The organism is Niastella sp. sgz303648 (assembly GCF_059587045.1).
Genome location: NZ_JCAPSW010000007.1, coordinates 403,700 through 519,042, shown reverse-complemented (window position 1 = coordinate 519,042; position 115,343 = coordinate 403,700). Strand labels below are relative to the sequence as shown.

Genomic DNA, 115,343 nt, shown 5'->3' with positions numbered 1-115,343 from the left:
AATGTGTTATTCAATAATACTACCGTAATTGCCTGGATGTACTGGTATAACCGGCCCATTACACATCAGCCCCGCATTGAATCGGGCGACTATGTTGCTTATAAAATGGGTATCGGAAAGTGATGTTGGTTGATTGAAGTAGAAGTTAATAAATTTACAAGTTGACGGGTTAATAGCAAACGGGGACTTTGCCGTTTGCCGTTTTACGTTTCACGTTTTACGATCATGCAATTCAATAAAAAAATATATTTCATTTCTGATTTTCACCTGGGCGCTCCCGATCATGCATCGAGCCTGGTTCGTGAAAAACGCGTTGTTGAATTTTTGGAAGAGATACGAAAAGAGGCCGCTGCTATTTTTATTGTAGGCGATATGTTCGATTTCTGGTACGAATACCGCACCGTAGTGCCGCGCGGATATGTACGCCTGTTGGGAAAATTAGCCGAAATAACCGACTCAGGCATACCGGTCCATTTTTTTGTAGGCAATCATGATATGTGGATGAAGAATTATTTGCAGCAGGAACTCAATATTCCTGTGTATTTTGAACCACGTGCCTTTGAATTTAATAATAAAAAATTCTGGATTGGTCATGGCGACGGGCTGGGACCGGGCGATCATGGTTATAAAATGCTGAAGAAAATTTTTCGAAGCCCTGTTTGCCAGTGGCTGTTTGGCATTTTACCTCCCTACATTGGAATGGGAATAGCCAATTATATGAGCCGCCGCAGCCGCGCCGTAACAGGTACGGCTGATGATAAATTTTATGGCGAAGAAGGAGAGTGGCTGATTACTTATTGCAAAGATGTACTGAAAGATCATCATTATGATTATCTGATATTCGGTCACCGGCATCTGCCTATAGATTTTCCATTAAAACACGGCAGCCGTTATATTAATCTGGGCGATTGGATACGTTATTATACATATGCTGTTTTCGACGGCGAACAGTTAAAATTGTGCACCCGTTATCCTGAACTCGAAAATAAAATCGTTCGCAATTAGTGTATAAACCATTCATCATATTATCGGCCTTGTTATTTTGTAGCGGTATTGCCCGTTCGCAAACAACAGATACCTTTTTTGTATTCAACAAACTGATAAGTGGTGCGGTAATCGATTTTACGGTTGATAATTTGGGCAACCTGTATGTAGTGAACAATACGGGGCAAATTAAAAAAACAAGTCCTGCCGGAGATTCCCTGGCTGTATTTAACAATGTTCGGCAATACGGAAAAATATCTTTGATAGATGTTACCAATCCGCTGAAAGTGTTGTTATACTTCCGCGATTTTGGTACCATTGTTGTCTTAGACCGGTTTTTAAGCACAAGGGCTACCATTGATTTACGAAAACAGCAATTGTTTCAGGTAAGGGCAATTGGTCAGTCGTACGATAATAACATATGGGTCTTTGACGAACTCGAAAGCAAATTAAAAAGGGTTAGTGAAGAAGGAAGGGTGCTTGACCAGAGTAGCGACTTCAGGCAGATACTTGATTCAACGATATCGCCTCAATTTATTGTTGACCAAAACCGGCTGGTTTATTTATACGATTCGCTAAAAGGTGTTTACCTGTTTGATTATTATGGGGCGTTTAAAAACCGTATTCAATTAAAAGGATGGACAGACTTTACCGTAATTGGCAGCGCTATGTATGGCAGAGATGAAAATATGTTATACCGCTACGAACCAGGAACGTTAAATCTGCAACACTATCCCATTCCGGCCGATATGCGCGACGCACAAAAAATAAAAATTACACCCGGTTATCTGTATGTGCTGCGCAATAATCAGCTGGAAATTTTTTCATATAGATAAAGCCATTCATAACGTTCCCTTCTATAACGATTGCAAAGTTTTTAACTTTGAAGAACTTTTAAAGCAACTGAACAGTTTAGCATGGGGTCATTTCTTGATAAAATCATTCTCGATAATTCTATCAGAAGCTATTTAATAGTAGCAGGATCTTTATTACTGATATTTATTTTCAAACGCCTGTTATCGCGCTATCTCGCCGGTTTATTATTCAGGTTGGTAAAGCGCCTTGCCCGCGGGGTAGATAAAACTTCGTTTATAAAGCTGGTTGTATCGCCGCTTGAAATTTTTCTTTTATTACTGCTTAGCGTAATTGTATTGGATAAGCTCACTTTTCCACAGTTGCTTAATGTTATTATTTATAAAGTGAGCGTACGTGAGTTTATCGATGCCGTTTCGGTAATAGTGCTCATCCTTTTATTTATCTGGCTGCTGTTACGGATTATGGATTTTATTGCTATGATCCTGCATCACCGGGCCGATCAAATGGCTGACCCGGCCGATAACCAGCTGATTGTTTTCTTTAAAGACTTTTTCAAAGTAGTGATGGTAATGTTTGGCGGTATACTGATATTAAAATTTGCCTTTCATTACCCCGTTAGTAACCTGCTTACCGGTTTAAGCATTGCCACAGCGGCCATTGCGCTGGCTACACGCGAAAGTTTGGAGAACCTGATTGCTTCCTTTATTATATTTTTCGACAGGCCTTTTACAATGGGCGACCTGGTAAAAGTACATGATATTACAGGCACCGTAGAGCGTATCGGGTTACGCAGCACCCGCATTCGCACCGATGAAAAAACATATGTAACGGTGCCGAACAAACAAATGGTAGATAGTATTATGGATAACCTGTCGCTGCGAACACAACGCCGTGTGCTTATGCCGCTCGAATTGCATGCCGAAACGCCGCGCGATACTGTTAACCAGTTTATTCAAAGGGGAAGAAACATCTTTCTTCAGAAAAAAGATAAAGTTGAAAATTTCAACGTGTTCCTGTTAAGCATCAGCAAGAATGCCTTCATTGTTCAGGTTGAATTTTTTACAGCACCCATTCCGCAGGCAGATTTTAACGACCTGCGGCAGGATGTAAATCTTTCCATTATCGGATTAATGGAAGATATGAACATTAAGTTGGCTGCAAAAGAAGTTGAAGTAGTACGATAATTGATTGCTGATTTTGAGATTTTGGGATTTTGAGATTTCTTTTGGTGTAACATCTTAATAAATCTCAAAATCTCTAAATTCCGAAATCCCGAAATTGCTTCTATAGTCTTTTCAAAGTGAACTTACTTTGCTTGAACCCGGGTTCTTCGGATGGTATTTCAATGATCATCTGATTGGGTTGCAGCGCATGTAGCTTTAATGACATGGTCCTGTATGCTTTTGTTCCGCCGTCGAATGAAGTTAAAACAAGCTCGTTATTACTGGTGGCCAGTGCATAGGTGCCTTTGTATTGCGCGTTGTTATTGCCGTTTCCCGTCCAGGTGAAGGTTTTGTCTTTATTAAGACTAAGCCTGAATCGAATAGCATCGGCGGCAGTAAGTATGCGGGTAACTTCCTGACGAATATGTAAGCTATCGTCTTTTGGAATCGTTTGAACTTTATTCTTTTGTTTGAAATTATCCACCATGAATTTAACGCTGGCGGCTGTGTCCTGAAAATCAAGAAGGCGGTCCTGGGTTTCCCAGCGAACAACCAGCCAGTTACCCGTTAATAAATTTTCAGAAACATTTTGTGAGTAGGTTGTAAGGTGGCATATCAGCAGTATGCCAATGAACAAATACTTCCACATAAGTAGTTAATTGTTGTACGGAATTTACAAACATTTTTTGTTGGTAGACACCAAAAGTTTTGTGACCAAATAACTACGATTACATGATAAATTCTTCTTCTATAACGCGGCTTTTATTTCAAGTAAAAACCCCTTCAACGACTGAAGTGATTGTATCATTTCAAAATGCTCTTTGGCCCTGGAGTTTTTCTTTAGGAAATCTTTGGCTCCTTCGATCGTAAGTTTACGACGGCGAAGCAGATCGTAGATCAATTCAAGGTTTTTGATATCTATTGGACGGAAATGCCTGTCGCCCTTGCGGTTTTTCCTTGGCTGGATAATATCGAATTCGTTTTCCCAGAATCGCAATAATGACTGGTTTACTCCAAACATTTCAGCAACCTCTCCAATAGAATAATATTGACGCTGAAACAGGGTTTCATCATCAGGAATATTCACCAGGTCGGCTTCTGCATCAAGCGCTTTCAATGATTTACGTCCGCGGGTTGATTTTTTTACAGCAGGTGCCTGCAAGGTATCTTCCTCAACCGTGGCGGGAGCTTCATTTTTAGCGGTTTCCGGTTCCGGTTTCAGCGATTTTACCCGTACGCCAATTCCAGTTGGGAGCCCGCTTTCCTGTTCGGACGGCACTTCACTAAATTCAAACGTTATCTGGGAGTAATTGCGGTTGTCCATAATCAATTGATAACTTAACTTAAAATCTAAAAAAGCTATCAAATATCGTGCAGTAAAGATACGGCCGGTTATTTCTGTTATACTGCATAACTTATCAACTATTGTTAAAGAATGTGGAAAATTAGGTTCTTTATTCCTTAAAACACAGGCTGTTGGCGGGTTTCAGCTATTTAAAAAAGTTCATAAAAAGGGCAATGAAATAAGGTCAAAACCCTTTAATTTTTAGTAAATTTGCAGGATTATTTTTTTATTAAACTGCAAGAGCATCTCACACGAAATTATGGCTACAGAAACAAGGGAAATTCCTATTACTGCCAATAATGGTTACGGAGCAGACAGCATTCAGGTTTTGGAGGGTTTGGAAGCAGTGCGCAAGCGACCTGCCATGTACATTGGAGACATTGGGGAAAAAGGTCTGCACCATCTTGTTTATGAGGTGGTAGATAACTCTATCGACGAAGCCCTGGCCGGCTATTGTAAAAACATTGTTGTTACCATTCACGACGACAATTCGGTGTCGGTAGAAGATGATGGCCGTGGTATCCCCACGGGTATGCATTCCAAGGAAAAAAGAAGCGCGCTTGAAGTAGTAATGACCGTATTGCATGCCGGTGGTAAATTCGACAAAAACACCTACAAAGTTTCCGGCGGTTTGCACGGTGTGGGTGTTAGCTGCGTAAATGCACTTAGTTCAAAGCTGCATGTAACAGTGCAAAATGAAGGAAAGATATTTGAACAGGAATATAGAATTGGTATACCTCAATACCCGGTGCGTGAAATTGGCGCGAGCTCTTCGACCGGTACGCTGGTACACTTCTGGCCCGATACCAGCATTTTTACAGCATCAGTTTACAAAACAGAAATTCTTGAAGCCCGTTTACGCGAGTTGGCCTACCTGAACAGAGGCATTCGTATTACATTAACTGACTTGCGCGAAAAAGATGATGATGGCAACCCTTATGCTAAAGGTTTTTACAGCGAAGGCGGTATTGTTGAATTTGTTGAAATGCTGGATAAAAATGCAGGCCGTACTTCATTTTTGCCCAATATTATTTTTGTTGAAGGAAGGGACCCCGATACCAATGTAGCCGTTGAAGTGGCACTTACTTACAACGATAGTTATAACGAACATATTTACTCGTACGTTAATAACATCAATACCATCGAAGGCGGTACACACGTGGCCGGCTTTCGCAGGGCGTTAACCCGGGTATTTAAAAGTTATGGCGACCGTCAGAACCTGTTCGAAAGAGCGAAAGTTGAAATTGAAGGAGATGATTTCAGAGAAGGATTAAGCTCCGTTATATCTGTAAAAGTACCCGAGCCACAGTTTGAAGGTCAAACAAAAACCAAATTAGGCAACAGTGAAGTAAGCGGGGTAGTTGATTCAACTGTTTCGAAAGTGCTGGAAGCCTATCTTGAAGAAAATCCAAAAGAAGCTAAAAATATTATTTCGAAGGTAATTCTGGCTGCACAGGCCAGAGCTGCCGCACGAAAAGCAAGGGAACTGGTACAACGTAAATCGGTATTGAGCGGCGGTGGTTTGCCTGGTAAACTGGCCGACTGCAGTGACCGTGATCCCGAACGTTGCGAGTTGTTCCTGGTTGAGGGTGATTCGGCCGGCGGTACTGCCAAACAGGGCCGTGAGCGTAGTTTTCAGGCTATTTTGCCGCTGAGAGGTAAAATCCTGAACGTTGAAAAGGCCATGGAGCACAAGATTTATGAAAATGAAGAGATCCGCAATATGTATACGGCGCTCGGTGTTACCGTTGGTACACCCGAAGATCCGAAAGCGCTGAACCTGGTGAAACTGCGGTATCATAAACTGATCATCATGACCGATGCCGATGTTGACGGTAGTCACATTGCAACGCTGATACTTACTTTTATTTACCGCTATATGAAAGAAATGGTTGAGCAGGGATATGTATACATTGCCCAGCCGCCATTGTACCTGGTAAAAAAAGGTAAGGAATCGGCATATGCATGGAATGAAGAACAACGCAAGGCATTGATAGAAAAGCTGGGTGGCGGAAAAGAAGAAAGCGTAGGCATACAACGTTACAAAGGTTTGGGTGAAATGAACGCCGAACAGTTGTGGGAAACAACCATGAACCCCGATACGCGCACGCTGAAAAGAGTAACAATAGAAAGTGCTGCCGAAGCCGATATGGTTTTTAGTATGCTGATGGGTGATGAAGTAGCGCCCCGCCGTGAATTTATTGAAAGCCACGCAAAATATGCACGCCTTGACGTGTAATATAATTAGCTAATTAAATAATGTGCTGATGTGCTAATGAAAAGACATCGTTTTTTCATTAGCACATTTTTTTCTGTATTCATTAGCAAATTATCTAATCAGCACATTTGTATTTCCGTTAGTAGCCCGATTTGAAAATTATTTTTTGTGTATAATGCAACCTTTTTTAATAAGATGTTGTATATACATATTTGAAAATGAACACAGAAATGCGTGTTTACAAAAAAGCTGTATATTTAAACACTGTTTAACAGATCTGGCGAAGATTTTGTAAGAAAAGGATGCTGTTTTTTAATTTACTAACCTCGTAAATAAATTATTTTATGTCAGAAATAACACTCACCGCATACAACGTTAAAACAAAAGAAAAGAATGTGCCTATTCAGGATGCAGTAATTACAAAAACTTCAAAAGGAGCCTATATGGCACAGGGGCACGATGGCAAAGGAAATAAATTAACCACCCTGTTGGGCGAAGAAAAAGCATTGGCTGCTATTAAAGCGGGTGTTGCAAAACAAGGGTGGCAATAATTGTCGGAAAGTCAGTAAAGTCGGAAAGTCCGAAAGACATTTACCTTTATGTAATTTTCTTTCGGACTTTCGGTCTTTCCGACTTACGGACTTATTTAAACGAAGTTTAAATATTCGAACTGGCTGCCTAATATTTTTTTATCATCTGCATTCAGCCATTTATTTAATACGGTTGCATATACATTTTTGAAATCTATCTTGTATTTCAAATCGCCTTCCTGTAAATCGGCTAAATCGGGCAGCGCGTTTAATACACCTTTTTGCTGTAAGCCACCGCTTACAAAAAACATATTATTGGCAGTACCATGATCGGTACCGCCGCTGGCGTTTTGTGATACCCGGCGGCCAAATTCCGAAAAGGTCATCAGCATTACATCCTGAAAACGATTATTGGCTTTCAGATCTTTTACAAATGAACTGATGGCATCATTCATTTCGGTAAATAATCTTTTTTGCTGTCCTTCCTGGTTTACATGTGTATCAAAACTTCCAAGCGATAAGTAATACACTTTGGTGTTGATGTCGGAAAATATAAGGCTGGCAATGGTCTTTAGGCTGTTTCCGATATCCGATTTTGGATATTCTGCATTGGTGGGATGCATGCGGCTTTGCTTAAAGATGTAATCGGCGCTGCTTACGGTTTCGGCCATTGTTTTGTACAGATAATCAACCGGTTTTTCCGATGCTTCGGAACTATGATTTGCCGCAATTTCTTTAAAATATTTTTCGTTCGATATATTGAATAACCGGCGCGGATCTTTCATGGCCAGGCCTTTTATATGTTCGCCTTTCATGGCCAGGCTTAATACATCGTCTATCTCAAGCGCCTGTGTTGGTTTATCGCAACCTGCACATTGATTATCGAGATAACGGCCAACCCACCCGGTGTACACATATTCATTACTGTTACTGGCGCTGTGCCATATGTCCATACTGCGAAAATGCGACCTGTCCGGGTTAGGATAACCTACGCTGTTCAATATGCCCAGGCTACCATCGTTATATAAGTCTTTTAAGCCGGTTAAAGCCGGATGCAGGCCTACTTCATCGGTTAATTGTAAAGCCTGTTCTTTTGCAATACCTAACCGCGGACGTGATTTATAATATATATCGTTATGAATGGGTATTACAGTGTTAAGTCCGTCGTTGCCGCCACTTAATTGTAATACAACAAGCACTTTGTTACCGGGCGGTACCAGTAAAGGGCCTTCGAAGGCTTTTAAAAAGCGGGGCAGCATTAAAGAAGCCGTGGCAAGCGATCCGATTTGCAGAAATTCTTTACGTTTTATGAGCATAAAAAATGTTCTAAGTAATAAGTTTTAAGTTCTAAGTGTTGAGTCGTTCAACATTCAACATTTTACCGTTCAATATTCGATATTAACATAACTGATACTCCGGGGTACTCATCAACTGAATAGTAGCCGTTTTTATAAAGCTTTCACGGCCCGATGCATCGATGTACCTGTTTAATATCTGTTCGCTTACCGGTTCAGCACCCTGTATCAATATTTCTGATAAAGTGCTGAGCAATTTTTCGCGTGGTACTTTTTCGAATTTTTTCAGGTAGGTATCCCAGTCTACGTTGGCAGCAATGATCTGTCCGCCTTTTTTGCCCATTCCCTTCATGCCGGGCATATCTTTCATGCCCATCATCTGGTCGTCGTCGTCTTTGGGTTTCAGCGCTACTTCGTCGTTATCGGAAATTAACTGGGGTATACGTAAACGAAACATCAGGGAGGAGCTGTCTATCCAGTTTTTGCCACCGGGCCATCCGGCAACATTAGGTGGGTAAAATAAGATCTGGCCCAGCAGGCGTTGCAGTAGCAATTGCACCTGTTCATTTTCCAATTGCATAGGCAGGGTACGGCGTATGCCCACGATCAGCTCAACCGGCGATTTAATTCTGCAGCCGATATTTTTAGCATCGTAAAACCAGTCGCTGGTGAAAATATCTTTCATTAATTCCTTTATATCATAGCTGCTTTGGTAAAAGCGGTTGGCCAGCCAGGTAATATTATTTTCATCGGGTACATCATTTACAAAATAGCGGTAAATTTTTCGGGTAATGTAAGCGGCTGTTTGTTTATGGTCCAGTAAAATATTCAGTACGTCATCGCCATCGAAATTGCCTGTTTTGCCCAGCACGGTTTTTTGTCCATCATCGTGCTGAAATTTTCTGAAAGCAAATTCGCCGCTTATAGTGGCGCCCCATCCGGTAAAGGCGCGGGCGGCTTCTTTAATATCGTTTTCGGTATAATTGCCGCGGCCCATAGTAAACAGTTCCATCACTTCGCGGGCAAAGTTTTCGTTGGGATGATTTTTTTTGTTTTGATTATTGTTGAGGAAGTTGATCATGGAGGCGCTTTTGCTCACTTCGCGCAGCAGATCACCAAAATTACCCAGGGCGTTTTGACGAATAATATCCAGCAATTGTTGCTGATACAAAATATTAATGTTGCGGCTTGCAAAATGACCGTGCCAGAAAAGCGCCATCTTTTCGCGCAGCTGCTGATCGCTGTTAACCATTTGGTTCAGCCAGGTAATATTCAGGCTTTTTAAATCTTCGCGCGATTGCTGACGGATGCGTTTACGTTGGTTTTCATCGGGCATTCTCTGCTGTTGCCCTACTTCGCGTATACCCATAACCAGGCCTTTCAGCGCACTATCGGCAACATCGATCAATTCGGGACCTTTGGCAGAAGCTTTAAGCAGGGCATTGAAGTAAGATTTGTGAGTAGCGGTAGCCAGTTGTGGAAACTCTTCGGCCATTGGGCCAAAACCGGCACGCCATAGCAGGTGTTGATTTTTCAACTGGGGTGTTACTGGCATTATGGGCGTTTCGCCCTGTGACCGTTGTAGCTATTAAAAGTTTAATGGGTTTATAAAATAAGCTGTTCAGGATAAGAAGGGGTGTTAGGTTGCGGCTTTTTGCGGTATGTATTAAAATGAAAAAAGGCCCCATCCGGAGCCTCCTTTTCATTTTTAAGCGATAAGTTGTTATCCTTTACCATTGATTAAAATTCTGAAACCAAGATAAAATGTGGAACTGTTTTCGAGATTTAATCCTACACCGAATAATTCGGTTTTTGACTCGCCATTTAATATATGCGGATCTCTTTTTATTTTTTGATACTGTAGTGATACAAGGTGGTTAAAACCTGTTTCGAGATGTAATTTGTTATTAACGGCAAACGAAACCCCGGGAGTAAAACTTAGGTTTCCGGTCCAGCCTTTTTCGTCAATTATTGGAGAAGCATAATAAGGGTCATTCTTTGATGTAGCTTTGTAAATGTAGAATCCCGCATCACCTTGTGCGGTTACGTACAACCTGCTGATGATTGGCACATACTTTCTGATAAAAACTCCGCCGCCATAATATTTCTCTTTTTTCTCTCTAATTGTATAGTTTGCGGGATTTTCCTGGGTGTTTTTCTGATAATTAAGGTCAACACCGAAAACAAGGTTCTGTTTAATGGCTACTCCTATAGCCGGGCTTATATTTAATGTAGTAGTCTTAGAATCCTGTGTTGAGTTGTCGTAATCGTTTTTGATTTTATTATAACCAATGTTACCTCCTAACAATACAGCGCCTTTGTTAACCTGTGCATGTGTTTTTACAATCAAACATAAAGCGACAAGTACAGAAAGTAGAATTTTTGATTTCATATAAAATTAAGTTTTTGGTAATGCAAATATGAAAATGAAAAAGGAAGCATACTATAACGTATACTTCCTTTAGCAAACATTTATGTTAAGTAAAATGAAAGATTAAAAAAATATAATATCAGTAGTAACGGTGCAGCGCAAATGAAAATTTACAGAATAAAATTAATACCGATGCTTAAGCCGTCTGTGATAGAAAAGTCAAACTCCTTATCATCCTGGTCAGATGGTGGGGCAGGGGATTCCATTTTCGATTTGCGATTACTGTAGCCTATTCTTCCAAATGTAGTTTCCAATATTATCCTTTTGCCAGGTGTAAAATAAAATCCGGGTTCACAGTAAGCTGCAAGAATCGTGGTTTTTAAATTTCTCCAGTCCGACTGTACACTGGTGCCCCATGTGTAATCGAAATTTGCCTGACCGTAAATGCCGAACTTTTCAACCAACGGATGAAATTTGCGAATAAATGCGCCGGCAGTATATGATTTGGTTTCGAAGTCATTTCCCGACGCTCCGGTTGCTGTTTGCTTTTCATGTCCATAACCTCCTCTAACGCCGATGATCCAGTTGCTTCCAAGGCCTATACCAATCTGAGGACTTAACAAAACCTGTTTTAGCTTATAGTCTGCATCTACCATGGCGGCAGTATAATGGGTTTTGGTATTTGAAAATGAAAGATTGGCTCCCAGCATTACCTGACCTTTTTTTATTTGTGCCTGACCGTTCAATGAAATAAGTGCAATGGTTGTTGTAAATAGTACGGAAAATGTAAGTTTCATAAAGATGGTATTAGGTTAACAAAAAAAACGGAGACGACATAATGTCGCCTCCGGTTTTATATTGATGTAAAAGTATAAAATTTATTGAATCATGGTAGCGCCAAAATAGCTTTTTAACACTTCAGGTAACTGAATGCCATTTTCTTTTTGATGGTTTTCGAGCAAACAGGCTACAATACGAGGTAGTGCCAGCGAACTTCCGTTTAATGAATGCGCCAGCTGATTTTTTCCGTTACTGTCTTTAAATCTGATCTTCATACGATTTGTTTGATACGCTTCGAAGTTTGAAACAGAGCTTACTTCGAGCCATTTTTCCTGGGCTGCACTGTATACTTCAAAATCGTAGGTGAGGGCAGAGGTGAAGCCCATATCGCCACCGCATAATTTCAATATACGATAGGGCAATTCGAGCGATTGAAGCAGCTTTTCAATATGATTTACCATTTCTTCAAGCACTTCATAACTTTTATCAGGATGAACCAGCTGAACAATTTCAACTTTATCAAACTGGTGCAAACGGTTTAGTCCGCGTACATCTTTACCATAACTTCCTGCTTCACGGCGAAAGCACGGTGTATAAGCGGTCATTTTAACCGGCAGCTCACTTTCTTTCAGCAACTCATCGCGATAAATATTGGTTACCGGAACTTCAGCTGTAGGTATCAGGTAAAATTTATCTTCGGTAACTACATACATCTGTCCTTCTTTATCGGGCAACTGACCGGTACCAAAAGCCGAAGCTTCATTTACCATATGCGGCGGCATAAATTCCGTATAGCCGGCACTGGTGTTATAATCTAAAAAATATTGAATCAATGCCCGTTGCAGTTTGGCGCCTTTGCCCACATACACGGGGAACCCGCTTCCTGTAATTTTATTGCCGAGTTCAAAATCAATCAGGTTGTATTTTTTAGCCAGTTCCCAGTGAGGCGTGGCATTGGCCGGTAAAACCGGTTTGTTACCACCTTCGCGAATCGTTATATTGTCTTCGGGTGTTTTGCCGGCCGGTACTTTTTCCGATGGCAGGTTGGGTAATTTTACAATCAGCTCCTGCAACAGCTTCTCGGTTTCGGCCAGTTTAACGGCAATAGGATCAAGCGATGTTTTTAATGTGGCTACTTCCTGCTTGCGACTTTCCGCCACATCTTTCTGGCCCTTTGCCATTAGTTGCCCGATTTCTTTGGAGGTTGCATTTACTTTTGACTGGGTAGTATCAAATTCAAGCTGTAATTTTTTACGGGTTTCGTCAAGAGACACGATTTCGTCAACCAAAGCCATGTCGCCAAAATTCCTAATAGCCAGTCTTTCTTTTACCAGCGCTGTGTTTTGTTTAATAAATGCAATCTGTAACATTTGAAATCAGGTTTGGGCAAAGGTATGTGAATTTGAAAATTTGGTACGACTAAGGTGTTACTTTATTCCCCGTACACCTACTAATTAATTAAATAATACTTTATATGATTGATCAAACCATGGTAACCACCAGCTTCGAGCTACAGGGGTACCGCATCAGCCGTCACCTGGGTATAGTACGCGGTATCACCGTTCGTTCGCGCAGTATATTTGGAAATATTGCCGGCGGACTGCAATCGCTGGTAGGCGGTCGCTTATCTGTTTATGTTGAATTATGCGAAAAAACCCGTGAAGAGGCATTTCGCGAAATGTTACAGCATGCTGCCGACCGGGGAGCCAATGCTATCATCAATATGCGATACGATGCCAATGAAATAACCGATGGCATAACAGAAGTATTGGCCTATGGAACTGCGGTTGTAGTAGAACCAATAAGCTAATGAGCTAATGTGATAATATGCTAATGAAAATACACAATAGGTTTTGCATTAGCACATTGGTTAATTAGCAAATTAACTCATTGGGTTTTGTACACATCAGGATTCACTATTTGCATCCATCTTTCAGGAAAAGTAAGATCGGTAAAGCCAAACTGCCGGTATAAGCCATGTGCATGATGGGTAGCCAGCATAAAACGGCGAAAACCCTGCAGGTTGGGGTGCTGTATTATTACTTCCATCAACCATTTGCTGAGTCCCTGGCCGCGAAATGATTCATCAATAAAAACATCGGCCAGATAGCCGAAGGTTGCATTGTCGGTAATCACCCGGGCAAAACCTATCATTTGTGAATGGTGAAAAACACCGAAACATAAAGATCCCTCAACAGATTTTTGTACCGTGTGCAAAGGAATTCCTGCCGCCCAGTACGATTGGGTGGAAAGATATTGATGAATATATTCAACAGATAATTTTGTTTTATCGGTAGTAATGCTGAATGCTTCTTTTTGCCAAATCATAATTGCAAATTAGCCAATTTATATCATGTGCTCATGAGCCGGCAACACAACGGCGGTTTTTCCTGCATTGTCATATTGGCTAATTCAATGTCGTTTAGTTAATGATTTTTTATTTCTCGCAAAGGCGCTGAGGCGCAAAGTTGATTGCTTCGCGATCTATAAGAACGCTAAGAAAAGGCTTTGCGGCTTCGCGCCTTTTGCGCGCGTCATTCTTAACTAAATGACAATGATTGGTTAATTATTACCTTTGCACCATGCAGGCAAACGACGATTTACAAACCCGCTGGTGGAAGCTTGAAGAAAAGCTGATGGAACGGTTTGGGCGGAAACCGGATATGGAAACGATTTTATTCTTAATCGGAATACAGGAATTTGGCGATATTAAACAAAAGTTTACCAAAGAACAAAAGCAGGACCTGATGCATATTGCTACCTGTTCGTTACTGTCGCAAAGCGGTTATTATGAACTCGACAGGATAGATGAAGAAGGCTGGCCTCATTTTAAACAACTAAAAGCCCTGCCGGTTTTGAACCTGCATGAGCAGGAAAATTTTTTAAAAGATCATATTCTGATGTATTTTGAGCAACAGGAATTCTAAGTAAATGTGCTGATTTGATAATGTGATAATGTGCTAATTTGAAAACCAACCTGATTATCATTAGCATATTAGCACATTAACTAATTGGCTAATTAAAAAAGCCTATGTATAAACTGTCACTGTTCATCGTATCCGTTCTTGTGCTAACTGCGTGTAGCCCTAAACTGTCAAACGGACTTCGCAAAAGCGATCTTACAAAAGATGTGGAACTGGTAACTTCCAAAGGTACCATGGTCATCAGGTTGTCTGATTCAACGCCACTGCATCGCGATAATTTTTTAAAACTGGTAAAGCAACATTATTACGACGGTATTTTATTTCATCGCGTAATAAAGGAATTTATGGTTCAGGCCGGCGATCCTAAAAGTAAAGATGCCAAACCCGGCGAACCGTTAGGCGAAGGTGGCCCCGGATATACCGTGCCTGCTGAATTTCGACCCGGTTTGTTTCACAAAAAAGGCGTTATTGCGGCAGCACGTACCAGCGACCAGGTGAACCCGGCGAGGGCCAGCAGCGGGAGCCAGTTTTATATTGTGCAGGGGAAAGTTTTTACCGATGACGAACTGAACCAGATAGAACAACAACGAATGGGCGGCAATAAATTACCCGAAGCGCACCGGCAGGTATATAAAACAATTGGCGGAACACCTCATCTCGATATGACCTATACGGTTTTTGGCGAAGTAATAAAAGGCCAGTCGGTAATTGATAGTATTGCCGGCGTGCCTGTAAACGAACGCAACAGACCGGTGTCGGATGTACGCATTGTTAAAGCAACGTTGGTTAAGCGATAGTTGATAAGTTAACTGGTAGTTGACAGGTTAACAAGTTAATACGTTGACAAGTTAACTGGTTCACAGGTTTACAAGCTGACGATGAGTTGAAAAGTTGATAAGTTACCAGGTTTAAAAGTAAAGCCTGTATATAGGTGCGTGGCTTTGTACTGTAATTGAGGTGTCTGCGTCCTGTAAACTGATCAACTTATAAACTGGTCAACTGATCAACTTGTCAACTATTCGGGAAATTCCTTAATCTTGCAGCACAAAATTTCAAACCATGAATTTTCCTGATAATCTGCACTACACTAAAGATCACGAATGGATTCGCCTCGAAGGCAATACGGCTACAATTGGTATTACCGATTTTGCACAGCGCGAACTGGGTGATATTGTGTATGTTGAAATTGAAACTGTTGGCAAAACTTTAATGGCTGAAGCTGTATTTGGTACGGTAGAAGCTGTTAAAACCGTATCTGATTTGTACCTGCCTGTTGCCGGAACTATCAACGAGATCAACCCCGCATTGGCCGCTTCGCCCGAGCTGGTAAATACCGATCCTTACGGAGAAGGCTGGATGGTTAAGATGACCGTTAATAACCCGGCCGATGTAAAAGAGCTTATGGATGCCACTGCCTATAATAAACTGGTAGGAGCCTAAAAAATAATAAATCCACACAGGCTGTTATTACGTAAATTGAAAGTGGTTTTGAGCCACTTTTTTTATTAATGGCCACTCGTTGGGTAAACACTTTGGGAATAACACTCACATATACCGAACAGGAGCTGGTATTGCTGTTGAAAAACAGAGACAATAAAGCTTTTGCTTATCTGTATGATAATTATTCAGCAGCATTATACAGTATTATACTGCAAATAGTGACCGATGATGAGTTGGCAAGCGACATTTTGCAGGAGGTTTTTGTGAACATCTGGCGAAAAATTGAGCAATATGATACGGCCAAAGGCCGACTGTTTACCTGGATGATGAATATTGCCCGAAATGCTTCTATAGATACCCTTCGGTCGCGGGGTTATCAGAACAGCCGTAAAAACCAGTCGATTCAGGATAACGTAGATACAATACCAGGCACCGGTACAACCACCCAGCCGGGGATTGATACGATAGGATTGCGTAAGGTGCTTGAAAAATTGAAAGACGATCAACGGGTATTAATAGAATTGGCTTATTTTAAAGGGTATACGCATGAAGAAATTGCCGAGATGGAAAAAATACCCCTTGGCACGGTTAAAACACGAATAAGAAATGCCTTAATTCAGTTACGAGGTTATTTAAAGTGAATATACAGGAATACATATCAAGTGGCATAGTTGAAAGCTATGTATTGGGGCTGGCCGAAGAAGCGGAACAGGTGCAGTTTGAACAAATGTGCACCCTTCATGCCGAAGTACGCGCCGCCCGCGAAGCTTTTGAAATTCAGCTTGAACAAAATGCCATGGCTGCAACCGTTGCCCCACCCGCTAACCTGCGCGCAACCATCCTGGGCGCCATTTCACAGGAGCAGGAACAGTCACAGAACGGCAAAACAGCCAACGATCGGCAACCTAAAGGGCTTGTTTTCTCACTTCCCATGCGAATTGCAACCGCAGCCTGCATTGTATTGCTGGCAGGCAGTGCCGTGTTAAATATTTATTACTTTAATAAATACAGGGAATTCAGCAGCCGTTACGACAAATTGCTGGCGCAGCAAACCGAACTGGCTAAAAACAATACCAGTTTGCAAACCAAACTTACTACGTACGAAAAAACCATTGCCGGATTAACCGACCCCAATATGGCGGTTATTAAAATGGATGCGAACAACGTTCCGGCCCACGGAAGCCCCGATCCGGCCAGTGTAGCAACTGTTGTTTGGGATACCCGGTCGAAAGATGTTTACCTGATGGCCAATTACCTGCCGCAGCCCGAAGCCGGCAAACAATACCAGTTGTGGGCCATTGTAGATAATCAGCCGGTAGATGCCGGTGTGCTCGATGCCACCGCTGAAGGACATATAATGGTTAGAATGAAAAATATTCCCCGCGCCCAGTATTTTGCCATTACCCTCGAACAGCAGGGCGGCAGTACCAAACCACAGGGCAAAATGTATGTCATGGGTAAAGTATGACAACCATTCATAAGGCTTTTTAACCGTTCAACAAAAGCGTGAAAAGTTAACCAGTTTACAAGTTGAAAAGGCACCCAACATATCAACCTCTTTGTCAACGTGTCAACTGATCAACTTTTCAACTAATTTGATATATCTTCCCTTTTATATGATGCGATTCGTAAAAAGACTTTGTACCTGGAAGATAATTCCCATTGCCTGGACGGCCATCACTATCATATTGTTGTGCCTGCCGGGATCGGCCATTCCCAATGAAGGTGTTTTTGCTACCAAAGGCATCGACAAAGTGGTGCATTTTATTCTTTTTGGCGGTATCGTATTGCTCTGGGGCTTTAACCTGTATTTTCGTCGGTCCTCAACAACAAAATGGCGGAATATTATTGTAATGCTGACATTTATAAGTGTGGGGTTAGGAATTGGGCTTGAATTTCTACAACTTTATTATATCCCCAACCGCAGCTTCGACTTATATGATATTGTTGCCGACTCGGCCGGTGCTATTGCAGCCGCCTTTTATCATATGCTGGTGAAAATTAAATAGCGGGAAGAATATTGTAAATCATGCAGTTATATAAAATAAAATAGCCCCTGTGGAAACAGGGGCCGTAACCAAAACTAACTGCTTATGAGAAAATTGACTGCTTTGTGTGAGTCGTTAAAAAAGAACTTTATTATATAACGCAAATCCAATGCCATTAGTATAGAGGAGTCCGTTAAAGGAACATTAAAACCCGAAGTGCTAAGCGGCAAAGAACTAATGCGTATTAATTTCTAATGCAAAGGAACTACCTATTTGCTGAATTTCATGAATATTAAAAGAGTTTTTGTAAAACGTTAACATTCGCGTGATTTTAGGTTTGAAAATCAGTGTCTGTATCACGTAAAAATCCCACCATTACAGCAAACGAACGTTAATTTAAGGTACTTGTACTTATGGGTATAAGTATGTTTTCGGTAAATGCTACCGTTATAACGGAGAATAGCACGTTAAATAATTAATTCGGATTTAATGTTTGAAATTGGTTATTGTAAAAATGACAATTACCAAAGCAGTCGATAGTTTTATTTATGAACGATTATTAGTTTGTGCAAAGCATGCTAAATACTTTTTCAGGGTAAATAGGTATTTTATAAAATGAAAAGCCGCACCACGGTTCCAACCCGTGGCACGGCTTAATTTAATAAGTATGTTGAAGTAATTAATTCTGCTTAGCGAGTTTTTCAGCATTCTCAGCAAACTGCAATGCATCGATAAACTCCTGCACATTACCGTTCAATACATCATCTAAATTAAAAACAGTGAGGCCAATACGATGATCGGTAATACGGCCCTGCGGAAAATTATATGTTCTGATTTTTGCACTACGGTCACCGGTACTTACCAAACTTTTTCTGTGACGTGCAATTTCATCTTCCTGCTTACGTACCTGTTCTTCATATAATTTGGTACGCAACATTTGCATGGCTTTTTCGCGGTTGCCCAACTGGGTACGTTCAGTTTGACACATAACCACCATACCTGTTGGAAGGTGGGTAAGAATAACTTTCGTTTCTACCTTGTTTACGTTTTGTCCGCCGGCGCCGCCGCTTCGCGCGGTTTCCATTTTCACTTCGCTGTCTTTTACTTCCACATCCACTTCTTCGGCTTCAGGCATAACTGCTACGGTTGCAGCAGAGGTATGTACACGGCCCGATCCTTCAGTATCGGGTACACGTTGTACACGATGAACACCGCTTTCGAATTTGAGGGTGCCGTAAACATCTTCACCGGTTACTTCAACCTGTACCTCCTTATAGCCACCCACGGTACCTTCCGTTTCACTTAATACAGCTGTTTTCCAGCCCTTCTTTTCACAATAGCGCAGGTACATGCGTAACAGGTCGCCTGCAAACAGGCTGGCCTCGTCGCCACCGGTACCGGCACGTATTTCGAGAATGGCATTCTTTTCGTCCTGCGGATCTTTCGGAATTAATAACTGACGAATATGAGCTTCGAGCTTTTCTTTCGATTCTTCCAAAGGTGGTAATTCTTCCTTGGCCAGTTCGCGCAGTTCGGCATCTTCGCCATTCAGCGCTTCCCTGTAAACCTCCAGGTCGCCCAATACTTTTTTATATTCTTCATAGGCTTTGACAATCTTTTCAAGGCTACGGTATTCCTTACTCATAGCGCTGAATTTCCTGTTATTACTTACAATTTCAGGATTTGTTAATGACACCCCAATATCTTCAAACTTTGCTTTTATAGCTTCCAGCTTATCTAACATAGTTTTGACTAATTTAGCTTCGGGTCCGAAAGTCCGTAAGTCAGAAAGTCCGAAAGAAAGTTCAAAATTGAGTAAGTTCTTTCGGACTTCCGGGCTTCCCGTCTTTCCGACTTAATTTTAGAACCTGCAAAGTTAATCGTTTCAACGCTTACATGAGTTACAGAAAGTTCAGAGCAGATCATTTATTTACAGGCCATGATTGGTTAAATAATGATTTTGTTTTAGTTACAGGCCCGCAGGGAGAAATAGTTGATATTTTACCGGTGAGCGAGGCCGGAGAAGATATAGCATTTTTTCCCGGCATATTAAGCCCTGGTTTCATAAACTGCCATTGTCACCTCGAATTGAGCCACATGAAGGGAATCATACCCGAAAAATCGGGCATGGTTGATTTTTTAATACGGGTGATACAGCAGCGGAATTTCGATGCGGCCGTTATAAAAGAGGCTATTGCCAATGCCGAAAGCAGCATGCTCCAAAACGGGATCGTGGCTGTGGGGGATATTTGTAATACGGCAGATACCATCGACGTAAAAAAAGGCGGCCGCCTGCAGTACCATAATTTTATTGAAGCGATCGGTTTTTCTGAAGCTACCGCTCCCCAGCGTTTTGAGGCTGCCCTGGCTGTATACGATCAGTTTGCCCGCCTGTACCGGATGCCGGCCGAATCAAACTCCATTGTGCCGCATGCACCTTATTCGGTTTCACCGCGGTTGTTTCAGCTGATCACTCGTTTTGCCGGCAATCACCTGCTTACGATCCATAACCAGGAAAGTGAAGCCGAAAATGAGTTTGTTGAAAAGGGAACGGGCGATTTCGAAAGGTTGTTCAAGGCATTAAACATCGATATTTCGGGTTATAAGCCACATGCGCAAAGAAGCATACAGAGTTATCTTTCGCATTTTCTGCCCACCCAATCGGTTATACTGGTTCACAATGCACATACCAGCCAGGAGGATCTTGAGTATATTGCCCATTGCTCCCGCCAGGGGGCGGGACCTACTGCCTTGTTTTTCTGCCTTTGCCCCAATGCCAATGAATACATAGGCAATCCTTTGCCCGATATTGACCTGCTTCGCAAATACCATGCAGCCATTACCATTGGCACCGATAGCCTGGCTTCGAACCACCAGCTAAGTATACTGGCCGAGTTGAATACCATTCACCGGCATTACCCGCAAATTTCATTTAGCGAATTATTAAGCTGGGCAACCATCAACGGCGCCCGGGCCCTTGAGCTCGATAATTTGCTGGGAAGCTTTGAACCCGGCAAGCAACCGGGGGTTCTGGTGATCGATGAAGAAATGACTTCGGTAAAGAGATTAATATAGTAATATAGGCCTGTTAAGGTAGTAACGAACATAGTAATACCCATAACCAGTTTGTTTATGCCCGTTGATAACCGGTTAAAGGCCTCATACTTCTACTTCATTCTTCTTCGCTGCTGCAAAGTGTTCCCGTATAAGCGCATGATACAATTTATTGCGGGTTACGTTTAGGCGCACCTGTGCTTCTTTTCTGAGTGCATCATCCGATAAAATATACCGCGCCTCGTAATTGGCTTGTTCCATAATTTCCCGGTTGCGTAATTGTTTGCGGGTTGGTTTACGTTTTTTAATAGTGGGGTATTTGCATACCACCGTTTTATCGCCATATTGTTTAATTACAAGCTGCCTGCCTATTTGCCCCGACAGCTTTTTTAATAATATATTTTCACTGATAGCCATAATAATCGTTTTTCAATGATGAAATGATATACTAAAGGTACTGTGAGGAACCTCTTTGATACCTCCTCTTTTTGGATGATTTTAGGTTTATTTCAGGTTCATTATTAGGTTTTTAACCTGAGATAATCCTGAAAATAACCTAAGAAGACCCTATGATGATCCTAAGATACGAGGACCCATAGAGGTGGAATACAGGTTGATTATACTATGATTGAAATATTGATTTCACCTTTTTGAGTGGTTAGGCTCGTGCCTCGTTGCCTTTATGCCTTATTGCCTCGTTGCCTGCTATCACCCCAGCACTTCCTGCAACACCGGCAAGGTTTTCATTATGCCAAAATCCTGTATGTGCAGGGCATAAAAAGTTTGGTAGGCTTGTAGTAATACGCGGCGGGTATCCTGGTTCAGCTTTATTTGGGTTAATTCAGCAGGCTGCATCACTTTTAGCAGTTGTGAAGTAATATAACTGTACGGATAACCTAAAAAATAAGGATGAACCGGGTGCTCGGCAACAAATTCTCCTTCCTGTAAATCAAGATAAGTGGTTTGATCAGAATACCGGTCGCTGAAACGGAACCCGTAAAAGGTGGCCAGATGCAGTGCAAAAAATAATGGATAGTTCCCCACTATCTGCTGATCTGCCTTATCAAGATGCATAAAAGCATCTTCGGCAAAATAAAACAGTTCGGCATTCGATTCGGGTTGCTTCAGTGTTTTGGTGAGCAGCTCAACCATAAACAGGGCTACTGAATTTTTTACCACATCAAAAAAAATGTGTTCATATAAATAGCTCCACTTAAACTCGCGTAACCGTTGCAGGTGATGCAATTCGTTATGATAGGCGATGAGGTCGAGTATGGCAGCGGGTTGAAACAAATTGGCCTTGCCTGATCCTTTTTTTGAAGAAGTTCTTACTCCATTTACCAGGTACGATTGTATGCCGAAGAGTTCAGTAAAAATAGTGACGATAACACTGGTTTCGCCATATTTAACTGTTCGTAGTACAATTCCTTTGGTTTTATGAAGCATCATTTTTGTACAAATACTATTTTGGTTGTTAATTTTTGCTGATGGTTATCATCACTAACCAGCACCAGATAAATACCCGAAGATATTGTACGGCCTTTGTAATCTTTTCCATTCCATATGGCCTGCCCGCCCAAAGCCCTTGTTTCATATACAAGCCTTCCATCCATTTCGGTAATTTTTACAATGGCATTATTGGCAATGCCCCGTATGGCAATGGTGCCGTTATAACCCGGCGGTACAGGATTGGGAAACACCAATACATTATTATTGGTTTCTGTTGTTTCGGTGGCGGTACTGCGAAATGAGCAAATACCTTTGGCAGTTGCAAAAAATACTTCGCCGGTTTTATTATCAATGGCAATTTGTTTTACATCATTGCTCAATAACGGACTATTGCTTTCGGTAAACTGATATATGGTTTTGGCAGCATCAGAACTGATGAGCCAAACTCCGTTTTGTGTACCTACCCATTTGCGATCGGCGCCGTCAACAGCAATGGCCTGCACCTGTTCATCGCTAAACAAATATCCTGCAAAGTTATCCTGCTGAACAACCGGTAAAACAGCCTCGCATCCTGCGGTGGTAAATACATCCTGCGCACATTGAATAACGCCGATCCCTTTCGCAGTACCCACCCAAATAAAATTGTTTTTATCTTTTGCAACACACAGTACATTATTATCGGGCAGGTTGCCATTTCCTTTTCCGCTGCGGTATAATTTCCATTGGTCGTCACCCGGATTGTCGATGGCAGTGCCGTGATTAAAACAAACCAGTCCGTTGCTTTTGGGTAATACGATCCATTTTTGATTGTTGTCGTCTATAATTATTTGCGAAACGGCCTGTTCGGCTATAGCATAGGGTATTATAAAAGATCGCCAGCTGCCATCGGCTTTTTTTACAAGCACCGGTTCGGTAGCGCCATAGTTGGCGATCCATAAATTGTTGTCGGCATCAAATGTTAGTCCGCTCACCCGGTAACTGGTTGTTGCAAAATAAGCCGGTTGTATAGCGGAGTTTTGTTTATAAATGGTAAACGTGTTGTTGTTTTTGATGTTTACCAGTCCGCCGCCAAATGAACCTGCCCATATGCTTTCATTTACAGGATCAATGGCTACTGAAATTAAATCGGGCAACGAATCGAATGCCGGGTTGATAGTACCATTAAAATAACTCCAGGCATTGTTGCTGAATGTAAAAACACCGTTTTTGTTGTTAACGCCTTCCCAGTTTGCATTTACCGCACCGGCTGTAACACAAAGCGTATTGTTCAATACCTGCATACCGCCGGTTGCTGCGGCAGGCGGGGCATCGGGCAATATGCGTGTAAAAGCTGTGCCGCTGTAGGTTGATAAACCGGCTACCGAATCGGCAATCCAGTATTCATTGTCAAAAACGATTGCCTGTTTGGGTGTTGTGGTCAGTTTTATATCCTGAATAGTTGTTTCTGCTATGCCTGCCGGCGTAAGTACAACAACGCGCCCTGAATTATTACGCACTTCACTTACCAGTATTTTGTTGTTCGAAACCGTACAGTTGTTGATGCTCCATCCGCCGGTATAAAAAAAAGTCCAGGCATTGCCCGTTTGCAACAGCAATGAATCATTTTTTACAACCAGTATATTGTTCTGTATCGAAATTACCGATTGCACAGCGCCTGTGGACAATCCGTTGGCGCCTGAAAGCAGTTGCCAGTTACGAAAGTCGGCCAGGTTGGCGCCGCTTGCGGGCGCTTTTTTCAAGCCTTCGGCGGTGGCTGCATAATAGTACGATCCGTCGCGGGCAATGGCATCTACTTTTATGCCGGCGCCGTTTGAGCCGATTATGTAGGTGTCTTTTACTTCTTTTTTTTCGAGATTAATAACCACAATGCCAAAACCGGTAGCCAGCCAGGCCAGTTGCTGATCGATAAAAACCGAATACACAGATTTATCGCCGCTGACCGGTGAGTTTTTTAAAGCGCTAATATTGGTCACATTAGTTTCATTCAACACATCTATGTTGCTGTTTTTGTAAGCAATAATTACGCGATTGCCTGTTGTTTCGGCGCCGAATGCACTGATGCCGGTTTCGGTAAGGCCATTTATTTTGCTGTAGCGTTCAATAGTATTGTCTAAGGGATCAACCGAAAAAATGCTATAGGGAGTGGCTGCCCATATTTTGGAGGAAGTATAGGAAACACCGGTTACCTGTTGCCAGGGTAAGTGATCTCTCCATTGACCAATAGGTTGTAATTGTGCACGGATAATGAACGGAGTGGTCAAAGCCATGCAAAAAAAGGCCAGAAACCGTTGCTGCATAGTATTCAAAGATACTTATGTAATGCATTGAATTGAAATTTTGTCAGGTTGCGGCAAACAATATTAAAAAAGTAAAACGCGTTTAATAACTTTCACGCTAACGAATTGCTAAATCCAAAGAAATTATGGGGATTATGGCGAAGGAACCGGTTGTATAAGGCCTGTTAAGGTTTTACCGGAACCGGGAAATAAACTTCCTTAATCCTGTTAAATTGAGTTTCTTTGCTGCCTGTTAATCATATTCTTTGCTGTAAAATTCTATATTCTACATGTGGGAAAAAATCGCCCGGTTTGTTTTACGACTCCGTTGGATATTATTGGTATTGTTACTCGCAGCTACTGCATTGTTGGGTTATCATGCCTCCCGTGTACAATTAAGTTATGAGTTCGTTAGGGCCATTCCTACCGATAATCCTAAATACCAGGAATATCAGGCTTTTCGCAGCAAGTTTGGTGAAGATGGAAACTTAATGGTGATTGGCGTTCAAACCAACAAGCTGTTTCAGGCGCCTGTATTTAATGATTATGCAGCCCTGGCCAAACAAATAAAAGAGGTGCCTGCGGTAGAAGATGTGTTGAGTGTGCCCGCTGCTTCGAATCTGGTAAAAGATACAACAGGCGAAAAATTAAATGCAGTACCGGTTTTTGCCAACAGACCTTTGTCGCAGCCCGAGCTCGATACCATGGCGGCTGTATTTTTTAATCTGCCTTTTTATCAGGGATTGTTGTACGATCCATCTTCGGGTTCGTACCTGATGGGTATCAGAATAAATAAAGATGTACTTAATTCAAAAGGAAGAAATAAAGTTGTAGGTGATATTGTAAAAACAGCCGATGCATTTGGTACCAAATATGGTATTGAAATGCATTACAGCGGACTGCCGTTGATACGCACCAACCTTGCCACCAAAGTGGCAGCCGAAATGCAATGGTTTTTATTGGGATCTATTATTTTATCGGCAGTTATTTTGCTGGTTTTCTTTCGCAGCTTCAGTGCTACGGCCATATCGCTGGCTGTTGTAATTATCGGGGTAATATGGAGCCTGGGCACCATAGAATGGCTTGGATATAAAATTACCCTGCTGAATGCGATTATTCCCCCATTAATAGTTGTAATTGGTATTCCCAACTGTATATATTTTCTGAATAAATACCATACCACCTACAATGATATAAATGGTGAGGTATTTGCCGAAGAAAGTCGTAAGCGGATTGCATTAACAGCTATGATCAGCCGTATGGGCGTGGTTACATTGTTTTGCAATATAGCTGCTGCCATTGGCTTTGCTGTGTTTGCGCTTACAAAGAGTGCAGTGCTGAAAGAGTTTGGTGTAGTGGCAGGTATCAACATCATGGCCCTGTTCTTCATTTCGGTAATGTTTATACCGCCCGTATTAAGCTTTTTGCCCGATCCCAAAAAGCGGCATATGCGCTATCTCGAAAACAAATGGCTGCTGGCTATTTTAGATAATCTCGAACGCTGGTCGCTTCATCATCAAAAGTTGATTTATGCAGTGACTGCTATTGTGCTGGCCGTAGCCGTAGCCGGTATGTTCCGTTTAAAATCGGTTGGGTTTATTGTAGATGATCTTCCTAAAACAGATAAGATTTATACCGATCTTAAATTTTTTGAAAAGCATTTTAAAGGGGTAATGCCGCTTGAGATTGTAGTAGATACAAAGCAGAAGCAGGGGTTGCGACGTGCGCCCGTTCAAACATTTGCAAAGATCGATTCGTTATCGCAATTCATCGCTGCCCAACCCGAAATGGCCCGGCCGCTTTCGATCGTTGAAGGATTGAAGTTTGCGCGCCAGGCATATTATAACGGCGATAGCAGCAATTACAAAGCGCCTACCGATGTAGATCTGATATTTTTATCGCAATACCTGAGCAACAAGGGTGGGGCAGACAGCGCAGGTAAGCAAAATAATTTTAGCCGGGTTGTTAGCTCGTTTATGGACAGTAACCGGCGCGAAGCGCGCATAAGCGTTAATATGGCCGATGTGGGCAGCAAGCATTTACCCGAATTAATTAATACTATTCAAAACCGCAGCAACCAGTTATTTGATACGGCCCGCTACCATGTTACATTTACAGGCACCAGTATTACGTTTCTTGAGGGTAGTGCGTTTATCATAAACGGATTAAAGGAAAGTATTTTATGGGCTTTTTTGCTCATCGCCCTTTGTATGTTGTATTTGTTCAGGTCGTTTAAGATTTTAATTTGTTCGCTCATTCCCAATATCATTCCGCTTATCATTACAGCCGGGGTTATGGGCTGGGTTGGCGTAGCCATAAAACCTTCGACCGTGCTGGTTTTTTCGGTAGCTCTGGGTATTGCAATAGATATAACCATCCGGTTCCTGGTAAATTATAAACAGGAGCTAACCCTCAATAGCAAAAAAACATCGAATGAAATTGTGATAGACACCATTCATAAAACGGGTATCAGTATAATATATACTTCATTGGTGCTGATAGCCGGATTTGTTATTTTCTGTTTTAGCGGATTCGGGGGAACCCAGGCGCTGGGATGGCTAACTTCGCTTACACTTGTACTTGCCACTTTAACCAATCTGATATTTTTACCTGCATTATTGCTTACGTTGATTAAGAAATAATGAAATTTCATATATGTACCGTGTGCAGCAAAAAACACACATTATATGTCTGTTTTTGGAATATATTTGCGATCTTGAATTGCTGACAAGCTAACTTAACTAAAAACGCGAACACATGAGAAAATTGCTATTACTGCTATTTGCAGTGGGCCTTACTGTTGCCCAACTGCAGGCGCAAACCCGCGTAATAACGGGAAAATTAACAAGCCCCGACGGATCTCCAGTTCCCAACGCTTCAATTACTGTAAAAGGTTCCAATTACGGAACTACCAGCAAAGCAGACGGCTCCTATACTATGTCGATACCCGACAAATCGAAAGTGCTGGTGTTCTCTGCCGTAGGTTTATCTGAAGTTGAAGTAAGTATTGGTAACAAAGGTGTTATTAATATTCAGCTTGAGCCCGCCGATAAAAATCTGGCAGAAGTAGTTGTAGTAGGTTATGGTACACAAAAAAGAAGAGAAATTACTGGTAACTACAGTGCTGTAAAGGGTACTGAAATTGCACAAAAACCAGTACAAAGTTTTGAATCTGCTTTAGCCGGCCGTGCCGCCGGTGTTCAGATCACGGTACCGAATGGTGTTGCTAACAACCCACCGGTTTTCAGGATCAGAGGAACGAACTCAATTTCACTTAGCTCCTATCCGCTGGTGGTAATTGATGGAATCCCTACCTATACAGGCGATCAGGGCGCCACCAGTGCACCGGCCAACCCTTTGGCAAGTGTAAATCCCAATGATATCGAAAGCATTGACATTGCCAAAGACGCCGCCGCTTCATCTATTTATGGTAGCCGTGCTGCCAATGGTGTGGTATTCATTACTACCAAAAAAGGTAAAAATGGCCGCGCTAAAGTAAGTTATGATGGTTGGGTTGGGTTCACAAAGGCCACCCGGTTACCTGAAATTTTAAATGCTCAGCAATATGTTGACTATAAAAATACCGCTCTTGCCAACTTAAAGGTTAATAGCCCCAGTACTACTGGTAATTTTATTATTCCAACCGATGCCAATGGCAAACCCATCAATACAAACTGGTACGATGAAGTATACCGCCAGGGTTTTTCACATAGCCATAGCATAAATGTTTCAGGTGGTAACGAGGGAACTACTTATTATTTATCTGCAGGGTTTACCAATCAGGAGGGAATTCTTAAAAAGAACGATTTTAGTCGTTCCAATATATTGTTAAACGTTGACAGCAGAGTTAATAAAGTAATTAGTATTGGTGGTAAAGTGGCTTATTCAAACGAAAAAAATAAGATTGGCGGAACTTCAGGTTCATTGCCAGGAGAAGCTTTTGCTTCTGCTGGTGCTGCCCGTTTGGCTTTAGCACTTCCTCCTAATATAGCGCCCTATAAAAATGATGGTACATACAATATTGCTTCGGGTACTGCAATTGGAGGTATGGGTAGCTTAGTTAATGGCAGTAACCCATATACATTTAATAATATTACCATGTTGTTGAATCTTAATCGTTCAAACAACGAGGTAAATCACCTGCAATCGAATGCTTATATACAGGTAAAGCCGTTTAGCTGGATAACTTTGAGATCGGTATATGGAATTGATAATTTATTAATTGATAATGACATTTTCTTTAACCCATATCATGGCGATGGTACAGGTACCGGTACTGGTCCTGGTGGTGCAGCAACAGCTTCTTATGCAAAAAATAAAACCTGGCTTTGGACAAACACGTTACAGATAGATTATTCATTCGGCGGTTTTCATAATTTCAGTTTGCTGGCTGGTAACGAGCAGCAAAAACGTACACTGGATGGTTTTGGAATCAATCGCAGAACACTCTCTGATTCGGCCTATACAGTTATACAGGCAGGTTTTACTACGAATAATCCTTCAGGGTTAAACTTGTCGCAGAATTATCTGTTATCTTCATTTGGTCGTTTAAATTACGACTTCGACAAGAAATACTTTATAAGTGCGAACATACGTCAGGATGAATATTCTGCATTAGGTGTTAAAAAAGGTGTTTTCTATGGATTCTCCGGAGGCTGGGAAATTACCAAGGAAGCATTCTGGAAGAACTTCGGAATCGATCGCATATTCAGCAGTTTTAAAATACGGGGTAGTTATGGTAAAGTAGGTAATGTTGCAGGTATTGAGGATTTTGCTACCTATTCTGTTTATACCTCTGGCTTGTATGGAGGAGCTGCTACATTAGGATTTAATTCTGTTGGCAATCCTAAAATAGAATGGGAAACCAGTAAGAAAACAGATGTAGGTATTAGTTTCGGTTTGTTCGACGACCGTTTAAGAAGTGAAATCACTTATTATAAAAACAATATCGATCATTTGTTATTAAGAGTTCCTCAATCACCCTCTGTTGGTATTCCAAGCTCGGTTCTAAACAATACTGTTTTCATGAACGTGGGTACCATGTATAACCAGGGAATTGAGTTTTCTTTAGATGCTGTTGTAATAAACAAAGGCAGCCTGAGAGTGAATTCTTCTTTTAATTTCTCTTATAATAAAAACCAGGTTACTTCTCTGGCAAACGGATTAACAGAAATTCAAACCAGCACCAGTACGCTCGAAACAGTGAATAAAACTGTTGTCGGAAAATCTGCCGGGTACTTATGGGTAATTCGTACTGCCGGCGTTGATCCTGCAACCGGCAAAAGGATTTTTGTAAATGCAAATGGCGATAACGTATTGTATCAATACGGTGCTGTGCCTACCGGTGAGTTTAATTATATGAACCCCAACGGCACCCAATACAAGAAAAATAATCAGGCTGCAAGTATTAACCAGGCCGATGACGGCGTGCTGTATGCCAATACGTTACCCAAATATGTAGGTGGCTGGTCAAACTCAGTTGAATATAAAAACTTTGATTTGAACTTCCTGTTTACCTACCAGCTTGGCTATTATATTTATTATGGAACAAATGCCGGTTTGCATGATCAGCGTTTCTGGAATAATGCAACTGATGTGTTGGGTTACTGGAAAAAAGCCGGTGATGTAACCAACATACCCAAACCAATTTATGGCGACAATGTATCGAATGGTTCGGCTATGCCATTAGACGTTAATGTTTTTAAAGGTGATTTTGTGAAATTAAGATCTGTTCAATTAGGGTATAATTTGCCTAAGAACATCATCGAAAAAGCTCATATCAGCCGTGCAAGATTTTATGTTAGCGGCCAAAACCTTGCAGTAATTACCAAATATCCGGGACCAGATCCTGAAGTGTCTTCTAATGGTAACTCCGGAATATCTTTTGGTGTTGACAGAAATACACTGGCTAACGGTCGTACCGTAACGGTAGGTCTCAATGTTGTTTTTTAATATTTTCAAACAGTTCTAAAATGAAAATAATGAAACTTAAATTCATATATATATTGGTTGCTTTTGTAGTGTCGGGTGTATTTACTGCCTGCAAAAGAGACCTGTTAAATGCAGCTCCCGAAAATTCTATTTCTGATGCCAGTGCATTTTCTACATCAGCCAGAATTTCAAGCCAGGTTTTATCATTGTACTCCGCGTTAAAAAATGGTGCTTTTTATGGTGGCAGATATATTGTATATGGCGACATTCGCGCAGACGATTTTTTACTGGAAGATCCGAACCTTGTTACAAATGCTGATGTATGGTTGCTTAATCCAACAAATACGGCCAATGCAATAGTAGGATTATGGGCCCAGGCTTACCTGGTAATTAATAACTGCAATGTTTTTATAGATGGCATGAATGAAAAGGGAATAGCTGTTGTAGGAAACACCCTTGGCGCTAATTATATAGCCGAAGCAAGACTAATAAGAGCAATATCTTATTACAGTTTATTACAGTATTATGCAAGACCTTACGCTGATGGTAGTGGTTCAAAACCCGGCTTACCTCTGCGTTTAGTGGGCATTAAAGGGCCTGGTTCCTCTGATCTGGCAAGAAGCTCTGTTGCTGAGGTTTATAGTCAGATTATTGCTGACCTCGATTATGCAGAAGCTAATTTGCCGGTATCTAATGCAGCGTCTGCTTCCAGCGCGGCAAATTTAACCCGTGCGCATCGTAATACGGCCATAACATTTAAAACAAGGGTTTACCTGAGTATGCAGAACTACGCCAAAGTAATTGAGGAAGCAAACAAATTAGTTCCTGCCAGTGCTCCATTTACAGCCAAGAGTGGTGTAGCTCACACGCTGCTCACAGATTATACCACAATTTTTAAAACGTATAATAATGCTGAATCTATTTTGTCATTGCCTTTTACCACTGGAACTGGTGATATTCCCGGCACTCAAAATGGCCTGCAGTCATATTATTACGCTGCCTCAACCGGTCTAGGATCAATATTTTCATTAAACCCTGCAGGCATTATTGGTAATACAGGATGGACTGCTACAGATAAAAGAAGAACTTTTATTTTTACTGCTACTACAGGAGCTAATGCCGGAAAAAGCTATTTGACCAAATTTCCAACGGCTGCGCCTGCAGATAATTCTATCGTTATCAGATGGGCTGAAGTATTATTAAGTCTGGCAGAAGCAAAAGTTCGAACTACCAATGCCATAGATGCACAGGCTGTAGATTTGTTAAACGCAGTGCGAAACAGGTCTGATGCAACCACTGTATTTACAGTGGGTAGTTTTGCAACAGCAGCTGATTTGCTAAACGCAATAATGACCGAACGCAGAATTGAGTTTTTGGGAGAAGGATTGCGTAATAATGATATTATGAGATTGTTACAAACAATTCCTGCCAAAGGAACTGTAAATCCGAAAGCGCCTACTGAAGATGGTTACATATGGCCGGTTTCTGCAGCCGAAAAATCATTAAATAAATTATGGGTTGATTAATCTGTAAAAAATATAATATCAAAAAAAAAGGCTGTCACAATGTGATGGCCTTTTTTTATTGTTGCAATATTTGAATGTTGTTGTTGAAATAAAGTTATCCTGATGCAGGAATAAAGTTATATAACAGTGAATTGTAATTTCAAATACCACTCCCACCTGTTAACTTAGCGCCCGCTAATTTTTAATATAATTCAGTAATGAACATGCGAATAATTGCTGTTGAACCCCCATTTCATATTTTAAATAAAGTTAGTATTTGCAAAAAAACGCAAACGCTTGTATGCTGCAACTGGTCAATCTCTTCTGAAGAAACTAAATATAACGCTTAAACATATTCTAACTATTTGTTAAGTATTGTTATTCATGATAAGAAGTTGAAAGATTTTCATAGATCATGATATGCTGATGGTCGATTGTAAGCAGCATTCTATGGAATATAATAGACTTACTCTTTAATTTCCGCAGCTATATTTCACTGTTGTTAACCATCAAATGTTTAAAATGAGAAGAATTTTATTGCTTCTGTTGGGCGTGTTGTTCCTATGGGAACAAACTATGGCCCAGTCCCGTACTATTTCAGGAAAAGTTACCGATGAAAAAGGAAACCCTGTACCCAATGCTACTATTACTGTAAAAGGCACTTCTTTAGGTACAACTTCTAAAGAAGATGGAACCTTCACTATCGCCATTCCGGTGAATGCTAAAACGCTTGTTGTAAGTTCTGTTGGTTTGGAACGCCAGGAAATGAAAATTGGTTCCGGCTCACTGGAAATTACATTACGGGCAACCAATACAGCAATGGAAGAAGTTGTTGTAGTAGGGTATGGTACAAGGGCGGTAAGAGAAAATACCAGCTCTATTTCAAAAATAGGTGGCGACAAAGTTGCCAATATACCATTACCAAGTTTCGACCAGGCATTGGCTGGTAAAACAGCCGGCGTTCAGATCAACGCAACCGGTGGTGTATTAGGTGATGGAGTTGCCATTCGTATACGTGGAGTTAACTCTATTTCATCCACCTCACAACCGCTGATTGTAATCGATGGAGTTCCACAGATGTCCAATACAAATACCAATGGTTTTAACAGCGGTAATGGAACCCGTTTTAACCCGTTGGCGCTGATCAATCCAAATGATATTGAATCAATTGAAGTATTAAAGGATGCCGGTGCCTCTGTAATCTACGGTTCAAGGGCTTCCAGCGGTGTAATATTAATTACCACCAAAAAAGGGAAGAAAGGAACTGCCAGAGTGAATGCCGATGTTAAAATAGGATGGGCTACGCCTTCCAAACTTCCTGATTTATTAAGTGGTGATGATTTTATTACTATTCAAAATGAAAAAGCATCTAACCGCTATGGAGCGACCAGTCCTAATGGAACTATTGCAAAAGAAAGCGATGTGGATGGCGATGGCGTTAACGACAGAACCAACTGGTTAGATTTGCTTTATCGTACCGGAATGTTGCAGGATTATTCTGTTTCAATGTCGGGCGGCGCTGAAAAAGCTTCATACTATGCATCGGCCAGATATATTGAGCAGGAAGGTATTAGCCTGGGTAATAAATTAACTACCGGTCAGGGTCGTGTTAATTTAGATATCACACCTAAAACCTGGTTTAAAAGCGGCCTGGAATTGAGCTACAGCAAAACATTGAATAACGGCATACTTACCGACAGGTATGCTGCCGGTTCCGTTTCCTCAGGATGGCAGGCGGCGCCAACCGTTTCGGCATATAATCCGAAGGGACCAGGAGGATTTAATCTAACACAAGGTTCTGAAACACCTGTTGGGGTGTTAAGTTGGGGAAATAACATCCGTACTATTAATGGTACGCCAATCGCGTCGAACTTTTATAATCCCGTAGCTGTCGTTTCACTGGGAAGAAATAATAATACGGCAGAGGATATCAGGTCGAACATATATGGCGAAGCTACTATTATCAAAGGCCTGAAAGTTACATCAAAATTTGGAGTGCAATATTTCCGCAATTTTGAAGATCAGTATACCTCTCCGTATGTGGCCGGCCTTGGGCAGCCATATGGTGGTATGGTTCAGGAAAATGACCAGCAATGGAAATTATGGAACTGGCAAAACTACCTGTCATTTGACAGAACTTTTGCCTCAAAACATAAAGTTGGTTTTGTAGCAGGTATGGAGTATCAGAAAAATAGTTACTTCTCTATATATACAGCTGCATCCAACTTCTCTGATCCGTTTTTTAAGTATATTATAGATGATGCCTATACCAGTGTGCAGCCAGGAACCACTGCTACTTTAAAATCAACGGGTGGTAACTTAACCTCCAGTGGTATTGAATCGTATTTTGGCCGTTTGAATTATGCTTTCAATGGCAAATACTTTGTTGAAGGTTCATTCAGAGGTGATTCTTACTCTGGTTTTGGCGCCAATAATCGTTGGGGTTATTTCCCGAGTTTTTCTGCAGGATGGGAAGCAACAAAAGAAGATTTTATGGCCAGTCTTTCTTTCCTTCATTACTTAAAAGTTCGCGGCAGCTATGGTAAAGTAGGTAATTATGGAAATGTAGCCTCGGGGGGAACCGGAAGAGAATTTGCTTCGCGTATCCTGTATGGTGGCGCTGCATATACAATCAGCACCGGTTTAGGTAATATTCAGTCGGGTAACCCCATGTTAAAATGGGAAACCTCAAACAAGCTGGATATCGGTTTTGATGCACAGTTCCTCGCCGGAAAAATCGGTTTAACGATTGACTATTTTAACAATGATGTTGATAACCTTATTCTGGAAGCCCCCGTTTTGTATACAACTGGTATACCCAATGCAAGCGTCATTACCAATATAGGTGGCATGTATAACCGCGGTGTGGAAATAACGATTAATGCTACGCCCGTTTCAACCAAAGATTTCAGGTGGACTACCTCCTTTAATTTCACCACTATTAAGAATAAGATTACCGGCCTGGTCCCGGCTAACAACAATGCCGACGTTACTTCCATCAACTCTACGATTGCTGTTGCCAGCATGAACAGAACGCTTGGTGTATTCTTATTACCCGTTTGGGCAGGGGTTGATCCCAATACCGGTAATCCACAGTGGTATGCAAAAGATGGATCTATAAAAAGATATAACCTTGGTGGCGCCGGTGCAAGTGGTAACGGAACCTGGACAGATGATAAGGGTAATACAGTAGCTGCACTGAGTTCATCAGATTATGTGTATCAGGAGGGGAAATCAGGTTTGCCAAAATGGTATGGCGGCTTTGATAATACCTTTAGCTACAAAAATTTTGATCTGGGTATTTCAATTATGTACCAGGGTGGCAATTACCTGTATAACAGTACACGGGCCAGCTTGTTAACAAATTCCTTCTCAAATAATTTTGCAGTTATTAAAACCCGTTGGCAAAAACCTGGTGATCAAACCGATGTTGCAAAGCTTTGGTTAACGGATAACACAGCTAACAGTGCTTCTACAAGATTTTTGGAAAAAGCAGATTTCCTGAGAGTACGTACCATATCATTATCATACAATGTACAAAAATCGCTGCTCGACAGAATTGGGATAGAAACACTGCGTGTATATGGCCAGGTATTTAATGCTCTTACTATTACCGGTTACTCAGGTGCTGATCCCGAAGTAAATACAAACCGTACAGATAACATAGCGGCAGGCATTGATCTCCGCAACGTACCGCAAAGCCGTACGTTTACTGTAGGTATTCAGTTAGGTCTCTAATTACATAAAAATTATCTCAATGAAGAAATTATTTATATTATCAATAACTGCATTAACTATTCTATCTGGTTGCAGAAAAGACCTTAATCAGGATCCGTCTAACACTATATCAGATAAAGAAGCATTTTCAACACCGGAAAGAATTGATAAAAGTGCAGTTGGCATGTACGATGCACTACAGAATGCCAACTACTTTGGCGGAAGAATTCTTGTATATGCCGATATTCGTGGTATTGACGCTACGGCTTCTCCTAATTCTTTTGGTAACATGGTAGTATTCAATACACTACAGGCAGGCGACCCAACCACGGGCGATGCATGGAAGGGTGCATACCGTACTATCTATGAGGCCAACCTGTTTATGAAAAACTTTGCACCCAATGCCAGCCTGGTAACCGCTGAAAAAGCAAATCAGTATATTGGAGAGGCTAAATTTATCAGGGCGCTTTGCTACTTTTACCTGGTAAATATGTGGGCTCATCCTTATGCCCTTACCGCGAATGCATCTCATAGAGGAGTACCGTTAGTACTTGAAGCCACTGATAATCCATTTGCAGCCTCCAATCAAATAGCAAGATCATCCGTTAAAGATGTATATGCTGCCATTGAGGCCGATTTGCTGGATGCAGAAGCCAAATTGCCATTAACATACACTGACGCATATACCCGCGTGTCAAGGGCTACCAAAGGTGCTGCAAGGGCTTTACTGATGAGGATGAATTTGTATAAAAGAGACTACGCAAAGGCAAATACATATGCCAACCTGTTAATTTCTTCGGGTTTATATGAATTGAACACAAGCCCCATTACAACTTTCAGAACTTATACTACTAAAGAATCTATCTTTTCAGTAGCACAAGACGGAGGCGATAATCCAAACACCAATTATTCAATTGGTAACCATTATGGTGCTGCCAAGGCTGCACTTATTCCTATTACCCTGGACTATGTAAATCTGTTTGAATCATTTGATAAAAGGATGGCTTCGAATGGTGCTGATTCATTGATTGAATTTAGAAGTGGTGCTTACTGGACAAGGAAATACAATGCAGGTACCACAGATTGGGTGCCGGTGTTCCGTTATTCTGAGGTTTTTTTAACCAGCGCTGAAGCATTGGCTAACCTCGTTACAGGAGATGTTGCAGATCCAACGGCCATTACCTTATTAAATAAGGTGAGAGCGCGTTCATCTGCAACACCCGTTGCGCCGCTTACCAAAACTGATCTGTTAAATGAAATTTACCTTGAAAGAAGGCGCGAACTTGCTTTTGAAGGTCAGGGCAGTCTTGATTTCTTACGCACAGGCAGGGCAATCCCTGCTCATACTACAGTAGCAGAGCAGCCATATGGTTCAAACTATACGATATTGCCTATACCAAAATATGATACAGATAAGAATCCTAATCTTGCGCAAAACGACGGCTATTAAAAACAAGGATTTCAAATAGAAATTCTATACTAAAAAGAGGCTGACTCATACTTTGAGGCAGCCTCTTTTAATTAGCCAACCTGTTTCAGGGACTATTCAGGATCTTAATTCACGATGATAGCAGCCAGAAAAATAGTTTCCGCAGCAACTAATAATCAATTATTTATAATAAGTATTGCGTTTCCTTTTGTACCAGTAAGCAGCATTTTACAGTTTTTAATGGCCTAATTAGTAATACCTCCATCCTCAGTTAAGCCTGTACATCCTTTTATAATCCTCCCAATCCAACTCTAACCGGTTAATGTGCTGTATATGCGAAGTTCAGCAAGGCTTAATTTATTTTTCAAATCAGATGACCGTAAAAGGCACAAACTAAAAGTTGTTTTTGATCAATAACTACACCTTTTATGTGGTTGATCATGCTGGTTAGTTCAATTGATTAATCTCAATATATCTAATCAGTTTGATGATCTACGTCAATTAATTATCGTTTTAGCAGGTTTTCATGATAAGAATCCACTAATTAGTCGCACAAAAATGCAGCACTATATGATTTTCACTGTCATTTTTTGTTAATAATACTTATTAGTATTTATCGTTATTCGCTTTCACTTACAGTTTTTAACATATAAACGATTGCTCCAATGAGAAAGATTCTTTTACTTCTTTCGTGTGTCTTGTTCCTACTCACGGGACTATTGCAGGCACAAACCCGAACGATAACCGGTAAAGTTACCGACGCCAGTGGTAACGCTGTTCCCAATGCTTCGGTTGTTGTTAAAGGTACTAAGGTGGGTACTGTTACTGATACCGACGGCATGTATTCGATAAACGTGCCGGGCAGCGCCAAATCGCTGTTGATATCGTCGGTTAATATGCAAACCGAAGAAATACGCATCGGGTCAGACCATGTATACAATTTAACTTTAAAAGCGCAGGATGCATCTATGCAGGAAGTGGTTGTAGTAGGTTATACAACTATTTTAAAACGGTCACTAACAGGTTCAGTGAGCAAAGTGAACGGCGATGCGGTGGCCAATAAACCGGTGCTGAGCTTTGACCAGGCTTTAACCGGTAAAGCAGCCGGCGTGCAGGTAAATACCGCTTCGGGTTTGATTGGTGATAATGTAACCATTCGCATTCGTGGCGCTGCAAGTATTACTTCAGGCGCACAACCATTGATCGTATTAGATGGCATACCGATTACACAAGGCGATCTGGGACAGCTGTACAACCCGGCCAATGGGCTGGCCGACTTAAACCCCAATGATATCGAAAGCGTAGAAGTGCTTAAAGATGCTTCTGCTGTTTCGATTTACGGTTCGCGCGGATCGGCCGGGGTGTTGCTGATCACTACCAAAAAAGGTAAAGCCGGTCAATCGACCCTCAACTACGATACCTATGTTGGTTTTAACGAGGCCTCGCGAAAGATCAAAGTATTGAATGCGGCAGATTATACAACTACAATAAATAAACTAAGAACAAATGCCGGACTTGCGCCGGTAGCCAAATACGGTGATATCGATGGGGATGGAAAGCTCGACACAGTAAGTACAGACTGGCAGGATGCGGTTTACCGTAAAGGCATGGTGCAAAATCACCAGCTGGCATTAAGCGGCGGCTCGCAAAGAACTACCTATTACACATCACTTAACTATAACGACTTTCAGAACTATATCGATGTGAACAGACAGAAAAGAGGATCGGTTCGTTTGAACCTGAATTCAAAATTGAACGATTGGCTTACGGTAGGCGTCAACAGCCAGTTTTCACGAACAAAATCATATGGCCTCGGTACGGGCGTCGGCGCCTTTTTATCGGGTATTCCTTTCGGCCCATTAACCGCTTTTCCGAATATTCCCGTATACGGCCCCGATGGTGATTATTATCTGGGCAGGGGCGGTAATGTGATAGCCAGTAATTTGCCCAATCCCAAAGCAGTTACCAATTTGAATTATGATAACCGCGATGCCCGCCGCTTTCTCGGAAGCGCATATGGCGAAGTGCAGTTGATTAAAGGCCTTAAATTCAAAAGCCAGGTGAACCTCGATTATCTCACTGCCTTTAATGATAATTACTGGAACCCCGATGTGGGCGACGGACAGGGCTTTGGCCTGGCTCAAACGGTACATAGCGAAGTAAATACCTGGAGCTGGTTCAATACCTTAAACTATAATGTGGTTATTGCAAATGATCATGAAGTGAATGCCCTTGCCGGTGCAGAGTATACCCGCAATACAAGCATGTATGCTTATAACAGAGGCGTAGGTATACATGACCCGGAGTTCAAAATAATAAGTGCAGCCAATTTTGATGAGGTAGCAGCGGAGAATGGTATAGGCGGTATTGACGACGGGCTGGCTTCCTATTTCGGCGGTATCAATTATGGATATAAAAAGAAATACCTCGCTACTTTCAATTTCAGGGCCGATGCCGATAGCCGCTTTGGTAAAGCAAACAGGTGGGGTTACTTTCCTTCGGGCTCTGTAGCCTGGCGTTTGACTGAAGAAGATTTTATGAACCAGTTCAAATTTGTAAATGAGCTGAAACTTCGTACAAGCTATGGCGCTACAGGTAATTCAAGTGTTGGTTACTTTCCGGCACTCAGTACCTATCAGCCAGACTCATATGCCGATTTGAGTGTTTTAACTTTATCCAATCCGGGCAATTCAAAATTAAGGTGGGAACGACATCAGCAATTTGATATAGGAATCGATGCCGTTTTATGGAGGAATACGAGCATAACCCTTGAGTATTATAATCGCAAAACGATCGATTTAATTCTGAAGAACCCGGTGCTGGCTACCCTCGGGTTCCCCGGTAACATCATTACCGAAAACATTGGCTCATTGCGAAACCAGGGCATTGAGTTAACCGTTAGTACGCCTGTATTACATACAAAAACATTTGACTGGACGGTGAACTTCAACATGGCATGGAATAAAAACAAAGTACTTTCGACCAATGCCAACGGCGATCAGATATTTGATACCGATAACGATCCAAACGCTGTTTTTTCAGTTGCAAAACCCGGCGAACAACTGGGCACCTTTTATCTCATACGCTGGGGAGGTGTTAACCCTGCCAACGGCTTACCCATGTTCCTCGACTCGAGCGGCAATCAAAAACAATATGACCATGCTACAAAAGCATGGACTTATTTAAAAGACGGAACAACTACCAGTCAGATTGCTGCAACCGACCGCGCGTTACTAAAAGGTAAAACACCTTATCCGAAATTCTATGGCGGATTAACCCAAACTTTTACATTCATGTCGTTCGATGCCGCCATCGACCTTCAATACGCTTTCGGTTTTTATGTATACGATCAAACCAGGTCGACCTTATTTGCTTATTCCAATGTGCGAAATAAGTCGGAAGATATTTTAGGGGCATGGACAACCGCCGGCCAGAAAACCGATGTGCCCCGCTTATATTATGGCGATAATTTATGGTCGCAGGCTTCTACACGCTGGCTCGAGAAAGGTGATTTTGTACGTATTCGAAATGTGCAGATAGGATATACGCTGCCCAAATCGATCATAGACAGAATTAAGATCACCCGGTTACGGTTTTATGTACAGGCACAAAACCTGTACACATTTACCGGTTACAAAGGCATAGATCCTGAAGCCAACGGTTTCGGTAATACGAATATTGGATTAGGGGTCGACAGGTATCGTCCTTACCTGCCGCGTACTTATACCGTTGGAATTAATTTAGGCTTATAATTTAAATCGACAACAATTATGCGTACAATAATATTATATATCTTTTTTGCGATAGCTGTTATTGGCAGCTCCTGCCAAAAAAAGGTAACTGAAATAAAACCACAGGACCTGTTATCGAGCGATCTGGCATTTTCAACACCTGAACGGATAGAAAAAGTTGTTTTGGCCGCGTACGATGGGTTGCAAAGCAAGGAATTTTTAGGCGGCCGGTCACTCGTTTACGTTGATCTGCTGGGAGAAGACATTTTTGACAGAACATTATATTTTGGCGACCTGTCGCGGTTCAGTTTGTTGGGAAGTAGTGGCATCGCGTCAGATTCCTGGACTGCAGGTTATTTTGCCATTGCCAGTGCTAACAGGGCAATGGCAGGCATTGATGCCAATATTAGTAAGCTGGAGGCTGCAAAAGCAAAAGAGCTGATAGCCGAATGCAAGTTTGTTCGTGCGGTGGCTAATTTTTATCTGATCAACTTTTTTGGCCAAACCTTTGTATTTACTGCAGACGGTTCGCAGCCGGGAATACCATTAATAACACAAAGCTTTTCCTCGAACGATGCGGCTGCCAACCAGCCCCGATCGTCTGTGGCAACCGTTTACAATGCCATTATTACCGATTTGACCGAGGCCCTGGCCGATTTACCGCTTACGTATAACGATACGTATAACGACAAAACACGTGGCACCAAAGGGTCTGCTGCTGCTTTGTTATCGAGGGTATATTTATATAAGGCTGATTATGCCAATGCCAAAAAATATGCACAGGATGTTATTGATGGCACGTATGGTACTTATGAATTGCAGTCTGCGGTAGATGCAGTATTTACCGATTATACAACCGATGAAACAATCTGGTCAATTCCCCACAATGCAACTGATAATCCAAATACCAATAATGCATTACCCATGCATTATTATCCAACAGGCAGGGCCGATCTGGCCATTTCCAATTCTTTTATAAGCACGGTTACCAATCCTTACTTTGCGCCTGACGATAAAAGAAGAGGTATGATCATTCCGGGTGTTGCGGCTACCAATACAACAGCCTATAAGTTCACCAGAAAATATACCGATATCACTAACCGGGCCGACTGGGCGCCAATTATTCGTTATGCCGAAGTACTGCTGAATTATGCCGAAGCCCAGGCACGTTTAGCTACCGGCGTAGATGCCGATGCCATTGACAAATTAAATGAGGTACGTGACCGGGCACGTGTATCTGCTGCTCAATATACTACCGGCAGCTTCGCCAATAAAAACGAGCTCATCGCTGCTGTTTTGGGCGAACGCCGCATTGAGTTGGCGTTTGAAGGCCACCGTTTCTGGGACCTGATGCGCACCAAATCGGCGGTAACCAATAAATACGATAGCGATGGAAGTACTTTATTACCATCACAACCCTTCGGTGCAAAGAAAAACATCTTCCCCATTCCGCAGGTTGAAATTGATAAAAGCAAAGGCGTATTGTCGCAGAATGATGGGTATTGAGGTTGGTTGATCAGTTTATTAGTTGGAAAGTTAACAAGTTGATCAGTTAAAAAGCAAAAATACAAAGCCCCGCGTTATGTGCGCGGGGCTTTGTATTTAACTATGTTTAAAATTTGTTGACCTGTAAACTTGTCAACTGATTAACTTATCAACTACTGAAAAATTTCATGCAGCTTGCTATCCAGCGCATCGCCGCGTAAGGCTTCACCTACTACATTTCCTTCGGGGTCGATCAATATATTGTAGGGAATGCCTGTAAAACCAAATGTGGTTACCGCTTTGCTGTCCCAGTAGGCCAGGTCGCTTACCTGCGTCCATTTAAGCTGGTCTTCGTGTATAGCCTGTATCCAGTTATCTTTCTTTTTATCGAGCGATACACCCAGTATGGTAAAGTTTTTCGTTTTGTATTTATTGTAAGCCGCTACCACATTGGGGTTTTCGGCCCGGCAGGGTTGGCACCAGCTTGCCCAGAAATCGACCAGCACATATTTTCCTTTAAACGATGCAAGCGATACCTGTTTGCCGTTTACATCGGGCAACGATAATTCAGGCGCTTTTTTGCCTATCCAGGCATTTTGTTGTTCCTGCTGCTCGTTTATTTTGGCAATTTGTTCTTTGTATGCATTGTATCTTTTTTTCAGTTCGGCCAGGTTTGAATCGCCGGCAAATTTTTGTGTTAAGTTGTTCAGGCTCGATTCAAATTCGGTTTGCGGCAAAGTTTTGGCCGATCTGCCTAAAACAAAAGCTGCTACTACCGGCTGGGTGGCATCCTGCATCATCTTTTTCATGTAATCGTTCAGTTCGGCAATGGCGGCATTTTTGCGGTTGGTGAGGTTGAGCAATTCGTTGTCGGTGGTGCCGATACGTTTTAAGCTGTCTAACTGGTTTATGATCTGATCGGCTGTGGCGCTTTTTACATCATAGGTGAAAATAAAATCCTGTAATTGTTTGCTTGCTTCGGACCCCTTTACCATATAAAATTTTTCATTTGCCATGTCCATATCAACCTGCATCGAAGGGGCATCGTTTACCAACGGAACCATCGGCCCGTCGATGACAACGATATTGTACATGCCGATGTTTTTGGCGGGGCCTTTTAATGTATAAGATCTTTTTTCTGCCGAAACGGTTACCGAGTCGAGCTGAACCGGCGGCAGATCACCACCAAACGGTACTTCGTATAACAGCAGGGTAACCATTCCGTTTTTTATTGCATGGGGATACAGCGAGGCAACTTTATCTAAGTTGGCAATATTGCCTGTTACCTCCAGGGTGCCGGTTTCTTTTTGTGAACAGGCGGTAACTGCTACCAGTAATATCAGCAATGCCTGGTTCAGGATGCGTTTCATCTATATGTTTTTTGTTTTTGTTATTGAAGCTTCTTTAACAGGATGTCGTTGGTCAGTTTTGGGTCGGCCTTTCCTTTTGACACTTTCTTTACTTCTCCAACAAATAATCCAATCAATCCTTTCTTTCCTTTTTTATACTCCGCTACCTTATCGGGCATTTTATTTAAAACTTCTTCGATCCATGCTGCTACATTGCTTTCGTCAGAATCCTGTAGCAGGTTCAACTCCCGTGCCAGTTGTAATGGTTGTTTACCGGGTTCTTTCAGAAGGGCTGCAAATACACGAGTGCTGGCAACCGAAAAATTAAGCTGGTTACTGTCGATCAGCGAAATCAGTGCAGCAATGGTGGCGGGTTGTACGGGCAATGCGGTAATAGATTCGCCGGTTTCGTTCAGCCACGATTTTATTGGTCCCAGCATCCAGTTGGCGGCTGCCTTGTAATTGGTGGTATGTTCAATGATCTGTTCAAAATAAATGGCCAGTTCTTTTTCATCGGTAATTACGCGTGCATCGTAATCGGGCAACTGCAGCTCCTGAGCATACCGCGCCACCCGCTGTTCGGGTAGCATAGGAATGGTGGCTTTTACCTCCTGCAACATTTGTTCGGTAACTACAAAAGGAGTTAAATCAGGATCGGCAAAATACCGGTAATCATTGGCATCTTCTTTTGTGCGCAGGGCAAAGGTAGTGCCATTGGCAGCATCAAAACTTCTTGTTTGCTGTATAATGGCTTCACCGTTTTCAACCAGTTCAATCATGCGTTTTGCTTCGTATTCAATAGCGCGTTTTACATTGCGGATCGAATTCAGGTTCTTAACTTCTACCTTGGTGCCCAGTTTGGTTTCGCCTTTTTTACGAACCGACACGTTGGCATCGCAGCGCATGCTGCCTTCTTCCATGTTACCATCGCATATTTCGAGATAGCGCAATAACTTTCTTAACTCGATTAAATAGGCATACGCTTCGTCGCCGCTGCGAATATCGGGTTCGGTAACGATCTCAACCAGCGGAACACCAGCGCGATTATAATCAACACAGGTATTTTTCGAATCGATGTCGTGTAAGCTTTTACCGGCATCTTCTTCCATATGAATGCGGTTCAGCCTGATATTTTTAATACCATCCTGGGTGCGAATGGAAACGTACCCCTCGGTACAAACAGGCGTGGTATGTTGCGACAACTGATATCCCTTTGGCAAATCGGGATAAAAGTAGTTTTTGCGGGCAAAGTAATTATGGCGCGTAATAGAACAATTACAGGCCAGTCCCATTTTTACCGCAAATGAAATGGCCTTTTTATTCAGTTTGGGCAGCGTACCGGGGTGCCCCATGGTAATAGGACTGATATGCGTATTGGGGTCTCCGCCAAAAGCAGCGCTGTCGCCGCAAAACAATTTACTGTTCGTTAGTAACTGGGCATGTACTTCGAGGCCAACTACCACTTCGTATGCATCGTATTGTATCGCCATAATTTTTATTTTGTTGCCGGCAACGGTGCTTTTATCGGCTTCCGTTGCGTCGCACCCTTCAACTTTTTTTTCGCCCTTCGACTACGCTCAGGATCAGCAATTACCTGCCTTTAACTTTTTGGTTATTGCAAAAATACCTCATTCAGGGGTATTTCCGACCGCTTTCGTTATGCATGAAAACATTTAGACTTTGTTCAACTGACCGGGTGATTTTCAACATAAAATACACGCTTTGAATAGTAAAATGAACACCGAATTGCTGTTAATGTAAAAAGCCGCTTCGGAAGAATCCGGAGCGGCTGCTTAGCCGGCCTGGGCATATGCTTTGGCCGTTACTATAGAGCTGATGTTTGAAAATATACTTTTACATGGCTATTTACAGGTTAGCTGTTTTCAGCTTTTTAGGTGTTTTAACCTCAACGGTTTGTAATTTGCCATTGCGGTTAAAAGTGATCTTAACCGGATTTTTATCTTTTGCTTCGCGGGCGGCTGCGGCTAATTCATCGGCGCTGTTCACTTTTTTACCGTCGAACTCGGTGATGATGTCATCTTCTTTGATGCCGGCTTTTTCAGCGGCAGATTCTTCATCAACATCAATTACCTTAACCCCTTTGCCCTCTTCGGTATCCTGTGCTTTTATTCCCAGGCGCGGGCGGTTGCTTTTCAAAAAAATGCGATTTGAGTTACCGCCATCCCAGTTGAAATTAAAGTCGGGCATCGCTCCCATATCAGGCATCGCACCAGCGCCGGGCATTGCTCCAAAATCGGGCGATTCAAAATTAAATGCGGTTGTTGTTTTTCTTTTGCCCAGCGTAGCGGTAGTTTTATCGGTTTTACCATCCCTTTCGTAGGTGATCGTTATTTTATCTTCGGGCTTGTGTTTGTGAATGACTTTGGTAACATCATCGCCAGAGGTAATGGTGGCGTCGTCTATTTTAGTGATCACATCTCCTTCTTTCAAACCTGCTTTATCTGCTGCGCTTTCTTCTGTCACTTCTTCTATTTTAGCGCCATTTTCTGATTTTTCTGTTACAACGCCCAGAAATGCTACTGAAGTAGTACGCAAATAATTATTGCCATTATAACTAAAGGCGCCGCTTTGGCCTGTGAAAGGCGAATGAGGCGACATAAATGTATATCCCTGTTTGCCTTTTTTAATCACAATATTATCATCGTCATATTCTTCAAGCGGTTTGCCATTCACGGTTACTTCATCGCCTTTTATTTCGATGGTTACTTTGCTGTCTTTATCGCCTTTGCGTTTGATGATGATCTCTTCGTTATCGTTCAGCTTCGATTTTTCTATTTCTTCTTTCTCTTCTTTTTCCTTCTTTTCTTTTTTCTCTTGTTTGTCCTGTTTCTCCTGTTTGTCCTGGGCTGCCAGCGGCTGGCTTAATAAAAGCGCCACGGCCGCCATGGCTGTACATGAAAGCAAATATCTTTTCATTGTATTTGAGTTTTAGTGGTATTCTTTAATTAACTACGTCGACTTTCGTACTTCAAATATAGGGAAATATTTGAAATACGAAAATTTTCGGAAATGTTAAAAGGGGGAGGTTTACGGCGTGTCTGTTCCATCAACCAAACCTGTACAGGCGAGGGCTATAGCTTTTACTACTTCGGCCATGAAAGGATAGTCGAGGGTTTCCCATTCATCATTCAGTGAATGATAATACATATCGTTAGGGGAGGAGGTCATAATAGTATGGGCAGCAACGCCACGGGCTGCAAAAGGATAATTATCAGATCGTTTAAAAAGATTTTCATCCGGGAATGCGTCTATCCCAAAATACTTTTTACCATAATCCGGTGCTAATTCATGCAGCTTTTTATTGAGCAGCTCCCGCAGATTCGACTGCTCAGAACCGGTTAAAAAAGGATACTTTTTATTATTGGAAATGGGCCGGCCTATCATATCCATATTGATCATTGCTTTTATAACCTTCGGATCGAATGATGACGCCACTTTTTCAGAGCCAAGCAATCCCAATTCCTCTCCTGAAAAAGCTATGAATAACAGCGTTCTTTCATTGTTTCTTACCTTACTAAAATAACGTGCAAGGTGAATAAGACCGCTTACCCCCGATGCATTGTCGTTAGCGCCGTTATAAATTTCATCTCCTTTTTTGGTATTTCCTTTTTCGGATGTTCGGTTTACCGGTGTTCTGAATAGTGATGAAGATGATGATGTGCCTATATGATCGTAATGTGCACTGAATATAACCAGCTCTTTGGCTTTACTTCGACCGGGTATTGCAGCTACTACATTTACCGGAGACGGAATTCCGTATTTGGTTTGCGACAACATAAAATAACCGTCATTACCGGCAACAGGTAAAGCGCCCCCTTTTTTAAATTCACCCGCTATGAAATGAGCAGCCTGAACCGCTTCCTTCGATCCCGTTAAGCGTCCCTTAAAACTATCGGCTGCAAGTACCTGTACAATTTCTTTGAGTGACGATGGTGTTATCAGTGAATCAATATCAGATTGGGCAGTACAAATTGTAACATGCCACGATAAGCATACGATGATGGATAAGCGGTGGATCAGGTTTAGCATCAACAAATTTACAATCTCTGCCTGCAATTTTCACTTCGCTTATTACAAATTTTACCAATAAAAAAAGGCGCAGAGATTATAATATTTTTTTATCTCTGCGCCTAAGCGCGTCTACTGATAACGTGCCATTGCCGATGGAACATCGACTACTTCCAGACTACAACAAACTTTTTACTTTATCAATCACCTGCTGCAGGTTGCCGGCATTTTGTCCACCGGCAGTAGCCAGGTTCTTCTGGCCGCCGCCACCACCTTTTATCAATGGGGCTATGTGTTCTTTAATTATTTTTCCTGCATCGAGGCCGCGGGCTGCTACTACGGTATCGGCTATGCCTATGGCCACAAATGGTTTGCCACCAATGTTGGCGCACAGCACGGCTACGTAATCGTTAAGGTTGTTTTTCAAGTCGAAACACAATTTCTTTAATGCATCGGCATTGCTTACTTCAATAATGTCGCCAACGAACGTAACACCGTTTATGATCTCGTCTTTTTGTAGCAATTCATTACGAATACCAACCAGCATGCGGTTTTCGAAGTGTTCAAGCTTTTTCTTTAGTTCATTGTTTTCTGCCATCAAACCGCTTACGGCTTTTAACAGATCTGCCGGGTTCTTCAGCTCTTCTTTTACCTGTTGCAACTGGTTCAGCTGATCGGTAATAAAATGTTCAGCTGCCTGTCCGCAAATGGCTTCAATACGGCGAACGCCTGCTGCCACCGCGGTTTCGTGTTTTATTTTGAAAAGGCCTAACTCGCCGGTAGCGCCAACGTGGGTACCACCGCATAATTCAACCGAATAATTGGGGTCGATGATCACTACGCGTACCACATCGCCATATTTTTCGCCGAACAGGGCCATGGCGCCCAGTTTCAGCGCTTCGTCTTTCGGCAATTCTTTTATAACAACCGGAATATTGGCGCGTATCTTTTCATTTACCAGGACCTCGACTTTTGATATTTCTTCAGTGGTCATTTTGGCAAAGTGCGAAAAGTCGAACCGCAGATATTCATCATTTACCAGCGATCCTTTTTGTGCCACATGGGTGCCCAATACTTTGCGCAGCGCTGCATGCAGCAGGTGAGTGGCCGAATGGTGCACAGCAGTTTTTACTCTGCGTTCTGCATCTACCCGGGCATCCACTACGGCGGTTATATTGGTAGGTATCTTTTCAACAAAATGAATGATGAGGTCATTTTCTTTTTTGGTATCAACTACCCGTACTTCTTCGCCTTCGAAAAACAGGGTACCGGTATCGCCTACCTGCCCGCCGCTTTCGGCATAAAAAGGCGTTTTACTCAGCACCAGCTGAAAGGCGCTTTTACCTTTTGCCGTTACCTTTCGGTACTTAATAACTTTTGCTTCGGCCTGCAGCGAATTGTAGCCAACAAAGCTGGTGCTGCCATTTTCGTTTAACACCATCCAGTCTTCGGTACTTAAAGCAGTAGCGGCACGGCTACGATCTTTTTGCTGTTTCATTTCGTTTTCAAAACCAACTTCATCTACTTCGAGGTTATTTTCGCGGGCTATCAAACGTGTTAAATCAACCGGAAATCCGTAGGTGTCGTATAATTCAAAAGCTGCAGCGCCATTGATCGTTTTGTTTTTGGCCGTAGCGATGATTTCGTCAATCTTTTTCAACCCTTTTTCAAGAGTCCTTAAAAAGGCTTCCTCTTCTTCTTTTACAACTTTTGAAACAAAATCCTGCTGTTGTTGCAGCTCGGGGAATACATTTTTAAACTGGCCGGCCAGTACAGGAACCAACTGGTGCAGCAGGGGTTGTTTATGATCGAGGTATGAGTAATAATACCGTACAGCCCGGCGCAAAATGCGGCGGATCACATAACCGGCACCTGTATTCGATGGCAGCTGGCCATCGGCAATGGTGAAACTGATAGCGCGGATGTGATCGGCTAAAACCCTGAACGCTACGGCCTGGTGCCAGTCGGCGTTCGTTGATTGTGGCGTTGAAGCATCATACTTCTTTTTGGTAATTACTTCAACAGCTGCAATGGTACCGGTGAAAATATCGGTATCGTAATTGGATTGTTTGCCCTGTAATACCCTCACCAGCCGTTCGAGACCCATGCCGGTATCAACGTGTTTGGCAGGCAGGGGTTCGAGTTTGGTTAATTCTACTACCTTTTTAGCACGATCTTTTTGTAAGTCATCGCCTTTATATTTCTCCTGCCATTCAGTTAATGCTTTCAATCCACCTTTTTCATTGTTCCAGATACGATTGAACTGCATGAACACATTGTTCCAGATCTCGATCACCTGCGGGTCGTCATTATTAACCCGCGTGGCGCCGCTTATTTGTTTTCTTTCTTCATCTGACCGGCAATCAACATGTATTTCACTACAGGGCCCGCAGGGGCCTGTATCGCCCATTTCCCAGAAATTATCTTTTTTATTGCCGGGCAAAATACGGTCGGGTGCCGCCCATTTCGACCATTCGGTGAAAGCCTCTTCATCTTTGGGCAAATTTTCAGCCGCATCACCTTCAAAATAAGTTACATATATCCGGTCTTTCGGTATTTTATACACTTCGGTAAGCAGTTCCCAGCTCCAGGCAATGGCTTCTTTTTTAAAGTAGTCGCCAAAGCTCCAGTTACCCAGCATTTCGAACATGGTGTGGTGGTAGGTATCAACACCTACCTCTTCCAGGTCATTGTGCTTGCCGCTAACACGAAGGCACTTTTGGGTATCGGCCACCCGTGGAAAGGGCGGTTTTTTATTGCCAAGAAAATAATCTTTAAACTGGTTCATACCGGCATTGGTAAATAATAACGTTGGGTCATTTTTTACCACAATAGGGGCCGAAGGAACAATTTCATGTCCTTTATTACGGAAAAAATCCATATAAAGCTGACGAATTTCTGCACTGGTCATCATAAAACGGAACGATCTTTGATAATTTTGACGCTTAAGCCTTTATATTTGTAATTACCTTTTAGGCAATGGCTGCAAAGGTAACAGAATTCAGGCGTTTTGCTGTAAATGGCAACCTTGGTAATCGGCTTGTATCCATGAAGAAAATAAAGTACTACTACAACACCAATACTCTCCGATATGAAAAGCTGGAGACCCCGCTACACGTAAAGCTGCTGCGGGTGTTAGGCTTTATATCTGCTGCAATTGTAACTTCAATAATCATTGTATCGATAGCTTACCGGTATTTTCCTTCTACCAAAGAGAAGGCATTGATGCAGTACAACGAGCAGCTGCAGGAGCGTTATTGGGTGCTCGATGAGCAGGTGGCCAAAATGCAGCAGCGCATGATTCAGCTCGAAGAAAGGGATAATGATATTTATCGCACCATTTTCGAGGCCAACCCAATCCCCGACAGCATGCGGGCAAAAGACCTGGCCCAGCAAAAAGAAATGGAAATGGTGGCCAGTATGACGAACTACGAGCTTGAAAACTCCATCGTTCATTCGCTCAGGAACCTCGAAAACCGCGTGAACGCCCAGGAAAAATCATATGTTGAAATAACCGGATTTATAAAAAATAAAGAACAGCTGCTGGCTTGTACGCCGGCCATTCAGCCGGTCAGTAACAGCGACCTGAAACGCCTTGCCTCAGGCTTCGGATACCGCATCGACCCGGTTTATAAAACGGTTAAGATGCACGCCGGTCTTGATTTTGCCGCGCCTCAGGGCACTCCTATATATGCTACTGCAAACGGTACGGTTAAGATTGCCGGAAATTTGGGTAATGGCTATGGTAATCACGTGGTTATAAATCACGGATACGGCTATGAAACCCTTTACGGACACATGTACCGCATTAAAGCCAAACCCGGCGACCATATTAAAAGGGGTGAAATTATTGGCTGGGTGGGCAATACGGGTAAATCAACCGGCCCCCACTGTCACTACGAAGTACACAAAAACGGCCGTCACCTCGATCCTGTATACTTTTTCTACAACGATCTTACGCCTGAACAATACGACCGTTTGCTGAAGATGTCATCTTCGAGCAACCAAAGCTTTGATTAAGAATAAGTTACAAGTTGCAAGTTGCAGGTTACAAGGCCTGTTTGCAAAGAGCCCTGTAACCTGAAACCTGAAACCTGAAACTTGCAACCGGGGTAACTGTGGTTATGACACTAATATGACCCCTCTTTCCATAAATCATTGGGAAATTTAACGTTGCGCGTGTAAATTTGCATTCCAATATGCATTACCCGCCTGATATACTTTCGCTGGCTTATAAGCAACCGATCATGCACGATCAGTTGCAGGTATTGCAGGAAAAAGAACAACAAACTCCCGGCTCCATACAATATGCCATTAAACGGTATCGCAAACATCCTCAATGGAATATTGAAGATACCGGCATGATGGTATACCATTACAAAAAAAGTGCACCGCAGGAGAATTATGTAGAGCTTCGTTTTTGTGTATCGGGCAATATGTATTGCAAACAAAAGCAGGTGGAGTGCGATCAGTGTAAAATTAATTCCACACGCAATTGCGCCGAGCGCATTGAGAGTGTTGATGTAATGAGTTTCCGGTTCTCAACTGTTCATCTATCGCAGTTTGTAAAACCCGGTAAGCTCGAAACCATTACCGACGAAGTGCTGCAGTTCATGCATCCTTCTTCCTTTACTAAAATATTGCCTTTGTGCGGCCGCACCCGCCAGGTGCTTGAAGCCTTGCTTACACATAGCTATACCGATAGCCTGGAAAATATTTTTATCAATGCCCAAACCCAGATGTTGTTGTTATACAGCCTTGAATGTATGCTGGGCGATGATAAAGAAATTGAATCGTTCCAGTGTAAGTTCCTGGCCAATGAAGCCGACCGCGAAAAGATCATCAAAGCAAGAGAAATATTACTGCAACATATCGGTGAGCCCATCACCATAAAAGAGTTAAGCCGTAAAGTAGCCATCAATGAGTGCTACCTGAAAAAAGGATTTAAAGAATTATACGGCGCTACCATCTTCGATTTTTATCAAAGCCAGCGTATGGAACATGCCCGTTATTTGTTATATGAAAAAGGGCTAACCGTAACCGAAGTGTCGATGATGCTCGGCTATTCTTCCATCTCACATTTTTCTACCGCATTTAAAAAACAAACCGGCCTCAAGCCCTGCGAACTGTTGCTTCATTAGGCAATAGGCAACAGGCAATTCGCAATCAGCAATATGCAATGGTAAGTTGTGCTGTTACACATAACCCCTATATTTTGTCTATTGTCCTATTGTCAATTGCCAATTGATTCCTGCTTGCGTAAACGCTTTTTCCCAATTGTATAACCCGGTTGTAAAAACGAAATGCATATTTGTACTTCCTGTATGAATATGATGATTAAAAAGATTATAAGAAAAATTCATTTGTTCTTAGGCCTTTCATCAGGCCTTATTGTATTTGTTATTGCCGTTACCGGTTGTTTATATGCTTTTCAGGAAGAGATACAAAATAGTACTCAACCTTATCGCTTTGTTACTGCGCAACCGGGCAACTATCTGCCCCCTTCACAAATGCAACGGATAGCCGAAAAACAGCTTCCCGGCAAACACACGCATAGTATTCAATACGGAAAGCCCGGTCAGGCGGCCCGCGTAATTTTTTATAGTGGCGCCCCCGAATATTATTACACCATATTTGTTAATCCCTGGAGCGGCGAAGTGTTGAAGGTGAAGGATATGTATAAAGATTTCTTCTTTGTGGTTTTACAGGGGCATTTTTATTTGTGGTTGCCGCATGAAATCGGACAAAAAATAGCCATTGCCGCAACGATGATTTTTGTGGTGATGATGATCTCGGGTCTTATTTTATGGTGGCCGAAAAATAAATCCGCCGCCAAACAACGCTTCACCATTAAATGGAATGCCGCCTGGCGAAGAAAGAATTATGACCTGCACAATGTACCGGGATTTTATATGACCTGGGTGGCCATTATAATGGCTTTAACCGGACTGGTATTTGGATGGCAATGGCTGGCCAAAACTATTTATCACACTACGGGCGGAAAAAAAAGTCTGACCTACGCGGAAGCATTGTCTGATACTACCAATCGGGCTTCTTTTTCTGCCTTAACCGGTGGGAGTGGCAGGCTTGCCGAAGGCGAACCCGGAGGGAGTTGGAGGGGGGCCCCTGTTGTTGACAGATTATGGCTGCAAATGCAACAGCAGCATCCCGATGCAGAAATTATTGAAACTCATTTTCCCAATACCGCTAAATCGGCCATTGAAATGGCAATTAATACCGATGCCGGTACTTACTGGAAAACCGACTACCGCTATTTTGATCAGTATACCATGAAGGAAATTCCGGTGCAGCACATTTACGGCCGCTTTAAAAATGCTTCAGGGGCCGATAAATTATTACGCATGAACTATGATATACATGTGGGCGCCATATTAGGATTTCCGGGAAAGGTGCTGGCTTTTCTGGCTTCATTAATTGCCGCCAGCTTACCGGTAACAGGTTTTATGATATGGTGGGGCCGAAGGAAGAAAAGGAGTGGTAGTAAACAGAAACAGTGCATTTAAAATGGGCGTGGAAAATTGAGTCTGAAATCTTTAGAGCTTACCCGTATACAAAAAAAGAGTCCCGCTTTTGGCGGGACTGCACTAATCAAATACCATTAACCATTAAACCTTATCCTATGAAAAGCCAAAGATACATACAAATAGTTTTGCATGTATAAAATAATTTTATGATTTGATGCCGGTAAATATAAACCGGTATCAAATCAAAGGGTTAGTAAATAAGTGCAGATAGATTACTGTAGCTGCCCGATATGTTCGAACAACACCTTAAAGCAGGTCCAGGGAGTGTTGTCGTTTGTAGTTGTATTATTGTTGCTGTAATAGCCATTCAAAAACTGGCCGGCTCCCGACCACACCGTTTGCATCATACCCTGAAAACGGTATTTCATTTCCGGCGTTGATTCCTGACGAAAATGAACCATGTCGTTTAATTGCGTTACTGCCAGAGCCGGTTTGCGCCAGGGGCAGGTGATAATGTTGAGCCCCTTCATGGCAAAATACACAGCCGTTTTATCGGCATGGTCGTAATGCCAGTCGCAGATGGTTACATCTTTCGGTATCATATCAATTGCCCGGTGCGTATTGTTATAACTGGCTTCCCAAATGCCCAGTCCGGTAGTTTTACCATCGAGCAGGCGATCGCCCCAAATCCATAATGTTCTGTTTTTTTGTGCCAGGTGATCGCGCATTAATCGTACTTCACCTGCAAACAATTCGGCCTTATCACGACCGGCACAACGCGGGCATTTATCTTCTCCAATATAAAATACCTCATCCATACCGGCATGAAAGGCGTCGGTTTCAAACACATCGCAAATTTCATCTACAATATCGAATACTACTTTGTGCACACCCGGATGCAGCGGGCAATAGCTTTTACAATAAAGATTTTCGGCATTGGGCCACTGGTATTGCTCAGGCATTTTGACATAAGGCGTTTCATCAAAATCAGGGTATACCTGTAACAGCTTTCCGGTACGGTTGGCCCACGACTGATGGCCCAGCAAATTCACCTGCGGAATAAGTCGGATCTTATTCTTTTTACAGACCGCTACCAGCTTCTTTACGGCCGCTTTCGACAAAGCAGGACTATCCTGTAATTCGGGGTGCGATGTGTATTGATAAGCATAATCTACCCGTAGTATCAACAGGTTCACTTTTCGTGGCGCCAGTTCTTTTTCAATAAAGGTTACAAACGAATCAACGCCGGCAGGTTGTGGCGCTGCAATGCAAAAGCCGCGCACAGGTAACAGGCTGTCGATATTCGTTTGTGCATAAAGTGAAGAAGTGCATAGCAAAATAGCTAAGCACAATACTATTTTATAGAAATGATTATTCATTATATAAAATTTATGGTGAGAGGTGTTTTAGTATCTTAGAATACGCAGAGGCGTCCCGCCATAACGGGATTGATCGCGAAGCGATCAATAAGAGCGCTAAGAAAAAGCTTTGTCCCGCCATGGCGGGACGCCTCTGCGAGATAACCCTAACTTAGCTACATTGCCAGAAGGGCAATGAACCATTAATCAGATCTTCAACCGGATCTTCGATTTTTCGAGCAAACCGGTTAATATAATAATCAGTAATGCGAATAATAAAGATTTAACCAACCCTATGGCGCCGGTTAGCAATACAACAGGTAACGTTATGCCTGCCAGATGGTACAGCGGATAATAAATATAGGGCAACAGATAAGCCGTAAGGGTACTTGTACCAGCCGGTTTGATGATGGCAAACCAGTTTTGTTTGTTTTTTCGGTCAACCAGCCAGATGAGGATGGTAAACATCAAAATACTGATGCCGGTGCAGATCATTACCCAGGAAGGGGTAGCCCGTATTTTTGAAATACCAGCCAGTGGCCTGATGGCAAATCCGCCCGCCAGCATAAAAACACCCAACAAAAGCAATATGGTAATACAGGCCCTGTACTTACCTTTATCAGCATACGTTGAATAAATGACGGCTGTAATTATACCAGCTATGGTAAGGGAAGGTGTTGAGCCATCGCCTGTGATCCAGATATAAGGCTTTATGGGTTGCAGAAAATGCAGCCAGCCTGCTTTGGCAGCTATATTGAACAATGTAAAGAATACCAGCGCACCAATTAATACCGGCAACCGGCCTTTTGAATACAGGAAGATAATAGAAGATAACAGATAGGCCCACCCGATAAGTCCCAATATACCCCACCAGTAAGGGCGTAGCCAAACCACATGCCCGTTTTCGCCGCCTTTAAATACAAAGCCCAGAAAAGCCAGCAATGCTATACCGGCGCCCTGTAATAACCATTTTTTTTGTTTCGATATTGCTGCCGGATAATCGAGCCATATCAGAAAAAAACTTATAGTGAGCAATATCTCCCAAATGGATTTGGGAAGAAGCGCCGCTTCATTGTTATAATTCTCCAGGTTTACATGAAAAAAGCCCATTGCCAGCAGGGCAAATGAGCGAATCAGAATATGGCTCAATATATTGCTTTGTGATGCTCCCTTCGACCATCTGTTTCCAATGGCAAAAGGAATGGAAAGACCTACAATGAAAAGGAAAGCCGGAAAAACAGAATCAGCCAGGCCCATGCCGTCTTCAGCCGCTTTGGTGTGTTCGAGCCATAACGGAATATTGAACAGGGTTCCCAGATCATTCACGAAGATCATCAGCAGCATGGTGAGCGCTCTGAATATATCAATAGAAGCGAGGCGTTTTGTAAATGGACGCATAGCAGCTGTGTTTTGGCGTTGAAATAATTTCTATACACGCAATCCTGTTCGGCTACAATAGTTATATGTGCCTGTTTGTCTTTTTTTGTACCCCTTTCTATATGTATATTAACGAAAATATGCCATTCGGCGAAGGGTTTGTTATGTGCTGGCCGGGCTCACCCTTCAGTCGTATAAAAAAATTAAGGTGGGCCTCCCCTCTGAAGAGCGACCCACCTTCATTAAACGTTCAGTGTTTTTATAATATCTCCTGCAAACTTTCTTTAGCAGCCTGAACAGTGAAGTCAACATCGTTTTGCGTTAATGCGCTGCACAAAAACCAGGTTTCAAAAGCTGATGGAGGTAAGTATACACCCCGCTTGAGCATGGCATGAAAGAATTTTTTAAACAGCTCGTTATTGGCTGATGCAGCCGATGAAAAGTTAATCACCGGATGATCGCTGAAATGCACGCTGATCATTGAACCTAAACGGTTAATTACATACGGCGTTGCAGAAGCCTTAAATACCTCATTCAAACCCTGTTGCAGGTAAGTGGTAGTGTCTTCGAGCTGTTTGTAAATAGCAGGATTTTCTTTCAGCGTTTTTAGCATGGTGTAACCGGCGATCATGGCAATGGGATTTCCGCTTAAGGTACCGGCCTGGTATACATTACCCAGGGGCGAAATGTGCTGCATGATTTCTTTTTTACCACCAAATGCACCAACCGGCATACCACCACCGATTACTTTGCCATAAGTAACCAGGTCGGCATTCACCTGCAGACGCTCCTGAGCGCCGCCCTGCGCCAGTCTGAAACCGGTCATCACTTCATCCATAATAAACACAATGCCTTCGCGATCGCATAATGATCGCAGGCCCTGTAAAAATCCTTCCTGTGGTAAAATGCAACCCATGTTGCCGGCTACAGGTTCAATAATGATAGCCGCCACTTCGCCTTTATGTTCAGCTATTAATTGTTCAACTGCATGCAGATCGTTGTAGGCGCAGGTAAGCGTATCGTTGGCCACACCGGCGGTAACGCCCGGCACAGTTTGGATATTAAACGTAGCTACGCCGCTACCTGCTTTCACCAAAAAAGAATCGGCATGGCCGTGATAGCAACCTTCGAACTTAATGATCTTGTTGCGGCTGGTATATCCACGGGCCAGTCTGATAGCGCTCATGCAGGCTTCGGTGCCGCTGCTTACCATTCGAATAAGATCAACATTGGGCACCATGCTGATGATCAGCTCGGCCATTTCAATTTCCAGTTCGGTGGGGGCTCCAAATGAAGTAGAGTATTGCGCATATTCCTGAATGGCTTTTACTACGGGTTCGTATGCATGTCCGAGTATCATGGGGCCCCAGGAATTGATATAGTCAATGTACCGGTTGTCATCTGCATCGTACATATAGGCGCCTTTGGCCTTTTTCATAAAAACCGGTGTGCCGCCAACGCTTTTGAATGCACGCACAGGCGAGTTTACACCACCGGGGATGGAGTTTTGCGCTCTGGCAAATAGGTCAATGCTTTTTTGATACATAATCGTCAATGGTGAATGGTCAGTTAGAAACGTTCATTTTCAAATTTTCAAATTAGCACATTAGCTAATTAACTTTACGGCATCTTTTGCAAAATACGTTGCTATCAAATCGGCGCCGGCTCTTTTGATGGCTGTAAGGGTTTCAAGGATGGCTTTGTTTTCATCTATCCATCCCATTTTGGCGGCAGCTTTAATCATCGCATATTCGCCACTGATATTATAAGCACTTACAGGAACGGAGACTGCATTTTTCACTTCACGAATGATATCAAGATAGGCCAGGGCGGGTTTTACCATTACTATATCGGCGCCTTCTTCCACATCCATGATGGTTTCTTTAACAGCTTCTATGCGATTGCTGTAATCCATCTGGTAGGTTTTTTTATCACCAAAGCCGGGCGCGCTATCCAGTGCATCGCGGAAGGGTCCGTAAAAGCAACTGGCGTATTTGGCGCTGTAGCTCATGATACCGGTTTTGTTTAAACCGTTTTCTTCGAGCGCTTCGCGAATAGCGCCTATGCGGCCGTCCATCATATCGCTGGGCGCCACAAAATCGGCTCCGGCCTGTGCATGGCTTACGCTCATTTGCGCCAGCACTTCAACGGTGGCATCATTTACAATTTCAGCTCCTTCAACAATACCATCGTGGCCATAGGAAGAAAAAGGATCAAGCGCTATGTCGGTCATCACCAGCATATCAGGACAAGCCTCTTTAATAGCCCTGATGCTGCGTTGCATTAAACCTTTAGGGTTTAGTGCTTCGGTGCCTTTATTATCCTTCAGTTCGTCTTTACATTTGATGAACAGCAGTACGCATTTTAAGCCCATGCTCCATAGTTCTTTCACTTCCTTAACGGTATTGTCGAGGCTCATGCGGTAATAACCGGGCATCGATGCAATTTCATCTTTCACATTTTCGCCTTCATTGATAAACAGGGGCACAATAAAATCATTCGGCGTTAAAATGGTTTCAGCCACCATGCTTCTGATAGCAGATGACTGGCGTAGTATGCGGTTGCGACGTTGTAGATGCATAAATATTTTTAGATTTTTTGATTTTTGGATTTTGAGATTTGGATTAAATCAGGAAATCTCAAAATCTATAAATCAGCAATTTTTTATTTTGGTGTTTTTGAATTGCCTGCATTGTTGGCATTCCGGTTCTTTTTTGCTGTTTTATCACTTGCATTAAAAATGCTTACCAATTCATTGGCTTCTTTTATCAATGCTTCCAGATCATCTCCCTGAACCAGGTCTGCTTCTTTAGATAGCTGCAACCAATATAGTGATTCATCTGCTTCTTCTAATACTACTTCTATCTTATAAATAAAGTCTGCATTTGACTTTGCCCGGCAACCAGCCCGGTAATTAGCACCTACTGATCCCGCCGCTCTTATTAGTTGTTTAGCTGTTTCAAATCCGGCAGCATTTTTGGGGAAACGACCGCACAACTTTATTACATCTATATGAAATTGCTTTGTTCGTTTTTGCAAATCAAATTTGTTCATGTCGATTGATTTTCGTTTTGTTAATCAATCGCAGTTCCCCATAGCTATTTTCTGATTTATTGATTTCGGATTTTGACGATTGGGATTAAATCAAAAAATCTCAAAATCCAGAAATCCCGAAATCAGAAATTTGTAATTACACCCATTCAACCGGATGCAAACATGCCTGCCACAACTTATCTTCTTCGCTGCCCGGTTGGGGCTGATAGTTGTATTCAAATCGTACGGTTGGCGGTAAGCTCATTAAGATGCTTTCGGTTCTTCCGTTTGTTTTTAATCCGAATAAAGTTCCGCGGTCGTGAACCAGATTAAATTCAACATAACGGCCACGGCGAATCTCCTGCCAGTGCTTATGCGTTTCGGTATAGGGTAGATTTTTTCTTTTTTGAACTATGGGCAAATAAGCGGTTAAAAATGCATCGCCGCAGGCCTTGCTGAAATTAAACCAAAACTGAACGTCTTTATCAGCCGATGGACGCTGGTGATCGTAAAATATACCGCCTATGCCGCGGCGTTCTTTGTTGCGATGCCAGTTTACAAAGTAGTTATCGCATTCTTTTTTGAACGCAGGATAAAAGCCGGTATCAAAGGCATCGCAGGTATTCTTATAGGTTTGATGAAAATGTTTTGCATCTTCTTCAAACAAATAATAAGGCGTTAAATCGGTGCCGCCGCCAAACCAGCGATCGGAAGCCTCGCCGGCCCGCCCTTGCCCCCCCGGCGGGGGGGATGTTGATGCCGCCTCAGTAACAACATCATCATACAATTCGAACATTCTGTAATTACAATGCACCGTAGGCACAAAAGGATTTACAGGATGCAACACCAAACTTAATCCACAGGCGAACCAGCTTTTACCATTAATCTTTAACTGGCTGCGCATGGTGTCGGTTACTTCGCCAAATACTACCGAGGTGTTTACGCCGCCTTTCTCAAATACACTTCCATTGGCAATCACGCGTGTTTTGCCACCACCTCCTTCGGGCCGTTGCCATTGGTCTTCTATAAAAACGGCTTTGCCATCTTCTTTTTCAAGCGCTGCACAAATGCGGTCCTGCAGGTTGTGTATATGATTAATCCAGTTTTCTTTGATGTTCATTTCGTGAATGGTGAATGGTCAATGGTCAATAGATCCCGCAATCGGCAATCGTGAATAATAAGTTACACCCTGAAACCTGTAACTTATTTAAATAATCACCTTTTCAACAATATACTCCTTCACCGTATCAACAAATGCCCGGGCATGATCTACGGGAACGTTGGGTAAAATGCCATGACCCAGGTTGGCAATATGATGCTGACCGCCAAAATCATTCAGCATTTTTTTCACTTCTTTTTGTATCACCGGAATAGGAGCCAGCAATTTGGCAGGATCAAAATTGCCCTGCAGCGTTACGTGTGGGCCTGCCAGGTGGCGGGCCATCGCAGGCGTAATGCACCAGTCGATACCCAGTCCATGTGCACCGGTAGCAGCCATGCTTTGTAACGAATGCCAGGCGCCCTTGGCAAAGATGATGGTAGCTACCTCATCTTTCAATGCAGCAACGATTTGCCGTATGTATTTTAATGATAAGTTTTCAAAGTCATCAGGGCTCAGTAAGCCGCCCCAGCTGTCGAATATCTGAACCACATCAACACCTGCTTTTACCTGTCCTTTTAAATAGGCAATGGTAGTGTCGGTGATCATCTGCAACAGGCGATGGGCTGTTTCGGGTTGGGTATAACAAAATATCTTGGCCTCGTCGAATGTTTTTGAGCCTTTACCCTGTACCATATAACATAATAAGGTCCAGGGGGCGCCGGCAAAACCAATGAGTGGCACTCGGCCGTTCAATTCTTTTTTGATCAGTTTTACCGCATCAAATACGTATTGCAATGTTTCCTCTACATCGGCTACCCTGACCCGTTTCAGATCATCGATGTTTTTGATGGGATCGGGTAACAGCGGCCCTTTGCTTTCGATCAATTGTACTTCAAGACCCATGGCCTGTGGCACTACCAGTATGTCGGAAAACAAAATGGCTGCATCCACGCCTACTATGTCAACGGGCTGAATGGTTATTTCGCAGGCCAGCTCGGGCGTTTGACAGCGTTCAAAAAAGCCATATTTCTCCCGTAATACCCTGTACTCAGGTAAATAACGGCCGGCTTGGCGCATCATCCATACCGGAGGACGCTCAACCTGTTCGCCTTTCAGTGTTCGTAATAGTAAGTCGTTTTGCAACATATTATTTTAATGAGTAGTTACTTTTTAAAGAACTGGAACATTTTTTTCACCAGGTCTTCCTTCCCCGGTTTTTCTGATTCTATGATCGGGTTATCGGTAAATGTTTTTATGGCATCGGCTGTTGTTTGGCCAATGGCAAATAAAATAGTTGAGCGCGACACTGCATTGGCGTAAAAGAAACTTTGCACAGCGCTGGGGCTAAAAAACAAAATACCATCATACCCTTTATCTACTTTATGCGGTGTACTGATGGTATGATACACAATCACCTCCTGTACCATGATGCCGTTTTGCCGCAGCTTGCCGGGCAATTCTTCTCTTCGCTGATCGCCGCAGAAAAAAACGACCTGCTTAACATTTTTATAGCCAATCATTTTATCGGCCAGTTCAGCAGCGTTGCTGGCTGTAGCACTGATCGATTGCTCACCGAAATACCTGGCCGCCAGTTGACGGGTTGTATTACCGATACAGAATATATTCCAAACCGGTGAATATCCGTTTATATAAGCGGCCACTGTATTTACCGCATTCATACTGGTAAACACCACGTTGGCCGGTTGTGATAGTATTTTACCGATTTCCTGTTTTATGCTTGTGGTTTGAACCGGCGAGGTGTCGATAAACGAAACGATATCTATAGTAATATCTTTTGCTTTTGCCGCTTCGAGCAAAGCCGATTCCAATGGTCTTGTGCTTAATATGGAAATTTTATTTGGCATGTTGAATACGATCGGCAATTTCCTGTCCACCGTTTTGTAATAATTCTTTGGCAGCTATAACGCCCAGGTTGTTACTATTGTTAACCGCAACTGTTTTTTTGATTTCTGCTTTTTCTTTTCCATCGAGCGACAAAATATTTCCTTCAAAATACAGCTGATTGTCGATTATGGTTGCCAGTGCGCTGATCGGAGTTGAGCAACCACCCAGCAGCGCCCGTAAAAAATCTCTTTCAATCGCCGTGCACAAAGCGGTATGTTCATCATTAAACAACCGGCAGGCTTCAAACGCGTACTGATCTTCGTGCCTGCATGCTACTACAATGGCGCCCTGGGCGGGAGCAGGCAGCATCCAGTCGAGTTCAACCGATGCGGCCGGTCGCAGGCCGATCCGTTCAAGCCCTGCAGCGGCAAATATGGCCCCGTTCCAATGGCTGTCTTTCAGCTTTTGTAAACGGGTATTTACATTGCCCCGAAGGTTTTCGATGGTGTCGTTGGGATAGCGGTGCAGCCACTGTGCCTTGCGGCGGATACTGCTTGTTGCGATGGTCAATGGTGAATGGTGAATGGTGAATAGACCCCTATTTACGGAATCCTTATTGACCATTGACCATTCACCATTGACGACCAGAATATCTTTATAAGAAGCTCTTTTCAAAACGGCTGCTGTAACAATACCCTTTGGTAACTGGGTAGGCACATCTTTCATGGAGTGAACCGCAATGTCGATGCGGTTATTGAGCAGGGCGATATCCAGGCTGCGGGTAAAGATGCCCTGCACACCCATTTCGTAAAGGGGTGTTTTAAGGTCGATATCACCTTCGCTTTTTATATATACCAGTTCTGCGGTAAAACCATGTTGTAGTAAAAGGTCTTTTACCTGCGTAGCCTGCCAAACCGCCAGTTGACTTTCCCTGGTACCAATACGGATCACTTTTTCCATTAGTAAAATTTCGATCTGCGAAGCTAAGAAATTCGTCAATGGTGAATGGTCAATGGTCAATAATTCTGATTGAAGATTCACCTTTCAATGTCATGGAATGCAAATGTGCAGAGTTAAAAGAATAAATTTTTCTTCTTCGACCCGGTGTTCCCTGCAGTAAAAAATGGCCTAATCAACGGTATTTATTCACCATTGACCATTCACCATTCACGCCAATCAGTTCCCTTTAGCGATAAACTCGTTGATAGCTTCAATATAATAGCAGCCACGCTGGTTTCTCTGGCGCATTTTTGAAGCCATGCCATTGATCACGCGTTGAATTTTCTCGTCGGCATTTATGGTTTGGCAAAATGATGTTTCAGGAGCAAGTTGTATGTATAACGGAAAGGTCTGAATTTCTTTTAATTTGGTTTTTACGGCTTTGAATACCGGCACATGCTTGCGCATGTCGAACCATTCTATAAACTCCTCAATATGTTCCTGAATAATGTTCTTCGCCCTGGGTACTTCGGCTTCGCGCATTTGCAGAGTTTCGTCTTTCATTTTCGACAGCTCATCTACATTCACCAGGTGCACATTGGGTAACTCCTGCGCTGCTTCTTCTACATTGAACGGAACAGATAAGTCGATGATCAGTTTTTCGCCTTTGCCTTCGAGGTGCGATTTCTTTATAGTGGGTTCTGTTGAATTGGTAGCAACCAGAATGATATCTGCTTCTTCGATCTTTTGGGCCAGCTGCGTTAAGGGAGCATGATGCAGGCCAAGCTCATCTGCCAATTCCTCGGCCTTATTATGGGTGCGATTGATGAGGGTGATATGATCGGCATCGAGGTAATCGACCATGTTCTTACAGGTATTGCGGCCGATTTTACCAACGCCGAGCAATAATATTTTTTTGCCGGCGATGTCAGCTACTTTTTCTTTAATATATTGAACGGCGGCGAATGATACCGATACTGTTCCGCCGCTAAGGTTGGTTTGGTTTTTAATGGCCTTCGACGATTGCAGCACACAGTTCACCAGGCGCTCCATAAATGTGTCGATAAAACCATATTCTTTGGAGAATTTTGCAGACTGTTTTATCTGCCCTACAATTTCGTAATCGCCCAATATCTGGGAGTCTAATCCGGCGGCTACCGAAAAAAGGTGTTCAATGGCATCGAGGCCATTTTTTATATATGCCAACTGTTTAAAAGTTGCTGCGTTTCCTTCGGTTTGGGTACATAGGAGGTTGATAAGCTGATCGGCACTTTCGGCAAAACCAAATATTTCGGTACGGTTACAGGTGCTTAATACAAAAAGTTCATGTAAACCAAATTCTGCGGCTTTCGAAAGTAGGGTAGCGTATTGATCATTACTCACTGCAAACTGACCTCTGATCACAGCATCGGTCTTTTTGTAATTGATCCCGGCTATGTAAAACTTAGATATGTCTTTGGTACTGTGTCCGTGCATGAATATGTTATTCAGAATATTGACACTGCAAAAATACTTTCAGGGTTCTCAAACTCCTAAAATGTGTGTCATTTGAGTGTCATTTTAGCGTATGATTATCCTCATGTGGCCGGGTGAGGAACTTCAGGCCGTAAAAACCCTCTCTTTTTTATCATTACTTTTGCAATCAATTAAATTATGGCTACAACAAAAAGAGGGGTTGTATTAATGAATCTGGGCTCGCCCGATTCAACCCAGGTAAAAGATGTGCGTCGTTATTTGAACGAATTTTTAATGGATGAACGGGTTATTGATATGCCGTATTTAAGCAGGTTGCTTTTGGTTAAAGGCATTATAACTCCTTTCCGGGCATCCAAATCGGCTCATGCTTATTCCGCTGTGTGGACAAAAGATGGGTCACCGTTGATGGTGATCAGTAAGCAATTGCAGCAGGCCCTTCAACAACAGGTTACAGAGCCGGTGGCATTGGCCATGCGATATGGGGCGCCTGCTCCGTGGACAGCTTACGACGAATTGCTTGAAAAGGTTCCCGATCTTGAAGAAGTGGTGCTTGTTCCCCTGTACCCGCATTATGCCATGAGCAGTTACGAAACGGCGGTAGAATATGCCAAAAAAATACATGCAAAAAGAAAATATTCTTTTAAACTAACGATCGTTCCGCCATATTATGATGATGCCTCTTACCTGCATGCATTGGCAGAAAGTATGCGTCCTTATCTTCAGCAGTCCTACGATCATGTTTTATTTAGCTACCATGGTTTACCGGAGCGGCACATACATAAAACAGATGTTACAGGGCAACATTGTTTAAAAGTAAATAACTGCTGTGAAGTAAGCAGCGAGGCGCACCGCTACTGCTACCGGCATCAATGCCTTCACACGACCAAAACAATGGCCTCTATGTTGAATATACCTGCGCAAAAGTTCAGTTTTTCTTTTCAATCGCGATTGGGCAGGGATGAATGGTTAAAACCCTATACTGTTCAACGGCTGGTTGAATTTCCTGCACAAGGCATAAAAAAATTAGTGGTTGCCTGTCCTGCTTTTGTCAGTGATTGCCTTGAGACCCTGGAGGAAATGGCTATGCAGGGTAAAGAAACTTTTTTGCAGGCTGGTGGTGAATCGTTCACGTTGATCCCTTGTATGAATGTGCATCCGCTGTGGGTGAAGGCGATTGCGGGATGGGTGCGTAGTATTGATGCATGATATATGATGTAAGAAAATCAGGCAAAAGACAATGGGCAATAGGCAATGGGCAAATGAAGCCACACTTCAAAGTTCGGGATGTATTGCAAATTGCAAAGTGTCAATTGCCGATTGATAAACGATTGCCGTTTCACGTTTTACGCTTGTCGTTTTATCCCGCAGGGCGGGACCGTTTCACGATTAACCATTCACCATTTACCATAACGCATGTACAATTACATTAAAGCGCTTCACATCGTATTTATAGTTACCTGGTTTAGCGGTATGTTTTACATAGTACGACTTTTTGTATACAATACCGAAGCCGGTGAAAAAAATGAGCCTGAAAAAAGTATACTCCGCGATCATTTTTCGGTCATGATCAAACGGCTATGGTTTGGTATAACATGGCCTTCGGCTATCCTTACACTTATTTTTGGTCCCTGGATGTGGATATTGCTCGGCGTGCTGCCCGACTGGTTACTGATCAAATTGTTTTTTGTGGCAGGATTATATGCATATCATTTTACATTGCACGCCATTTACAAACAGCAAAAGAAAGGCATATTCAAATATTCTTCACAACAACTGCGCATATGGAACGAGGTGGCCACCATATTTTTAGTAGCTATTGTAATGCTGGCGGTTGTAAAACAAAATATGAGTGTGGTTTGGGGACTCACAGGACTTATATTATTTGTAATTGTGTTGATGAGCGCGATTAAGATTTACAAAATACTACGAAACCGTAAATGATTTCGGGATTTTGAGATTTCGGGATTTCTGGATTTAAATCTCAAAATCAATAAATCTCAAAATCTCAAAATTGCTCAGATTGCTTTACTAAAGAGCGGCGTATTGCCAGCCGATTGCTTTCTCAGCAAATGCAAATCAAACGCTTTACAAATATTCCGCAGAAAATGACGGCCCAGACTGGTTACCTGTAAACCCTGTTCATTCCAGCTGATCAGTTTGTCGGCTTCCAGTGCCGTTAATTCAGAAAAAGTGTATTGTTGAAGCAATGGCAGGTGTTCGGCCTGAAATACTGTTGTGCCCCTGCAAATAACATCCAGAATATATTTTTGAAAGGCTTCATCTTCTTTGGTCAGAAAATATCCCTTGGTTACCGGTGGTAAAGGCGCATCCTCACTAAGAGCATCACCCGCTTTTGACGGACAGCATGAAAGTTCACCGGCTGGTAGATGGCCTGCACTTGCTCCGGAGGGGCTAATCGCTGGTTCTGATTGGCTCACCTTTGTTTCAATGCGGTTCACTCTATTCACCTGCTCCCGGATGCTTTTATAATAATCACCCAATGTTTTATGATTTTGCGCAAAAGCAATGCCTGCATCGCTGATAGCCGATACGCCAAGACCCAGCAGCATACCGCTGTGTTGTGTGGTATAGCCCATAAAATTCCGGTGCAGGGTACCGTTTTGCCAGGCATGATGCAGCGCGTCGCCTGGTAACGCAAAATGGTCCATGCCTATGTCGGTGTAACCGGCATCTAAAAATAACTGCCGGCCTGTTTGATACAATTCCATTTTCAGGTCGCTGCCCGGCAGATCGTTTTCATCAAACAAACGCTGACCGCGACTGGTCCAGGGTACATGCGCATAACTATAAAAAGCTACGCGATCGGGCCGTAATTGCAGCGATTGTAAAATACTTTTTTCAATGGTTTGTGTGGTTTGCAAAGGCAGTCCGTAAATATGATCAAAGTTCACGGCGGTAAATCCAGCTGTGCGCGCCTGTTCCGTAACCCGTTGCACATTTTCAAAGGGCTGAATGCGGTTGATGATGCGCTGTACCTGCGGATCATTATCCTGTACCCCAAAACTTATTCGCCTGAAGCCAGCTTTATAAAGGGTTGTAAGATGCGGAAGCGTAGTGTTATTCGGATGCCCTTCAATACTGAATTCATGTTCGGGGTGAACAATTGAGTCTTTAAGGATGGCTTCTACCAGTTTTTGCAGGTTAGCGGGTGAAAAAAATGTTGGTGTACCGCCACCAAAATGCATTTCGCGAATAACCGGTGCTGCAGACATCAATTGCCGGTACAGGCCCCACTCGGAAATAACTGCCTGCAGGTATTCTTCTTCAACCGAATGATTGGTGGTTATTTTTTTATTGCAGCCACAGTAGGTGCACAACGTTTCGCAAAAGGGCAGATGAATATAAACGCTGATGCCTTTGCGATGATTTTCTATTTGAAACTGTTGCTGAAAAACCGATTGCCATTGGTGTGCATCGATCTGTTCGTGCCAGAAAGGAACGGTAGGGTAGCTGGTATACCGCGGAACCGGCACATTGTATTTACTCAGTAAAGTGGTATCAATGATCATACGGGCTGGTATTGGGCGCAAAACTATCTACCCCCCGCGTTTTTTCAGGTGACCTGGTTTAGTATGCCGGATGATTTTGGTCATTTACTGAATAATAGTCCGAAAGTCGGGAAGTCAGGAAAGTTCTAAAGAGTCGGGAAGTCAGCAAAGTCCGAAAGAGAATAACCTGGGTTGGGTTTCTTCCGGTTTTCCGGGTCTACCTCACTTTTGGTCTTGCCGTACCGGAGTGCTTTGCATTGATTAATCTGGTCAACGTTTACGCGCTCATACATTATTCTGACTTCTGGTCTTCTGTAATGCCTGGGCATAAAATTTGTTGAATTTCATTATGTATTTATAGGATTGTGTAATTCAATGATTTGCTTTCTATTATGAAAAGAGTAGGGAGGCGGTTTGTGTAGAATTGAGGCAATTTTTCTACATATTATGAATGGTTTGTTGATAACTTTTAGGTGATCCTGATCAAAAAATAATTGGCGATCATTTAGAAAGAGTCAATTCTTCAAACCGGTATCTTGATCATTTAAATATGCCTTTTGAAGCTTTATGCCTATACAAAATTCTTCAGCATGATCATTTAATTGATTGGATCAATCATTTCAAACTTTAAGCCGGTCACTNTTTAAATATGCCTTTTGAAGCTTTATGCCTATACAAAATTCTTCAGCATGATCATTTAATTGATTGGATCAATCATTTCAAACTTTAAGCCGGTCACTTGATCCTTTAAATATGTTGTTTGAAGTTTTGTGCTTATACTAAATCCTTCAAATTGATGATTTAATTGATTAGATCGATCATTTCAAACTTCAAACCGGTCATCCTGATGCTTTAAATATGCCTTTTGAAGCTTTATGCCTATACAAAATTCTTCAGCATGATCATTTAATTGATTGGATCAATCATTTCAAACTTTAAACCGGTCACTTGATCCTTTAAATATGTTGTTTGAAGTTTTGTGCCTGTACAAAATCCTTCAAATTGATGATTTAATTGATTGAATCGATCATTATAAACTTTTTGTTATCGTTTAATTCTTCAATTGCGTTACTAAAAAATAAAATAGCTATCAGAGAAGTCGTTGCGGGTCAATTTTTTTCGCTGAAGAAGAAAGGGCAGATCACTAAAAAAACCTCCACACCGGAGGTTTTAACTATACGGGGTCACCAATGTCTTTTTAGTTTCCCGGAGACGGGCTGTTAAGTCAGCAGGCAGCACTTGCGCCCTGGATGGTTTTCCACAGGCTTTACCAGAGATTAAAAACGGGAGGTAACGGATCACAAGAAGGTATAAAAAGAAAAAACCTTTCCTTTGTTTTAGAATTTTAAAGGAAAGGGGAGCAGGACTACTCCCCTTTTTAACCCCTAAACCCTAAACCGTAGAAAAGGTTTTTCATATAATGAGTTACTAAATTAATTTCAAAGTGTATTCCCTGTGAAGTGAAACTTCTTAAGGAGATGTGACAGGGCTTATTACTTAGAAAATATCATACCAAAAATCACTGTCTGTCACACTTTTTTACATCTGTAAATTTTCACCGTTATTGCAAAGAGCACTAAAATAGTTCCATAAATTATGCCAAACGCCATAAATGTGGAAAAACCCCGGTGAAAAAATGGCTATTTGTTAAAAAACTTCAATTCGTTTTAACGATTATACATCAAAGTAACGTATAATGTACATGTTTACACGTAGATTTTCAGCAAAATCGATTGTTTCCTTAGTATTTCTTCGATATTAATGTCTCAGATTGATAATAAATTATATACTTCAGAACCCCGCCTTTATATTATTATAAAAAATTGTTATTTGTGTGCAAGGCTCATAAAAGAACGATAGCAGCGTACCCATTTTCCATAGCTAACAGCACAATAAATCATTAAACGTTTTGTACCGTTGCAGTGTGTTTAAGAGACGCAAGTGGCTTCACCGGAACGCTTTACTATAATATCAATAATCAATCATCGGGGAACAGCATTGCAGGAGTTTCCTACAGGAGCCCGTTCATTCCCAACTCATATGCCTGAGGCATATATCCTATCCGGGAATTTTCAGCATGAACACACCCGGCTGTTTAAGGCCAGTGCGGCAACTTTTCAGTACCTTTGCAATCTTTTCGCTCGTGCGAATTCGCATGGTTTTAGGCATAATTTGCGGGAACCATGAAAACGTGTTTTAACAGATTTACCTGAATAATATGGCAGTTAACTACAGAGAGTTTCAGAAATTGAATTTGCCTGTAATAGAACAGGAGATATTAGCTAAATGGAATGAAAATCAGGCATTTGAAAAAAGCGTGTCGCTTCGTAACAACGCAACCCCGTTTGTATTTTATGAAGGGCCCCCAAGTGCCAACGGTATGCCCGGCATTCACCACGTTATCAGCCGCACACTGAAAGACCTGGTTTGCCGGTATAAAACCATGCGCGGATACCAGGTAAACCGCAAAGCCGGCTGGGATACCCATGGATTACCTATTGAACTGGGCGTTGAAAAAGAACTGGGAATTACCAAAGAAGATATAGGCAAAAAAATTTCGGTTGAAGAATATAACCAGAAATGCCGCGAGGCCGTAATGCGGTATAAAGACAAGTGGGACGATCTGACCAAAAAAATGGGTTACTGGGTCGACCTGAATGATCCTTATATCACCTTCGATAATAAATATATAGAAACCCTATGGTGGCTGCTGAGCAAAATGTACGAAAAGGGTTTGTTGTACGAAAGCGTGAGCATTCAACCGTATTCTCCGGCAGCCGGAACCGGTTTAAGCTCGCACGAACTGAACCAGCCCGGTTGCTATAAAATGGTAAAGGATACCTCAGCAGTAGCGATGTTTAAAGCTGTGCGGAATGAGAAATCAGAATTTTTATTTAAAGCCATAGAAGAAGCGGAACGCGGAACGCAAAACGCAGAACGCAAAACACAGAATGCCAGCCCTGAGGGTTCTCATTCACCATTGACCATTGACCATTCACCCTTCTTCATGGCCTGGACTACCACCCCGTGGACCCTGCCATCTAACCTGGGTTTAACCGTAGGCGCTCGCATTACCTATGTACTGGTGCAAACCTTCAACCCATATACTCATTTGCTGGTAAACGTAGTGCTGGCCAAAGACCTGATAGGTAAGTACTTTAAGCCCGAAGGCGAGAATACCGGTTTTGATGAATACAAAGAAGGCGATAAAATACTGCCCTGGAGAATTTTAACCGAGTTCAAAGGTGCACAGATAGAAGGTTGTAATTATGAACAATTGCTTCCTTTTGAAGCCAATTCATTAAAGTCGATCAAAGGGCTTACACCCGATGCAAAACCCTTCCAGGTGTTAACCGGCGATTTTGTAACCACTGAAGATGGTACAGGTATCGTTCACACGGCCCCCGATTTTGGTGCAGACGACTTTAGGGTTGGAAGCAAATACAATCTCGGATTCTTTACTGGCATCAATAAATATGGTAAGCTCGAAAAGCTGGTACTCGTTGACCGACAGGGCAAATTTGTTGACGGCCTGGGCGAGTTCAGCAACCGTTATGTAAAGAATTATAAAGACGAAAAGGATTATGTAGATGTAAACATAGACATCTGCGTAAAACTGAAAAAAGAGAACCGCGTCTTTAAAGTCGAAAAATACGAGCACAATTATCCGCATTGCTGGCGTACCGATAAGCCGGTGTTATACTATCCGTTAGATGCCTGGTTTATCAAAACTACCGCCCTGAAAGACAGGCTTGTAGCATTGAATAAAACCATCAACTGGAAGCCAAAAACAACCGGCGAAGGCCGCTTTGGTAACTGGCTCGAAAATATGGTTGACTGGAACCTGAGCCGCAGCCGCTTTTGGGGAACGCCTCTTCCGGTTTGGAAAACTGAAGATGGCAATGAATTAAAATGCATCGGCTCAATAGAAGAACTGAATGCCGAAATACGCAAAGCAAGTGAGGAATTGGGCGGCGACATCAATAAAAATTATTTACACGAAGGCATCCTTGATCTGCATAAACCTTATGTAGATGATATCGTGCTGGTGAGCCCGTTGGGAAAACCCATGAAACGCGTGCCCGACCTGATTGACGTTTGGTTCGACAGCGGTGCCATGCCTTATGCCCAGTGGGGACTTGATTACGACAAGCTGAAAGCCGGTCATCCGCAACCGTTTAAAGAACCCTTTAACAAAAACTTCCCCGCCTCGTTCATTGCCGAAGGGGTTGACCAAACCCGTGGCTGGTTTTATACCCTGCATACCATTGCCGGTTTGTTGTTCGATTCAGTAGCTTACCAAACCTGCGTTTCGAACGGACTGGTGCTCGATAAAAACGGCAACAAAATGAGTAAGCGGCTGGGCAATGTGGTTGATCCTTTCAAAACCATTGAACAGTTTGGCGCCGATGCTACCCGCTGGTACCTCATCACCAATGCCTCGCCCTGGGAGAACATGAAGTTCGATCTTGAGGGCATAAAAGAAGTACAGCGTAAATTCTTCGGTACATTATATAATACCTACCAGTTTTTTGCGCTGTATGCCAATGTAGATGGATTTAACTTCAAAGAAGCATACATACCGCTTGACCAACGGCCTGAAATAGATCGCTGGATCCTGTCTTCTTTAAATACCCTTATCAAAAAGGTAACGGAGTATATGGACGATTATGAGCCTACCCAGGCCGGTCGCGCCATAGAAGAGTTTATGGATGAACATCTTAGCAACTGGTATGTACGGTTATGCCGCCGTCGTTTCTGGAAAGGCGAGTATGAACACGATAAAGTATGCGCTTATCAAACACTATACGAATGCCTCGAAACCGTATTGCAACTGATGGCGCCCATTTCGCCGTTCTTCAGCGATGCGCTGTTCCAGAACCTGAATGCGGTTACCGGCAGGCATAAAGCCGAATCGGTACACCATACCGACTTCCCCGTTAGTAATCCGGCGGCTATTGATGCCTTATTAGAGGAGCGCATGCAACTTGCACAGGATATTTCCTCTCTTACATTATCACTGCGTAAGAGAGTGAATATAAAGGTGCGTCAGCCCCTGCAAAAGGTACTGGTGCCCGTGTTAAATAAGGAAATGAGGGCGCAGATAGGCAAGATAGAGGACCTGATAAAGAGCGAGGTGAACATCAAGGAAATAGAATACCTAACCGAAGACAACGGATTTATAAAAAAGAAGATAAAGCCCAATTATACGGCATTAGGTAAGAAGCTGGGAGCTAAAATGAAGCCTGTAGCGGCCGCTTTGGCAGCGTTTACCCAGGAAGACATTACAAAATTGGAAAAAGATGGCACTATTTCATTGCAAATTGAGAACGAACCCTTAATATTACAGACTAATGAAGTAGAGATCACCAGTGAAGATATCCCCGGGTGGATGGTGGCCAATAAAGATGTTCTCACCGTGGCTTTGGACGTGACCGTTACCCCAGAATTAATATCCGAAGGAAATGCCCGCGAACTGGTTAACCGTATCCAGAAAATCCGCAAAGACAGTGGCTTTGAGCTCACTGACAGGATACTGGTTAAGGTAACCGAACACCAGGAATTGACGCAATCGATAGCACAGTTTAATAATTATATTTGCGCCGAAATTTTGGCAGATAAACTTGAATTAGTATCCGAATTACCAGATGGCACCGAAATTGAAGTGAACGATATTCCATTAAAAGTGTTCGTTACAAAAAAAGCGTAAAAGTATGGCAACCAAGAAAAAGGCGGCCAAGCCAGCAAAAAAAACGATTGCCCCTAAAAAGCCCGCCCGACCGGCGGCCGGGGCAGCCAAACCTGCTGCTGCAAAAAAAGTAGTTGCTAAAAAGGAATCGAAGCCTGTTGCAAAAAAAGCAGCCCATCCGGTTGAAAAGAAGGCCCCGGCCAAACCGCAACCTGTTCATCATGCTGCTACCAAAACACCGGCTAAACCTGCTCATCCTGCAACTACTGCCAGACCTGTTGCCAAACATGTAGAAACCAGGCATATAGAAACCAAACACATAGATAAGGAAGTAAAGAAAACAGTTGAGGCTCCTGTTAAAGTTGAAAAGCCGGCTGAGGTTAAAGTGGAGGTTAAAAAACATGAACCGGTAATGCCACCTCCGCCACCACCTAAAAAACCGGAAGCTCCGCCAAAACCATTGAAAGTGGTGGTTCCGGAAATAAAAACAAAAACAGTACGCAAATACGAACCGGAATTTACTAAATCAGTATTAGATCAACCAGATAACATTCAAACAGGACCAACCATGAGATATAGTGATGCCGAATTGAGCGAGTTCAAAGATCTGATTTTAAAAAAATTGGAACAGGCAAAAAAAGAACTGGCTTATTTACAGGGTTTAATCACCCGCAAGGATGAAATGGGTGGCGATGAAACCGAAAATCGCTACATGACAATGGAAGATGGCAGTATGAGTATGGAAAGGGAGCAGCTGGCCCAGATGGCCAGTCGCCAGATCAATTACATTGATCACCTTGAAAAAGCTCTGATGCGCATCGAAAACAAAACGTACGGTATTTGCCGTGTTACCGGCAAATTGATCGACAAAGCCAGGTTACGTGCTGTTCCGCATGCCACGCTAAGTATCGAAGCCAAGCAGATGATGAATAAATAATCATTAGCTGCTTTAAATAATCGGTTGGTTATCAATCCACAGAATGTGGAATTGTATTCGTATGCAGCCAATCGAAAAAATAATTGAGCCCCGTCAAGCGATGGGGCTTTTTGTTTGTGGTTTATGGTTTGTAGTTGCTGCCGCGCAATATTGTGTTTCTGGTTTATAGTTTGAGGTTTGTGGTTGCTGCCGCGCTTTTTAGTTTCATTGTAAAAGATCCAACACCCTAACTGTTTAACAGGATCAAAATTGCACGGCAAGATTCACCGAAAGAACCACAAACCACAAACTTCAAACCATAAACTGCTTAAAACCCTTTCTGCGCCTCAGGCGCCCAAAATGACGCAGGCATGGGCTTTTCGAGCAAATACTGATAATAAAATTTATACGATTCAAGCCGGTTGTGCAATCCCTTCAATCCGCTGATGCCATGCCTCTCGCCGGGATATAACATCAATTCAAAATGCTTTTTAAGATCTTCGAGTTTGTTTATAAACACAATGCTGTTTTGCATATGCACATTATCGTCGGTAGTGCCATGTACAATACGAAGCAGCCCTTTGTATTTATCAACATACGTTAATACGCTGGTGGCCTTGTACCCATCAGGATTTTCCTGAGGGGTTGTCATAAACCGTTCGGTATAATGTGTATCATAAAACTGCCAGTCGGTAACCGATGAATTGGCAATGCCGTACGAAAACACATCCGACCCGTAAGTAAGCGCCATGCAGGTCATATAACCGCCAAAGCTGCCACCGGTGATGCATAGCTTGTTGCTGTCGACCCAGGGTTGTTTTTTCAACCAGCGGCCACAGGCCATATAATCCTCAATTTCGTATTTGCCTAACTGGCGGTAGATGTAATTCAATCCTTTTTTACCAAAATGGCCGCTGCTGCGGTTATCGAAAGAAACCTGAATAATTCCTTCCTGCGCCCACCATTGTGCCGGTGAGCCGGCGGGCTTCCAGCGGTCGTACACCGTACCGGCATTGGGTCCTCCGTAAATGCTTATGAGTACCGGGTATTTTTTGGCGGGATCGAAATTGATAGGGTAAGTAATGTTAACCGGCAGATCGAAAACGTCATCGGCGCTTCTTACATACGTTAATTCGTTTTTCGGCAGATTATAATTATCGAACAGGCTGCCTTTGCTGCTGGCTACTTCACGAATTACTTTCCCTTTACTATCGGCCAGCGCCATGGCAGGCGGTGTGTTTAAATTGGAGTAGGTAGTAATGTAATAACTGCCATTGGGCGAAATACTGATCATATCATGACTGTAATCGCCAAAGCTCATGCGTGTTACGCCTTTTCCGTTCAATGCGGCTTTATACAAATCAAAGCGGGCCGAATTTTCTTTACGGGCTTTGAAATACAGTACGCCGGCCTTTTCATCTATCTTAATAATGCTGGTACCCCAAAAATTACCGGTGGTAACAGGGTTTAACAGCTGGCCGTTTGTGTTATAGTAATACAGGTTTTCCCATCCGTCTTTATCGCTTTTTACAATGCATCCTTTGCCCGAGGCCAGAAAGGTGATGCGTTCTGTTTCGTCAAGGTCTATCCAAGTGGGTTGTTTTTCATCATACACTTCCTGCTTGTTGCCCTTGCTGATGTCGATGCTATAAAACTTCAGGTTGTTTTGCAGGCGGTTCATCCATTGCACCCACAGTTGTCCGTTGGGCGCCCAAACAGGGGTGCCAAAATATTGGTCGTCCTGCTCATTAAAATCGGCCCAAATAATTTCACCGGGATTCACTGTGGCGATCCCAATTTTTACCTGTGGGTTTTTATCGCCGGCTTTGGGATAGCGCTGATTTTCGAGGTAGCCATGCTGTCCTTCGGCCACATAAATAGGGAACACAGGCACCTGCGATTCATCGAAGCGCATAAAACACAGGTGTTTGCTGTCGGCGCTCCACCAGAATGCTTTATAATGACTGGCGCGGCCCAGAATTTCTTCATAATACACCCACGATGCATAACCGTTTAAAATGGTGGCTGAACCGTCGGTGGTAAGGGCTGTTTCTTTACCGGTAGCCACATTGGTCACATATAGGTTGTTGTCTTTTTTCGTGTAGGCGGCCCATTTTTTATCGGGCGAAAAGGTAATATTGATGCCTCCATTAATGGCCACTGAAGGGTTTAGCTGGTCGGGTAGCTCAATACCGGGATAGGGAACCGATTTGCCTGTTTTTACATCAACCATTGAGGTAGAGCTTCTGCCATCGGCTTCTTTTTGAATCAGTAAAAAGTGTGTATCGTCGACCCAGCCTTTTATTGCAGGCAGTGGTTTGGTAACATTGGCTTCGGCATTTTTAAATACCTGTTCAAAAGTGAAGTTTTGTTTTTGTGCCTTAACAGCAGTAACAATCAGTAGCAGGCATGGCAATACCATACCCTTAGCAGCAGCCATATTCATGTAGTTTAATTTGAAAATTAGCCAATTTGAAAATTTGAAAATTGTATGATCGCTGAATGGTTGGATTGGTTGATGGCTGGAAAGCGGTTCCCGGTTGCCGGATGCCTGTTACGGGTTTCCGGAATGCGGCCACCAATTGTTGAAAGTTCCATGTTTCAGGTTACAAGGCTAAAATGGGGCAGCCCTGTAACCTGTACCTTGTAACCTGTAACAGGTAACAAGCACCATGTTACTGGCAACCGGGATCTGGTTACCGGTAACCGGTTACTGGCAACTATTTCACTTCCTGCATATCAACCAGCTTTTTATAAAAGCCGTTTTGTAAAAGCAGTGCATCGTGCGTGCCGCGTTCTACGATCTTTCCTTTTTGTAATACTATTATTTCATCGGCGTGGCGAATGGTGCTTAACCGGTGCGCAATTACAATACTGGTGCGGTTTTCCATCATCTTGTTAATAGCATCCTGTACCAGCCGTTCGCTTTCGGTATCGAGCGAAGAGGTAGCTTCGTCGAGGATAAGAATGGGCGGATTTTTCAATACAGCGCGGGCAATGGTTACACGCTGACGCTCACCACCGCTGAGCTTACTGCCTCGGTCGCCGATATTGGTTTGATAATTTTCGTCTTTTTTCATGATGAAGTCGTGTGCATTGGCAATGCGGGCTGCCTGCTCAATTTCATCGATGTTGGCAACGGGATTGCCCAAAGCAATGTTAGACGCAATGGAATCATTAAACAGAATGGGTTCCTGCGTAACAATGCCCATTTGGTCGCGCAGCGATAACAGCGAATATTCTTTAATGTTAATGCCATCGATCAAAAGCTCGCCGGTTGTAACATCATGAAAACGGGGCACCAGGTCGGCCAGGGTACTTTTACCCGCGCCGGATGATCCTACAAGGGCAATTGTTTTACCCTTTTCGATGGTGAAGTTGACGTTGTCGAGAATGGTTACATCGTCGTATTTGAAGGTTACATTTTTGAACTCGATCTTATTGTTAAATGAAACCAGTTGTTTGGGGTTGTCGGCTTCTTTAACTGCAAGAGGCGCCTTCAGTACCTCTTCAATGCGATCAATGGCGGCAGCGCCCCGGCGCATATTATAAAATGCCTGGGAGAGTGATTTGGCCGGCTGAATGATCTGGTAAAACAATGTAAGATAGGTGATGAAGGCTTCAGGCGCCAATCCTTTACCATTAAATACCATGTACCCGCCGATGAGAAGGATACAGCAAAAGATCATTACGCCTAAAAACTCCGACATGGGCGAAGCCAGGTCGCGCTTGAAAGCCATTTGTATACGTAATTTGTTCAGCAGGCCATTGGTGCCAACAAAACGATTGCGCATCAGCTTTTCGGCATTAAAGGCTTTTACCACCCGCAGGCCGCCCAGCGTTTCATCCAGTATGCTTAACAGCAAACCCTGCTGTTCCTGTGCATCGCCCGATTGTCTTTTCAGGCTTTTGCTTACACGGCCAAGAATAAATCCGGCTACGGGCAACAACACCAGCATAATGAGGGATAGCATCGGACTTAAAAAAATAAGGGCGACCAGAACGATCAGGATATTCAACGGGTCTTTGATCAATCCTTCGAGGGTGCCAATGACGCACCATTCAATTTCGTTCATGTCGTTACTCATGCGCGACATCATATCACCTTTGCGCTGGTCGGTAAAATAACTTACCGGCAATATCAGTATCTTATCGTACAGGTCTTCCCTGAAATTGGTCATTACCCGGTTACGCATGGGAATAAGCGTGCGGTACGACAGGTATAAAAACAGATTTTTAAATAATATCGATATTATGATCGTAATACATATGGCTATCAGGGCCTGTGAATATCCATAATGGATGATCAGGTAGGATAGTCCATATTTTAATTGAACCATTAACCCATCAGAATTAAAAACCCAGGGTGGCCTTACGGTAAGTGGTGGTTCTTTGGAAAATAACAGTTTTAAAAAAGGGGCCAGCATTGCCAGCGAAACCAGGGAGAAAATGATGGATAACAGATTGAATACTACGTATAATACAATTTTCCCCTTCTGGTCGCGCAGATAAAAGAAAATCCTTGAAAATCGCTTCATGAATCAGTTAAAATAATGAGTAAACGGTGCAAAGTAACTAATTTTACGGGTATTAAACCGTTAAGAGAAATGCAAGAAGGGAAACGTCAGAAACAAGTGGGAAGTTTACTGAATGAAGAAATAAATTCAATTTTTCAGCGGCTGGGACTGAATATGATAGATGGCGGCATGGTGTCTATTTCGGCCGTAAAGGTTACGCCCGACCTGCTCGAAGCCCGTATTTACGTGAGCTTTTTTCAGGTGAAAAATGCCAAAGAAACGCTGGCGAAAATTGAAGAAAGGGCCTGGGAAATAAAGAAAGAATTAACCAGCCGGGTGGCCAAACAGTTGCGCCGCATGCCCGAACTGAAGTTTTTTCACGACGATACCCTCGACCATGTGTTTAAAATGGAGGAGTTGTTTAAGAAAATCAATCCGCCCGATAAAGAATAAACTGTTGCCGGTTACCGGGTTCCTGATTCCGGGAACTGGCAACCGGCAACCGGTAACAGGTATCTGGTAACCGGTATCCGGGAACTGGTATCCGGTAACTGGCACCAAACATTAAGCCATTGGTAATTGAAGTAACTACAAACAACAAACCTTGAACTTCCTCTTCGCCTGGCGATATTTTAAAGCAAAAAAAAGTACCAATGCTATTAATGTAATTGCATGGGTAAGCATTATTGCCATTATGGGCATTACGTTTGCTTTTATTGTAGTGCTGAGCGTGTTCAACGGATTTGAGGGACTGGTGAAATCGTTGTATTCTTCTTTCTACCCCGATATCAAAATTTCGGCACAAACCGGTAAAACCATTTTTGTTACGCCGCAGCAATTACAAAAATTAGCTGCCATAAAAGGCGTAAAGGCTTTTAGTTTGTTTGCCGAAGAAAAAACACTGCTGGTAAACGGCGATGTACAGGTGATCGTTGATATAAAAGGGGTCGACAGCTCATATGAAAGTGTAACCAGTGTGGCGCAAAAGCTTATTCGCGGCAATTTTCAAACCGGCAGTGTTGACGAACCAGCCCTGGTGCTGGGCAATGGCGTTGAAAACGCCGTAGGCGTCGAAAGCGACCGCTATTTATATCCGCTTACCGTGTACTCCTTTAAACGCGGCATGAACGTTAATGTAAGCGATCCGTCGCAATCGCTGGCCGCCAGCAACATTATTACTTCCGGTACATTTTTAATTCAGCAGGATATCGATAACAAATACGCCATCACCAACCTTGATTTTATGAAGATGATGATGGGACTGAAGCGCGATGAATACAGCGGGGTAGAGCTAGCACTGTATTCAGGTGTTGATGCCGAAGACGCGCAAAAAGAAATTCAGCAATTGCTGGGTGATAACTACAAGGTTGAAACAAAATACGGACAAAACCAAAGTTTGTACAGCGTAATGAGTCTTGAAAGATGGGCTATTTACGGTATTCTTACCTTAATGCTTATTGTGGCCGCGTTTACAATGATCGGCAGTTTAACCATGCTGGTGCTCGAAAAGCAAAAAGATATTCAGGTATTAAAGTCGATGGGCGCCCACAACATGCTAATACAAAAAATATTTTTAAGTGAAGGGTTGCTGCTGGCAGGCATTGGATCGGTAACAGGGTTACTGGCAGGCATTGTATTTTGCTGGGCGCAGGTAAAGTACAAGATCATTGCCATTCAGGGCGGCACTTTTTTAATAGATTATTATCCCGTACGATTGGTAGCTACTGATTTTTTACTGGTAATCGTTACCGTATTTCTGGTAGCCTTTCTCGCATCGTGGTTCCCATCGCGTAAGGCAGCGTTGCAGCCGATTGAGTTGAGGAGTTGATTGAACTGATGGTTTGATTGTTGGCCGGGCTGAAGAAATTCTATTAAGCTTCCGTTGCGTCGCACCCTTCAACTGTAACAATTCTATTTATCAATAAGAAAGGTGAGCCACTTTCAAAAACGTGACTCACCTTTCTTATTACTTATAACTTACGACTTATTACTTCATTTTAATAATCCCCGATAGTTTCAGGTAACTGCTCCAGGGCTTTGGCCAATTGTTCGTCGTTGGGGGCAATACCATGCCACTCGTGATGACCTTCCATAAAGTCAACGCCTGCGCCCATTACCGATTTCATTAAAATAACAACGGGTTTGCCTTTGCCGGTATGGGTTTTGGCATTTTCAAGAGCTGCAACAACAGCATCTATGTCATTGCCTTTGTCGAGGTGTAACACATCCCAGCCAAATGCATCGAATTTAGCACCCAGGTCGCCCAGCTTCATCACTTTATCGGTAGGACCATCAATCTGCTGACCATTCCAGTCAACGGTTGATATGAGGTTGTCGACACCCTTTGCGCCGGCAAACATAATAGCTTCCCAGTTCTGACCTTCATCCAGCTCACCATCGCCGTGTAACGAGTAAACTAAATTTTTTTCACCATTCATTTTTTTCGAAAGTGCCACACCAAGGGCTACACTCATACCCTGACCCAGCGAACCGCTGGCAATGCGTATACCCGGTAAATGCTCGTGGGTTGCAGGATGTCCCTGCAGGCGGGAGTCGAGTTTACGAAAAGTAGCCAGTTCTTTTACGTCGAAATAACCCGAACGGGCTAAAGTTGAATAAAATACCGGTGAAATATGACCATTTGATAATATAAATACATCTTCGTTACGGGCTTCCATTGAAAACTGAGGATTATGCTGCATTATTTTAAAATACAATGCAGTAAAATACTCGGTACAACCCAACGAACCGCCCGGGTGACCGCTCTGCGATCCGTGAACCATACGTACAATATCTCTGCGAATTTGAGTAGCGATATCCTTTAAAGGTGGCATAGCAAGAAAATTTGGCTGCAAAACTAAAGGAAATTGCTTTGCATCAATAAATCAAATTAAACTTTCCGGGTATTTTTATATCAAAAGCCCCTAATTGCAGTACTATTTGCAATAAAGTAAAGCCCTAAATAGTTGTTAATCCGAAAATACGCTGTAATTTGCGAGGTCTTTGTGTGTGCCCCAACCGGCCCGATTGGTAGCGCGTATATTATTCCAAGACTTACAAAATCAGGCTGATGTTTGATGTATTATTCTCTATTGCTATTTCATTTGCAATTACCTTTTTGGCTATTCCGGTAATTATAACCGTAGCAGAACAGAAAAAATTATTTGACATTCCTGACGAGAGAAAAGTTCATCGCAATCCCATTCCATCTTTGGGAGGGCTGGGCATATTTGCCGGTTTTATGCTCGCCTGCCTCATCGCTATTCCCTATCAGTTAGCATCTGACTTTCAATATTTTTTTGCAGCCGCCTTTGTTATATTCTTTCTTGGTTTGAAAGATGATATCCTGGTTATTTCGCCCATCAAAAAATTTATCGGCCAGGTACTGGCAGCCTTTTTAATTATTTACAAAGGAAATATTCAAATAAAAAGCATGTATGGCTTTCTGGGCATTCACGAGCTGCCCGAAATGTTTAGCCTGTTGCTTACTTACTTAACGATTATTGTTGTTATCAACTCATTTAACTTAATTGATGGTATCGACGGCCTGGCAGGCTCGCTGGGTTTGATGGCTGCTATCATTTTTGGTTTTTATTTTCTGCAGGTTAACATGCCTGCCTATTCAATATTGGCATTTTCACTGGCCGGCAGTGTGGCCGCCTTTTTAATATTCAATTTTCAGCCGGCAAAAGTATTTATGGGCGATACGGGATCGCTACTGATAGGACTGATAAATGCCATTCTGGTGGTAAAATTTATCAGCGTTGCCAATTTGCCCGAAACGTCATATCCCGTAATTGCTTCTCCCGCTATCAGTGTTGCCATACTGGTAATACCTTTAATGGATACCCTGCGGGTGTTTGCCATTCGCATTTTTCATCGCCGTTCACCTTTTAGTCCCGACAGAAACCATATACATCACCTGTTGCTCGACAGGGGTTTATCGCACCGGTTCATAACCCTGTTGCTGGTTTCTATTAATGTATTATTTATTCTGGCCGCCTATGCAGGCCGTAATTTGGGCTGCACCTGGATCATATTGGCCATTCTGATTGTATTTTTCTCAGGCATTGCCGCTCTGTACTATACCCGTCCGCGTACACGCCTGTTTGTTGCCAAAACAGTTGACCCCGATACCGATTTAAAAACTTCGAAGATCGTTCCCCTTACTACTGATACTATATTAGAACACAAGAATTAGTTACCTGTTACCTGTTGCCAGTTGCCGGTAACCTGTTACCCGGTGACCGGTAACTGGAATTTTTTGTAGGTTTGCAGGCATTTAATATTATTCCTATGTCAGATGAACTAAATATTATTAAGGAAGAGGCCCATGAAACCATGGAAAAGGCCATCAGCCATCTCGAAGCAGAACTGGTAAAAGTACGAGCCGGTAAAGCCAATCCAAACCTGGTTGACGGAATTGTAGTTGACTATTATGGTAACCCAACGCCCATTAATCAGGTAGGAAATATTTCAGTAGCCGATGCCCGCACATTGACCATTCAGCCCTGGGAAAAAAATATGCTTCAGCCTATTGAAAGGGCTATTATAGCTGCCAACATTGGTATTAATCCGCAGAACGATGGAAATATGATCCGTTTGTTTATGCCGCCCCTTACCGAAGAAAGGCGTAAAGACCTGGTAAAAAGATCTCATACCGAGGGCGAGCATTCAAAAGTTGCCATCCGTAATATTCGTCGTGATGCTATGGAGCAGATAAAAAAATTGCAGAAGAACGGTTTAAGTGAAGATATCTGCAAAGATGCCGAAAAGATCGTGCAGGAAATGACCGACCGCTATATTTCGCTGGTAGATAAACACCTTGCAGCGAAAGAGAAAGAGATCATGACGGTATAAACAGATGAATGTTGAATATTTAAAACCGAAGAATATCGAATTTCCAATGTCGAATATCGAAGTGCTTTTACTTCGACATTCGACATTTATTATTTAATATTCGATATTTTATTATTCGATATTTTCCACCGGGTGGTAACATACACGCCCCCGAGAATAATCCCCAGCCCCAGCACCTGCCATCTGTTAATGGTTTCACCTGCCAGCAGGCCCCAGAAAAGGGCAATAAACGGAATGCCATAAGTTACCATCGAGGCAAATAATCCGCCGGCACGTTTTATCAGTACATAAAAAAGAATGGTTGCTACAGCAGTTCCCATAATGCCCAATACCGAAGAAGCGGCCGTGGAGAATGCCATACTCTTTTGCATCAGCGGCAAATTAAAATAGCCCGTAAACCATAAAATAATAATACAGGGTATCAGCAGCATGGCAAAGCTTACAGCCACAACGGCCAGTGAACCGGTTTGCTGCAAATGACGGCCTACGAGATTAATGTTAAGTCCGTATAAAACTGTAGCTACAAGGGCAAAGGCTGAATAGGAAACATATTGCAGGTTCACATTGCCTTTGGCAAATAATAACACCAGCATGCCGCCCAACGCTGTTAATACGCCTGCTAATTTATGCGCCTGAAATACCTGTCCAAAAAACAGCATGCCGATAATGATGGTAAAAATGGGTGTGAGCGAATTCAAAAAACCAGCCAGTGAACTGTCGATCTTTATTTCGGCAATGCAAAAAAGATAAGCCGGAAAAAAACTGCCTAATAAACCGCTCAGCAGCACATAACCTAACTTGTTGAATGGGATCTTTTTTAATTGACGCACAGCAACGGGCAGTAAAAATAAACCGGCACTGAGTATTCGAATAGTGGCTACCTGGTAAGGGCTCAGGCTTTTCATGCCTTCTTTCATAAGTATAAAAGAACTACCCCAGATAACACAAAGAACCAGAAAAATAATTCCGTTAAAGAGCATCCCCCTGTTGGCTGTCATGTAAATATTTGCGCAAAATTGGGTTATTAAGTTTAAAATGTAATAATTTGATACAAACATATTTCCATGGCAACAATCAAATTAAAAGATATCAGTACACGTGCGCCAAAAGAATTTGACAAAGAAGAAACAAAACAAAAAACGGCTAATATATTAGTTGAGCTGGATGAATTGCAGAATTTACTGTTTGCCGAATCGAAACACGCGGTACTTGTTGTACTGCAGGGCATGGATGCCAGCGGAAAAGATGGCGCTATACGAAATGTGTTTGGAAAGTTGAACCCGCAGGGTGTAAATGTAAAGTCATTCAAGGCGCCCACGGCCGAAGAACTACTGCATGACTTTTTATGGCGTGTACATAAGGCTGCTCCCGCACGTGGTGTTATTCAGATTTTTAACCGCTCGCATTATGAAGATATACTGGTTACCCGGGTTCATAAGTGGGTAGATGATAAACAGGCAAAGAAACGCATGAATGCGATCAATGATTTTGAAAAGCTTTTACAGGAGCATAACAATACCCAAATTTTAAAATTCTATCTGCATATTTCGCCCGAAGAGCAGGAGCAACGCTTACAGGAACGCATAAACGACCCGCGCAAACAATGGAAATACAATGAAAATGATTTTAAAGAAGCGAAATTATGGGGTGATTATATGGCTGTTTATGAAGATTGTTTTGAACATTGTAATGATATTCCCTGGACAATAGTTCCCGCCGATCAAAACTGGTATAAAGAATATATTATTGCCCACACCCTGAAGAAAACGCTCCAGGGATTGGATATGAAGTATCCCGGTTTGAAAAAATGAGATGGGTTGTTTACACATCAATGAGTTATCGAAAAAATTAATATATTTAGATGACCATATCATTAACTTCTAAAACTAATTACTATGGGTATGCTTAAAGAATTTAGAGAGTTTGCCATGAAAGGTAACGTGGTAGACCTGGCTATTGGTGTTATCATCGGTGCTGCCTTCAGCAAAATTGTTACCTCACTGGTTGATGACGTTATAACGCCGCTTTTACTTAAGCCTGCCCTCGATGCTGCCAACCTGCAGGATCTCAATAAGCTGAAACTATTTGGTACCGTTAGCGTGGGATTGTTTTTATCGGCTATTCTTAATTTTATAATAGTTGCCTTTATTTTATTTTTAATTGTAAAAGGCATCAACCGCTTTAAGAAAAAAGAAGAAGCAGCCCCTTCCGTTACCCCCGAAGAAGTTATTTTATTACGCGAAATTCGCGATGCATTAAAGAAATAATTATACCGCGTTGGCACTGTATTTATATTTGCAAAGCATTTTGACTATCCTCAAAATGCTTTTTTTATAACCTTATATTTTAAAGCATGCAAAAGATAGTGCTGGCTTTATCTTGTTTAATTTTTACCATTAACAGTGTAGCACAGGATAAAACCATTCAGGAGTTAAGAACAGAATCAGGTAAATCAATTGCAAAAGATAATAACGATACCATTCCGAAAACCTGGAAAAAAGGTGGGTTGTTTAACGGTACGGTTGGACAAACATCTTTACAAAACTGGGCTGCGGGTGGCGATCAGTTCTCGATAAATGCGAACGGACTTTTAAACCTGTTTGCGTTTTATAAAAAGGGTATTCATTCATGGGATAACAGCCTTGATCTTGAACTGGGATATATAAATTCCACTTCGCTGGGTACCCGTAAAACCAACGACCGCATTGACCTGGTATCGAAATATGGCTGCCAGTTGTTTGATCATTGGTTCCTGAGCGGACTGGTTAATTTCAGGTCGCAGTTTACCGATGGGTTCACCTACCCCAACGATACCACTAAAATAAAAACCTCCACCTTCATGGCCCCCGCCTATGTAATCGTTTCGTTGGGTATGGACTGGAAGCCAAAAGATAATATTTCAATATTCATTTCACCGGTTACCAGCCGCTGGGTGATCGTTAAGGATGATTCCTTATCGGCCAAAGGAGCCTATGGTGTAGATACCGGAAAAACCGTGCGTAATGAAATTGGAGCGTATTTAACCGCCACCATTATGAAGGAAATAGTAAAGAATTTAACCTATAAAGGCAAGCTCGACCTGTTTTCGAATTACAAGCACAATCCCCAGAATATTGATATATACATGAGCAATTTGTTCAGTATGAATGTGTACAAAGGATTTTCGTTCAATATCGGGGCCGACTTTATCTACGACGACGACCAAAAATCCTTTGGCAAGAACAAAAACTCGCCCCGCCTGCAGGTAAGGCAATTTATCGGTATAGGGTATCAGAGAAAGTTCTAATTGTTTGATTGTTATATAGTTAAATGGTTGTCATTGATGTGCAATCAGCTTGCCTGAATTATGGCAGTCTGTAACACACTTAGCAACCCAGCCATCTAACAATTTAACCATCGAACAATTCAAAAAAAGCATTTTCACAATTTATATACAAAATAGGCGCAGGGGCCCTGCTGATTTTCTGCAATAGTTTTTTTGGTGTAGGTTTGTTCGATAGGCATCTGATGGGTATTTCAGGAGGCAAAAAAACAGGAAGAACCCATCGGGTGCGTGTAAAAAATTAGAAATCCGTGAATCAAGCTTCGTATCAGATTAAATTACCACAATTTGAAGGTCCGTTCGACCTGCTGCTGTTCTTTATTGAGCGGGATGAGCTGGACATTTACAATATTCCGATCAGCAATATTATTAAGGACTTTCTTGATTATATACATGGGCAGGAACAATTGAACATCGAGTTATCGAGCGAATTCATTCTGTTCGTTTCGACGCTGATGCGTATCAAGGCAAGGATGTTGCTACCCCGTAAAGAGCTGGATGCGCAGGGTAATGAAATTGATCCCCGCCAGGAACTGGTTGATAAAATTCTTGAATACAAACGGTTTAAAGAAGCTTCAGCAAAAATGGCTGAAATGGAAGCCATACGCATGCTGATGGTGCGTCGTGGAAACCTTGCGAAAGAAATATCGCAGATTGGTGAAGAAGGCGGTGAAGGAACCGAAATTCAAAGCATCACGCTTTTCAAACTGATGAAAACGTTTGAAAAGGTAATGAAGAAGGTTGAAGCGCGGAGTCAGCAAAAACCCGTGCATACCGTTGTGAAGTATAACTACACAATGGAAAGTAGCCGTAAGTATGCTTTGGAGATTGTGAAAACGGAAAAAGTGATGGCGTTCGAAAAAGTATTTGATATTTGTAAAGACCGCATACACGCCATCTTTATCTTTCTTTCGGTGCTTGAGCTGATACAAATGAAGTACATGACCATTATGGTTGGTGAAGGCCGCAACAACTTTATTGTTGAATTCAACGAAAACTGGGAACAGGACGTTGATCCTAACCAGCCGCCACCCACAGAAGAACCAGGTGCTGATGGAATGCCTGAGTCGGTACTGTAATGTGATAATATGCTAATGTGATAATTCGATAATGTGATAATATGCTAATTGAAAAATCATCGGGTTTGTATTTCATTGGCACATTAGCAAATTGGCTAATTAGCACATTAATTCGCATCGAACGTATACAGCAATATTGGTTTAGATGATGCATTAATGATGCCGGCCAGCTTGTTCATAAATGCCGGCGATACCATGGGGCATCCTAAACTTTGACAAATAGGTAGCGGGTATACTTCTTCATTGGGCACACATTGATACGAATGTAATACAACCGCCCGTCTGAATGCATTGCTGTTGGTTGAATCAAGTCCGAATAATTTATAGGCAGTGCCAAACTTTCCTTTGTACGGGTGACCCACTTTGTATTTACCAAGCGATGAGCAGCCGCACCCCGGCTTATTCCCATATTCGCGTCCGCTGAGCCAGTTTTTATTACAGCTGCCATGTGCCACCAAACCTGCATCGGTAATTGAATCTTTTTGCAGGTCAAATACAAAGAACCGGTTCTTTCCCGATTCAATGCTCATATCAATCAAAAAGCAGGTGGTTGTATTGTACCCATGTTGCTGTGCATAAGCCAGTAACGGTGTGGCATGTGTATGCAAACGAGTCATTAATTCGGGCGAGGGAGCACTTACAGTTTTATGAACCGATCGCGATTTGCCGGTATTGAGTTTGGAATAATACCAGGCGCCACCGGCTAATAAAAATCCGAATATCAGTGCGATACCAAGAAGCAAAAGGCGTTTCATGTTGCAGGGTTATGGTAGCAGATAAGATGCCCTTACAACGGTTATCCATATGCAATCGGGGGCACAGTTGTGTTAAAAAAACTTAAAAACAATAATGGGGGATTTGTTACCGGTTACCAGTTACCTGTTACCGGTTACCAGATACCGGTTACCGGGAACCCGGCAACCGGTATCTGCTTAATAGTAGTTGAAAAGAATAAATTATAGGTATAAACTATCCCATTAACTGATTCACCGTCACCTTTCCTTTCATCATTTCCCTTACGGCTTCAACAATGGCCGGTGCATCGTAGTGGCATTCGTGGTATAGTTCTTTGGGAGTGCCGTGTTCAACAATACGATCAGGGATACCTAATATTTTTACATCGGCTTTGTAGTTGTGCTGCGCCATAAATTCAAGCACAGCGCTGCCGAAGCCACCGGTAACCGTACCGTCTTCAACCGTAATTATTTTATCGAATTTGTTGAATACTTCATGCAGTAACGCCTCATCGAGCGGTTTTGCAAAACGCATATCGTAATGAGCCGGATTCAGTCCATCTATTTTCAATTCGCGTATGGCCATGGTGGCAAAATTGCCCGGATGACCCAGTGATAGAATGGCTATATCCTGCCCGTCTTTTATTTTCCTGCCTTTGCCGATCTGAATTTCTTCAAAAGGCGTTTTCCATTCGGGCAGTACACCCTGTCCGCGTGGGTAGCGTATTACAAACGGCCACTCCATGGTTTCGAGCTGGGCGGTATACATCAGGTTACGCAGCTCGCTTTCGTTCATGGGGGCGCTGATAACCATATTGGGAATGCAACGCATGTAGGCAATATCGTAGGCGCCATGATGGGTAGGACCATCTTCACCAACCAAACCGGCACGGTCGAGGCAAAGCACCACCGGCAGCTTTTGAATGGCTACATCGTGTACCACCTGATCGTATGCGCGTTGCATAAACGATGAATAAATATTGCAGAACACCCGCAACCCCTGTGTTGCCATACCGGCGCTGAGCGTAACGGCATGCTGCTCGCAAATGCCCACGTCAAAAGCCCGGTCGGGCATTTTATCCATCATAAACTTCAACGACGAACCCGAGGGCATGGCAGGTGTAATGCCAAACACTTTATCGTTCTTTTCGGCCAGTTCAATCATCGTATGTCCAAATACGTCCTGGTATTTGGGAGGTTGTGGCGTATCGTATTTCTTTTTGTATATCTCGCCGGTGATTTTATCGAACAGGCCCGGTGCATGCCAAAGGGTTTGCTCTTTTTCGGCGAGGGCATACCCTTTTCCTTTTACGGTAATTACATGCAACAGTTTCGGGCCGGGTATCTTTTTCAGGTCCTGTAAGGTATCAACCAGCTTGGTGATATTGTTTCCGTCGATAGGCCCGAAATACCGCAGCTTCAGGGCTTCGAACAGGTTACTGCTTTTATTGATGAAGCCTTTGATGCTGTGTTCGAGCTTGCTGGCCATTTCGCGGGTAAAGTTTTTACCAACGGGTAGTTTGCCCAGCGCTTTCCATATATCGTCTTTCAGGCGATTATAGGTATGAGAAGTAGTGATGTCGGTAAGATATTCTTTCAAAGCACCTACGTTGGGGTCGATGCTCATGCAGTTATCGTTCAAAATGATCAGTATGTCTGAATCGGCTACGCCTGCATGGTTCATACCTTCAAAAGCGAGTCCGGCAGTAAGGGCGCCATCGCCGATTACGGCTACCGATTTACGGTTTTCGCCTTTGTATTTAGCTGCCATGGCCATACCCAGAGCGGCTGAAATTGAGGTAGAAGAGTGACCTACGCCAAAAGTATCGTATTCGCTTTCGCTACGTTTGGGAAAGCCGCTAAGGCCGTGGTATTTGCGGTTGGTATAAAAAGTATCGCGGCGACCGGTTAAAATTTTATGTCCGTAAGCCTGATGGCCAACGTCCCAAATAAGCTGGTCGTAGGGAGTATTGTAGATGTAATGCAATGCTACGGTAAGCTCAACCACACCCAAACTGGCGGCAAAATGGCCTCCATGCACGCTTACCACATCAATGATATATTGTCGTAATTCATCACAAAGCTGGTGTAACTGCTCTCTGCTCAGATGTTTAAGATCTGCCGGTGAATTGATTGTAGTCAATAAGGGGCCGGGTGCGATGTCCATTTAGTGCAAATTTTATCGACAAAAATACATCTTTAAATCGTGAGCCATAATAATGGCAACATTTTAACAGAACAAAAAACTATGCCGCATTAGCCGTGCCACGGTTACCCCGGCAACCAAAATGAACCATGGCACGGCTGTTTATAAAACCGCTGATCAAAATACCCTGCATTTTCCTGACAATTTCACTACTTTGTACTGCCGGTAACCTATTTATTCGGCCATATATATAATTTACAATACCAGAGCAGGCTAATTAATTAGATTTGTTATAGTTCCAACTAAGGTCCCAACAGTGCATATGACAAAGAGAATTTCATATTACTGGCTTTGCCAGTTTGTAGGCTGGAGCGCCTTTATACTTGCCTATATCTTTTTTTACATTTCGCTGCGTACCCGCGAAACGCCCTTTTTTTATCACGTGTTGCTGGTAGATGCATGCGTGGGCTTTTTGGTTACGCACATCATGCGGTTTTTTATTTTGTGGTTGAAGTTCGTTGATAAGCCGGTGAACGAACAGGTGTTTTATATATTTTTTATTTCTATTCTGTTTGCGCTTATTTATGCCACTATAGGTTCCACCTTGGAGCAGGTGCTGCATATAGAAGCCGAGCGGCAAAAAACACTCACCCTGTTCAATAAGATCATGCGTGCTTCCATGGGATGCTTTACTTTTATCCTGATCTGGAACCTGATTTACTTTGCCTATCACTATATTTTAAAAACACGTCAGGCACAGCTCGATAAAATCAGACTTGAATCGCTGGTGAAGGAGCTGGAGTTAAAGACCATAAAATCGCATATTAATCCGCATTTTATTTTCAACGCCCTGAACAGCATACGGGCATTGATCGACGAAAATCCTGGCCGCGCCCGTAATGCCATTACCGAACTGAGCAATATTCTGCGCAGCAGCATGCAGGCCGAAAAAGTAGAGACCGTTCCGTTTGAAAAAGAGCTGGGTATTGTTAAAGATTATCTTGCTCTTGAATATATCAGGTTCGAAGACCGGCTTAAGATCGAATACCAGATCGATGAAGATACCCTCGATCAGCCCGTTCCGCCCATGATGTTACAAACCCTGGTCGAAAATGCTATTAAACATGGTATCGGAAAACAGATCAGCGGGGGTATTGTAAAAGTGATTTCCGATTTTAAAGAAGATTTTCACGAATTGGTGGTTCAAAATACCGGTTACCTGAACGGACATATCAATGGCGATGGATTTGGCTTGTTCAGCACCAAAAACCGGTTGCAGCTATTGTTTGGCGAAAGGGCTAATTTTGAAATAAAACAAGTGGGAAACGATCTTGTAGAAGCACGGATAATGATTCCCGTAGAAATTAAATAAAACCAGTTATGATTAAAGCCATAATTATCGACGATGAACGTTTGGCGAGAAGTGAGTTGCGTAAACTGCTTATGGACTTTCCCGAAATAGAAGTGGTGGCAGAGGCCAGCAATGCCGGCGAAGGGGTAGAAAAAATAGAGAACATCAATCCCGATCTGATATTTCTTGATATACAAATGCCCGGCAAAACCGGTTTCGATATGCTGTCGGAACTTGATAAAGCCCCTCTTGTAATTTTTACCACCGCCTACGATGAATATGCATTGAAGGCATTTGAGGTAAATGCGCTTGATTATCTTTTAAAACCGGTTGAACCCAAACGCCTGGCCGATGCCATTCAAAAGCTGCATTTGCAGGAAGAGCGGGAGCAGGGCCCGATGGTGCCGGTTAATTTTAACCGCAGCATATTAAGCGAAAACGACCAGGTATTTGTAAAAGACGGCGAACGTTGCTGGTTTGTAAAATTATCAGATATACGATTGTTTGAAAGTGTAGGCAACTATGCCAAAGTATATTTTGGTCCCAATAAACCGCTGATATTAAAATCACTCAATGCGCTTGAAGAGCGGCTCGACGAAAAAACATTCTTCAGGGCTAACCGCAAACACATTGTAAACCTGCGCCTCATTGATAAAATTGAGCCTTATTTTAACGGTGGTCTTTTGCTTGAATTGAAAGGAGGCGAAAAAATTGAAGTAAGCCGTCGCCAGACCGTGAAGTTTAAAGAAATGATGAGCCTTTAACGCGAAACGCAGAACGCCGAACGCGAAACGCAAAACGCCGAATGCGAAACGCAGAACGCCGAGCGCCGAACGCGTAACGCTCAATGCAGAACGCAAAAAGCCAAACGCAAAATGCAGAATGCAAAACGCCGAACGCGAAATACAAAGGGCTCAATGTTGGGGGATTTAGCGTTATGCGTTCAGCATTAGGCGTTCAGCGTTAAGCTTTCAGCTTTTTATGCTATCTTACAATAAAAATTCCATGGTTAAGCGCTTCTCATACTTTATCCTGTTATTGCTTGCACAAAAAGCTACTTTCTCCCAGTCGATAGATAAAATCATTAATGCCGCTGAAGTAGAACGGATTGAAAAAACATTGTCGAGTGACCAAATGCGTGGGCGCAAAGTGTTTACTCCCGATATTGATAAAGCTGCCGATTTTATAGCTGCAGAATTTAAAAAAGCCGGTTTACAACCGGTACAGGACAACTCGTTTTTACAGGAGTTTGCCATGCTGCGCATTAGCCCTGTTTCGGCCGGCGGTGTAATGAATGGTAAACCTCTCGATGATAAAAACATTGCCGTGCTTACCGGGCAAACTGAAGTATCGATAAATCAGGCATCGGGGTACAAACAAGTTATAGTGCATGCCGGCGACACTTTAAATATTTTATTGTCGCGCCTGCAACGCATAGGTGGCAATTATTTGCTGATGGTAGATACGGCGCATCGTTCGTATTTCGAAAGAATAAAAAGAAGCCGCTCATTGTATAGTCCTAAAGGCACTATTGTATTGATTCTCGCTAAAGAAGAAGCCGGTGAATATTCAATACAATTCAAACAAACGGTATCGCAAATGCCGCTGAAGAATGTGGTTGGTATATTGCCCGGCAAATCGAAGAAAGAGGAGTATGTTATTTTCTCAGGACATTATGATCATTTGGGTGTTGGCAAACCCAATGCAGCCGGCGATTCAATTTACAATGGCGCCAACGACGATGCAGCCGGTACAACCGCTGTAATGATGCTTGCCAATTATTTTGTCAAACAAAAAAATAATGAACGTACGCTGGTGTTCGTGGCTTTTACCGGTGAAGAAAGCGGAGGTTTTGGATCGCAGTATTTTTCACAACAGTTCGATGCTGCGCAGGTAATGGCCATGTTTAATATTGAAATGATCGGTACCGAAAGTAAGTGGGGCACCAATTCGGCATTTATTACCGGGTACGAAAAAACAGATATGGGCAAGATACTGGAGAAGAACCTCGAAGGAACTGATTTTAAATTTTATCCCGATCCATATCCCGATCAGCAATTGTTTTACCGCAGCGATAATGCAACACTGGCCCGCCTGGGAGTGCCTGCTCATACCATTTCAACCTCAAAAATGGATAGCGAAAAGTTTTATCATACACAGGAAGATGAAATTGAAACGCTCGATATGAAGAATATGGCTGCTATTATAAAAGCAATTGCCATAAGCTCTACTTCAATAGTTGCAGGAAAGGATACGCCATCGAGGGTTGATGCGGGACAACTCCGTTAAATCATCGGTCATTCATAACAGGTACCATATTGAGGCCATTCAATAAATGGTACTCGCGGTAGTTGGGTATCTGTTTACTTTCGCTGCAAAAATTATTATGCAGCGTTATTACCTGATCCTATTATCGATTATTATTATAAATGCGGGTTGTAAAAAGAACCATGCTGAACATGACCCCGTTATGCTATATACCAGCCTGAATGATGAGGAGGTAAATGAACTTCATCATAAGGCACTTGACATTAATAATGATGGTAAATCAGATTTATCTTTTACTACCAGTCTGATAGGCGATCCTTCACTAAATCTGGGCATCTTTCGATTTTTGGCAATGAGTTCCGGCAGCAACACATCCCTGCTGGTAAACGACGCGACTGAATGCCCCATCTTAAAAAAGGGAGATCAAATTGCTGCCACTTTCACCGGCTGTAAATGGTATCCGAACTCATCTGTACCCCTGGTAGAAAAATACATTACAGAAAATTCCCAAACCTGGATAGGCAGCTGGATTAATGTATCTCATCAATACCTGGCTATACAGGTGATAGTAAATGGCGAACCGTATTTCGGCTGGATTGAATTATCAGTTAATACGTCTGAAGAAAAATTAGTTCTTCATAAAATGGCCATCAGTACCGAAGCCAATGTGCCGGTGAAGGCGGGGCTATGATCAGAAAGTTGAATAACTTAAACCGAAGATTTTATGCGTGACTTTTTTTATTCCAGTAATAATAAGACAGTACGCCCGGCACAATCCATACAAGCATGAATATCATCATGGGATCAACTGTTTTTGCAACAGCTATGCCTGAGTAAACGGCGCCGGCCAGATCGAAAAACAAACCGGCATAGGCCCATTCTTTAATTTTTTTCAGTCCGGGAATTAAAATAACGATTGAACCTAACAACTTGGCAACGCCGGTGAAAGGGATAAAATAAACAGGATATCCAAGCTGGTCATGTATCAATTTTTTCGCACCCTCGTTTACCACTATGCTGCCCAGGGCAGAGAATATCATGAGTGTTGCAAACAGAATTGTGAAGATCCAGTAAAGCGTGTTAACTGTTTTAGGTTTCATTGTGCAGAGTTTTAGTTACTGAATATATGAATTTTGATTGATATGGCGCGGGAGCACCTATTGAGGCAACTAAAATAACCCAGGCGATAAAAACAGCAAAAGGAGTAAAAGAAATGTCTGGTTTCTATTACTCCTTTTGCTTTTATAACTTTTCAACTTGTTAACCGGTCAACTATTAAACTTGCCAATCACCCGCTCCATCTCCTTCACAATTTCATCATTGCACAAGTTGCCAATGCTGCCTTCGTGTTTATGCAATAGTTGTTTTTTATAATCGAAAGCAAATTCACCATTTTCGATCTGGTTGCCTACCTGTTTATAGGCTTCTCTGAAAGGCACACCTTTGTTCACCAGGTCGTTCACCGCCTCAACACTAAACAGATATTTGTATTTTTCGTCGTCGAGAATATTGCTTTTAACACTCAGGTTCGATAACATTAACCGGGTCATTTGCAAACAGGCTTTCAGTTCTTCAATGGCCGGAAATAATATCTCTTTTGTGAGTTGCAGATCGCGGTGGTAACCCGAAGGAAGATTGGCCAGCAACAGCGTGAGCTCATTGGGCGTTGATTGAATGCGGTTGCATTTGGCCCTGATCAGTTCAAACACATCGGGATTCTTTTTATGCGGCATAATGCTGCTGCCTGTGGTTAATTCAGTCGGGAAGGAAATAAAACCAAAATTCTGGTTGATATACAAACAGCAATCCATGGCCAGGCGGCCAACGGAGCCGGCAAAACCAGCCAGTGCAGTGGCAATCACCTTTTCGGTTTTGCCGCGGCTCATTTGTGCGTATACCGAGTTCCAGTTTAATGTTTTAAAGTTCAGTAATTCGGTAGTACGCTTTCTGTTCAAAGGAAAAGAAGAACCATAACCGGCGCCGCTACCCAATGGATTTTTATTGGCTACCTGGTAAGCTGCCACCAGCAGTTCCATATCGTCGGTTAAGCTTTCGGCATAAGCGCCCAGCCATAATCCGAACGATGAAGGCATGGCTATTTGCAGATGCGTATAACCGGGCAACAAATGATCTTTATGTTTTTCGCTTTGGGTAATGAGCAGATCGAATAATTGCTTTACTTCTTCTTTAACAGCCAGTACTTCGGCCCGCAGGTATAATTTAATATCAACTGCTACCTGATCGTTCCTGCTTCGTCCGCTGTGAATTTTTTTACCTGCTTCACCAATACGTTGGGTTAAAATAAATTCAACCTGCGAATGCACATCTTCAATGCCTTCTTCGATGGTGAACCGGCCATGCTCAATATCGGCTGCTATTTCTTCCAAACCTTTAACGGCCAGGTCGGCTTCTTCTTTCGACATCAGTCCTACTTCGCCCAGCATGCGCACATGCGCCATGGAGCCCTGTACATCGTATTTTGCGAGCAGAATATCAAATTCCTTGTCGCGCCCTACCGTAAACTGCTCAACTAATTGAGAAGTACTCGTACTCTCTTTACTCCAAAGTTTCATAGTAAAATTGTTACCTGTTACCGGTTACCGGTTTCCTGTTTCCCGCTACTCTGTTTTCCGGTTACCTGTTTCAGTTTTTGAAAAATCGTTGAGATTGGTCTCAACCCATTGAATATACCTGTTAATTTTTTTACTTAATATATCATAATCGCCTTTCAGCTTATTGTAGACCTCAGTATTACTGAGCGAATTTGTTTCAAATAAGAAGTCTAAATGCACACATGTTTCGTCACATTCTGCTAATGAATATATCAGGTATTTAATATAGTCTGCTTTATATCTTCTTCTGGCATATCCCTCTACGATCATTGCAGTAATAGATTTCGAACATCGTCTAACTTGTGCGCCTTCTTCAAATAATTCAAATTTGGGTAAGGTCAGGGTCATTTTATGTACTTCAATGGCAAGTCGCTTTGATTCTTTGTAAATTTCCAAATTACGATAACTCATAAAGAGTGATTTTAATTGAATAAAACACTCTAATCAAAGCATTTACCTAATCGTGATTATCGTTCCGGCAACCGGTAACTGGTAACCGGTAACCGGCAACTGGTTGCTACTAAAGTATCTTCTCCAATAACCGTATATACAACTCTATCCCCTCTTCAATCTCATGTATGTAAATATACTCATCTGCTGTATGACTTCTTGCCGAATCGCCGGGGCCCATTTTCAGGGCCTGGAAGGGCATTAAGGCTTTGTCGGATGTGGTGGGGGAGCCGTAGTAGGTTCTTCCCAGGGCAACGCCTGTTTTCACCAGCGGATGATCGAGTGCAATGGAGGTAGATCGCAGGCGTGTGCTCCGGGGAACTATTTCACATTGAACATGTTCACGGATGGTTTCCAATACCTCTTCGAAAGTATACAGTTCATTCACCCGCGTGTCGACCACAAACTTACATTGAGGCGGAACCACATTATGTGCTTTATTATCGGTTTCAATGACAGTAACGCTCATTTTTACCGGACCTAACAGGTCTGATACTTTCGGGAACTGGTACGATTGAAACCACTCAATATCTTTCAGGGCTTTGTAAATGGCATTCTCGCCTTCATTGCGTGCAGCGTGACCGGCTTTGCCGTGTGCTATACAATCAATCACCATCAATCCTCTTTCGGCCACTGCCATTTGCATTTGCGTGGGTTCGCCTACAATAGCACAATCAATAGTGCCTAAATGGGGCAATACCAGCTCAATGCCTTCTTTGCCACTGATCTCTTCTTCGGCCGAAGCCGCCAGCATGAGATTATACTTTAAATTCTTTTGCTGATTAAAATGAAGAAAGGTAGCTATCAGCGAAACCAACGGACCGCCGGCATCGTTGCTGCCTAATCCGAATAACTTACCATCTTTTTCAATAGGCGTAAACGGATCGAGCGTATAATTTTTGTTGGGCTTTACAGTGTCGTGGTGCGAATTCAGTAAGATGGTAGGCTTGCTGCTGTCGAAGTGCGTATTCCTTGCATACACATTGTTCTTTACACACTTTACTTCAACGCCCTGTTGCTGAAGATATGTTTTTATTAGTTCAGCTGTTTTATCTTCTTCCTTACTGAAAGAGGGGGTTGTAATCAACTGCTTCAGTAATTCAATGGCGCTTTGCTGCAATATATGTAAGTTATCATTACTCATGTACAATGCTTGTTCCTGCTTTTCCGGCAATTAATTCGGCCAACTGTTCTGCTTTGCCAATGATCACTTTTCTTACTCCTTTGCTCAGTGCGGCAAAAGCATTATCCAGTTTCGGAATCATGCCGGCGAATATTTTTTGTTCAGTTTTTAATTGCGTGTAATACGAGGGATTAATAGATGGTATTACGGTGCTGTCGTCGTTGGCATCGAGCAATACGCCGCTTTTTTCGAACGAATAAATGAGTTGTACATCATACAACCCGCTCAGTGCGTTCGCCACTTCCTGTGCAATGGTATCGGCATTGGTATTCAACAACTGGCCTTTTTGATCGTGGGTAATGGGCGCCATTACAACCGATACCTGCTGATCGAGTATGCTTTTAAGAAATGTTGTATTGATTGCATCTACATCACCTGCAAAACCATAATCAATACCCCCAACCCCTGAAGGGGAGTTAACTGACCCTCTTTTGTGGGCCAGTATAACGTTTCCGTCGGCGCCGCTTAATCCAATGGCATTACAATTGTTTGCCTGTAATTGCGCCACGATATTTTTGTTGATGTAACCGGCATATACCATGGTAACAATCTTCAGTGTTTCGGCATCGGTAATGCGCCGGCCATCGATCATCTGTTGCGGAATGTTCATTTGTTCGGCCAGTTTGGTGGCTAATTTACCACCGCCGTGTATCAGTATCTTATGAACTCCCGTTCCCTGAAGGGGGGTGGGGAGATTGGCAAATTGGGTTAGAAAATTAGAAAGCTTCTTCTCATCGTCTATAATATTGCCGCCAATTTTAACTACGTATAATACTTCTTTACCGCTCCCTCCATCTGCTAAAGGGGAGCGTTGTAATTGCTTTATTGTATCTCCTATTTTATTCATTACAGTAACACAATCAGTTTTTTCTAAACCTTTATAGAAGGATTCCCCTTTAGAGGGTGGGGGCTAATATTTCACTTAATACCGCCTGTGCGGCCCATACCCGGTTCGATGCTTCTTTGGTAACAATGCTGTTGGGGCCGTCGAGTATTTCATCGCTCAGCTCAACATTACGGCGAACGGGGAGGCAATGCATTACTTTGGCGTTATTGGTGAGGGCCAGTTTTTCGTTGGTGAGCATCCACTCGGGATCATTTGTATATATCTTACCGTAATCTTTGAAAGTGCTCCAGTTCTTCACATATACAAAATCGGCATCTTTTAATGCTTCATTTTGATCATGAGTGATGGTAGCGTTTTTAGTGAATTGCTCATCCAGTTCGTAATCTTCAGGATGAGTGATCACGAAATCAGCTTGCCCCCAGGCATTCACCCATTGCGAAAAACTATTGGCCACACATTGCGGCAGGGGTTTCACATGCGGCGCCCAGGTAAGAACGATCTTCGGCTTTCTGCCGGCAGGCTGGGGTGAAGCCTGTAAACATTCATTGATGGTAATAATATCTGTTAAGCTTTGCAATGGGTGCAGTGTAGCGCTTTCCAGACTCACTACAGGAATGCCGGCGTATTTGATGAATTGTTTTATGTACAATTCGCTGTAATCGTCTTCGCGGTTTTTTAACGAAGGAAAAGTGCGAATGGCCAGAATATCGAAATAATTACCCATGATGGGGGCCGCATCTTTCACGTGCTCAACAGTGCTGCCGCTCATGATGGCTTCTTCTTCAAACTCAAGCGCCCAGCCTTCCTGACCTACGTTAAATACAATTGGCTCCATGCCCAGGTTTTGCGCGGCAATCTGCGTGCTGAGGCGTGTACGCATACTGGGGTTCAAAAACAAACAACCAATACGTTTGCCGGCTCCCAGTGATTTGTCTTTAAAAGGAGCGGCCTTGTATGCCAGCGCTTTTTTTACCAGTGCATCTATATCCTGCACATCGTATACACTTGTAAAATTTTTCATTGCCTGTAGCGGAATGGAGGGTTTTATAATTTAAGAAAAAAAATATTGCATTGTGGCACTGAGCGAAGTCGAAGTGCGATTCACGCTTCGATTTCGCTCAGCACACATCAGCCCGGGTTACGCTTCGACTGCGCTCAGCGCCTCTATCTCTGCTTTAACAGCCTGCAAAAACAGGTCTACATCTTTTTTGCTTAAAGCCAGGGAAGGCAGCAACCTGATCACATTCGGTTTGGCTTCGCCGGTAAATATTTTATGCTTCCACAGCAGGTTTTTACGCAGGTCTTTTAATGCTTCGGGCACATCGAACCCGATCATTAATCCCCGGCCGCGTACATTTTGCAGCTGTGGTATTTTTTTCAGTTCGCTGATGAGGTAGTCGCCTACCTGTGCGGCATTCTGAACAAGATTTTCTTTTTCTATCACTTCAACTACCGCCAAAGCCGCTGCACAAGCCAGGTGATTGCCACCAAAGGTGGTGCCCAGCATGCCATGTTTGGGTTGAAGGTGCGGCGCTATGATAATGCCGGCTACCGGAAATCCATTACCCATGCCTTTGGCCATGGTATAAATATCGGCATCTACTCCTGCGAAATCATGTGAGAAGAATTTGCCGCTTCTGCCATAACCGCACTGAACACTGTCTGCAATAAACACAGTGCCATATTCAGTACATAACTGCCTGATCTTTTGTAAAAATAACTCACTGGCTACATTGATGCCGCCCACTCCCTGTATGCCTTCGATGATCACCGATGAAATTTCATTTCCCTGTTCTTTGAAGCAGGCTTCAAGCGCTGCTACATCATTAAAGGGAAGAAAGATCACATTGGTGGTTTGGTTCACCGGCGCTACAATAGAAGGGTTGTCGGTGGCAGCAACAGCCAAAGAGGTTCTTCCGTGGAAAGATTTTTTGAAAGCAATTATTTTTTTGCGTCCGGTAGCGAACGAAGCCAGCTTCAATGCATTTTCATTGGCTTCGGCGCCGGAGCTGATCATGAACAATTGATAGTCGGGCTTGCCCGATAGCTTACCCAGTTTTTCGGCCAGCTCTTCCTGCAAAGGCATTTTAACCGAATTGGAATAGAAGCCTACTTTATTTAACTGTCGCGTTAATCGTTCAACATAGTGCGGATGGGTATGGCCAATACTAATTACCGCATGACCGCCATACAGGTCAAGGTATTGTTCACCTTTGTCGTCCCAAACGTAAGAGCCTTTGGCTTTTTCGATGGAGATGTTGTTGATTGGATAAACGTCGAACAGTTTCATTTTTAAATGCTTAACGCTTAACGCTTAAGGCATAACGCTTTACCCTTAGTGTGGAGGGCGTTTAGCGTTATGCGTTCAGCGTTTTGCTTTTTTATAATAGTCCACGAATTGATTTTATGAGATTGATCAATTTTGCTTTAATCTCATTAATCTTCTCATGTAATTTGCTATAAACATCTTCTTTAATATAGCCTAAATCTTTTGCCAGTAAAAAACAATACTCAAGCTCATGTGCCGATCCTAATGACATATCCAAAAAATGAACAAAATCTTTGTCAGAGTTTCTTCCACACCCTTCCACTATATTAAAGGGTATTGAATAAGCAGCTCTTTTCATCTGTCGCACTAAATCATATTGCTCTGTTGGGGGAAATGAAGGCATTACCTGTTTGTATACAAATAAAACCAATTCATGAGCTTTGTTCCAAACTTCATATTTCCTGTATTCTCTCATACAATGGATTTTCAAATCTCATTGCATTCTTTACCACCAAAATCCCCCAATTATCCCTATTCCGCGTTTTGCGTTAAGCATTTAGCATTTAGCGTTCAGCTTCGTTCTAAAAGTAGTTTGCTTTCAATCTCAATCCCGCACATTCATCTATTCCAAACATCAGGTTCATGTTTTGTACTGCCTGTCCTGAGGCGCCTTTTGTTAAGTTGTCTATCGCACTATGAACAACCAGCTTGGTACCAATTTTTTCTAACTGTATAATGCATTTATTGGTGTTTACCACCTGTTTCAAAAAGATCTCACTCTTGCTTAAAATAGTAAAAGGATGATCCTGATAAAATTCTTCATATAATTCAATCAGCTGCTCTTCTTTCCAGTCGCAGTCTACCAGTGAGCTGATAAAAATACCCCGGGTGAAATCGCCTCGCCAGGGAATGAAGCTCAGAGCATCGGTATTAACTGAGCCCGGAAGTCCTTCTGCTTCGGTTGTACTGAACGACGGCTGCAGTTGCTGCAACGACTGGGTGATCTCTTTCAGGTGCTGGTGCGTTAATGTTTTATACGCCTGAATATTGTTGGCCCTCCACGAAAAATGCGAGGTGCCGCTTAAGCCCTGTCCGGCGCCGGTACTACCGGTAATGCCTGTGGTATAAACACTCTCCAGCAATCCTGCTTTTGCCAGTGGCAACAATCCTAACTGTATGCTCGTTGCAAAACATCCGGGATTCGCAATGTTCTGTGCGCCTTTGATCGTTGCTTTATTCAATTCGGGTAAACCATATACAAATTGTCTATTGCCGATTGCCGATTGCTTATTGAGCCTGAAGTCCTGCGACAGGTCAATGATCTTTATTTTATCATTTACAGTGTACTCTGTTAAGAATTTCCGGGCATCGCCATGGCCTACACACAGGAATAAAACATCAATGCCCCCGTTCTGTAAGGGTGAAAGGTCATCTGAGAATTTCAGGTCCGTTTCTCCAATTAAATCGGCATGCACCTGGTACACGGGATTGCCTGCATTGCTTTTACTGTTTATAAAGGCAATATCAACCTGCGGGTGGTTGATCAGTAACCTGATCAGCTCACCACCGGTATAACCGGCACCGCCTATAATCCCTGCTGAAATCTTTTTACTCATAAAATCCAATTTAGAAATGAGAAAGTGCAAGCCTGCTGAGCAGTTGTTCTTTACTTTTTCATTTTTAATTCTTCATTTCTCATTTTTCATTTCACATTCTTCATTTCTCATTTTCCTGCTGTACCGAATTCCAGATCGACGTCTGGTTTCCGAATATTTTACTAAAGCCACGAACATCTTCTCCGCTAAAGCCGGTGTTCATTTCACCGTATTTGCCAAACTTGCTGCTCATTAAATCGTATGTAGATTCAATGCCGGTCACCTGAAAGCGATAGGGTTGCAGCTGTACAAACACATCACCGGTTACCTGCTGTTGCGAGTTTTGAAGGTATGCTTCAATATCGCGCATTACGGGATCCATGATCTGTCCTTCGTGCAGCCAGTTGCCATAGAACTGCGCCAGCTGATCTTTCCAGTTCAGCTGCCATTTGGTAAGCACGTGTTTTTCCAGGGCATGGTGAGCTTTTAATATCACCATGGGCGCGGCAGCTTCAAAACCAACACGGCCTTTAATGCCAATGATAGTATCGCCAACGTGAATATCTCTTCCTACACCATAAGGGCCGGCAATAGTTTGCAGGTACTGAATGGCTTCGCTGGGATGGCCGAATGATTTATCGTTTATTTTGGTCAGTTCGCCTTTTTCAAAGTGCAGCTTTACTTCTTCACTGCCTGTTTTGGTAACCTGTGTAGGCCAGGCTTCTTCGGGCAGCATGCCTTTTGATGATAACGTTTCTTTACCGCCTACACTGGTTCCCCATAATCCTTTATTGATTGAATAAACCGCTTTGGCAAAGTTCATATCTACACTTTTACCTTTCAGGTATTCAATTTCGGCTTCACGGCTCAGTTTCAAATCGCGGATGGGAGTGATAATTTCAACACCGGGAATCATAATGTGAAAGATCATATCGAACCGAACCTGGTCGTTACCGGCGCCGGTGCTTCCGTGTGCCACTGCATCGGCTTTTAATGCTTTAACATGTTCGGCAATATGCAATGCCTGGCTTAACCGTTCGGCGCTCACACTTAGCGGATAGGTGTTATTCTTCAACACATTTCCGTAGATGAGGTATTTTATGATGCGGTCGTAATATCCTTTAACGGCATTAACCGTTGTATGCGATTTTACGCCCAGTTTGTAAGCGTGTTGTTCAACCTGTTTTAATTCTTCGTCGCTGAAACCACCGGTATTTACAATAATGCTGTGCACTTCGTAGCCCTGATCTTCACCCAGATACTTTACACAAAACGAAGTGTCTAATCCACCGCTGAAACCGAGAACAACTTTCTTTGCCATCTTCCCTGAAATTGTTTTTTAGAGATTAAAAAAGAAATGAAAAAATGATTTGGTTTTGCCTGCTCCGCCACCACTGTTTGAATCTTTATCTTCTTTAAAAAAGGGCTTCAGCAGTTTCCACTGTTTTATACGCAACAACCGTTCAAATACACTTTTCTTTTCTTCAAAAAACTTGTTGGTTTCTTCCGGCTCGTAATGGTCTTTGGGATCGTACAGCATGCCGGTGCACAAACAGTTCTTGCGCTCTTTGCTCATCAGAATATCATAGTTCACACAGCTTTTGCAGCCGGCCCAAAAGGCTTCGTCCTGCGTAAGTTCAGAGTAGGTAACGGGCTCGTATCCCAGCTCGCTGTTTATTTTCATTACAGCAAGGCCGGTAGTAAGACCGAAGATCTTAGCCTCGGGATAGGTTTGACGGCTCAGCTCAAATATTTTCTTCTTAATGGCTTTTGCCAGTCCGCCTTTGCGGAAGGAAGGCGCCACTATCAAACCTGAGTTGGCAACATACTCGCCATGACTCCAGGTTTCGATATAACAAAAGCCGGCCCAAATGCCATCCTGGTTAAAAGCAATAACGGCTTTCCCTTCACGCATTTTTTGCTGAATGTATTCAGGCGATCGTTTGGCTATACCCGTTCCACGGGCTTTGGCCGACGAGGCCATTTCATCGCAAATGATTTGGGCAAAGCTTAGATGTGATTCGTTAGCTACAAGTATTTGAAAGTGATGTTGGGTTTCCATTTTTGTCGACTAAAAGTGAAAAATGCAACGGCTTAAAACATTATGCCCGGGAATATGACATGATGGAATGGATGCCATTCCGGGAACTACAGAGCATGCTGTATGGTACAGGCGGTATCAACGTCGCACCCTTACGGGGATAGGTTGGAAGAAAAAAACCGTACGAAGCCGTACAGGAAAAACCCCACGCACTATAGTAGCAACGCATTGCGCTACTACATCAGCGAGTATTATGGTGAGATTTTTTTGCATTTTTTGAAAGATATGCTTTTGGTTCAATGAATTTGTCACGCAAAGAAAACACTTTTTTGAAATGATGGGGGATTTTTATTGTAAAATTTTAGCTAATTCCCGAAAAAGATGGTTTGATGGTTAAATTGTTAGATGGTTATCGTTTCTGTATTATCAGGCTGACTGAAATCAAGCAGTCTGTAGTGCGTTCAACGATATAACAATCAAACAATCAGGCAATCAAACAATTTAATACTAATGAATGTTCGCAAGGAGCGCCTGCTTCAGCAAAATGGCTTTTACAATATCGGGGCGTTGCCATCGTATGAGGTGCCCCGCATTGTGCAGTAATATAAACTCAGCCTGCTTGCCCTGTAATTGTTGTTTCGCAAACTCAAGATTGGCAGGATCGACTATTTTATCGGCATCGCCCTGTACAACGGTAACCGGAATGTTAATTTTTTTCCAGTCGGGCAATAGTTTGTTCAGTTCGGCAATATGGGCATATTTTTCATCGGTAGCATGATTGATAAAGCGGGGCATTACCCAGCGCAAAGGTCCGTGATGAACCCAGGGATTGAACCACCAGAATTTTTCTTTGGCAGGATCGATTGCCGGCGCCAGCATTACGAGATGATGAAAGCTACCGGGATATAAAACCGATATTTTCGCTGCTATTGGTCCTCCATACGAACTGCCCAGCACAACGCCTGTTTTAAGCGATCTGTTCAGTTGCAATGCTTCGTGAATGGCAATAGCCTGGGTCGTTAAAGAAGGTACCGCCCGGCGTTTGTTTTTAAAGCGCGATTTGTTATATCCCAGCCGGTCTACTGCTATTATTTGATAGTGTTGTTGCAGTGTGGAATCACTCAGTAAGTTGCGGCTGCCATACCAGGCGCCGGGCGCTCCGTGAACGAGTAAAAGCGGTGGCAGGGTGTCGGCGCCTGCAGTGGCGCAAAACAATTTCACCGAGTCGTTTTGAATGGTGAAGTACGCGGGTTGCGGTTTATCTTTATAATATTCCTTCAGCTTTTTTTCAGTCATAACAAAACGACTGAAACAGCCGGTACAGCTGAAACCAATAAATAAAAGGAATATAAGTTTGCTCATACACACAATACCAATTAAGGATGGTTATGTAAGATACATTAACATACAAAATTGGGAAAGTGTTTAGGAGAGCTAAATTGTTAAACGGTTGTAATAGTTCGATAGCTTGATGGTTGGATGGTTATCGTTGCTGTTCCGGCAACCAGCCTGAAATCAACCAACCTGTAAAATTATCGGGGAAAACCATCAAACAATTAAACCATCAAACCATTTTACGGGCTACCGAATGGATAGCCGCACTCATTTCCCTGATCAGGGTGGCATCTTTTTCAATGGCATTCCCTATAACAATTACATCGGCGCCGGCTTTACAATTCAGATAGGCTTTTTCGGGGTCGGTGATTCCTCCGCCGATTACGAGAGGCACTTCAATGATCTGAGCTACTTTTTCAATCATGCCTTCGGTAATGGGGCGTTTGGCCCCGCTTCCGGCATCCATATAAATCAGCTTCATGCCCAGCATTTCGCCGGCCATGGCCGTGCACATAGCGATTTCGTTTTTGTCGGCAGGAATGGGTGCTGCATTGCTGATGTATGAAACGGTGGTAGGAGCACCCCCGTCGATCACCATATAACCGGTTGAAATGATTTCAAGCCTGCTTTGTTTTACAAACGGAGCCGAAATTACATGCTGGCCAATGAGCAGTTCGGCATTACGGCCCGATATGAGAGAGAGATACAGTAAGGCATCTGCATAAGGAGTTATCTGCGAAGGACTTCCCGGAAACAATATCACAGGAATATCGCAATTGTTCTTTATCTGTTGCACCACTTCGTCGAGGCGGTTGGTAACAACCAAACTGCCGCCCACCAGAAAATAATCAACCTTCGCTTCGGTGGCCAATGCTATTAATTCATCGATTTTTTCAACAGTAACCTTGTCTGGGTCAATCAGTACCGCAAATGACTTTTGTCCTTTCTCTTTGTGTTGCAGTAGTGATTGATATATGCGATTCGTCATGCTGGGCTATTGGTGATACACAAAAATGCAAAAACTTTTTCAAAGGGGGTAAAAGCGGGCAAAACTTTTACCAATAATTGTTTTTCAGGCCGTTACAATTTTATAAAAGAACCGGTCTGTTTTGCTGTTGTTTTGCGGTAATCTGTGGCGCCGCAGGCGCCATGATTCCAACCATCATTCGAATTAATTGTTTATTAAACAGATGCCTGCAAAGCAACAAACATTTCGGCAAAGCTTACGTAACTTATGGTGTAGTGGTTGGATCGGGAATGAAAATACCGGTTAATGCCGTAAATATACCGGTTACCCGGAGAAGCAATATATATAATGATTTTTTTTATAATAACCCAAAAAAATTATTCAAACCGGCACCGTATTCTGTGCAAAAATCAAGTAATGCCCACCCAGTCTGCACTATAGTATTTTTCCGCTCCTTTTTCCACAGGTGTGCATATTTAAGGGAAGGAAATTTGCTGGGTAGAAGATATTTTCGTTACTCCTCAACCCTATTTCTCATTTTAATAACAAAATGGTAACCTATGGCCAAAAAGCAATCAAAAGGCTTACAGTTTAATCGTCGCTTCACCCGTGAAGGAGTGAATGTATTCGATCTGTTCGAATATGACTATCGCACATCTGTGATCAGGAATCCCAGTGGTGAGGTAGTGTTTGAAATGAATAATGTTGAGGTTCCCAAACAATGGAGTCAGATTGCGACGGATATTCTGGCCCAGAAATATTTTCGCAAGGCAGGTGTTCCGCAAAAAGACGGTTCGCTTGGCCGCGAAACTTCTGTAAAACAGGTTGCTCATCGTATGGCTAATTGCTGGAGGGTTTGGGGAGAAAAGTATGGCTACTTTGCATCGGAAACAGATGCTACCATTTTTTATGAAGAACTGGTGTATTGCATTTTAAACCAGTCGTGCACACCCAACAGTCCGCAATGGTTCAATACCGGTTTATTCGAAAGCTACGGCATCAAAGGCAAACCCCAGGGCCATTATTATATAGATCCTGTTGACGGACAATTAAAGAAATCTACTTCAGCATACGAACGCCCGCAGCCGCATGCCTGCTTTATCCTGAGCGTCGACGACGACTTAGTAAATGATGGCGGTATCATGGACCTGTGGATGCGCGAAGCACGTATTTTCAAATATGGCAGTGGCGTAGGTACCAATTTTAGTCATATCAGGGGAGAAGGGGAGAAATTAAGCGGCGGAGGAACTTCGAGCGGGTTGATGAGCTTTTTGAAAATAGGCGACCGTGCTGCCGGCGCTATCAAAAGCGGTGGTACTACCCGCCGTGCAGCCAAAATGGTTTGCCTCGATCTCGATCACCCCGAAATAATGGAATTCATTAACTGGAAGGTTGAGGAAGAAAAGAAAGTAGGCGCCCTGATAGCAGCCGGTTACCCCAGCGATTATGAAGGTGAGGCTTACAGAACCGTGAGCGGACAAAATTCAAATAACTCTATTCGCATACCCAATGAATTTTTCGACAAGCTCGATAAAAATGAAGACTGGGAACTGAAGGCAAGAACCGATGGACGTGTTATGAAAAAGATTCCTGCCCGCGAAGTATGGAACCAGGTATCTTATGCCGCATGGCGTTGCGCCGACCCCGGAACACAATACGATACTACCATCAACGAATGGCATACCAGTCCGAAGGGTGGACGCATCAATGCATCCAATCCCTGTAGCGAATACATGTTCCTCGATAATACGGCCTGCAATCTCGCATCTGCCAACCTGCGCCGTTTTTATAATGAACAAACAAACACCTTCGACGTAGAAGGTTTTGAATATACCTGCCGCCTGTGGACGGTAGTACTTGAAGTATCGGTATTGATGGCCCAGTTCCCTTCGAAGGAAGTGGCCCAGTTAAGTTACGATTACCGCACACTCGGCCTGGGATACGCCAACCTCGGCTCCATGCTTATGGTAATGGGTATTCCGTACGATAGCGAAGAAGCCCGCGGCATTGCCGGCGCTCTTACCGCTATCATGACCGGTGTGGCTTATAAAACATCTGCCGAACTGGCTTCTATTCTGGGCTCTTTTGCCCGGTACGAAGAAAACCGGGAAGATATGTTGCGGGTTATGCGCAATCATCGCCTCGCAGCCTATGATGCAGATGAATATGAAAAATTACACATTAAACCGCAGGGCATTAAAGCAAGATATTGCCCCGATTACCTGTTGAAAGCCGCTACCAAAGCCTGGGACGAAGCGGTACAACTGGGCGAAAAATATGGTTACCGCAATGCACAGGTAACTGTTATTGCACCCACCGGTACCATTGGTTTGGTAATGGATTGCGATACCACCGGCGTTGAACCCGATTTTGCACTGGTGAAATTTAAAAAGCTGAGTGGTGGCGGTTATTTCAAGATCATTAATCAAAGCGTACCCACCGCATTGAAGAACCTGGGTTACAATGCCCGCGAAATTGATGCGATTGTGAAATACGCCGTAGGGGCCGGAACCTTTGCCGGGGCGCCTAATATTAATCATCAAACCCTTAGTGAAAAAGGATTTATTGCCGAAGAAATAAAGAAACTGGATGCGGCTGTAGCTTCCGCCTTTGAAATCGGATTCGTATTCAATGTTTACACCCTTGGGGAAGAGTGCCTGCAGCGTCTGGGATTCAAACCTGAGCAATATTTTAATTTCGAATGGAGCCTGCTCGAAGCATTGGGCTTTACCGACGAGCAAATTGAATCCGCCAATGATTACATATGCGGTACCATGACCATCGAAGGAGCCCCGTTCTTAAAGAACGATCACCTGCCCGTTTTTGACTGTGCCAACAAATGTGGGAAAAAGGGACAACGTTTCATTCATGCCCATGGACACATTCGCATGATGGCCGCTGCCCAGCCTTTCCTCAGTGGAGCTATTTCAAAGACCATTAACCTTCCCAATGAAGCCACAGTTGACGAGATTGCCGATGCATATATGATGAGCTGGAAACTGGGTTTGAAAGCCTGCGCCTTGTATCGCGACGGTTCAAAACTCAGCCAGCCACTGAGCAATAAGAGCGATAAGAAGAAAAAAGCCGATGAAGAAGCAAGCGATAAAGAACAGGCGCCTGAGCAAACTGAATCAAACATCATTGATTTAAGCAAGCTCACCATTACCGAATTGCTCGGTGAAGTTCAAAAACGCGTTCAGGCTTCGCCCGATACCAAGCTGAAGCGTGAACTGGCGCGTATTGTTGAGCGCAGAACCTTACCGGCCAAACGTCGAGGCTTTACACAAAAAGCCAAGATCAACGGTCAGGCCATCTTTTTACGTACCGGCGAATATGCCGACGGAACAGTAGGAGAGATCTTTATTGATATGGCTAAAGAAGGCGCTACCATGCGTAGTATGCTGAACTGTTTTGCCATAGCTATTTCAATCGGTTTGCAATACGGTGTGCCGCTCGAAGAGTTTGTTGAGAAGTTCGTATTCACCCGTTTTGATCCCGCCGGCATGGTCGACCACCCGAATATCAAGAGCACTACTTCAATTGTAGACTTTATATTCAGGGCGATCGCTTATGAATACTTAGGTCGTACCGACCTGGTGCATGTGCTCGACAGACCCGAAGTAAATAACACCGGTACCGATGACTGGGACGAAATTCCCACATCACTGGAGTACGAAAAAAAAACTCCACCATTAAGTGATGTACGGGTGGTGCCCGGCAAATCGGCCAAAAGTTCGGAGGTAGAGCCTTTAAAACCGGTAAAAGCCACTGTTAAAAAAGCCGAAGTGAGCATGGATGCGGTGAATGCAGCTGCCAAAGGCATGCAAAGCGATGCACCGGCCTGCAATACCTGCGGACATATTACCATTCGCAGCGGCACCTGTTACAAATGTTTGAATTGCGGTAACAGTATGGGGTGTAGTTAAAAACGGACCGGCCCCTCCCAACCTCCCCCGGTGGGGGAGGAGTTTGGAGAGACTCCGACTGTTTGGGACATTCAAAATGAAAGGAATTGAAATCTGCCTGGATCTGTGAGATTAATGATTCGCAGTTCAATTCACAACAAAATCTGATTATTTTTTTGGACGGTTATATTTTATAAACTTCAGTCCGCTCATTTTTATGGGCGGGCTTTTTTTATTAGTCCTGTGAGTTTGCCAGGTCAGGGAATTGCCGGGGGGCAGACAGATGCCAAAAATTTTATTATTTATCGCCTTAATTTTTCATTTTGACGATTTAAGATATTAAATCAGCCATTTTAAGGTTTAAATCATCGATTTGAAGCTTTAAATAAGGGCTTAATTGATCAAAACGATGATTTAAATCTTCAAATGACCCATTTCAAGGATTAAATTGTCGATTTAAACCTTAAATCCCTCATTCAATTCTTCAAATGACCCATTTAAAGCATTAAATCAGCCATTTGATACTTTAAATCGCCGGTTAAGACTTTAAATTGATGGTTTAATTGTTCAAATGACCAATTTCAAGGTTTAAATCGCCGATTTAAAGAATTTTGCCATCGTTTAATTCATTAAAGTCATCATTTAGTTCCTCATAGCCTTCGTTCAATTCATCACAATCATCATTTAATTCTTCAAAGCCATCGTTCAATTCATCACAATGACGGTGAAATTTTTATAAGCCATGACTTCGAACGTTTAAATGATCAAACAAAGATTCAATATCCCCAAAAATTGATCTGATCCTGAGTTTGATAGAATGATACAGGTGTTTATCTTTCGGACTTCCGACTTCCGGACTCTGCTGACCTCCGACTTCCGATCCCGACTTTTGCATTATTTTAAGAACTAATGTGTACCATTAAACCTGTAGTGCCGTTTAAGCTCTATAACCAGCAAAGGACGGTATGATAATAAAAACGCTATTCCTGCTCGCAATTTGCGCAGCATTTTTAAGTTCATGCAGCCGCTACATTACGCCCTATGAAGCTGCTAATGGCAAAGCAAAGTGCGGTAGGTGGGTTCGATAATTGGTTCTTCTGCATATTTCAAAACCCTGCGGGTTTTGCCAGACTGTAATGCCGGCAATAATGCGCAGGGTTTTTTATTTGTGGTGCCTGCCGGTAATCAGATTAATCAAGGCGGGGACCCGTGGTACTATGTTTCCTGTAAACAAAAAGGGTTGATACGGTAACCGTACGGCGACGATGGGGCAAGCAACCCCGGAGCATCTATGGGTGAAGTACGGAGTAAGTAGGGAGTAAATAGGGAGTAGGTAGGGAGTAAGTAGCCAGCAGATACCCTATAACTTCACTATAAGTTCCCTATAACTTTCCTATAACTCTGCTATAAGACTATTATTAAAATGATTTATTGAACAAGATGAACATATGCTTTATCCCTGAACTAATGTACCAGGGCCTGAGCTGGCCGGATTGCCAGGTGTCCGTTACCTGGTTCTTTTGAATTTTTGTTCAATTGCTTCTGCCGACCTCCGGTCCTGTACCTTGTATCTTGTGCCTTGAGTTCTGAGCCTTGGTCCTTTACTTTTACCTTTTGCCTTATTTCCTGTGCCTTGAGCCTTGTTTCTTGTGCCTTAATTCCTGTGTCTTCCCAAAATTACCCGTTTACCCTAATCCCTGCGAGTGACAGCCCAAACCTCAGAAATGCCTGATAATTAGCTGATATTCAATTTTATGATCAAATGATAGCGTAAATAATACACCACAAAGTGGTATTGTTCGAAGGCGCTGAACAAAGTAGGTTTGCACCAGCATTAATCAATAACCCTGATCTATAGGCTACTTATCATAGACGGAAGTATAGTCATTGAGAACAATTTGCCCTTAAAACACGAAACACGATTTGTTTCATGTGCACTGCTGAGCAGGGTTCATACACTGAACCCTGTTTCTTTTTTTGGAGTGCCACAAATTCTTACTTTTACGCCCTTAACGTAGGGGGAATACTGAATGACTGTACATTTTGGCTATGATAAAAAGCAGGTAATACAGGCTTTGCGTTATCATTTTTTAATGCGACCCGAAATAAAGATTTTGCTGATACTGATAAATGTATTTGCAATTACATCTGCCGTATTATTTGCATTCAGGAAAATACAGGCGCTGTCTTTCTTAATATTTTCATTTCTATGGTTTGTGCTGATGCTGGTCATCTGGCGGGTTTTACCTGGCAGCATCTATCGTAAATCAATCACTTTTCAGGACGAGTTCACCATGCATTTTGATGATGAAAATGTGATACTG

The 115,343-nt window shown here is 42.8% G+C and carries 90 protein-coding genes (2 of these 90 running past the window's edge); 43 read left to right on the top strand and 47 right to left on the bottom strand.

Features of this window, described 5'->3' with window-relative positions; all coding sequences use genetic code 11:
• From AC59IL_RS22545 to AC59IL_RS22530, 4 genes are all read left to right on the top strand, one after another.
• Nucleotides 1–123, top strand: partial view of a gamma-glutamylcyclotransferase family protein gene (locus AC59IL_RS22545; RefSeq protein ID WP_496554459.1) — the end only. 303 nt of this gene lie to the left of the window's left edge; only the last 123 of its 426 coding nucleotides appear in the window; its start codon lies off the left edge, out of view; its stop codon occupies nucleotides 121–123.
• A gap of 102 nt (nucleotides 124–225) precedes the next feature.
• On the top strand, nucleotides 226–1,005 hold the full coding sequence (locus tag AC59IL_RS22540) for a UDP-2,3-diacylglucosamine diphosphatase (RefSeq protein ID WP_496554458.1): 780 nt from the start codon (nucleotides 226–228) through the stop codon (nucleotides 1,003–1,005).
• Nucleotides 1,005–1,820, top strand: a complete 816-nt coding sequence (locus AC59IL_RS22535) for a hypothetical protein (protein ID WP_496554457.1) — start codon at nucleotides 1,005–1,007, stop codon at nucleotides 1,818–1,820. Before AC59IL_RS22540 ends, AC59IL_RS22535 begins: the two co-directional genes overlap by 1 nt.
• 81 nt (nucleotides 1,821–1,901) lie before the next feature.
• Nucleotides 1,902–2,984 carry a mechanosensitive ion channel family protein gene (locus tag AC59IL_RS22530; protein ID WP_496554456.1) on the top strand — a complete coding sequence of 361 codons (1,083 nt, stop codon included), beginning with the start codon at nucleotides 1,902–1,904 and terminating at the stop codon, nucleotides 2,982–2,984.
• 100 nt (nucleotides 2,985–3,084) lie between these two features.
• Here AC59IL_RS22530 and AC59IL_RS22525 read toward each other — a convergent pair whose 3' ends face one another.
• Both AC59IL_RS22525 and AC59IL_RS22520 read right to left on the bottom strand, forming a co-directional pair.
• On the bottom strand, nucleotides 3,085–3,612 hold the full coding sequence (locus AC59IL_RS22525) for a hypothetical protein (protein WP_496554455.1): 528 nt from the start codon (nucleotides 3,610–3,612) through the stop codon (nucleotides 3,085–3,087).
• 99 nt (nucleotides 3,613–3,711) lie between these two features.
• Complete coding sequence (locus AC59IL_RS22520; RefSeq protein WP_496554454.1) at nucleotides 3,712–4,287, bottom strand: MerR family transcriptional regulator; 576 nt, start codon at nucleotides 4,285–4,287, stop codon at nucleotides 3,712–3,714.
• Between the two features lie 280 nt (nucleotides 4,288–4,567).
• On the opposite strand from AC59IL_RS22520, the gene gyrB reads away from it, so the two are divergent.
• On the top strand, nucleotides 4,568–6,547 hold the full coding sequence (gene gyrB, locus AC59IL_RS22515) for a DNA topoisomerase (ATP-hydrolyzing) subunit B (protein ID WP_496554453.1): 1,980 nt from the start codon (nucleotides 4,568–4,570) through the stop codon (nucleotides 6,545–6,547).
• Nucleotides 6,548–6,870: 323 nt separating this feature from the next.
• On the top strand, nucleotides 6,871–7,077 hold the full coding sequence (locus tag AC59IL_RS22510) for a hypothetical protein (RefSeq protein ID WP_496554452.1): 207 nt from the start codon (nucleotides 6,871–6,873) through the stop codon (nucleotides 7,075–7,077).
• A 95-nt stretch (nucleotides 7,078–7,172) separates the two neighbouring features.
• Here AC59IL_RS22510 and AC59IL_RS22505 read toward each other — a convergent pair whose 3' ends face one another.
• The 5 genes from AC59IL_RS22505 to serS form a co-directional block, all read right to left on the bottom strand.
• Nucleotides 7,173–8,372: a DUF1501 domain-containing protein gene (locus AC59IL_RS22505; protein ID WP_496554451.1), complete on the bottom strand. Its 1,200-nt coding sequence runs from the start codon at nucleotides 8,370–8,372 to the stop codon at nucleotides 7,173–7,175.
• 82 nt (nucleotides 8,373–8,454) lie between these two features.
• On the bottom strand, nucleotides 8,455–9,906 hold the full coding sequence (locus AC59IL_RS22500; RefSeq protein WP_496554450.1) for a DUF1800 domain-containing protein: 1,452 nt from the start codon (nucleotides 9,904–9,906) through the stop codon (nucleotides 8,455–8,457).
• Nucleotides 9,907–10,074: 168 nt separating this feature from the next.
• On the bottom strand, nucleotides 10,075–10,743 hold the full coding sequence (locus tag AC59IL_RS22495; RefSeq protein WP_496554449.1) for an outer membrane beta-barrel protein: 669 nt from the start codon (nucleotides 10,741–10,743) through the stop codon (nucleotides 10,075–10,077).
• A gap of 149 nt (nucleotides 10,744–10,892) precedes the next feature.
• Nucleotides 10,893–11,519: a hypothetical protein gene (locus AC59IL_RS22490; protein WP_496554448.1), complete on the bottom strand. Its 627-nt coding sequence runs from the start codon at nucleotides 11,517–11,519 to the stop codon at nucleotides 10,893–10,895.
• A gap of 81 nt (nucleotides 11,520–11,600) precedes the next feature.
• Nucleotides 11,601–12,872 carry a serine--tRNA ligase gene (gene serS / locus AC59IL_RS22485; RefSeq protein ID WP_496554447.1) on the bottom strand — a complete coding sequence of 424 codons (1,272 nt, stop codon included), beginning with the start codon at nucleotides 12,870–12,872 and terminating at the stop codon, nucleotides 11,601–11,603.
• 104 nt (nucleotides 12,873–12,976) lie between these two features.
• Between serS and AC59IL_RS22480 the strand changes: the two genes are divergently transcribed.
• Nucleotides 12,977–13,312, top strand: coding sequence for a YbjQ family protein (locus AC59IL_RS22480; protein ID WP_496554446.1), 336 nt, complete (start codon nucleotides 12,977–12,979; stop codon nucleotides 13,310–13,312).
• Between the two features lie 77 nt (nucleotides 13,313–13,389).
• Here AC59IL_RS22480 and AC59IL_RS22475 read toward each other — a convergent pair whose 3' ends face one another.
• A complete protein-coding gene (locus AC59IL_RS22475; RefSeq protein ID WP_496554445.1) occupies nucleotides 13,390–13,830 on the bottom strand; it encodes a GNAT family N-acetyltransferase in 441 nt (146 codons plus the stop codon).
• A gap of 230 nt (nucleotides 13,831–14,060) precedes the next feature.
• On the opposite strand from AC59IL_RS22475, the gene AC59IL_RS22470 reads away from it, so the two are divergent.
• The 6 genes from AC59IL_RS22470 to AC59IL_RS22445 all read left to right on the top strand — a co-directional run bounded on the left by AC59IL_RS22470 (nucleotide 14,061) and on the right by AC59IL_RS22445 (nucleotide 17,875).
• A complete protein-coding gene (locus AC59IL_RS22470) occupies nucleotides 14,061–14,429 on the top strand; it encodes a hypothetical protein (RefSeq protein WP_496554444.1) in 369 nt (122 codons plus the stop codon).
• A gap of 104 nt (nucleotides 14,430–14,533) precedes the next feature.
• Entirely contained in the window at nucleotides 14,534–15,223 is a 690-nt protein-coding gene (locus tag AC59IL_RS22465) for a peptidylprolyl isomerase (RefSeq protein WP_496554443.1), read from the top strand.
• Nucleotides 15,224–15,485: 262 nt separating this feature from the next.
• Nucleotides 15,486–15,866 carry a glycine cleavage system protein GcvH gene (gene gcvH / locus AC59IL_RS22460; protein WP_496554442.1) on the top strand — a complete coding sequence of 127 codons (381 nt, stop codon included), beginning with the start codon at nucleotides 15,486–15,488 and terminating at the stop codon, nucleotides 15,864–15,866.
• Between the two features lie 68 nt (nucleotides 15,867–15,934).
• Nucleotides 15,935–16,507: an RNA polymerase sigma factor gene (locus AC59IL_RS22455; protein ID WP_496554441.1), complete on the top strand. Its 573-nt coding sequence runs from the start codon at nucleotides 15,935–15,937 to the stop codon at nucleotides 16,505–16,507.
• Nucleotides 16,504–17,334 carry an anti-sigma factor gene (locus AC59IL_RS22450; protein WP_496554440.1) on the top strand — a complete coding sequence of 277 codons (831 nt, stop codon included), beginning with the start codon at nucleotides 16,504–16,506 and terminating at the stop codon, nucleotides 17,332–17,334. Before AC59IL_RS22455 ends, AC59IL_RS22450 begins: the two co-directional genes overlap by 4 nt.
• Before the next feature lie 91 nt (nucleotides 17,335–17,425).
• A complete protein-coding gene (locus AC59IL_RS22445; RefSeq protein WP_496554439.1) occupies nucleotides 17,426–17,875 on the top strand; it encodes a VanZ family protein in 450 nt (149 codons plus the stop codon).
• A 658-nt stretch (nucleotides 17,876–18,533) separates the two neighbouring features.
• Here AC59IL_RS22445 and prfA read toward each other — a convergent pair.
• Nucleotides 18,534–19,598, bottom strand: a complete 1,065-nt coding sequence (gene prfA / locus AC59IL_RS22440; RefSeq protein WP_496554438.1) for a peptide chain release factor 1 — start codon at nucleotides 19,596–19,598, stop codon at nucleotides 18,534–18,536.
• Between the two features lie 152 nt (nucleotides 19,599–19,750).
• On the opposite strand from prfA, the gene AC59IL_RS22435 reads away from it, so the two are divergent.
• Complete coding sequence (locus tag AC59IL_RS22435; RefSeq protein ID WP_496554437.1) at nucleotides 19,751–20,929, top strand: amidohydrolase family protein; 1,179 nt, start codon at nucleotides 19,751–19,753, stop codon at nucleotides 20,927–20,929.
• 84 nt (nucleotides 20,930–21,013) lie between these two features.
• On the opposite strand, the gene AC59IL_RS22430 is transcribed toward AC59IL_RS22435, so the two are convergent.
• From AC59IL_RS22430 to porZ, 3 genes are all read right to left on the bottom strand, one after another.
• Nucleotides 21,014–21,325 (bottom strand): hypothetical protein, encoded by a 312-nt coding sequence (locus AC59IL_RS22430; RefSeq protein ID WP_496554436.1) that lies wholly within the window; start codon nucleotides 21,323–21,325, stop codon nucleotides 21,014–21,016.
• 291 nt (nucleotides 21,326–21,616) lie between these two features.
• Entirely contained in the window at nucleotides 21,617–22,357 is a 741-nt protein-coding gene (gene recO / locus AC59IL_RS22425; RefSeq protein ID WP_496554435.1) for a DNA repair protein RecO, read from the bottom strand.
• A complete protein-coding gene (gene porZ, locus AC59IL_RS22420) occupies nucleotides 22,354–24,654 on the bottom strand; it encodes a type IX secretion system anionic LPS delivery protein PorZ (RefSeq protein ID WP_496554434.1) in 2,301 nt (766 codons plus the stop codon). Before porZ ends, recO begins: the two co-directional genes overlap by 4 nt.
• Nucleotides 24,655–24,923: 269 nt before the next feature.
• On the opposite strand from porZ, the gene AC59IL_RS22415 reads away from it, so the two are divergent.
• From AC59IL_RS22415 to AC59IL_RS22385, 7 genes are all read left to right on the top strand, one after another.
• Nucleotides 24,924–27,275 (top strand): efflux RND transporter permease subunit, encoded by a 2,352-nt coding sequence (locus AC59IL_RS22415; RefSeq protein ID WP_496554433.1) that lies wholly within the window; start codon nucleotides 24,924–24,926, stop codon nucleotides 27,273–27,275.
• Nucleotides 27,276–27,390: 115 nt separating this feature from the next.
• Complete coding sequence (locus AC59IL_RS22410; protein ID WP_496554432.1) at nucleotides 27,391–30,585, top strand: SusC/RagA family TonB-linked outer membrane protein; 3,195 nt, start codon at nucleotides 27,391–27,393, stop codon at nucleotides 30,583–30,585.
• Between the two features lie 29 nt (nucleotides 30,586–30,614).
• A complete protein-coding gene (locus tag AC59IL_RS22405) occupies nucleotides 30,615–32,090 on the top strand; it encodes a RagB/SusD family nutrient uptake outer membrane protein (RefSeq protein WP_496554431.1) in 1,476 nt (491 codons plus the stop codon).
• A gap of 501 nt (nucleotides 32,091–32,591) precedes the next feature.
• A complete protein-coding gene (locus AC59IL_RS22400) occupies nucleotides 32,592–35,807 on the top strand; it encodes a SusC/RagA family TonB-linked outer membrane protein (protein WP_496554430.1) in 3,216 nt (1,071 codons plus the stop codon).
• A gap of 19 nt (nucleotides 35,808–35,826) precedes the next feature.
• Nucleotides 35,827–37,236 (top strand): RagB/SusD family nutrient uptake outer membrane protein, encoded by a 1,410-nt coding sequence (locus tag AC59IL_RS22395; protein ID WP_496554429.1) that lies wholly within the window; start codon nucleotides 35,827–35,829, stop codon nucleotides 37,234–37,236.
• Nucleotides 37,237–37,880: 644 nt separating this feature from the next.
• Nucleotides 37,881–40,967: a SusC/RagA family TonB-linked outer membrane protein gene (locus AC59IL_RS22390; protein ID WP_496554428.1), complete on the top strand. Its 3,087-nt coding sequence runs from the start codon at nucleotides 37,881–37,883 to the stop codon at nucleotides 40,965–40,967.
• A gap of 18 nt (nucleotides 40,968–40,985) precedes the next feature.
• The gene (locus AC59IL_RS22385) at nucleotides 40,986–42,452 is read left to right on the top strand and encodes a RagB/SusD family nutrient uptake outer membrane protein (RefSeq protein WP_496554427.1); all 1,467 of its coding nucleotides are present in this window, start codon (nucleotides 40,986–40,988) and stop codon (nucleotides 42,450–42,452) included.
• 152 nt (nucleotides 42,453–42,604) lie between these two features.
• Here AC59IL_RS22385 and AC59IL_RS22380 read toward each other — a convergent pair whose 3' ends face one another.
• The 5 genes from AC59IL_RS22380 to alaS form a co-directional block, all read right to left on the bottom strand.
• Nucleotides 42,605–43,801, bottom strand: a complete 1,197-nt coding sequence (locus tag AC59IL_RS22380; RefSeq protein ID WP_496554426.1) for a TlpA family protein disulfide reductase — start codon at nucleotides 43,799–43,801, stop codon at nucleotides 42,605–42,607.
• 20 nt (nucleotides 43,802–43,821) lie between these two features.
• The gene (gatB, locus tag AC59IL_RS22375; RefSeq protein ID WP_496554425.1) at nucleotides 43,822–45,270 is read right to left on the bottom strand and encodes an Asp-tRNA(Asn)/Glu-tRNA(Gln) amidotransferase subunit GatB; all 1,449 of its coding nucleotides are present in this window, start codon (nucleotides 45,268–45,270) and stop codon (nucleotides 43,822–43,824) included.
• A 376-nt stretch (nucleotides 45,271–45,646) separates the two neighbouring features.
• Nucleotides 45,647–46,717, bottom strand: coding sequence for a PDZ domain-containing protein (locus AC59IL_RS22370; RefSeq protein WP_496554424.1), 1,071 nt, complete (start codon nucleotides 46,715–46,717; stop codon nucleotides 45,647–45,649).
• Between the two features lie 111 nt (nucleotides 46,718–46,828).
• Nucleotides 46,829–47,830: a M28 family peptidase gene (locus AC59IL_RS22365; protein ID WP_496554423.1), complete on the bottom strand. Its 1,002-nt coding sequence runs from the start codon at nucleotides 47,828–47,830 to the stop codon at nucleotides 46,829–46,831.
• Between the two features lie 157 nt (nucleotides 47,831–47,987).
• A complete protein-coding gene (gene alaS / locus AC59IL_RS22360; protein WP_496554485.1) occupies nucleotides 47,988–50,720 on the bottom strand; it encodes an alanine--tRNA ligase in 2,733 nt (910 codons plus the stop codon).
• Between the two features lie 137 nt (nucleotides 50,721–50,857).
• On the opposite strand from alaS, the gene AC59IL_RS22355 reads away from it, so the two are divergent.
• The 3 genes from AC59IL_RS22355 to AC59IL_RS22345 all read left to right on the top strand — a co-directional run bounded on the left by AC59IL_RS22355 (nucleotide 50,858) and on the right by AC59IL_RS22345 (nucleotide 54,333).
• Complete coding sequence (locus tag AC59IL_RS22355; protein ID WP_496554422.1) at nucleotides 50,858–51,829, top strand: M23 family metallopeptidase; 972 nt, start codon at nucleotides 50,858–50,860, stop codon at nucleotides 51,827–51,829.
• Between the two features lie 179 nt (nucleotides 51,830–52,008).
• Nucleotides 52,009–52,950 carry a helix-turn-helix domain-containing protein gene (locus AC59IL_RS22350; RefSeq protein WP_496554421.1) on the top strand — a complete coding sequence of 314 codons (942 nt, stop codon included), beginning with the start codon at nucleotides 52,009–52,011 and terminating at the stop codon, nucleotides 52,948–52,950.
• Between the two features lie 183 nt (nucleotides 52,951–53,133).
• Nucleotides 53,134–54,333 (top strand): PepSY-associated TM helix domain-containing protein, encoded by a 1,200-nt coding sequence (locus tag AC59IL_RS22345; RefSeq protein ID WP_496554420.1) that lies wholly within the window; start codon nucleotides 53,134–53,136, stop codon nucleotides 54,331–54,333.
• A 233-nt stretch (nucleotides 54,334–54,566) separates the two neighbouring features.
• Here AC59IL_RS22345 and AC59IL_RS22340 read toward each other — a convergent pair whose 3' ends face one another.
• The 10 genes from AC59IL_RS22340 to hemA form a co-directional block, all read right to left on the bottom strand.
• Nucleotides 54,567–55,673, bottom strand: a complete 1,107-nt coding sequence (locus AC59IL_RS22340) for a family 20 glycosylhydrolase (RefSeq protein WP_496554419.1) — start codon at nucleotides 55,671–55,673, stop codon at nucleotides 54,567–54,569.
• 186 nt (nucleotides 55,674–55,859) lie between these two features.
• Nucleotides 55,860–57,050: a DUF5009 domain-containing protein gene (locus AC59IL_RS22335; RefSeq protein WP_496554418.1), complete on the bottom strand. Its 1,191-nt coding sequence runs from the start codon at nucleotides 57,048–57,050 to the stop codon at nucleotides 55,860–55,862.
• Between the two features lie 238 nt (nucleotides 57,051–57,288).
• Nucleotides 57,289–58,575 (bottom strand): glutamate-1-semialdehyde 2,1-aminomutase, encoded by a 1,287-nt coding sequence (gene hemL / locus AC59IL_RS22330; protein WP_496554417.1) that lies wholly within the window; start codon nucleotides 58,573–58,575, stop codon nucleotides 57,289–57,291.
• A 60-nt stretch (nucleotides 58,576–58,635) separates the two neighbouring features.
• Nucleotides 58,636–59,610 (bottom strand): porphobilinogen synthase, encoded by a 975-nt coding sequence (hemB, locus tag AC59IL_RS22325; protein ID WP_496554416.1) that lies wholly within the window; start codon nucleotides 59,608–59,610, stop codon nucleotides 58,636–58,638.
• Nucleotides 59,611–59,693: 83 nt separating this feature from the next.
• Nucleotides 59,694–60,083, bottom strand: a complete 390-nt coding sequence (locus AC59IL_RS22320) for a four helix bundle protein (protein ID WP_496554415.1) — start codon at nucleotides 60,081–60,083, stop codon at nucleotides 59,694–59,696.
• Between the two features lie 136 nt (nucleotides 60,084–60,219).
• Nucleotides 60,220–61,182: an oxygen-dependent coproporphyrinogen oxidase gene (gene hemF, locus AC59IL_RS22315; RefSeq protein ID WP_496554414.1), complete on the bottom strand. Its 963-nt coding sequence runs from the start codon at nucleotides 61,180–61,182 to the stop codon at nucleotides 60,220–60,222.
• A gap of 87 nt (nucleotides 61,183–61,269) precedes the next feature.
• Nucleotides 61,270–62,310: a uroporphyrinogen decarboxylase gene (gene hemE, locus AC59IL_RS22310; protein WP_496554413.1), complete on the bottom strand. Its 1,041-nt coding sequence runs from the start codon at nucleotides 62,308–62,310 to the stop codon at nucleotides 61,270–61,272.
• 17 nt (nucleotides 62,311–62,327) lie between these two features.
• Nucleotides 62,328–63,029 carry a uroporphyrinogen-III synthase gene (locus AC59IL_RS22305; RefSeq protein WP_496554412.1) on the bottom strand — a complete coding sequence of 234 codons (702 nt, stop codon included), beginning with the start codon at nucleotides 63,027–63,029 and terminating at the stop codon, nucleotides 62,328–62,330.
• Nucleotides 63,019–63,969: a hydroxymethylbilane synthase gene (gene hemC / locus AC59IL_RS22300; protein ID WP_496554411.1), complete on the bottom strand. Its 951-nt coding sequence runs from the start codon at nucleotides 63,967–63,969 to the stop codon at nucleotides 63,019–63,021. Before hemC ends, AC59IL_RS22305 begins: the two co-directional genes overlap by 11 nt.
• Nucleotides 63,970–64,185: 216 nt before the next feature.
• A complete protein-coding gene (hemA, locus tag AC59IL_RS22295) occupies nucleotides 64,186–65,424 on the bottom strand; it encodes a glutamyl-tRNA reductase (protein WP_496554410.1) in 1,239 nt (412 codons plus the stop codon).
• 177 nt (nucleotides 65,425–65,601) lie between these two features.
• Between hemA and hemH the strand changes: the two genes are divergently transcribed.
• Both hemH and AC59IL_RS22285 read left to right on the top strand, forming a co-directional pair.
• Nucleotides 65,602–66,630: a ferrochelatase gene (hemH, locus tag AC59IL_RS22290; protein WP_496554409.1), complete on the top strand. Its 1,029-nt coding sequence runs from the start codon at nucleotides 65,602–65,604 to the stop codon at nucleotides 66,628–66,630.
• 207 nt (nucleotides 66,631–66,837) lie between these two features.
• The gene (locus AC59IL_RS22285; protein WP_496554408.1) at nucleotides 66,838–67,365 is read left to right on the top strand and encodes a CopD family protein; all 528 of its coding nucleotides are present in this window, start codon (nucleotides 66,838–66,840) and stop codon (nucleotides 67,363–67,365) included.
• A gap of 74 nt (nucleotides 67,366–67,439) precedes the next feature.
• On the opposite strand, the gene hemN is transcribed toward AC59IL_RS22285, so the two are convergent.
• Nucleotides 67,440–68,954, bottom strand: a complete 1,515-nt coding sequence (hemN, locus tag AC59IL_RS22280; RefSeq protein WP_496554407.1) for an oxygen-independent coproporphyrinogen III oxidase — start codon at nucleotides 68,952–68,954, stop codon at nucleotides 67,440–67,442.
• Between the two features lie 2,197 nt (nucleotides 68,955–71,151).
• On the opposite strand from hemN, the gene ileS reads away from it, so the two are divergent.
• Together ileS and AC59IL_RS22270 are read left to right on the top strand one after the other, a co-directional pair.
• The gene (gene ileS, locus AC59IL_RS22275) at nucleotides 71,152–74,643 is read left to right on the top strand and encodes an isoleucine--tRNA ligase (protein ID WP_496554406.1); all 3,492 of its coding nucleotides are present in this window, start codon (nucleotides 71,152–71,154) and stop codon (nucleotides 74,641–74,643) included.
• 4 nt (nucleotides 74,644–74,647) lie between these two features.
• Nucleotides 74,648–75,559: a TraR/DksA family transcriptional regulator gene (locus AC59IL_RS22270; RefSeq protein WP_496554405.1), complete on the top strand. Its 912-nt coding sequence runs from the start codon at nucleotides 74,648–74,650 to the stop codon at nucleotides 75,557–75,559.
• Nucleotides 75,560–75,866: 307 nt separating this feature from the next.
• On the opposite strand, the gene AC59IL_RS22265 is transcribed toward AC59IL_RS22270, so the two are convergent.
• Nucleotides 75,867–77,978, bottom strand: coding sequence for a S9 family peptidase (locus tag AC59IL_RS22265; protein WP_496554404.1), 2,112 nt, complete (start codon nucleotides 77,976–77,978; stop codon nucleotides 75,867–75,869).
• Between the two features lie 280 nt (nucleotides 77,979–78,258).
• Complete coding sequence (locus AC59IL_RS22260; protein WP_496554403.1) at nucleotides 78,259–80,076, bottom strand: ABC transporter ATP-binding protein; 1,818 nt, start codon at nucleotides 80,074–80,076, stop codon at nucleotides 78,259–78,261.
• Nucleotides 80,077–80,145: 69 nt separating this feature from the next.
• Here AC59IL_RS22260 and rbfA point away from each other — a divergent pair, with 69 nt between their 5' ends.
• Complete coding sequence (gene rbfA / locus AC59IL_RS22255; RefSeq protein ID WP_496554402.1) at nucleotides 80,146–80,508, top strand: 30S ribosome-binding factor RbfA; 363 nt, start codon at nucleotides 80,146–80,148, stop codon at nucleotides 80,506–80,508.
• 151 nt (nucleotides 80,509–80,659) lie between these two features.
• Nucleotides 80,660–81,883 (top strand): FtsX-like permease family protein, encoded by a 1,224-nt coding sequence (locus AC59IL_RS22250; RefSeq protein WP_496554401.1) that lies wholly within the window; start codon nucleotides 80,660–80,662, stop codon nucleotides 81,881–81,883.
• 169 nt (nucleotides 81,884–82,052) lie between these two features.
• On the opposite strand, the gene AC59IL_RS22245 is transcribed toward AC59IL_RS22250, so the two are convergent.
• Nucleotides 82,053–82,889 (bottom strand): transketolase, encoded by an 837-nt coding sequence (locus AC59IL_RS22245; RefSeq protein ID WP_496554400.1) that lies wholly within the window; start codon nucleotides 82,887–82,889, stop codon nucleotides 82,053–82,055.
• Between the two features lie 236 nt (nucleotides 82,890–83,125).
• Here AC59IL_RS22245 and AC59IL_RS22240 point away from each other — a divergent pair, with 236 nt between their 5' ends.
• Nucleotides 83,126–84,256, top strand: coding sequence for an MraY family glycosyltransferase (locus AC59IL_RS22240; RefSeq protein ID WP_496554399.1), 1,131 nt, complete (start codon nucleotides 83,126–83,128; stop codon nucleotides 84,254–84,256).
• 95 nt (nucleotides 84,257–84,351) lie between these two features.
• Nucleotides 84,352–84,915, top strand: a complete 564-nt coding sequence (gene frr / locus AC59IL_RS22235; RefSeq protein ID WP_496554398.1) for a ribosome recycling factor — start codon at nucleotides 84,352–84,354, stop codon at nucleotides 84,913–84,915.
• A gap of 89 nt (nucleotides 84,916–85,004) precedes the next feature.
• Here the strand turns inward: frr and AC59IL_RS22230 are convergent, their stop codons facing one another.
• On the bottom strand, nucleotides 85,005–85,913 hold the full coding sequence (locus AC59IL_RS22230) for a DMT family transporter (RefSeq protein WP_496554397.1): 909 nt from the start codon (nucleotides 85,911–85,913) through the stop codon (nucleotides 85,005–85,007).
• 66 nt (nucleotides 85,914–85,979) lie between these two features.
• Here AC59IL_RS22230 and AC59IL_RS22225 point away from each other — a divergent pair, with 66 nt between their 5' ends.
• The 4 genes from AC59IL_RS22225 to AC59IL_RS22210 all read left to right on the top strand — a co-directional run bounded on the left by AC59IL_RS22225 (nucleotide 85,980) and on the right by AC59IL_RS22210 (nucleotide 89,316).
• Entirely contained in the window at nucleotides 85,980–86,726 is a 747-nt protein-coding gene (locus AC59IL_RS22225; RefSeq protein ID WP_496554396.1) for a PPK2 family polyphosphate kinase, read from the top strand.
• A 90-nt stretch (nucleotides 86,727–86,816) separates the two neighbouring features.
• Entirely contained in the window at nucleotides 86,817–87,182 is a 366-nt protein-coding gene (mscL, locus tag AC59IL_RS22220) for a large conductance mechanosensitive channel protein MscL (RefSeq protein WP_496554395.1), read from the top strand.
• 86 nt (nucleotides 87,183–87,268) lie between these two features.
• Complete coding sequence (locus AC59IL_RS22215; RefSeq protein ID WP_496554394.1) at nucleotides 87,269–88,201, top strand: DUF3078 domain-containing protein; 933 nt, start codon at nucleotides 87,269–87,271, stop codon at nucleotides 88,199–88,201.
• Nucleotides 88,202–88,488: 287 nt separating this feature from the next.
• Nucleotides 88,489–89,316, top strand: a complete 828-nt coding sequence (locus tag AC59IL_RS22210) for a segregation and condensation protein A (protein ID WP_496554393.1) — start codon at nucleotides 88,489–88,491, stop codon at nucleotides 89,314–89,316.
• Between the two features lie 107 nt (nucleotides 89,317–89,423).
• Here the strand turns inward: AC59IL_RS22210 and AC59IL_RS22205 are convergent, their stop codons facing one another.
• A complete protein-coding gene (locus AC59IL_RS22205; protein WP_496554392.1) occupies nucleotides 89,424–90,071 on the bottom strand; it encodes a murein L,D-transpeptidase catalytic domain-containing protein in 648 nt (215 codons plus the stop codon).
• A 69-nt stretch (nucleotides 90,072–90,140) separates the two neighbouring features.
• Here AC59IL_RS22205 and AC59IL_RS22200 point away from each other — a divergent pair, with 69 nt between their 5' ends.
• Complete coding sequence (locus tag AC59IL_RS22200) at nucleotides 90,141–90,278, top strand: hypothetical protein (RefSeq protein WP_496554391.1); 138 nt, start codon at nucleotides 90,141–90,143, stop codon at nucleotides 90,276–90,278.
• 7 nt (nucleotides 90,279–90,285) lie between these two features.
• Here AC59IL_RS22200 and dxs read toward each other — a convergent pair whose 3' ends face one another.
• On the bottom strand, nucleotides 90,286–92,217 hold the full coding sequence (gene dxs, locus AC59IL_RS22195) for a 1-deoxy-D-xylulose-5-phosphate synthase (protein WP_496554390.1): 1,932 nt from the start codon (nucleotides 92,215–92,217) through the stop codon (nucleotides 90,286–90,288).
• A 301-nt stretch (nucleotides 92,218–92,518) separates the two neighbouring features.
• Between dxs and AC59IL_RS22190 the strand changes: the two genes are divergently transcribed.
• The 4 genes from AC59IL_RS22190 (at nucleotide 92,519) to AC59IL_RS22175 (ending at nucleotide 96,506) form a co-directional block, all read left to right on the top strand.
• Nucleotides 92,519–93,568, top strand: a complete 1,050-nt coding sequence (locus tag AC59IL_RS22190) for a sensor histidine kinase (RefSeq protein ID WP_496554389.1) — start codon at nucleotides 92,519–92,521, stop codon at nucleotides 93,566–93,568.
• An 8-nt stretch (nucleotides 93,569–93,576) separates the two neighbouring features.
• Entirely contained in the window at nucleotides 93,577–94,311 is a 735-nt protein-coding gene (locus tag AC59IL_RS22185) for a LytR/AlgR family response regulator transcription factor (protein ID WP_014221839.1), read from the top strand.
• Nucleotides 94,312–94,552: 241 nt separating this feature from the next.
• Nucleotides 94,553–95,836, top strand: a complete 1,284-nt coding sequence (locus tag AC59IL_RS22180) for a M28 family peptidase (RefSeq protein ID WP_496554388.1) — start codon at nucleotides 94,553–94,555, stop codon at nucleotides 95,834–95,836.
• A 97-nt stretch (nucleotides 95,837–95,933) separates the two neighbouring features.
• Complete coding sequence (locus tag AC59IL_RS22175; protein ID WP_496554387.1) at nucleotides 95,934–96,506, top strand: hypothetical protein; 573 nt, start codon at nucleotides 95,934–95,936, stop codon at nucleotides 96,504–96,506.
• A 31-nt stretch (nucleotides 96,507–96,537) separates the two neighbouring features.
• Here the strand turns inward: AC59IL_RS22175 and AC59IL_RS22170 are convergent, their stop codons facing one another.
• The 13 genes from AC59IL_RS22170 to AC59IL_RS22110 all read right to left on the bottom strand — a co-directional run bounded on the left by AC59IL_RS22170 (nucleotide 96,538) and on the right by AC59IL_RS22110 (nucleotide 109,135).
• The gene (locus AC59IL_RS22170) at nucleotides 96,538–96,915 is read right to left on the bottom strand and encodes a DoxX family protein (protein WP_496554386.1); all 378 of its coding nucleotides are present in this window, start codon (nucleotides 96,913–96,915) and stop codon (nucleotides 96,538–96,540) included.
• 168 nt (nucleotides 96,916–97,083) lie between these two features.
• On the bottom strand, nucleotides 97,084–98,388 hold the full coding sequence (gene argH, locus AC59IL_RS22165) for an argininosuccinate lyase (RefSeq protein ID WP_496554385.1): 1,305 nt from the start codon (nucleotides 98,386–98,388) through the stop codon (nucleotides 97,084–97,086).
• A gap of 45 nt (nucleotides 98,389–98,433) precedes the next feature.
• Nucleotides 98,434–98,838 (bottom strand): four helix bundle protein, encoded by a 405-nt coding sequence (locus AC59IL_RS22160; RefSeq protein ID WP_496554384.1) that lies wholly within the window; start codon nucleotides 98,836–98,838, stop codon nucleotides 98,434–98,436.
• A gap of 109 nt (nucleotides 98,839–98,947) precedes the next feature.
• On the bottom strand, nucleotides 98,948–100,021 hold the full coding sequence (locus tag AC59IL_RS22155; RefSeq protein WP_496554383.1) for a M20 family metallo-hydrolase: 1,074 nt from the start codon (nucleotides 100,019–100,021) through the stop codon (nucleotides 98,948–98,950).
• The gene (argB, locus tag AC59IL_RS22150; RefSeq protein ID WP_496554382.1) at nucleotides 100,014–100,907 is read right to left on the bottom strand and encodes an acetylglutamate kinase; all 894 of its coding nucleotides are present in this window, start codon (nucleotides 100,905–100,907) and stop codon (nucleotides 100,014–100,016) included. The genes AC59IL_RS22155 and argB overlap by 8 nt, the downstream gene beginning before the upstream one ends.
• Before the next feature lie 49 nt (nucleotides 100,908–100,956).
• The gene (locus tag AC59IL_RS22145; protein WP_496554381.1) at nucleotides 100,957–101,928 is read right to left on the bottom strand and encodes a Rossmann-fold NAD(P)-binding domain-containing protein; all 972 of its coding nucleotides are present in this window, start codon (nucleotides 101,926–101,928) and stop codon (nucleotides 100,957–100,959) included.
• Nucleotides 101,929–102,045: 117 nt separating this feature from the next.
• Nucleotides 102,046–103,197 (bottom strand): aspartate aminotransferase family protein, encoded by a 1,152-nt coding sequence (locus AC59IL_RS22140; RefSeq protein ID WP_496554380.1) that lies wholly within the window; start codon nucleotides 103,195–103,197, stop codon nucleotides 102,046–102,048.
• A gap of 91 nt (nucleotides 103,198–103,288) precedes the next feature.
• Entirely contained in the window at nucleotides 103,289–103,651 is a 363-nt protein-coding gene (locus AC59IL_RS22135) for a four helix bundle protein (RefSeq protein WP_496554379.1), read from the bottom strand.
• A gap of 106 nt (nucleotides 103,652–103,757) precedes the next feature.
• The gene (argC, locus tag AC59IL_RS22130; RefSeq protein ID WP_496554378.1) at nucleotides 103,758–104,792 is read right to left on the bottom strand and encodes an N-acetyl-gamma-glutamyl-phosphate reductase; all 1,035 of its coding nucleotides are present in this window, start codon (nucleotides 104,790–104,792) and stop codon (nucleotides 103,758–103,760) included.
• Between the two features lie 100 nt (nucleotides 104,793–104,892).
• A complete protein-coding gene (locus AC59IL_RS22125) occupies nucleotides 104,893–106,092 on the bottom strand; it encodes an argininosuccinate synthase (RefSeq protein ID WP_496554377.1) in 1,200 nt (399 codons plus the stop codon).
• 18 nt (nucleotides 106,093–106,110) lie between these two features.
• Entirely contained in the window at nucleotides 106,111–106,833 is a 723-nt protein-coding gene (locus AC59IL_RS22120) for a GNAT family N-acetyltransferase (RefSeq protein WP_496554376.1), read from the bottom strand.
• A gap of 486 nt (nucleotides 106,834–107,319) precedes the next feature.
• Nucleotides 107,320–108,174 carry an alpha/beta fold hydrolase gene (locus tag AC59IL_RS22115; RefSeq protein WP_496554375.1) on the bottom strand — a complete coding sequence of 285 codons (855 nt, stop codon included), beginning with the start codon at nucleotides 108,172–108,174 and terminating at the stop codon, nucleotides 107,320–107,322.
• A 202-nt stretch (nucleotides 108,175–108,376) separates the two neighbouring features.
• Nucleotides 108,377–109,135 carry a phosphoglycerol geranylgeranyltransferase gene (locus AC59IL_RS22110; protein ID WP_496554374.1) on the bottom strand — a complete coding sequence of 253 codons (759 nt, stop codon included), beginning with the start codon at nucleotides 109,133–109,135 and terminating at the stop codon, nucleotides 108,377–108,379.
• A 539-nt stretch (nucleotides 109,136–109,674) separates the two neighbouring features.
• On the opposite strand from AC59IL_RS22110, the gene AC59IL_RS22105 reads away from it, so the two are divergent.
• The gene (locus AC59IL_RS22105; protein WP_496554373.1) at nucleotides 109,675–113,040 is read left to right on the top strand and encodes a vitamin B12-dependent ribonucleotide reductase; all 3,366 of its coding nucleotides are present in this window, start codon (nucleotides 109,675–109,677) and stop codon (nucleotides 113,038–113,040) included.
• A 2,009-nt stretch (nucleotides 113,041–115,049) separates the two neighbouring features.
• On the top strand, nucleotides 115,050–115,343 hold the 5' portion of the coding sequence (locus AC59IL_RS22100) for a YcxB family protein (protein ID WP_496554372.1). It continues 186 nt past the right edge of the window; the window shows 294 of its 480 coding nt (coding positions 1–294); its start codon is at nucleotides 115,050–115,052; its stop codon lies off the right edge, out of view.

Coding starts and splice junctions, on each gene's coding strand:
- AC59IL_RS22155 (WP_496554383.1), bottom strand. CDS start 100,021: ATGAGTAATGATAACTTACATATATTGCAGCAAAGCGCCATTGAATTA.
- AC59IL_RS22390 (WP_496554428.1), top strand. CDS start 37,881: ATGAGAAAGATTCTTTTACTTCTTTCGTGTGTCTTGTTCCTACTCACG.
- hemA (WP_496554410.1), bottom strand. CDS start 65,424: ATGCACGGACACAGTACCAAAGACATATCTAAGTTTTACATAGCCGGG.
- porZ (WP_496554434.1), bottom strand. CDS start 24,654: ATGCAGCAACGGTTTCTGGCCTTTTTTTGCATGGCTTTGACCACTCCG.
- serS (WP_496554447.1), bottom strand. CDS start 12,872: ATGTTACAGATTGCATTTATTAAACAAAACACAGCGCTGGTAAAAGAA.
- alaS (WP_496554485.1), bottom strand. CDS start 50,720: ATGACCAGTGCAGAAATTCGTCAGCTTTATATGGATTTTTTCCGTAAT.
- AC59IL_RS22435 (WP_496554437.1), top strand. CDS start 19,751: ATGAGTTACAGAAAGTTCAGAGCAGATCATTTATTTACAGGCCATGAT.
- rbfA (WP_496554402.1), top strand. CDS start 80,146: ATGCAAGAAGGGAAACGTCAGAAACAAGTGGGAAGTTTACTGAATGAA.
- AC59IL_RS22385 (WP_496554427.1), top strand. CDS start 40,986: ATGCGTACAATAATATTATATATCTTTTTTGCGATAGCTGTTATTGGC.
- AC59IL_RS22335 (WP_496554418.1), bottom strand. CDS start 57,050: ATGCGTCCATTTACAAAACGCCTCGCTTCTATTGATATATTCAGAGCG.
- AC59IL_RS22225 (WP_496554396.1), top strand. CDS start 85,980: ATGGCAACAATCAAATTAAAAGATATCAGTACACGTGCGCCAAAAGAA.
- AC59IL_RS22410 (WP_496554432.1), top strand. CDS start 27,391: ATGAGAAAATTGCTATTACTGCTATTTGCAGTGGGCCTTACTGTTGCC.
- AC59IL_RS22135 (WP_496554379.1), bottom strand. CDS start 103,651: ATGAGAGAATACAGGAAATATGAAGTTTGGAACAAAGCTCATGAATTG.
- AC59IL_RS22270 (WP_496554405.1), top strand. CDS start 74,648: ATGGCAACCAAGAAAAAGGCGGCCAAGCCAGCAAAAAAAACGATTGCC.
- hemN (WP_496554407.1), bottom strand. CDS start 68,954: ATGATCATTGATACCACTTTACTGAGTAAATACAATGTGCCGGTTCCG.
- AC59IL_RS22215 (WP_496554394.1), top strand. CDS start 87,269: ATGCAAAAGATAGTGCTGGCTTTATCTTGTTTAATTTTTACCATTAAC.
- hemE (WP_496554413.1), bottom strand. CDS start 62,310: ATGTTGCAAAACGACTTACTATTACGAACACTGAAAGGCGAACAGGTT.
- AC59IL_RS22525 (WP_496554455.1), bottom strand. CDS start 3,612: ATGTGGAAGTATTTGTTCATTGGCATACTGCTGATATGCCACCTTACA.
- AC59IL_RS22160 (WP_496554384.1), bottom strand. CDS start 98,838: ATGAGTTATCGTAATTTGGAAATTTACAAAGAATCAAAGCGACTTGCC.
- AC59IL_RS22120 (WP_496554376.1), bottom strand. CDS start 106,833: ATGGAAACCCAACATCACTTTCAAATACTTGTAGCTAACGAATCACAT.
- AC59IL_RS22185 (WP_014221839.1), top strand. CDS start 93,577: ATGATTAAAGCCATAATTATCGACGATGAACGTTTGGCGAGAAGTGAG.
- AC59IL_RS22430 (WP_496554436.1), bottom strand. CDS start 21,325: ATGGCTATCAGTGAAAATATATTATTAAAAAAGCTGTCGGGGCAAATA.
- AC59IL_RS22345 (WP_496554420.1), top strand. CDS start 53,134: ATGAATATGATGATTAAAAAGATTATAAGAAAAATTCATTTGTTCTTA.
- AC59IL_RS22455 (WP_496554441.1), top strand. CDS start 15,935: ATGGCCACTCGTTGGGTAAACACTTTGGGAATAACACTCACATATACC.
- AC59IL_RS22530 (WP_496554456.1), top strand. CDS start 1,902: ATGGGGTCATTTCTTGATAAAATCATTCTCGATAATTCTATCAGAAGC.
- prfA (WP_496554438.1), bottom strand. CDS start 19,598: ATGTTAGATAAGCTGGAAGCTATAAAAGCAAAGTTTGAAGATATTGGG.
- hemC (WP_496554411.1), bottom strand. CDS start 63,969: ATGGAAAAAGTGATCCGTATTGGTACCAGGGAAAGTCAACTGGCGGTT.
- AC59IL_RS22365 (WP_496554423.1), bottom strand. CDS start 47,830: ATGCTAAACCTGATCCACCGCTTATCCATCATCGTATGCTTATCGTGG.
- gyrB (WP_496554453.1), top strand. CDS start 4,568: ATGGCTACAGAAACAAGGGAAATTCCTATTACTGCCAATAATGGTTAC.
- AC59IL_RS22370 (WP_496554424.1), bottom strand. CDS start 46,717: ATGAAAAGATATTTGCTTTCATGTACAGCCATGGCGGCCGTGGCGCTT.
- AC59IL_RS22320 (WP_496554415.1), bottom strand. CDS start 60,083: ATGAACAAATTTGATTTGCAAAAACGAACAAAGCAATTTCATATAGAT.
- argC (WP_496554378.1), bottom strand. CDS start 104,792: ATGAGTAAAAAGATTTCAGCAGGGATTATAGGCGGTGCCGGTTATACC.
- AC59IL_RS22475 (WP_496554445.1), bottom strand. CDS start 13,830: ATGATTTGGCAAAAAGAAGCATTCAGCATTACTACCGATAAAACAAAA.
- AC59IL_RS22175 (WP_496554387.1), top strand. CDS start 95,934: ATGCAGCGTTATTACCTGATCCTATTATCGATTATTATTATAAATGCG.
- AC59IL_RS22245 (WP_496554400.1), bottom strand. CDS start 82,889: ATGCCACCTTTAAAGGATATCGCTACTCAAATTCGCAGAGATATTGTA.
- AC59IL_RS22125 (WP_496554377.1), bottom strand. CDS start 106,092: ATGGCAAAGAAAGTTGTTCTCGGTTTCAGCGGTGGATTAGACACTTCG.
- recO (WP_496554435.1), bottom strand. CDS start 22,357: ATGATGCTTCATAAAACCAAAGGAATTGTACTACGAACAGTTAAATAT.
- AC59IL_RS22500 (WP_496554450.1), bottom strand. CDS start 9,906: ATGCCAGTAACACCCCAGTTGAAAAATCAACACCTGCTATGGCGTGCC.
- ileS (WP_496554406.1), top strand. CDS start 71,152: ATGGCAGTTAACTACAGAGAGTTTCAGAAATTGAATTTGCCTGTAATA.
- argH (WP_496554385.1), bottom strand. CDS start 98,388: ATGAAACTTTGGAGTAAAGAGAGTACGAGTACTTCTCAATTAGTTGAG.
- AC59IL_RS22190 (WP_496554389.1), top strand. CDS start 92,519: ATGACAAAGAGAATTTCATATTACTGGCTTTGCCAGTTTGTAGGCTGG.
- AC59IL_RS22170 (WP_496554386.1), bottom strand. CDS start 96,915: ATGAAACCTAAAACAGTTAACACGCTTTACTGGATCTTCACAATTCTG.
- frr (WP_496554398.1), top strand. CDS start 84,352: ATGTCAGATGAACTAAATATTATTAAGGAAGAGGCCCATGAAACCATG.
- argB (WP_496554382.1), bottom strand. CDS start 100,907: ATGAATAAAATAGGAGATACAATAAAGCAATTACAACGCTCCCCTTTA.
- hemH (WP_496554409.1), top strand. CDS start 65,602: ATGGCTACAACAAAAAGAGGGGTTGTATTAATGAATCTGGGCTCGCCC.
- AC59IL_RS22115 (WP_496554375.1), bottom strand. CDS start 108,174: ATGAGCAAACTTATATTCCTTTTATTTATTGGTTTCAGCTGTACCGGC.
- AC59IL_RS22495 (WP_496554449.1), bottom strand. CDS start 10,743: ATGAAATCAAAAATTCTACTTTCTGTACTTGTCGCTTTATGTTTGATT.
- AC59IL_RS22140 (WP_496554380.1), bottom strand. CDS start 103,197: ATGAAACTGTTCGACGTTTATCCAATCAACAACATCTCCATCGAAAAA.
- AC59IL_RS22465 (WP_496554443.1), top strand. CDS start 14,534: ATGTATAAACTGTCACTGTTCATCGTATCCGTTCTTGTGCTAACTGCG.
- AC59IL_RS22415 (WP_496554433.1), top strand. CDS start 24,924: ATGTGGGAAAAAATCGCCCGGTTTGTTTTACGACTCCGTTGGATATTA.
- gcvH (WP_496554442.1), top strand. CDS start 15,486: ATGAATTTTCCTGATAATCTGCACTACACTAAAGATCACGAATGGATT.
- AC59IL_RS22350 (WP_496554421.1), top strand. CDS start 52,009: ATGCATTACCCGCCTGATATACTTTCGCTGGCTTATAAGCAACCGATC.
- hemB (WP_496554416.1), bottom strand. CDS start 59,610: ATGCATCTACAACGTCGCAACCGCATACTACGCCAGTCATCTGCTATC.
- AC59IL_RS22395 (WP_496554429.1), top strand. CDS start 35,827: ATGAAGAAATTATTTATATTATCAATAACTGCATTAACTATTCTATCT.
- hemL (WP_496554417.1), bottom strand. CDS start 58,575: ATGTATCAAAAAAGCATTGACCTATTTGCCAGAGCGCAAAACTCCATC.
- AC59IL_RS22265 (WP_496554404.1), bottom strand. CDS start 77,978: ATGGCTGCTGCTAAGGGTATGGTATTGCCATGCCTGCTACTGATTGTT.
- AC59IL_RS22505 (WP_496554451.1), bottom strand. CDS start 8,372: ATGCTCATAAAACGTAAAGAATTTCTGCAAATCGGATCGCTTGCCACG.
- dxs (WP_496554390.1), bottom strand. CDS start 92,217: ATGGACATCGCACCCGGCCCCTTATTGACTACAATCAATTCACCGGCA.
- gatB (WP_496554425.1), bottom strand. CDS start 45,270: ATGGCGATACAATACGATGCATACGAAGTGGTAGTTGGCCTCGAAGTA.
- mscL (WP_496554395.1), top strand. CDS start 86,817: ATGCTTAAAGAATTTAGAGAGTTTGCCATGAAAGGTAACGTGGTAGAC.
- AC59IL_RS22180 (WP_496554388.1), top strand. CDS start 94,553: ATGGTTAAGCGCTTCTCATACTTTATCCTGTTATTGCTTGCACAAAAA.
- AC59IL_RS22405 (WP_496554431.1), top strand. CDS start 30,615: ATGAAACTTAAATTCATATATATATTGGTTGCTTTTGTAGTGTCGGGT.
- AC59IL_RS22355 (WP_496554422.1), top strand. CDS start 50,858: ATGAAGAAAATAAAGTACTACTACAACACCAATACTCTCCGATATGAA.
- hemF (WP_496554414.1), bottom strand. CDS start 61,182: ATGAACATCAAAGAAAACTGGATTAATCATATACACAACCTGCAGGAC.
- AC59IL_RS22230 (WP_496554397.1), bottom strand. CDS start 85,913: ATGACAGCCAACAGGGGGATGCTCTTTAACGGAATTATTTTTCTGGTT.
- AC59IL_RS22490 (WP_496554448.1), bottom strand. CDS start 11,519: ATGAAACTTACATTTTCCGTACTATTTACAACAACCATTGCACTTATT.
- AC59IL_RS22110 (WP_496554374.1), bottom strand. CDS start 109,135: ATGACGAATCGCATATATCAATCACTACTGCAACACAAAGAGAAAGGA.
- AC59IL_RS22285 (WP_496554408.1), top strand. CDS start 66,838: ATGTACAATTACATTAAAGCGCTTCACATCGTATTTATAGTTACCTGG.
- AC59IL_RS22145 (WP_496554381.1), bottom strand. CDS start 101,928: ATGAAAAATTTTACAAGTGTATACGATGTGCAGGATATAGATGCACTG.
- AC59IL_RS22540 (WP_496554458.1), top strand. CDS start 226: ATGCAATTCAATAAAAAAATATATTTCATTTCTGATTTTCACCTGGGC.
- AC59IL_RS22260 (WP_496554403.1), bottom strand. CDS start 80,076: ATGAAGCGATTTTCAAGGATTTTCTTTTATCTGCGCGACCAGAAGGGG.
- AC59IL_RS22380 (WP_496554426.1), bottom strand. CDS start 43,801: ATGAAACGCATCCTGAACCAGGCATTGCTGATATTACTGGTAGCAGTT.
- AC59IL_RS22520 (WP_496554454.1), bottom strand. CDS start 4,287: ATGGACAACCGCAATTACTCCCAGATAACGTTTGAATTTAGTGAAGTG.
- AC59IL_RS22340 (WP_496554419.1), bottom strand. CDS start 55,673: ATGAATAATCATTTCTATAAAATAGTATTGTGCTTAGCTATTTTGCTA.
- AC59IL_RS22510 (WP_496554452.1), top strand. CDS start 6,871: ATGTCAGAAATAACACTCACCGCATACAACGTTAAAACAAAAGAAAAG.
- AC59IL_RS22205 (WP_496554392.1), bottom strand. CDS start 90,071: ATGAAACGCCTTTTGCTTCTTGGTATCGCACTGATATTCGGATTTTTA.
- AC59IL_RS22400 (WP_496554430.1), top strand. CDS start 32,592: ATGAGAAGAATTTTATTGCTTCTGTTGGGCGTGTTGTTCCTATGGGAA.
- AC59IL_RS22240 (WP_496554399.1), top strand. CDS start 83,126: ATGTTTGATGTATTATTCTCTATTGCTATTTCATTTGCAATTACCTTT.
- AC59IL_RS22105 (WP_496554373.1), top strand. CDS start 109,675: ATGGCCAAAAAGCAATCAAAAGGCTTACAGTTTAATCGTCGCTTCACC.
- AC59IL_RS22305 (WP_496554412.1), bottom strand. CDS start 63,029: ATGCCAAATAAAATTTCCATATTAAGCACAAGACCATTGGAATCGGCT.
- AC59IL_RS22480 (WP_496554446.1), top strand. CDS start 12,977: ATGATTGATCAAACCATGGTAACCACCAGCTTCGAGCTACAGGGGTAC.